The organism is Stenotrophomonas sp. YJH_SMC_65, assembly GCF_059369475.1.
Genome location: NZ_JCAFSR010000002.1, coordinates 110,788 through 223,882, shown reverse-complemented (window position 1 = coordinate 223,882; position 113,095 = coordinate 110,788). Strand labels below are relative to the sequence as shown.

Genomic DNA, 113,095 nt, shown 5'->3' with positions numbered 1-113,095 from the left:
GGTGCCGGTGGACGCGAACGCGGCATCGCCCGCTCCGGCGGCGGTTCCGGCGCCGGCCAAGGAAAAGCGCAACGCCAACGAGGAACTGCAGGCGCTGTAAGCCCGCAGGTTCCCTTCGATGCAGACGGACGGCCACCTTCGGGTGGCCGTTTGCGTTTGTGCAGGCTACCGCCTGTAGAGCCGAGCCCATGCTCGGCTCCGGCAAAAAGCAGCCGAGCATGGCTCGGCTCTACAGAAAGCGATGCCCCGTGCCGGGAACCCTGCGCACAATGACGCGAATTGTAATGTTGTTAAGAATTATTTACATTTGCGTCCTGCGCAGTGACCGCGCCTCGCCCCAGACGGACCTGACCGTGCCCGAAGCCGCCGCCCCGGGTGCTGGACGACTGTTGCCGCCCCTCCCCGCCTCCACGCTTCGAGCCCACCATGTGCCTGACCTTCGATAACCGCCTGCCCCGCCGCGCGCTGCTGCCGGCTGCCCTGCTTTCGTCTTTGACCCTGCTGGCCGCGCCCAGCGCGTTCGCCGCCACTGATGGCGCTGCCGACGCCAAGACCCTGGACCGGGTGAGCGTGCGTGCCGAACAGTCGGCGCCGCCGGCCAGTACCACGCGCCTGCCGATCACCCTGCAGGAAACCCCGCAGTCGGCCACCGCGATCAGCCTGCAGCGCCTGCAGGACGAATCGCTGTTCAGCATCAACGATGTGATGCGCAACGTGACCGGCGTCAGCGTGTCCTTCTATGACACGCAACGCCCGCTGTACTACGCGCGCGGCTTCGCCATCACCGACTTCCAGGTCGACGGCATTCCCACCTACAGCGGCTCGACCAACCAGGAGTACGACACCGCTTTCTACGACCGCATCGAAGTGATCCGCGGTGCCAACGGCCTGCTCAGCGGCGCCGGCGTGCCGTCGGCCACGGTCAACCTGCTGCGCAAGCGCCCCGGCAAGGAATTCGACGCGTCGTTCGCGGTCAGCGCCGGTAGCTGGGACTACCGCCGCATGGAAGCCGACGTAACCGCGCCGCTGACCGCCGACGGCCGCTTCCGCAGCCGCGTGGTCGCCGCCTACACCGATCGTGGCCTGTATTACGACCGCTACAAGGAAAACAAGATGGCCGGCATGGCGGTGCTGGAAGGCGATGTCACCGACAGCACCACGGTTACCGTCGGCTACCAGACCCAGGACAACAACCCGACCGGTTCGACCTGGGGCACCGTGGCGTTCTTCGACAACCAGGGCAACTTCGCCCATCTGGCGCGCTCGACCAACCTGTCGCCGAAGTGGAGCTACTGGAAGCGCGAAAGCAATACCGCCTTCGCCAACCTGGAACAGCGTTTCGGCGACCACTGGCTGCTGAAGATCAACACCGCCTACACCCGCGGCAACGTGCAGAACGTGCGCCTGTACGGCACCGGCAACCCGGACCCGGTGACCGGCGCGGGCATCTACCTGCGCGCGGCCGCCGGTGATTCGAAGGACACCCGCCGCAATGTCGATGCCTACCTGACCGGCAGCTTCCCGCTGTTCGGCCGCGACCACGACCTCACCGTCGGCGCGCAGTGGTCGGACCTGGAAGGCACCACCAATACCGTGGCGCTGAACTTCCCGGGCGACTGGGCGACCTGCGGGCGTGAGCGCTGCTACTACATCCCCAACGTGTTCAACTGGAACGGCGACATCTCCGAAGTGACCTACACCCGCACCGGCGCACGCCGCGTGGCCAAGACCACGCAGAGCGGCGTCTACCTGGCCACCCGCCTGCGCCTGGCCGAGCCGCTGTCGCTGATTGCCGGTGCGCGCCTGAGCCGCTGGGAAACGCTCAGCCGCTCGTACAACGCTGCCGGCGCCTATACCGGCACCAGCGGTGCATACAAGGTGAGCGATGAGGTCACTCCGTACGTGGGCCTGGTCTACGAGATCACCCCGAACGTGTCGGCCTATGCCAGCTACACCGAGATCTTCAATCCGCAAAACTACAAGGACCGCAACGAGAACCTGCTGGCACCGGTGCAGGGCTCGAACCTGGAAGCGGGCATCAAGACGCAGTGGTTCGATGGCCGCCTGACCGCCAATGCGGCGGTGTTCGAGGCCAAGCAGGACAACTACGCGGTGCGTGACATGAGCGTGCCGGAAGGTACGCTGAGCGACGGCAGCTCGGCCTATATCGGCATCAACGGCACCAAGGCGCGCGGTTGGGAGATGGACGTCAACGGCGAGATCCTGCCGGGCTGGACGGTCAATGCCGGCTACACCCGCGTCAAGGTGACCCGCGCCGCCACCGACCTGCTGTACGCCAATCCGCCCAAGGACCTGCTGCAGCTCAACACCCAGCTGCAGCTGCGTGGCGCACTGGAGCGACTGAGCATCGGCGGTGGCCTGCAGTGGCAGAGCCGGGTGCAGGGCTACAACATCGCCTACCCGCTCGGCGGCACGGTGACGGTGAACCAGCCGGCGTATTCGCTGGTGCAGTTCAACGCCAACTACCGCATCAGCGACAACTGGACCGCGACGCTGAGCGTGCGCAACGCGCTGGACAAGACCTACTGGGCCAACCTGGACTACAACAACTTCGGCGAGCCGCGCTTCGTGTCGGCCAGCCTGCGCTGGAAGTTCTGAGCAAACGACGGGTGCAAGGTGGGTGCCGACCGTTGGTCGGCACGCCCTCCGCCACGACCACGGTCGTGGGCTACCTGAATGGGCCCGTCTCCGTGCGGGCCTTTCCTTTTGCTGCACTGCAGGTTGCACCCTACGCCGTAATTATGCCGTAATTATTCCAACACCCGTCGGAAGCCGGTCAATGAACCCGAGCTGGGATACGTTGGAACGCAGTCGCCAGGCCCGCCTGGAACGTGCCGCGCCGTGGGCCCGGGGACGCGAGGTCGCCGCCGGCGACGTAGGCGAGCTGCTGCATGCACTGCTGGAGCCCGGCGACAAGGTCTGCCTGGAGGGCAACAACCAGAAGCAGGCCGATTTCCTCGCCCAGGCCCTGGCCGATCTTGATCCGGCCCGCGTGCACGACCTGCACATGGTGCAGTCGGTGCTGTCGCTGCCCTCGCATCTGGATGTATTCGAGCGTGGTATCGCTTCGAAACTGGACTTCTCGTTCTCCGGCCCGCAGTCGGTGCGCCTGGCCAACCTGGTGGCTGAAGGGCGCATCCAGATCGGTGCCATCCACACCTACCTGGAACTGTTCGGCCGCTACTTCATCGACCTGACCCCGCGCGTGGCCCTGGTCGCCGCGCAGGCCGCAGACCGGCACGGCAACCTGTACACCGGCCCGAACACCGAAGACACGCCGGTGATCGTCGAAGCCACTGCCTTCGGTGGCGGCATCGTCATCGCCCAGGTCAACGAGATCGTCGACACCCTCCCCCGCGTCGACATTCCCGCTGACTGGGTCAACTTCGTGGTGCAGGCGCCGAAGCCGAACCACATCGAGCCGCTGTTCACCCGCGACCCGGCGCAGATCTCCGAGATCCAGGTGTTGATGGCGATGATGGCGATCAAGGGCATCTACGCCGAGTACGGCGTGAACCGCCTCAACCATGGCATCGGCTTCGATACGGCGGCCATCGAACTGCTGCTCCCCACCTACGCCGAATCGCTCGGGCTGAAGGGAAAGATCTGCCAGCACTGGGCGTTGAACCCCCACCCGGCACTGATTCCGGCGATCGAATCGGGCTTCGTCAGATCGGTGCATTCGTTCGGTTCGGAACTGGGCATGGAGAAATACATCGCCGCGCGAGGTGATGTGTTCTTCACCGGCGCCGATGGCTCGATGCGTTCCAACCGCGCGTTCTCGCAGACCGCCGGCCTGTATGCCTGTGACATGTTCATCGGCTCCACCCTGCAGATCGACCTACAGGGCAACAGTTCCACTGCCACCCGTGACCGCATCGCCGGCTTCGGCGGTGCACCGAACATGGGCTCGGACGCACGCGGCCGCCGCCATGCCAGCGAGGCCTGGATCAAGGCCGGGCAACAGGCTGCGCGCCCGGGCGAAATGCCACGCGGGCGCAAGCTGGTGGTGCAGGTGGTGGAAACCTTCCGCGAGCACATGGCACCGGCCTTCGTCGAAAGGCTCGATGCCTGGGAACTGGCCGAGCGCGCGCAGATGCCGCTGCCGCCGGTGATGATCTATGGCGACGACGTCAGCCATGTGCTGACCGAAGAAGGCATCGCCAACCTGCTTTTGTGCCGCACCCCTGAGGAACGCGAACAGGCGATCCGCGGCGTGGCCGGCTATACCGCCGTGGGCATGGGGCGCGACCGCGCGATGGTGGAGAACCTGCGCGACCGCGGCGTGATCCGCCGTCCCGATGACCTTGGCATCTCCGTGCGCGATGCCAGCCGTGACCTGCTGGCGGCGCGTTCGGTGAAGGACCTGGTGCGCTGGTCCGGCGGTCTGTACGACCCGCCCAAGCGCTTCCGCAACTGGTAAGGGGCTGAGCATGGAAACCCTCGACTATCGATTCGAAGGACACACTGCGGTGCAGTTCCCGCGCGAAGCGGTGCTGGTCGGCGTGCTGGCCTCGGGCAACCTGGAAATCCTGCTGGAACCCGCTGCGCTGGAAGGCGCGATGACGGTGCGCATCATCACCGCCGCGAAGGGCTTCGGCAGCGTGTGGCAAGCGGTGATCAGCGACTTCGCACAGCGTCATCCGCTGCGCGATGTACGCATCTCGATCAACGATGCCGGTGCGACCCCGGCGGTGGTCAGCCTGCGCCTGGACCAGGCCGTGGAAACCCTGCGTGCTGGAGATCCACGATGAACCGGGCGCAGCGCTACAGCTACTACGAAGCCGATGCGCGCGAGCGTATCGCCAGCCTGGTCGATGCCGGTTCCTTCAGAGAATTCCTCGGCCCGGCGCGGCGGATGATGAGCCCGCACCTGGCACAGCTCGACCAGCCCGCGGCGTTCGACGACGGCATCGTTGTCGGCGAAGCCACGCTGCGTGGCCGACGCGTGCTGCTGGCCGCGCAGCAGGGTGAATTCATGGGCGGCGGCGTGGGCGAAGTGCACGGTGCCAAACTGACCGGGCTGCTGCGTCGCGCAGCCGAAACACATCCCGAAGGCGTGCTTCTGCTGCTGGACACCGGTGGTGTGCGCCTGCACGAAGCCAATGCAGGGCTCATCGCCATTTCCGAGATCATGCGCGCCACCCTGGACGCGCGTGCAGCGGGTGTGCCGGTGATCGCGCTGATCGGCAGCGGCAACGGCGCCTTCGGCGGCATGGGCATCGTCGCCCGCTGCTGCAGCACGGTCATCATGTCCGAAGAGGGGCGCCTGTCGCTGTCCGGCCCGGAAGTGATCGAAACCGTGCGCGGCGTGGAAGAGTTCGATTCCCGCGATCGCGCGCTGGTCTGGCGCGTAACGGGAGGCAAGCACCGCTACCTGATCGACCAGGCACAGGTGCTGGTGCCGGATGCCATCGAGGCCTTCGCGCAGGCGGCCAGCAACGCGCTGCAGCCTGATACCAGTAGCACCGATCCGGATACTGCACTGGCTGCGCTGCAGGAACGCCATGCGGCATTGAAGGCGCGCGTGCAGGCCTGGGGCGATTGCCGCGATGGCCTGGAGATCTGGGCCCGCCAAGGCATCGCAGCCCCCGAGCGACTACCGCTGCTCGACACCGATGAGTTCCTCATCGCCACCGCCGACCGGAGCCTGCCATGAGCCTACCGTTGCAGAACCTGCTCGATGCCCTGTTCCCGCATGGGCATGCCATTGCGGTGAACGATTCGGTGCTGACCGGCAGCGCCACCACCGAGGATGGCGAGGTGACCGTGATCGGTACCGCCGACAAACTTGAAGTCGGCGTGGACCACGCACTGGCACTGGCCGAAACCGTGCTTGCCAGCACCGGCGCACATCCACAGCGACCGATCGTGATGCTGGTGGATACCGCCGGACAGCGCCTGGCGCGGCGCGACGAACTGTTGGGCATCAATGGTTACTTTGCGCATCTCGCGCAGACGCTCGATCTGGCACGCCGCCGTGGTGCGCGCCTGATCACCCTGGTCTACGGCGAATCGGTCAGTGGTGGCTTCCTGTCATTCGGCCTGATGGCCGACCACATCCACGCCCTGCCCGACGCACAGGTGCGGGTGATGGACCTGCGCGCGATGGCACGGGTGACCAAGCAACCGCTGGAGAAGCTGCAGGCGCTCAGCCAGAGCTCGCCGGTATTCGCGCCGGGCGTGGCCAACTACGTGGCGATGGGTGCGGTGGAATCACTATGGGAAGGCGACCTTGCCCAGCACCTGCTGCAGGCCCTGCGCACACCCACCGAAGGCGACCGACGTGCCGCACGCGGCGCACAGCGCGGCGGTCGCGCCCTGGCGGCAGCGGTTTCGACTGCGGTGGCCCACGGCGATGCCTGAGCGGCCCGCCCGCCACACGCTGGCCTGGCTGTCGGCCGAAGCCGACTGGCGGGCTGACGTGACTGGACACGAACCGCGCCTGGCAGCATGGTTCGCACAGGGCCTGCCAGCCATGGTGGCACGCAGTGCGGCGGATGATCCCGACCCGCGGCTTCGCCTGGGGGTGCCGCTGCCGCCAGGCGAAGGCAAGCAACGGCTGGCGCTGCGCGTGGCCCTGCAGGACATCCAGCACCTGCAGCCTCCCCCTGCCCTGGATCAGATTCTCGCCGGCGGCGTTCCGGCTGATTGGCAGGCGGCACTGCAGGCAATGCTGCGGCTTGCACCGGCCCGCGTGTTCGGCGCCTTCGCCTGGCAGCACCTCAGCGGTCTGCCCTATGTGCACGCACGCTCGGACATCGACCTGCTGTGGCAGGTGGGCGACGCGCGCCAGGCCGACCTGCTGGTCGAGCGCCTGCAGCACTGGGAAAGCACCTTCGGGCATCGGGTCGATGGCGAACTGTGCCTGGTGGATGGTGGCGCGGTGAACTGGCGCGAGTACGCCGGGCGCAGCCGCGAGGTACTGGTCAAGCGCCTCGATGGTGCCGCACTGGAACTACGTGATGCGTTGTTCGCCTCCACCGGGGTGAGCGCGTGAACGCCCTCGTGCAACCGGCGGTCAGGCCAGCTGCCGTGGACAGCGCGCGTCTGGGGCGCCTCGCCATCGCCAGCCTGCACGCCGAACTGGCCCTTGCACCCAAGCCAGGGTTGGTCACCCCCTTCGACAGCGGCAGCCACCACGACATGGACGCCGGCACGTTCCTGCGCAGCCTGTTCACGCTGCGCCACTACTTCATCGCCGTGGCCTGCCTCGGTGCAGCCGAGGCGGACTTCAATGCCTTGCGCCGGTGTGGCATCTCCGCCGAAATCGCGATGCTGCGCGCGACCGCCGGCATCAACACTCATCGCGGCGCGGTCTTCAGCCTTGGCCTGCTGGTCGCGGCTTCCGCTGCCTGTCGGGGCCGCGCGGGCGGTGCCATCGCAGCCGAGCAGGTCTGCCAGGAAGTGCGCCGCTGGGCTGCCGAGCTCGCCGGCGCACCACTTGATGCGAACAGCCCTGGCCAGCGCGCGCGCGCACGGCACGGCGTGCAGGGTGTGCGCGAACAAGCGGCCGCCGGCTACCCGCTGCTGCGCGAGGTGGCACTGCCTACACTGCGCCACGCGCTGGCCAGCGACCTGCCACGCGAGGCCGCGATGTGCCAGACCCTGGTGCAGCTGATCGCGTGCGTGGATGACCTCAACCTGCTGCACCGTGGCGGCGCCAACGGCCTGCGCTGGGCCCAGCAACAGGCGCGAGGCTTCCTCGATGCCGGTGGCGCCTTCGTACCCGGCTGGCAGGCACGCCTGCACAGCATCGGTGATGGATTCGTCGCACGCCGGCTGAGCCCCGGCGGCAGTGCCGACCTGCTGGCCTGTGCCTGGTTCCTGCTGCAGCAGGAGGTCGCATGAGCCTTGCCCTGCTCTGCCCCGGCCAAGGCGTCCAGCACGCGGAGATGTTCGAACGCGTGCGCGATCTTCCGGCCGCACGCCACATCCTTGATCTGGCCAGCACGGTGCTCGGACGCGATGTATTTTCCGCCGCTGGGGCCGAAGACCGCTTCGACAATGCGCAGGCGCAACCGCTGCTGTGCGCGGCCAGCCTGGCGCAGTGGCAAGGACTGCGCGACTGCGTGCCAGCGCCGACGCTGATCGCTGGCTACAGCATCGGCGAGCTCGCCGCGCACGCCATTGCCGGCAGCTTCGATGCGGCCACCTGCCTTGCCCTTGCGGCGCAGCGCGCGCGATTGATGGACAGCGCCAGCCCCGCCGATGCAGGCCTGCAGGCGGTGCTTGGCCTGGAACGCCATGTACTGCAGCCGCTGTGCGATCTGCACGGTGCGCACGTGGCCATCGCCAACGGGCAGGACCATTTCATCGTGGGCGGCACGCACGCCTCGTTGCAGCGGCTGGCCGATGCAGCGCGGGCGCAGGGCGCGGACATCCGTCTGCTGCCGGTGCGCGTGCCCGCACACACACCATTGCTGGCGGCGGCGGTCGCACCGTTCGCTGCCGCACTCGATGCATCGCCACTGCAGGCCCCACGCCTGCCGCTGCTGGCCGGCATCGATGCGCGACCGGTGCGGGACCGCGCAACGGCAGTCAACACGCTTTCGTTGCAACTGGCGCAGACCATCGAATGGGCGCAGGTGATGCGCCAGGCCTTCGAGCGCGGCGCGCGGGTATTCCTGCAGTTGGGCCCGGGCAACGCGCTGGCGCGCATGGTCGCGCCGGCCTATCCGTGCTGCGAGGTGCGCGCGGTGGAAGAGTTCCAGAGCCTTGAAGGCGCGGCGGCATGGGTCCGCAGCGCGCTGGAACGGCTGCGGTAACGGGTTCGAGCAGTACGTATCACGCAACACGCCGTACGTCGCCTTACCCCGGGATGGCGGGTCTCCATCCGCGCTGTACGTGAGTCACGTGTCTGGGAGGGCGCATGAGTCCACAAATCGCAACGATCATCGGTCTGGTGATCATGTTCATCGTCGCCACCGCGATGCCAATCAACATGGGTGCCGTCGCTTTCGCGCTGGCCTTCATCATCGGCGGGCTGTGGGTCGACATGGGCGGCAAGGAGGTCCTGGCCGGCTTTCCCGGCGATCTGTTCCTGACCCTGGTCGGCATCACCTACCTGTTCGCCATCGCGCAGAAGAACGGCACCATCGACCTGCTGGTGCACTGGGCAGTGAAAGCGGTGCGCGGCCATATCGTGGCCATTCCGTGGGTGATGTTCGTGATCACCGCGGTCCTCACCGCGTTCGGCGCTCTGGGCCCGGCCGCGGTCGCGATCATCGGCCCGGTCGCCCTGCGCTTTGCCAAGCAGTACAACATCAATCCACTGATGATGGGCCTGCTGGTCATCCATGGTGCGCAGGCCGGCGGCTTCTCGCCCATCAGCGTGTACGGCAGCATCACCAATGGCGTGGTGCAGAAAGCCGGGCTGGAAGTGACCGAGATGGCGGTGTTCCTGACCAGCCTGGGCTTCAACTTCATGATGGCGACGATCTGCTTCTTCGCCTTCGGTGGCATCGCCCTGCTGCGTCGCGGTTCGATCACGGCAGCGGGAACGATCGGCAATGCCGAGCTGGCGATGGCCGGTGGGCCGCAGGCATCCTCGCGCCAGTTCGCGATCGAAGGCCATGGCGCGCTGGTCGCGGCGGGCGGCGGCACCCTGTCCAACGATCCGGCGGCACTGGATGAGGTCAGCCTGACCCGCGAGCGGTTGTTCACCCTGATCGGCCTGCTCGGCCTGGGCGTGGCCGCGCTGATCTACAACCTCAACGTCGGCCTGGTCTCGATCACCGTGGCGGTGGCGCTGGCGCTGCTGTCGCCGCAGAGCCAGAAGGGCGCGGTTGACGGCATCAGCTGGTCCACCGTGCTGCTGATCTGCGGCGTGGTGACCTACATCGGCGTGCTGGAACATGCCGGCGCGGTGGACTTCATCGGCAACAGCGTCTCCGACATCGGCATCCCGCTGCTCGGCGCGCTTTTGGTCTGCTACGTCGGCGGCATCGTCTCCGCATTCGCCTCGTCGGCCGCGGTGCTCGGCGCAACGATTCCATTGGCCGTGCCGTTCCTGATGCAGGGTCACCTCAGCGCCGCTGGCGTGATCTGCGCGCTGGCGGTGTCGTCCACCATCGTCGATGTCAGCCCGTTCTCCACCAATGGCGCACTGGTGGTGGCTTCGGCAGCCAAGGAAGAGCGCGAGAGCCTGTTCCGTCGCTTCCTGGTGTACAGCGGTCTGGTGGTGGCGCTGGGGCCGTTGCTGGCCTGGCTGGTGTTCGTGGTGCCGGGCTGGATGTAGCCGCCATCGGGTCGTGCCGGCCGCTGGCCGGCGCGACCTGGCGTTACACTCTGCGCATGGCCATTGCCCCTGCCCCGCGGTCACCGAAGAAGCGCGCGCCTCTGTACGAAGAGGTGGCCGAACACGTGCGCGAGCGCATCTATGACTACCGGTTGCCGCCGGGCGAGTGGATCGACGAGCCCGCGCTGTGCGAGGAACTGGGTATCAGCCGTACGCCCCTGCGCGAGGCGTTGAAGCTGCTGGCAGCCGAAGGCCTGGTGCAGATCGATGCCGGTCGTGGCAGCCGGGTCACCCGGCTGACGCTGGAAGACCTCAACCAGCTGTTCCCGGTGATGGCCATGCTGGAAGGCCGTTGCGCACACGAGGCGGTGAGGCACATCGACGATGCCGGCGTGCAACAGCTGGAGGCCCTGCATGCGGCGATGGAAGCGGCGGCGGCCGAGGGCAACATCGCCGAGTACTACCGCAACAACTACCTGATCCACGAAACCGTGCAGCATTACGCCGGCAACCCGTGGCTGATCCGCATCACCCACGACCTGCACCGCATCCTGAAGATGCATCGCGGCCGCCAGCTGCTGACCCCAGGGCGCACCGCGCAATCGCTGGCCGAGCACCGCGAGCTGATGGAGTGCTTCCGCCGCCGCGACGCGCAGGCCGCCGAACGCACCATGGAACGCCATCTGCTCAGCCAGGGCCAGGCCCTGGCCGCCTATGTGGCGGCAGGCGGGCTGTTGAACGTGCCGGCGCCCTTGCCGACCGAAGGCGGCGGCTGAGCGGATGTGGTTGCCGGCCAGCGGCCGGCACTACCGGGACGTGCCCTGGGTTGGACTGTTGAACGTGCCGTGGGCGCTTGCCCGCCGAAGGCGGCGGCTGAGCGGATTTGGTTGCCGGCCAGCGGCCGGCACTACCGGGACGTGACCTTGGTTGGGCTGCTGAACGTGCCGTGGCCGCTTGCCCGCCGAAGGCGGCGGCTGAGGGGAAGAGGTTGCCGGCCAGTGGCCGGCACTACCGGGACGTGACCTCGGCGGGTTAGTGCCGGCCGCTGGCCGGCATCCCGAAACGTCTGATCAATCGCCACCGCAGCTGCCGCCGTCCCCCCCACCACCATCACTGCTGCAGTCGGAGCTGCTGTAGCTGTGATGGCTGTGGCTGTCACCGGAATAGCCAACGGAGGTGTCATGGCTTGCACCGCCATCCCCCCGGCTGCCTGAGCCATCGGCCGTGGCCACTGCCAGGCACAGGATGGCGCCGACCAGCGGCAGCAGCCAGACCAGCAGCAGCTGCACCGCGCGGCCACCCGCCGACAGGCCATCACGCCTGACGATCACCACGGTAGCCGCCACGTTCAGGCCCAGCACCAGCAGGACCAGCAGAAGGGCAACGATCAACATTCGGCGGCTCCATGCCTGGACTGGAGGGCATTATGGGCCTGCCAGCCCGGCAATGGCCCTGCCCGTCATGAAGATGGGACAATGCAGGGCGCGCCTGCCTGCTTCCAGGCCGCCGGCGCCCCCCGCACCACACGGAAGAAGAAGAACAACAACATGCTGAAAGTCATTTTCGATACCGACCCGGGCGTCGACGACGCCCTGGCCCTGCTGTACCTGCACAAGCACGCCCAGATTGACCTGATCGGCGTCACCACCACCTTCGGCAATGCCTCGGTGGAGTCGACCACGCACAACGCGCTGTACCTGAAGCAGGCCTGGGGCTTCGCCGCCCCGGTCGCGCGCGGTGCCGGTGGCCCGCTGCAGCCGGAAGCCACCCCGGAAGCCTGGCCGGTGCACATCCACGGCCACAACGGCCTGGGCAACCACCCGGTGCCGGCCGAACTGGACGTGGCCGCCGACGCGCGCCCCGCTCACCAGCTGATCATCGACCTGGTCCGCGCCCATCCGGGCGAAGTGACCCTGGTCGCGGTCGGCCGCATGACCAACCTCGCGCTGGCCCTGCAGCAGGCCCCGGACATCGCCGGCCTGGTGCGCGGCGTGGTGATCATGGGCGGCGCGTTCCACGTCAACGGCAACATCACCCCGGCCGCCGAGGCCAACATCTGGGGCGATGCCGAAGCGGCCGACGTGGTGTTCACTGCCAGCTGGCCGGTCACCGCCATCGGCCTGGACGTGACCACCCGCGTGGAAATGGACCGTGACGGTCTGGACAAGCTGGCCGCCATCGGCGGTGCCGATGCCGAACTGGTGCGTGCGCTGTCGCAGGATTACGTGGACTTCTACCTGCAGGCCGGCCACAAGGGCATGGTCGTGCACGACTGCTGCGCCTGCATCGCGCTGACCCGTCCGGAGCTGTTCCAGTTCGAGCGCGCCAGCGTGCGCGTGGCCACCGACGGCGTTGCCCGCGGCATGACCATTCCCAAGCCGGAAGGCATGGCATTCGGTCCCAGCGTGTGGGACGGCCACGTGGTGCAGTCGATCGCCATCGGCGTGGATGCGGCCGCGGTACTGGCCGACATCGAGCAGACCCTCAAGGTCTGACCCGCTAGCGCTTGGCCCTGCCCGGGACCGTCTCGGGCAGGGTCCACAGCACCGGCAGCACCAGCACCGCCACCAGCGCGATCATCGCGCCTGGCGCTGCTGCCCAGCCGCTGCGCTCCACCCACCATTGCGCCAGCCATGGCGTTGCCCCGCCGAAGAAGGCCGTGGCCATGGTCACCCCCAGTGCCAGCCCACTCACCCGCCCTTCGCCGGGGAACTGCTCGGCCGTGGCCGGGGCCGCGACCGCGCTCACGCCGCCGGCCACGCAGGCCAGCAGCACCGCCGCCAGCGCAATGCCCAACGGCGGCGCCTGTGCCATCCAGGCGAACAGGGACAGCGGCAACAACGCTGCCAGCAGGGTCAGGCCCAGCAGCATCGGCCGCCGCCCGACGCGGTCGGACAATGCGCCACACAGCGGCGTGATCGCAATCACTGCGACCGCCGCAATTGTCGAAAGCCACAGTGCATCGCCCTCATCGTGGCCCTGCGCGTGCAGGAACGCAGGCACATAGGTGATGCCCACGTAGTAGGTGATCGATCCCAAGGCCGAGATCGCGAAGGTGCGCGCCACCGCCAGCGGGTGGTGCTGCAGCACATGCCGCAGCGGCGTGGCAGGAATGCTGCCTTCGCGGCGCTGGCGTTCGAACTCAGGCGATTCGTGCATGCCCGAGCGCGCGACCAGGATCACCAGTGCCAGCGCAGCGCCGACGAAGAACGGAATACGCCAGCCCCAGCTGTCCAGCTGCGCGGGCGCGAGCAGCGCCACGGTGACCGCCGAGATCGCTACCGCCAGCAGTGCGCCTACTTCACTGGCGGCCGAGGCCAGCGAGGTCACCAGGCCACGCCGCCGCGCCGGTGCGCTTTCCAGCAGGTACGCCACCACGCCGGTGTACTCACCGCCCACCGAAAACGCCATCACGCAGCGCAATACCAGCAGTAGCACGCCCGCCGTGGTACCTGCGGTGGCCGCGGTCGGCAGCAACGCAGTGGCCAGCATCGCCGCCGCCATCAACGCCATCGAAGCCAGCAGCATCCAGCGCCGGCCCAGGCGGTCGCCCAGGTGGCCGAAGCACAGCGCGCCCAGCGGGCGCATCAGGTAGGACACCGCGAAGCCTGCCAGCGTGACCAGCAGCGCCTGTTCGCCGCCGCCGAAAAACACCCGCGACAGCACCGTGGCGAAATACAGGTACAGGGTGAAGTCGTACCACTCCACTACCGTGGACAGGCCCGCCACCCACATCGAGCGCTGCCGCGCCGCGGTCATTGCGTGTTCGCCTTCAACAGCCTCGGTCCCGGTTGCGCAGGTTCGGGGCAGGATGTCATGGCCCGGGTGAAATACCGGTCATCGGCCATCCGCTGCCTGCATGTACTGGGTTTCATGGCCGGTGAAGCGCTCACCGTCAAAACCGAAGCAGAAGCGCCCTTCCTCGAACACGCGGTAGACCAGCAACGCGCCATCGAGGCAGAACTGCTGCCGGTCCACGCCCGTCTCCAGTGTCCCGTAGCCGGTAGCATCACCGCCCTTTCCCGCCGGCCCGGTGAAGGCATCGAACGGCAGTGGCGTCGCCCTGCCCGTGCGGGTATCGACCAGCACCAGCGTGCGCTGGAAATACTCCGGACGATCATCGACCTGTACCAGCAGGTAGTGCCGGTTGAAATTGGGTTTCTGATGCTGGAGGGCATCTTCGATGGCTGCGCGGTGCCGCGCATCGCAGAAGTCGACCGGGCTGTAGCGGTAACTGCAACCGTCGTGGTCGTAGGGCAGGTTCATGCCGGAATAGCTGATGCTTCCCTCGCTGTCCACGTCGTGGCCCAGTTCCGGGGTGCTGCACAGCAGCCACGAACGCTGCGCATCTTCGGGATCGGCCATCAGCTTCGGCTCGCGGCCCTCCTCGTAAGCCGCACCACCCGGGAAGTCCTGGCCGAAACGCTGGCGGACGATGGGACGTGCCTTCTCCAGCGGCAGGCCGATCCTGACCCCACGGAACGAAACGAATGTCATCGTCGGCAGGATCACCTCTTCCACCGGCAGCCCCTTCCACTGCCCCTGCACGCAGAACGTGGCGATCTCGTTCTCCACGTCTTCCTTGCAGGGCTTCGGCGCGTTCGCCGCCAACCAGGGATGGGCCGGGCGCCCGGTCTGCTGATCGATGTACCAGCCGTCCAGCGCGCAGGTCGGCAAGGCGTCGAGCAGCGGAGAGAGATCTGTTGCGGTGGCCGGGGCGGCAGGCGGTGTGCCCGCTGCGGGTGCGTCGGTCGGTGCGTCCGATGTGCGCTGGCAGGCCGCCAGCGCGAGCAGACCGACCAGCAGCGCGACGTGGCGCGGGCGCTGGATTGAATGCTGCGTTCCCTGCATTGCGTGCTTCCTGGTTTCGACACTCCCTGCAGATGATCGCCGATCCCAAGGCCGTGCAGGAACGTCACAGATCCCACATCGGGGTCAGAGCCCTTCGCTCCCGCAAGGGGATCCGACCCCGCCCGTTACCCCGGCAGCCGCAGCTCAGCCCTCAGCCCGCCACCCTCGCGGTTGCGCAACCGCAGCGAGCCGCCCAGCGACTGCGCCAGTTGCACCGCGATGGCCAGTCCCAGGCCAGTGCCACCGGTATCGCGATTGCGCGAGCTTTCCAGCCGATGGAACGGCGCCAGCACTGCCTGCAGCTGGTCCTCGGGGATGCCCGGGCCACGGTCGGAAATTCCGATCCATACCCTTCCGGCCTCGTCACGGCCGGCCTCGATCTCGGCAGCGCCGGCGTAGCGGAGTGCATTGTCGACCAGATTGCCGACCACCCGTCGCAGCAGCTGCGGCCAGGTCTGCACGACCAGTCCAGCGGGCGCACCGCCACTGACCGGCTTGCCCATGTCCTCGTAATCGCCGACCACACTGGCCAGGAACGCGCCCAGGTCCATCGACACCGGCGCGCCACTGGCGACGTGGCTGCTGCGCGCATAGGCCACACCCTCGCGCACCAGTTGCCCAAGGTGATCGAGGTCGGCCAGCAGCCGCTGCTGGGTGCTGTCTTCAGGCAGGGTCTCCACCCGGAGCTTCATGCGCGTGATGGGGGTCTGCAGGTCATGCGAGATCGCGGCCAGGATCTGCAGGCGTTCACTGACATGGCCACGAATGCGTGCCTGCAGTGCGTTGAGTGCGGCTGCTGCGCCGCCTACTTCCGCCGGGCCATCTTCAGGCAGTGCAGGCCCGTCCTTGCCCGGCTGCAGATGCTCCACCGCATGCGACAACTGCTGCAGCGGGCGCATGGCCAGGCGCACCGCCAGCCACGCGCACACCAGCAGCAGCGCCAGCTGCACCAGCAGCACGGCGGGCAGCCAGCGCGCCAGCGGCAGGCCCGACGGGGTGACTTCAATGGTCAAGGGAGTGCCGTCGTGCAGGCGCAGTTCCACCTCGAACCGCTCCGGCAGGCGAGCCACCTGGCGCGCCTGCAACGGATAGCGGTGCTGCAGGCTGTCATCGATGATCGCCGTGACCTGGCGTGCACGATCGGTCTGCAGCCCCGGTCCGGCCGCGGCCGGGCGCAGCAGGTAACGGTAGGTGCGCCGCTCCAGCCGCGGCACCCAGGCATCGCGCTGGTCCGCGGGCAGGTGCTCCAGCAGCGCGACACTCACGGCCACGTCTTCGTCCAGGTTGCGCAGCATCATGCTGCGGGTGGACTGGTAGCGTTCGAAGAACAGCAGGCCGAAGGACAGTGCGTGGGCCAGCGCCAGTCCGCCCAGCAGCACCAGCAGCAGCCGCGCCGACAGCGTGCGCGGCCAGCGTGGGCGGCGTGCGGTGGCGTTCATTCGTCCGGCCCCAGCAACTGCACCGGCACGCTGAACACATAGCCTTCGCTGCGCACGGTCTTGATGTAGGTCGGCTCGCGTGCGTCGTCACCCAGGCGCTGCCGCACGCGGCTGACCAGCAGGTCGATCGAGCGGTCAAACAGTTCGGCATCGCGGCCCTGCGTGAGGCTGAGCAGCTGGTCGCGGCTGAGCACCCGATTGGCGTGATCGAGGAATACGCGCAACAGGCGGAATTCGGCGCCACTGAGTGGATACGCGGTGTCCTGTGCATCCAGCAGATGGCGTGCGGTGGTGTCCAGGCGCCACTCGCCGAAGGCCAGCTGGCGACCGGCTTCGCTCACCTGCAGGTTCGGCGGCAACATCCGGGTGCGGCGGATCACCGCATTGATGCGTGCCAGCAGTTCGCGCGAAGAGAAGGGCTTGGTCACGTAGTCATCAGCGCCCATTTCCAGGCCGATGATGCGGTCGGTTTCGTCGTCGCGGGCGGTCAGCAGCACCACCGGCACCGCACGATGCTTGCCGGCGCGCAGGTTGCGGCACAGGCTCAGTCCGTCCTCGCCCGGCATCATCACGTCCAGCACGACCAGATCCACGGCATGGGTATCCATCAGCGCGCGCATGGCCCGGCCACCGTCGGCCTGGCTCACGCGCAGGCCGTTGCGTTGCAGGTAATCGGCCAGCATCTGGCGGATCTCGCTGTCATCGTCGACGACCAGGATGTGCGGTACGTGGTTCATTGCGTTCTCGATGAGGACGAAGGTCAAGGCCGCGCGGTGCGGCCATGGTAGCGCGGCTCAGGGGTTGGCCAGCAGGCGCTGGATCTCGCTTTCGGTACGTGCGTAGTCGCCCTCGCCGTAATGGCGGTAGACCACCCGCCCCTGCCGGTCGAGCAGGTACAGTGCGGGCCAGAAGCGGTTGCCCCAGGCGTTCCAGATCCGGTACTGGTTGTCCTGCACCACCGGCCAGGCGATGTCCAACCGTGCGATGGCCTTGCGCACGTTGCCAGGCAGCCCTTCATAGGCGAACTCCGGCGTATCCACGCCGATCACCCTCAGGCCCTGCGACGCGTAGCGCGCATGCCACTGGTGGACATACGGCGCCACGTTGAGGCAGTTGCTGCAGGTGTAGGTCCAGAACTCGACCAGCACCACCTTCCCCCGCAACTGCTCCAGTGTGAGCGGCGGGCTGTTGTGCCAGGGCCCGCCACCGTCGAACCCGGCGGCGGGAACGGCCTGTGCCGGCTGCGCATCGGCCTCCGGGCTGGGCCAGGCCATCAACAGCGCAGCCCCACCCGGCACGCCCATCAGCAACGGCAGCACGTACGCACGCAGGCCGGCCATCGCTCAGCCCCCCTGCTCGGCCAGTGGCAGTTCCGCCGGCTTCACCCCCGCCGCTTCCAGGATACTGTCGGCCACCTGCGCCGGATGCGAAAGCAGCGACACATGGCTGCTGCCGATCGATTGCAGCTGCGCGCCAATGCGCTTTGCGGTGGCGGCCTGCAGCTGCGGCGACAGCATGCGATCGTCACGGCTGAGCACGTACCAGCTCGGCTTGCTGCGCCACGCCGCAACGTTCACTACTTCGCCCAGCGCGCTGGCCTTCAACGGGACCTGCGTGCTGTACAGCAGTGCGGCCGACTTCTTCATCACGTCCGGCGCGAAGTCCTGGGCGACAGCGTCAGCCGGCAACGTCAGGTAGCCGTCCCTTTCCTGCAGGCGGGTCAGGCCCGGACCGACCGGGAAGCCTTCGCCCTGTTGCGCCGATGATTGCCCTGCATCCGGTGCGAACGCCGCCACCTACACCAGCGCCTGCACCTTCGGGTCATTGCCCGCTTCGGTGATGACCGTGCCACCCCAGCTGTGGCCGACCAGCACCACCTTGCCAGGCGCAGCGGCAATCGCACGACGGGTGGCGGCGACGTCGTCGGCCAACGAGGTGAGCGGATTCTGGACGGCCACCGCCGGCAGCTTCCAGTCATGCAGGGTGCTGATGACCTTGCTCCAGCTGGAGCCATCAGCGAACGCGCCGTGCACCAGGATGACGGTGGGCGGTGCAGCGGTATCGGCCCGGGCAGCGAAGGCAGGGGCGGCGGCGGCAAGGGCGAGAGCGGCGGCCAGCAAGCAGGTACGGATCATGGGGGCACTCCGGAGTTGGGAGTGGCCATTTCCGCCTGCCGGTGTATCGGCGCTGTTTCTCCGCAGCGCGGAGTTGTACCGGACTGTAGGGCGCAGGCGGGTTTCTACAGTGGGATACATTCGCGCGCCGGTCCTGGCCGGGCGCTTTCGGGTGGATATCGCTGCCCGCACGCGGGCGCGCAACGCCCCGATGCGCATCCGCGCATCGTCTTTGTATCTGACTGTACGAAACCCCGGCCGCGGCCACAGTCGCTGACAAAACCCCGGGCAACGGCACACGTTGCCGATACCTGCGCCGCCTGGAATGGCTTCCATCGACCACTGGCCCGCAGGACACCACCATGATCAGCACCGCTTCTTCCGTGTATACGCCCCGCCTGGACGCCGTCGGCCGCTGGCTCTCGCCGTTGGCGCTGCGCACCCTGCTGGCCTGGGAGTTCTTTGAATCCGGCCGCGAGAAGCTGGGCGGCCAGAACTGGTTCGCCGACCTGGAAGGCCGCTTCCCGTTCCCGTTCTCCACACTGCCCGCGTCGCTGAACTGGCAGCTGGCCACGTGGCTGGAACTGGTGGGTGCGGTGATGCTGCTGCTCGGCCTGGCCACGCGCTCGGTGGCCTACGTCTTCTGGGTACTCACCATCGTTGCCATCGCCGCCGTGCACTGGCCCGACCAATGGAACGGCCTGGGTGAACTCTGGCAGGGCTATGCGATCACCGACCAGGGCTACGGCAACTTCAAGCTGCCGTTGCTGTTCCTGGCCATGCTGCTGCCACTGATCCTCAACGGCGGTGGCGCACTCAGCGTGGACCGGCTGCTGGCCGGGTCCGGCCGTGCCACGGCACGCAATGACGGCCTGGGTTGGGGCGTCAGCCTGATCGCCCTGCTGCTGCCGGTTGCCGCGCTGTTGCCCGGCATCGGCTTCGGCGGTGCCCTGCTCGGCGGTGTGCTGGTGCTGGGCCATCTGCTGCGCCGTCGCCGCGCCGCCTGAGCCGACTCCCCTGTTCCCGCGCGTTTCGCTTTCCGTCGCCTCTTCGGCGGCGTCCATCCCGCACGCCCCGCGTGCTTTCCCAAGGAGTCACCACCATGTCCATCTCGACCAAGAACACCTCTTCCTCCCGCCTGCCGCGCATCGGTGCCATCGGCATCGCCCTGGCCGGTGGCCTGCTGCTGGCCGGCCAGGCCGCGGCGATCCAGCCGCTGGCGATCAGCGCGGTGGCCATGAGCGCCGCCGCCGAAGGCAAGTGCGGTGAAGGCAAGTGCGGGGCCAACAAGGCCACCACCGGCAAGCCCGCCGGCAAGGCCAAGGTGGCCGAGGGCCAGTGTGGCGAAGGCAAGTGCGGCGACGCCTCGTTTGCCCGCACTGATCGCGACCACGACGGCAAGGTCTCGCGTGCCGAATTCAACGCTGTGGCCGCCAAGCGTGCCGCCGAGTTCGACCGCATCGACACCGACCACGACGGTTACATCAGCGAGCAGGAAGCGCACGACTACCTGCGCAGCGTCTACACCGCCAACGGCAAGCCGATGCCGAAGGGCCTGTTCTCCCGCGTTGCCGATTGATCGACGTTCACCCGGCGCCGCCTTCAAGGCGGCGCTCTCTGTGGAGCATCCGCCATGTCCCTGCCCCTGCCCACCCATGCCGCCGGTCTTGGCCTGCGCCGTGGCCTGATCGACGAACTGCTGGCCATGCCGGCCGGTGCCATCGACTTCCTCGAAGTCTCCCCCGACAACTGGATCGGCGTCGGCGGTGCACACGGCAACGCGCTGCGCCAACTCAGCGAGCGCCACCCCTTGACCTGCCACGGCCTGTCGCTGTCGCTTGGCGGTCCTGATCCGCTGGACCGCACCCTGCTGGCACAGACCCGTGCCTTCCTCGACCTGCACCAGGTGCAGCTGTACAGCGAACACCTGAGCTACTGCGCCGCCGGTGGCCATGTCTACGACCTGCTGCCACTGCCGTTCACCGCCGAGGCCGTTCACCATGTCGCCGGCCGTATCGCCCAGGTGCAGGACATGCTGGGCCGGCGCATCGCCGTGGAGAACATTTCCTACTACGCCGTTGCCGGCGCGGACATGAGCGAGATCGACTTCATCAACGCCGTGCTCGCCGAAGCCGACTGCGACCTGCTGCTGGACGTCAACAACGTCTTCGTCAATGCCTGCAACAACGGTTACGACGCCTTCGAATTCCTGGCCCACGTGCCGTCCCACCGTGTCGCCTCGCTGCACGTAGCGGGCCACTTCGATGAAGACGACGGCTTCAAGATCGATACCCATGGTGCGCCGGTGAAAGGCGTGGTCTGGGCGCTGTTGCGCGAGGCCTACATGCGGGTGGGCGTGCGTCCCACGCTGCTCGAGCGCGACTTCAACTTCCCGCCGCTGGCCGGGTTGCTGGCCGAGGTCGCGCAGATCCGCCAGGCACAGGCTGAGGCACGTTGGCCGGAGGTGGCCCATGGCTGAGCCGCTGGCTACCCTGCAACGGCGCTGGGCCGATCATGTGCGGGACCCTGCAAAGACCGCACCCGATGGCGTGGAGGCGCGCAGGCTGGCGGTATACCGCCGCCTGTGCATCGACAGCCTGGACACCCTGCTGGCCGGCAGCCTGCCGCGACTGCAACAGCAGTTGGGCACGTCGCGCTGGCGCGACACCGTGGCGCACTACTACGCCCACCACGCCTGCCAGACCCCGTTGTTCCCGCGGATCGCCGGCGAGTTCGCGGCCTGGCTGGCAGTACAGGACACGCTGGCACTGCCGGGCTGGGCGGCGGAACTGGCGCACTACGAGAGCACGCAGCAGTCGCTGCACATTGAAGCGCGTGGCGCTGGGTGTCTGCTGCAGCGCGTACCCGAGGACAGTGATGTGCTGGCGGTTTCGCCGCTGGTGCGGGTGCTTGGGTACCGGTGGCCGGTGCATGAAGACGAGGGGCTGGAACCGGTGCTGGGCGCAGCTCCCACGCTGCTGGTGATCCAGCGCCGCGCCGATTTCAGCCTGAAGGTCGAGCAACCGTCACCGCTGGCCTACGCGCTGCTTTCGGTCTTCGGTGACGACGGCGCGCGTGTGGATGAGGCACTGCAGGCGCTGTCCGAAACACATGACGTGGCAACGGACGCATTGCGTGCTGCCTGCGTGCCCGTTCTTGGCGAGCTGTGCACGGCGGGGGTGCTGGTTGCATTGCCTGCTTTCTGAGGTTGCCGGCCAGCGGCCGGCACTACCCGTTCATTGACCGGCAAGCGGCCGGCACTACCCGCCCCCTACTTCGAGGTCTCATCATGGCTGCTTCCAACATTTCCTTCCTGCACGGCTGGCGCCTGTTCGTAGCCATCGCCGTGGTCCTGATCGCGTTCGCACTGACCGCCTTCGCCCTGTATCCCGATGCAGCCGAAGGGAGCCGCGCGGCGATCCGGCTCACCGCCCGCACATCGTTCCTGCTGTTCCTGGCGGCATTCACGGCATCCTCCTTCGCCACCCTGCTGCCCGGCCCGTTCACCCGGTTCCTGCTGCGTGAACGGCGCATCATCGGTCTGTCCTTCGCGTTCTCGCACCTGCTGCACGCAGTCGCCATCACCAGTTTCGGCATCCTCAACCCGGCGTTCTGGCCAGCACGCTCCGCGCTGGCCAACCTCCCGGGCACGGTGGGCTACATCGCCATCCTGGCGCTGGCCATCACCTCGCACCGGGGGCTCGCCCGGCGCATGGGACCCACCGCCTGGCGTCGCCTGCACGTCACCGGCATGTGGATCATCGCGGCGGTGTTCACCTACTCGTACTTCAAGCGCGTGCCCGGCAACTTCTGGTATGCGGTGCCGTCGGCGCTGCTGTTCACCGCCTTCGTGGTGCGCTGGATCGCCAAGCGGGCGCAGGCCCTGCGTCGAAGTGCGCATGCGCGGCCGCCGCTGCGGGCGGCCTGACGGGCCGGGGTCAGATCCCTTTGCCAAAGGCAAAGGGATCTGACCCCACATCAGGTCAAGGCGCGCGGCGCAGCGTGATCAGGGTGATCTCCGAAGGCACGCCGATGCGCGCCGGGAAACCGGCCCAGAGGCCCGCGCCGTTGCCCACGTACAGCGTCATCCCCTCCACGTCGTAGCGGCCGGAGACAAAGCCACCATTGGCCCGCTTCACCAGCTGGTCCATGCCGATGATCTGCCCGCCGTGGGTATGCCCGGACAATTGCAGCTTTACCCCGCGCGCCGCCGCCTCGCGCGCATTGCGCGGGCGGTGGTCAAGCAGGATCACCGGTGCAGAGGGATCGGCACCGGCCAGTGCAGCGTCCAGATCCGGCAGCGGCAGGCCGTAGCGTGCGGCCACCGGATCGGTGACACCGGCGATGGTCAGCGCCGCGTCGCCGCGCCGCACCTGCAGGTGGCTGTTCTCAAGCACCTGCATGCGCAGCGCGCGGAACGCCTGCATCCATTGCTGATACTGCGCGTAGTACTCATGGTTGCCGGTGATGGCAATGACGCCGTCCGGCGCCTGCAGATCGGCCAACGGGCGCGCGTCGTCACGGCGGGCCTCGACGCTGCCGTCGATCAGGTCGCCAGTGATCACGATCAGGTCCGGCTTCAGCGCGTTGCTCTCGTCCACCACCCTGCGCACCCAGTCGCCGGTCAGCAGGCGGCTGGCGTGGATGTCGGTCAGCTGCAGCACGCGATAGCCGTCGAACGCAGCAGGCAGATCCTTGATCGCCACGTCGATCTGCCTGGGCTGGGGCACGGCCATGCCCTGGCTGACGCCATAGCCACTCACAAGCAGCGCCAGCAGGCCAGCCAACGGCCGCAGCTTCGAGGCGCGCAGGGCCGATACGATGCACGGCCAACGCAGCAGGCGCGAAAGCAGCAGGCCCACATCCAGCACCAGCATCAGCAACGCCAGCAGCAGCACCGCCGTGGAGCCGGTGGCCAGGACGGCGATGGCCATCCTCGGGATTTCCGGTGATGCCATCGTGCCCCAGAAGGTGGCCACGATGCGCAGCTGCACGGCCATGGCCACCACCAGCAGCGAGAGCACGACCTTCAACCCGATGGGCATGCGCAGCGGCCAGAACAGGCGCCAGGCCACATACAGGCCCATCAACAAACCGATCGTACTCAGCACTGCAACCATCCATGACAGAAAGCGGGCCCGCCATGGTGACGGCTGCGGGTCGTGTTGTGTAGAGCCGCGCCCATGCTCGGCTTCTCGACACGCAGCCGGGCATGGGCCCGGCTCTACAACAACAGGCGGTCAGGCCATTCCGTCGAGGCGCTCCACCCGCAGGCGGGCGATACGGCGCTTCTCCATTGCCAGCACGGTGATGCGCACGCCGGCCACCTCCACCGCGTCGCCGACGTCCGGCAGGCGGCCCAGCTGCTCCAGCACCAGACCCGAGATGGTCATGTAGTCGGCACTGCGGGGCAGCGACACGCCCGCCAAACGCTGCAGGTCGTCCAGGGTCAGCGCACCATCGGCCTCCCATTGATCCTCGCCCTGCGCCACCACGCCATAGCGCTCGTCCTGGGTATCGACCAGGTCACCGGCAATCGCCGCCAGCAGGTCGTTGGCGGTCACCAGGCCCTCCACGCTGCCGTACTCGTCCACCGCCACCGCCAGCGGCACCGGATGCTGGCGGATCAGTTCCAGCGCCTGCAGCGCACTGGCAGTGGACAGAACGTACTGCGGTTCGCGCAGGTTGCCCTCCAGCTGCAGTGGCTTGCCCTGCAGCAGGTCGGCCAGCACGTCCCGGCTCTGCACCACGCCACGCAGGCTGTCCAGGTCACCGTCGCCGACCAGCAGGCGCGTATGCGGCGAGGCCACCAGGCGCGCCACCACATCCTCCTGACCACGCGCCAGGTCGATCCATTGCACGTCGGCACGCACAGTCATCACGCTCGACACCGGACGATCGGCCAGGCCCAGCACGCTGCGGATCATTTCGTGCTCCGCCGGCTGCAGGCGCTCGTCGGCGTCCACCTGCTCGTCCACGCCTTCGTCGTCGTTGCCGTTCGCTGGACGCGCGCCCAGCATCCTCAGCACGGCATCGGCGGTGCGCTGGCGGAACGGCTGGCGGCGCTCGTTGCGCTCACGGTTGAAACGCACCCACTGGTTGAACGCCTCGACCAGGATCGAGAAAGCGATCGCTGCGTACAGGTAGCCCTTCGGGATCTTGTAGCCCAGGCCTTCAGCCACCAGGCTGAAGCCGATCATCAGCAGGAAGCCCAGGCACAGCACCACCACGGTGGGATGCTTGTTGACGAAGCGGGTCAGCGGCTTGCTGGCCAGCAGCATCAGCGCCATGGCGATGGTCACGGCCGCATACATCACGCCCAGGTTGTCGACCATGCCGACGGCGGTGATCACCGAGTCCAGCGAGAACACCGCGTCGAGCACCACGATCTGTGCCACCACCATCGCGAAGCTGGCATAGACCTTCTTGCCATCCTCGTGATGCGCGCGGCCTTCCAGCCGTTCGTGCAGTTCCATGGTGCCCTTGAACAGCAGGAACAGGCCACCGCCCAGCAGGATCAGGTCGCGCCCGGAGAAGCTGCGGTCGAACAAGGTCACCAGCGGCTCGGTCAACTTCATGATCCAGGCCAGCGCCGCCAGCAGCACCAGCCGCATCAGCAGTGCCAGCGCCAGGCCGATCACCCGCGCGCGGTCGCGCTGGTGCGGCGGCAGCTTGTCGGCAAGGATCGCAATGAACACCAGGTTGTCGATGCCGAGAACGATCTCCAGCACGACCAGGGTTGCAAGGCCCATCCATATCGAGGGGTCAGCCAACCATTCCATTTCAGGTCCGTTTCGTCAGTGGGTAAGGGAAAAGGGCGTCCACTCAGTCGGCATCCTGCGCCTGCGCCGGGTCATGCCCAAGCAGGTCGCCGGGCGTGCACTGCAGCTCGCGGCAGATCGCATCCAGCGTGGAAAAGCGGATGGCTCGCGCCTTGCCGGTCTTCAGGATCGACAGGTTCGCCAGGGTGATGTCGATGCGCCCGGCCAGCTCGGACAGGGTCATGCCCCGTGCCTGCAGCATGCGGTCCAGGGTGATGACGATCGCCATCAGATGACACCATCGAGGTCATCGCGCATCGCCGCGCCCACGGCGAACACGCGTGCGAGCACGAACAGCATCAGCACCGCCACCAGCCCAGTGATCGACATGCCGCCGCCCACCTCCATCCAGGTGAAATCCGGGCCCATCCAGGCCGCGTAGGCACCGATCAGGATCGACAGCAGTTCCATTGCCAGCATCAGCCAGGCCATGCGCTGCAGGCGCTGTGCATTGGCATGGGTGAACGGCCGCTCGCGCGCCGCCGACTTCAGCAGCCTCAGCAGATGGCGCAGGAACAGCAGGCACAGCACCAGCAGCGCGACGATCGCGCCCAGGCCCAGGCAGAAGTGCAGGAACAGGTCGTTGCCATGCGCGGCGGCGGCCTCGGCGTCATGCACGCTGTCGAGCAGCCAGCGGCGGTCATGGGCGACCAGGGGCACCGCCAGCAGTGCGGCCAGGATGCCCAGCCAGCACATCGCCCGGACGGCCTGTACGGCGGCCTGGGCCAGGGTGAACAAGCCTCGCGCGGGTCTGGCGCGGGCGGGACGAGCGGTCAAGCGGCCTCCGGCATTGGGGTGGCCTCGCCGCCCCAGGGTGGATTTATCGATAAACGATATAACACATCCTGCGTGAAAGGCTGAATCGCGGGCATGGTCCACCGGCTGGGCGCGGGCCCCGGCAGGCGTTACGGGGTGGGAGCCGCGGGTTCGAGCATCGCGTCCCCCGGCGTCACCGAGGCCATCGCCTGTACGCCGGCCTCGGCCGCCTGCCGCGTCACCAGCCGGAAGCGCACCTGCAGCTTGGCCTGCCCCGGCGTGGCCCAGCCGTATTGGATCGCCACCTGGTCGGCCGACAGCGGACCACGGCCCGGCAGCGAGCGCGCCTGCAATGGCTTCGGTGCCGCCTGCACCAGCCGTGCGAAGCCCTTCTGCACCACCGCCGCATCGGCCTTTTCCGCATACACCGAGCAGGTGCCGTCGTCGGCCCAGCTGACCGCATAACGGCCGCTGGCCAGCGGCACCATCCAGGCCACGCCCGACTGCCCCTGCAGCAACGTTGCCGCTTCGGCAGGCTGCAGCGGTGACAGCCCGTTGGATTCCATCAGCGACTGCAACCGCGCCGGCGCGCCGATGTGCTGCATGCAGGCGGTATCGAACAACTCGCTGAAGGGATCCTGCGCCGGGGCCTTGGCCTTGGGAGTACGCGCGGGTTGCGCCACCGCCAGGGTGGGCAGCAGGGCCAAAGCCAGCCAGAACGCAGGACGCATCGGGATTCCACGCTACGGAAAACAGCAGGGAGGATGGCAAAGCCCGGGCGCGCCGCGCAATGGGTCATGGCTTGACAGTCCTAAGCTGCGGGAGCAACATGAATTAACGAATTAGTTAACTAGCTCTCCATGGACCGCATCTTCGAAGCCCTTGCCTCCACCGCCCGCCGGCAGATCCTGGCCTATCTCAGCGCCGGCGAGCTCAGCGCGGGCGAGCTGGCCGAGCGCTTCGACTTCAGCAAGCCGGCGTTGTCCAGCCACCTGCGCATCCTCGAGGAAGCCGGACTGATCGAACGCGAGAAACGCGGCCAGTTCGTGTACTTCAGGCAGGTACCCGACCGTTTGGCCAACACGTTGTTCTCGTGGGCGGCCGAAGTCTGCCCGGTCGGCGGCCCGCTCAAGCGTGAAGCCCGCGCCCGCCGCAAGTCCCCCGCCCGCTGATCCGCCCCGCCAAGGAGCATGACGATGCCTGGTTCGACCCGCGATCGCCGTTCGTTTCCAGCAGTGCAGCTTCCGGCACAGGACGGCGGCAGTCCGACCGAAGTCACCCTGATCGCGCAGCTCGGCATCGGTGCCGGCGACGCGCTGGTGAGTGACGCCGGCCAGCGTCAGCGCCACCACCCGGCCTTCATCGATGCGTTGGATGAACCTTCGGCGCGACTGGGTGGCATGCACCTGCAGCACGGGGATGCCTCCTCGCTGTACAGCTTCACCGTCGGTGCCGGTGGCCACCCGTTTCATCGCCATGCAGGCCCGCGCATGTTCACCGCCATCGCCGGCAGCGCGGGAGCCGAGCTGCGTTTCGCTACCGCCTCCGACGCGCAGCTGGCAGCAGGTCCTGGTGCCTTCGCGCGCACGCTCCGGCGCGTCCGCATCCCACCGGACTGCCTGTTTACCGTGCGCTTCGGCGGCGGCACCTGGCACCAGTTCGCGTCGAACCATCCTGCACATCCGGCGCTGTTTGCGCTGTCCTGCCACAGCGATGAACTGGCAGGCCGAATGAGCGAGCAGACCCGTGCGCAGGTGGAGCGCAATGCCGCCGATATCCCCAGCCTGACCGAGGTGCTTCCGGAATCGTACTGGCCTTCGTGCACCTCGCTTGCGGCGGCACCGCTGTTGCAGCTGTCGCTGCAGGCGGCACCTCCCAGCGTGTGCGCGCACCTGTGCGCGCGTACCCGTGCCCTGCTCGGCCCGCTGCGCCGCATCCCCATGCGGCCGCTGCGCGGGTTCGTCGAACGTGCCACACCGGCCTATCCCATCCATTCGCGGCCCGCGCCCACCGATGGCCTGCTGACCACAGCGCTGCCGCACAGCCACTACCAGGACCTGACCACCCTGTGCCTGGAACCCTCGCAGGTGGTCCACCGTTCCGCGTCGGCGCTGCTGGCCGACGTACTGGAGGGCTTCCTGCGCAATCCACCCAGCGGCGTAGGCCAGCTGATGGCGCTGCGAAACCGACTGGTGGCACCGTTGCGGTTGCGCACGTCGCCGCTGGGATGCCCGGTGTCGTCATTGCTGTCGACCGATCGCAGCCGGTTGTTCGCTGGTCGATTCCCGGTGCTGGATTCGCACATCGATACGCAGGACAACGACGCCGAAGTCCTGCTCGGCGCCGACGATCGGCACCTGCGTTTCCGCAGCAGCGTGCGCGTGCAGCGGCATCGCGATGGACATGTCGAGATCAGCCTGGGCTCACGCGTGCAGACCCTCAATGCGTTCGGCGGCCTGTACATGGCCCTGATCGACGCCGGGCACCGGCACTATGTCGCACCGGCACTGCTGCGGCGTGCGGTGGAGCACGCCTTGGCACCGGAACTGGCCAACCTTGAGGATCCGGCAGCACACCCTGCGCGCTGCTGACCCTGGAACGCGATGCGCCGGGCGCTGCGCGGTTCCGGTCAGATCACGATTTCGCCCTCGTCCTCGCCATCCCAGTAGTGGATGCGGCTGGCGCGCACGTGAATCAGCACCAGTCCCGGTGTATCCACGCCCTGTTCGAACCAGCGCTCCAGGTCCTTCACCCAGTGCTGGCTCATCGTGGCCCGGTCGCGCACCAGCACAGCCCTGCCCTGCACGTGCACGAACAGCGGCGGCTTGCCCAGCAGCGACTTGCTGCCGGAAAAACCCAGCGCAACGGCGGGGTCAGCTTCAATCTCGCGCACCATGTCGGTGTCTTCGGTGGTGAAGAACCAGCTGTCACCGTCATAGTCCACGTCGCCATTGTTGCTCATCGGACGGCCGGCAATCTCTCCACCGGCGTGGGTCTGCAGCAGGCTGAAATCAATGCCGGCCATTTTCCTGGCCAGTTCGGGCAGGGTGAGCTGGGTCATGGCGTCGTCCTTCATGGAATGGAATCCCAGCGTCTGCGCAGCGCGGTGACCTGGGCGTGGAGGGGTAGTTGCGGCCTCTTCACAGGAAACGAGATAGAGCGCATGGCGCGTACGTGACGCATTCCTCACCACCACACTGGCGTTAACGGCAGATGGAGGAACGGCCCTGCAAGCCGCGACACGCCCCTAACGGCGTGCTGCCCCAGAATCGCGCAACCCCGTGGCGCGACCGGCATGGCTGCCGGTACAAACGCGGCCTTTCCTCCGCAACCGCATGGCCTCCACATGGACCTGTCCGCCTGGCTCGCGTTCGGCTGCTACCTGTTGGCGTTCTTCATTGTCTGCCTGTTTGCTGCGGCCTATCTGAAACGCTCCGACTTCATGCCCTACCACGGCCAGGCCGTGGACAGGCCGTGGGCACAGATCGACCCCCGCATGCAGGTGCTGCTGATGGCACTCATCCGCGTGGTCGGCGCTGCCTGGATCGCACTGGCCGGTGCCGGCGTGATGCTGGCCTGGTTGATCTTCTTCGGAGGTCACTTCGCACTGCCGCAGCTGCTGGCGTTCCAGCTGTTCTGCCTGGTCGCCACCCTGCCGCCGGTCCTGGTCGCTTCCGGCGTGCGGCGACGCACCGGTGCGCGTACACCGGTGCCCGCCGGCGCCGCGGTGGTGCTGCTGTCGGTCATCGGATTCGTGCTGGCCCTGTTGTCGCTACCGCAGTGAGTTCTTTTTCTCCCCTCTCCCCCGCGAGGCTCCACGATGAATCCCGAATCGATCTTCTACAGCGTGGTCAACGGTGATCTTCCACGCTCCCAGGCCGGCACCCTGCTCGGCTGGCGCTTCGTCGGTTACGACGATGCACTGCGCCGCATCCAGGTCGAGTTCGAGGCCGGGCCGGTGCTCACCAACCCGATGGGCAACGTGCAGGGCGGTTTCCTGTCAGCGATGCTGGACGCCTGCATGGGGCCAGCGATCTACGCCACCCTGCCTGCCAACCGCATCGCGGTCACGGTCGAATCCAAGACCAGTTTCGTCAGCCCCGCACGGCCCGGGCGGATCATCGGCTGGGGCGAAGTCGAGCACAGCAAGGGCAGCATCGCCTTCACCCGCGGCTGGCTGACCGACCCGGCCGGCAAGGTGCTGGCCACTGCCAGCGCCACCTTCCGCGTGGGTGCGCTGCGCTGGCGTGGACTCTCGGTGCCGCGTCCCATCGCGCGCCGGATGATTGCGCGCACGCTGCGGCGCGTGCATGCGCAGATCGGCTGATGGGTGCCGTCAACGTGCGTTGCGGCCGCCGCCGGCCACGCGCACGCGGTCGCGGCCCTGCGCCTTGGCCTGGTACATGGCCGCGTCGGCGGCACGCAGCAGGGTGCGCCAGCCCAGCGCGTCGGTGCCGCCCTCGGCCACACCGAAGCTGGCGGTGACGCGCAGCACCTTGCCACCGACCAGGGCGATGTCCAGCCGCTGCAGCGCCACCCGCAGCGACTCGGCCAGCTGGCGGCCACCGGCCAGATCACCGTCGGCCAGCAACACGAGAAACTCCTCGCCACCATAGCGGGCAATGCTGTCGCTGCGGCGCAGGTGGCGCTGCAGCAGCTGCGCCACCTGCACCAGCACTTCGTCACCGGCATCATGCCCGTGGCCATCGTTGATCGCCTTGAAGCGGTCCACGTCCAGCAGGATCACCACCGCGCTGTTGCCACCGTCGGCATGACGCTGCTGCACCAACTCGTCCAGCGCGCGCCGGTTCAACAGCCCGGTCAGCTCATCGGTGCCGGCCAGCTGGCGCAGCTCGCTGGTCAATGCCGAGCGCTCGCGCGACTTCTCGCGCAGCACTTCGATGGCATCGAACAGGCGCTGCATCTCGGCCAGCGGGTGGGTCACATGCTGCTCCGGGCCGGGCGCTTCCGAGGCGATCTGGATGACCTGCTTCTGCGCCTGCAGCAGCGGCCGCAGGATCTGAAGATGCGCGATGCGCAGCGCCACGCCCAGCACCACCAGCGTGCCCAGCACCGTCGCCACCAGCACCACCAGGCGCGTCGCTTCGCGATTGCGGGTGCGTTCGAAACGGGCGATGGACACGCTCAGGTAGCCGTCCCGCAGCGCTTCCAGCGACCGCAGGGTCGGCACGTAGCGGGTGGTGAATTCGGCGGTGGTCCACGGCGGCGGCACGCCGCGCCGGCCATCCTCGATCAACTGTTCGATCATCGGCAGCGATTCGCCGAAGAACTGCCGGCGCGCCATGTCCCAATGCCAGGACAGCGCCGGATCACTGCGGAACACCGCTTCATGGCTGCCTGCCAGCCGCCACAGCTCCAGCAGGCGGCCTTCGGTCTGCAATGCCGCCCGCACCTGTTCGTCACGCCAGGCCCCCGGTACCGCCACCGGCGCCATCACGTTCGAGGCCAGGCGGCCGCCATGCTCGCGCAGGTCGATCAGCACCTGGCCCTGCATCGCCGGAATCGCCGCTTCGCGGTCGGCGCTGACCAGCACGTTGATCTGCGCCGAGGTCAGCACGTGCAGGCGATCAACCACGGCGAACATGCTGCTGATCGCGCGCTCCACGTCCTCCACCTGGCGCGCGCCATGCGGCTGTGCCGCCACCCGGTCCACCGCGGCCCGCGCCGATTGCAGGCGACGTTGCGCATCGGCCAGCAGCCCGTGTTCGTCGACCACGCCCGGGTCAGCGTTGAACACGGTGTCCAGGCGTTGCAGGGCGGTATCGACCCGCTTGCGCGCGACTGCCAGCTCCGCCGCCAGCCGGGCCTGTTCGCCCGCATCGGCCGTGTTGGCCCCGAGCAGGCTGTTGGCGGGGCCGCGCTCGGCCGACACCAGGTTGGCCAGGTCGAAGGTCTGCCGCAGCTGGCGCAGGCTGACCAGGTTGTCCTCGGCGGCAGTGAAGCGCAGCGTGCCCTGCACCAGCGCGATGGCCATCAATGGCAGCGTACAGACTACGAACAGCCCGGCCAGGATCCAGACCCAGGTCCGCAATCCGATGGGCGACGCCTTGCGGGCCATGCACATTTCCCCTGTAGTGCACAACACTGTAGCGGCCGCCTGCACAGGCGCCAAGCCGCTACCGGATCAATCGTTGCCATGGGTATACCGCGCCCGCCGCGAACACACCGACAAAGGCCGCACGGGTTGTCGAATCGGGGCAAATTACGTCATGCCCCGCCGCGTCAGATCCAGCGCTGGTCGACCAGTTCGCGCTTCACGTAGGCATAGAACACCGGTGCGGCGACCAGGCCCGGCAGGCCGAAGGCCGCCTCCATCACCAGCATGGCCAGCAGCAGCTCCCAGGCACGCGCCTGGATCTCGCCACCGACAATGCGCGCGTTGAGGAAGTACTCCAGCTTGTGGATCACGATCAGGTACAGCAGCGCCGCCACCGCCACATAGAACGAGACCGACAGCGCGACGATGGCGATGATCGTGTTGGAAATGATGTTGCCCACCACCGGCAGCAGGCCGGCCAGGAAGGTGATCAGCACCAGGGTCTTGGACAGCGGCAGGTGCACGCCGAACAACGGCAGCACGCCCAGCAGGAAGATGGCGGTGAACACGGTGTTGAGCAGCGAGATCTTCACCTGCGCGAACACCACCTGGCGGAACGCGGTGGCCAGGCGGCTGGTGCGCCCGACCAGCTCCTGCGCCAGCGGGCCCATCTTCGGCAGCGGCAGTTCGTCATACAGCGCGATCATCGCGCCCAGCACCATACCGATCAGTACGCGCACACCGACCTGTACCACCGAGGTACCGGCCACGCCCAGCTGCCGCTGGTGCTCGGCGGCCCAGTCGTTCAGCGCCGCGCGCAACGCCGGCATGTCTTCGGGAATGTAGGGTTGCAGCAGCGCCGGCACCTGGTGCCGCGAAGTGTTGAGGATCTCCATCAGGCGCGCCAGCAATGCGTCCGGGCCGCCGGTCTCGTTGCGGAAGAACGAGGCCACGCCGATGCCGGCCAGTACCAGCCCGCTGATGATGATCGCCGACAGCACGATCACTGCGATCGCCCGTGCCCGCCCCGGCGGCAGCTTGCCCTCCACGGTGGAGGCCAGCACGTGCGTCAGCTGGAACACCAGCAGGCCGGACAGCAGGGTCACCACCAGGCCCAGCTTCAGCGCCAGCCACATGCCCAGCAGCATCATCAGCCACGCCGCGATCCTTGGAATGGGGGGCTTGGGCTGGGCAACGAGAGCGTCTTGCATGGGAGCGCGTCCGGGCGGGGTGGCCCATGGTAGAGGATTGGCGTGCCGATTCCGCGTGCAGGATGAACCGGCATTTCACCCTCGTTCGGCGGCGGCCGTGCCGCACTCACTCGCCGTAGCTGGCCGTGTTCTTGCCCTGCCGCTTGGCGTGGTACAGCGCGCGGTCGGCCAGTGCCAACCAGTCCTCGACACTGCCGCCACGCGGTGTGGCGGCAATGCCGATACTGACGCTGAACTCCACGCCCGGCGTGGCCTGCTGCGCGGCCTCCAGCAGGTGCAGGCGCACCCGCTCGGCCACGTGCATCGCATCGACGGGTGCGCAGTCGCGCAGCAGCACCACGAACTCATCGCCCCCCAGCCGCGCGGGCGTATCACCGGGCCGGGCAAAGGTGCGCAATGTCGCCGCGATATGCCGCAGTACCTCGTCGCCGGCGCGGTGGCCATGCGAGTCATTGATGCGCTTGAAATCATCCACATCGAGCATCAGCAGGCAGGCAGAACCGCCCTGGCCCTGTGCCCGGTCCAGCGCCTGCTGCGCACGCAGGATCAGGAAGCCACGGTTGGCCAGCTCGACCAGCGGGTCCATCCGGCTGAGCCGCTGCAGCTGACGGTTCTGCGATTTGACCCGGCGCGCCAGCTGCCAGCTGAGAATGCTGAGGCCGATGCCATACACGAACAGGAACGGGACACTCAGCACGATCGTGCGCTGCGAGGTGACCGGCTGGTAAGGGAAGCCGAGCAAGCACCAGGTGAGTGCGAAGCCCAGCAGCAGGGCCAGCGTGGCGCGCATCGCCAGGCGCACGCCACCGGCGGCGATCTTGTCGGCCACCAGCAGCGCGGCGAACAGTGCGCTGGGCACCGCGCTCAACGCCATGAAGGCGATCCAGCCACCGCCGAAGAAGGAGTCGGCCACCATGCAACGGAACTGGACGATCGCCGGCTGGCGGGAGCGCTGGGTCAGCCGCAGTGCCAGTGCCGGCCACGCCAGCGCGTTGAGCAGCAGCAGGATCCAGGCCAGCCCGCCGTCCTGGCGTTCAAGCATGATCGAAGCGATGGGGATCGCCCCCAGCCCATTGCCGACGAAACGCATCCAGCCGATGCGACGTGCCGCGCCAATGCCTTCGACCGCGCCTTCCGCCGAATCGGTGAAGAATGGCATTGCCGACCCCCTTGCGCGATCGCACCTGGTGCTACGGCCCTTGCCGGGCTGCCTGCGATGAGTCTGACAGCTTTGCGTCAATTCGGGATCAAGGTTGCGCGATATCGCGCGGGCCGCTGCCGCTGCCCCTCCCGCTCCCCGTGGTTACCCGGGGCGGGGCGCAGCCGTCGAGCCACGCAGCTTGAAGCTGAACTCCAGCGTCTGCTGAAGCGGCACATCGACGTGCTCGATGATGGCGAGCAGCAGGTTGACCGCACGCTCGCCAATCTCCCGCATCGGCTGCCGGATGGTCGTCAGCGGGGGCGTGAGGTAGCGGGAGGACGCCAGATCATCGAAGCCGACCACGGACAGCTCGTCCGGCACGCGGATGCCCAGGTCCCGGCAAGCGGCCAGGGTACCCAGTGCCATCTGGTCACTGAAGCAGAACACCGCGGTCGGCGCGGCCGTGCCATCCAGCAGCGCCATCGCCGCTGCATGGCCGGATTCCACGGAAAAGTCACCCGGCACGATGCTCAGCTGGCGCAGGCGGCCACGCGCCTTGCCGGCCGCGCGGACCCCTTCCAGCCGTTGCTGGTGCAGGGGGTTGTCAGGCGGCCCGCCGACCACCGCAATCCGTTCGTGTCCCAGCCCGTACAGATGCTCCATCACCGCGCGTGCGGCGGCGGCGTTGTCGATGTGGACGCTGGGGATGCCCAGCGCGGGGTCGAACTCGCAGCCGTTGACCACCGGTGCGGCGGCGCCGCGCTGCTCGACGATCTCGCGCGCGGTCGGTGGCAGGCGATGGCCCAGCACGATCATGCCGTCGGCCTCGTTGCGCCGGAGCATCTGCGCGTAGCGCTCCTCGCGGTCGGGTTGATGCTGGGTATCGCCCAGCAGGACCGCATAGCCCACCGCCTGCGCGGCCTCCTCCGCCCCCTGCAGGATCTGCGCGAAGAACGGATTGGCGATGTCCGGGACGGTGACGAGGATCTTGCCGCTGCGCTGGGTCTTGAGCGTGCGCGCCACCGTGTTGGGCACATAGCCCAGTGCGGCGGCGGCCTGCTCGATGCGCGCGCGGGTGGCCGGCAGCACTTTGTCCGGCCGGGAAAGCGCGCGCGACACCGTACCGGCGGACACGCCGACGTGTTTTGCGATGTCGTAGATGGTGGCCATGGCGTTAGTCCTCCTGCCCGCTGTGCACTGCACAACAGGTCCTGCGTAAGCCCCTGCTAGGATAATGCAATCGATTGCATCGAGGGCGAATCACGTTGAAGACGCTCAAGGGTCCAGCGCTGTTCCTGGCGCAGTTCATCGGCGACACAGCTCCTTTTGATCGGCTGGACACGCTGGCCGGATGGGCCGCGGGTCTGGGCTATTCTGGCGTACAAGTCCCCACCTCCGCGCCCCACCTGTTCGACCTGGCGGAGGCGGCGCGCAGCCAGGCGTACTGCGACGACATTGCCGGCATGCTGGCCGGGCACGGCCTGCAGATCACCGAACTGTCGACCCACCTGCAGGGGCAGTTGGTTGCCGTCCATCCTGCCTACGACAGCCTGTTCGACGGATTCGCGCCACCGGACAAGCGCGGCAACCCGGCCGCCCGCCAGGCCTGGGCGGTGGAGCAGCTGCGGCTGGCGGCGCAGGCCAGCCAGCGCCTGGGGCTGACCGCGCATGCCACGTTCTCCGGTGCATTGGCCTGGCCCTACTTCTACCCCTGGCCGCAGCGCCCGCCGGGACTGGTGGAAGAAGCCTTCGCCGAACTCGGCCGTCGCTGGCGCCCGATCCTGGATGCGTTCGATGCCTGCGGCGTTGACCTGTGCTTCGAGATCCACCCGGGCGAGGACCTGCACGATGGTGCAACCTTCGAGCGCTTCCTCGATGAGGTCGACCACCATCCCCGCGCGAAGATCCTGTACGACCCCAGCCACCTGCTGCTGCAGCAGATGGATTACCTCGGTTTCATCGACCGCTACCACGCGCGCATCGGCATCTTCCACGTCAAGGACGCGGAACATCGCCCCAGCGCAAGCAGCGGCGTGTACGGCGGCTACCAGGACTGGATCGACCGTCCGGGCCGGTTCCGTTCACCCGGTGACGGCCAGATCGACTTCAAGGCGATCTTCTCGAAGTTCGCGCAGTACGACTTCCCCGGCTGGGCGGTACTGGAATGGGAGTGCTGCCTGAAGCACCCGGAAGACGGCGCGCGCGAGGGTGCCGCCTTCATCCGCGACCACCTCATCCGCGTGACCGAACGCGCCTTCGATGACTTCGCCGACAGTGGCACCGACGCCGCATCACTGCACCGCATGCTGGGAATCTGAGCCAAGACCGCCCCGGGAGGGCAAGCCATGACGCACGCCATGTCGCGCCTGGGCGCGATGATGTTTCTGCAGTTCTTCATCTGGGGGGCGTGGTTCGTCACCCTGGGCACCTACCTGGTGCAGGGCCCGCTGCAGGCCAGCGCGAGCCAGGTGGCGACCGCGTTCCTCAGCCAGTCGATCGGTGCCATCGTGGCGCCGTTCCTGGTCGGGCTGATCGCGGATCGCTACTTCGCGGCGCAGCGCATTCTTGCGGTACTGCATCTGGCCGGTGCCGCGCTGATGTGGCTGGCGTCCACGGCAACCAGCTTCAGCATGTTCTCTGCGTGCGTCATGGGCTACATGTTGCTGTTCATGCCGACCCTGGCACTGGCCAACAGCGTGGCCATGCGGCACATGCAATCACCCGAGAAGCAGTTCCCGCTGGTCCGCGTGGCCGGCAGCATCGGCTGGATCGTGGCGGGCGTGCTGATCGGCTGGCTGGGCTGGGAACAGGCGCATCGGCTTGAGCTGACGTTCCGGATGGCGGCGGCGGCGTCGCTGGTGCTCGGGCTGTATGCGTTCACCCTGCCGCACACACCGCCACTGGCGCAGCAGCGCGATGCCGGGCTGGGGCAGATCCTGGGGCTGGATTCGCTGCGGCTGCTGAAGTCACGCGCCTACCTGGTGTTCTTCCTGGCCTCCATCGCCATCTGCATCCCGCTGTCGTTCTACTACAACTTCACCAATCCCTATCTCAACGACCTCGGCGTGCGCGGCGCGGCGGGCCTGCAGTCGCTGGGCCAGGTTTCCGAAGTGCTGCTGATGCTGGCCATGCCGTTCCTGTTCGTTCGGCTGGGGGTGAAAACCATGCTGGCGGTCGGCATGGCCGCCTGGGTGGTGCGCTACGCGCTGTTCGCCTTCGGCGATGCAGGTGGCGGTTTCCCGCTGCTGGTGATCGGCATCGTGCTGCACGGCATCTGCTACGACTTCTTCTTCGTCACCGGCCAGATCTACACCGATGCACATGCCGGCCCTGCCGCGCGCAGCAGCGCACAGGGGTTCATCACCCTGGCCACCTATGGCGTGGGCATGTTGATCGGCACCTTCCTGTCCGGCGCGGTGGTGGAGCACTTCACCACCGAGGCCGGTCCCGACTGGCAGCAGATCTGGCTGTTCCCGGCCGCTGTTGCGCTGGTGGTGCTGGTCGCCTTCCTGCTGCTGTTCCGCGACCGGCCGGCGGCTGCGGCCGCGCCCTCCACACCCTGAGGATCCCCGTCGATGCCCAAGCTTGGAATCGCCATCGTCGGCACCGGCATGATCGGCGCCGTGCACCGCCGCGCGGCCTTGCTCGCCGGCGCCGAGGTACGCGGCGTGGCCGCCTCGTCACCGCAGCGCGCGCATGAGGCAGCGCACTCCTGGAATGTCCCGCGCGCCTACCGGGATATCGAGGAGGTGATCGCCGATCCGCAGGTACAGGTGGTGCACGTGTGCACGCCCAACCATCTGCACCGCGCCATGGCACAGGCTGCGCTGGAAGCCGGCAAGCACGTGATCTGCGAGAAGCCGCTGGCGACGACGCTGGACGATGCGCAGGCGCTGGCGGTACTGGCCGCCTCGACCGGATTGGTTGCCACCGTCCCCTTCGTCTACCGCTACCACCCGGTGGTGCGCGAGGCCCGTGCACGCATCGCCCAGGGTGACCTGGGGCCGCTGCACCTGATCCATGGCAGTTACCTGCAGGATTGGCTGCTGGACCCGGCCAGCAACAACTGGCGCGTGGACCCGGCGCTGGGCGGCACCTCGCGCGTGTTCGCCGACATTGGTTCGCACTGGTGCGACCTGGTCGAATGGGTCAGTGGCGAGCGCTTCACCGAAGTGAACGCGGCGTTTGCCACGGTGATCGCCGAACGCAGCGCCGTCACCGGCCAGAGCTTCAGCACACCGGCAGCGAACGGCGCGACGCAGGCGGTCGCGAGCGAGGACGTGGCAACGGCGATGTTCAGGACCGGCGCCGGTACGCTGGCGTCGTTGACGGTGAGCCAGGTTTCGGCCGGACGCCGCAACCGCCTCTGGTTCGAGATCGACGGCGCCAACGCCAGCATCGCCTTCGACCAGGAGGACGCCGAGCGGCTGTGGATCGGCCTGCCCGACCAGCGCGAGGAAATCTTCGTGCGCGGGCCCGGCGCGGGCACTGCCGAACAGCGCCGGCTGTCGGTGCTGCCGGCCGGGCACGCGCAGGGCTACGCCCAGTGCTTCGAGGCGTTTGTCGCCGACACCTATCGCGCTATCGACGGCGAGCAACCGGACGGCCTGCCCACCTTCGAGGACGGCATGCGTTCGGCGCGGATCGTTGATCGTGTCATTGCATCGGCCAGGTCACGCGCCTGGACCACCATCGTTTGAATCCCGGGAGGATCTGTTGATGAAAGCCCTTGTCCGTCGAAGTGCAAGCCTCGTCCTGCTGCTCGCGGCGCTGCCCGCCTTCGCAGTCGAAGCCGCCAGCGCGCAGAAGCCGATAGCGGTGCAGATGTACACCCTGCGCGATGCCGGCTCGCTCGAGCAACAGTTGAAGATCGTCCACGATGCCGGTGTGCACGCGGTGGAAACCGTCGGCACGCAGAACGTCAGTGCCGCGGAACTGAAGCAGCTGCTGGACCGGTATTCGATCAAGGCCATTTCATCGCATGTGCCGCTGGCCGAGCTGCGCAGCAACCTGGATGGGGTGGTGACCTTCAACCGGTCGATCGGCAACACCACGCTGGTGGTGCCGTACCTGGACAGGAAGGAACGCCCGAGCGATGCCGCCGGCTGGACCGCCCTGGGACAGGAACTGGGCCGGATCGCGAAACAGGTGCGCGGCAAGGGCATGCGCCTGGCCTATCACAACCACGACTTCGAGCTGGTCGACTTCGATGGCAGGACCGGGCTGGAACTGCTGTTTGCCGCCGCCGGCCCCGACCTGCAGACCGAGCTGGACCTGGCCTGGGTCGCGCGTGCGGGCCTGGACCCGGCGGTGATGCTGGGAAAGTTCCGCGGCCACGTATTCGCGGTACACGCCAAGGACAATGCGCTCAAGGGCCAGGCCGAAGACGAAGGCGGATTCGCTGCGGTCGGCCAGGGCGTACTGGACTGGAACACGATCCTGCCTGCTGCGAGGGGCGCCGGCGTGCATTGGTACATCATCGAGCACGACCAGCCACGCGAGCCGGCCAAGGTCGTCCAGGCCGGCGCCGACTATCTGCGTGAACACCTGACCACCAATACGCCTGCCCGTGCGCGGCGCTGACGCATCAAGGAGCCCCACATGAAAATGATCCTGGCAATGGCGGTGGCCCTGGGCGGCATGAGTGTTGCGACAGCCGCCTGGTGCAAGGGCGACCCGGCTGCGGGAGCAAAGCTCTACACCGCGAACTGCGTGGCCTGCCACGGCGCCGATCGCGCGGGCATGCCGGGCGCGTTCCCGGCACTCACCGACATCGGCAAGCGCATGGCACCTGCACAGATCAAGGAAAAGATCAGCAAGGGCGGCGGCCTGATGCCGCCCTTCTCCCAGCTGTCACAGCAGGAGATCGACGATATCGCCAGCTACCTGGCGAAGTAAGCGGCCGGCGGCCACGCCAGCCGCATGCCACTACAGCTCGCGCACCCAGATGTTGCGGTAACTGACCCTGGAGTCATGCTCCTGCAGATAGAGCGGCGCACACGCATGGGGCGAATACGAGGGCGCCCCGATGTACTCGGTCTTGCCTGCCAGCACGGTGTCATCCTGCACCAGCACGCCGTTGTGCAGCACCGTGATGCGCGCGGGCGACACAAGCCCACCGCCCACCGAGAAGCGCGGTGCCTTCCAGATGATGTCGTAGGCCTGCCACTGGCCCGGCGCGCGCGAGGCATTCACCCGCGGCATGGCCTGCTTGTAGATGGAGCCCGCCTGGCCATTGGCATAGGTCGGGTTGTTGTAGCTGTCGAGCACCTGCAGTTCATACAGTTCCTGCAGGAAGATCCCGCTGTTGCCCCGGTTCTGGCCGTCGAAGCCCTTCGTGTCAGTGGGCGTGCGCCACTCCACATGCAGCTGGACATCGCAGAAGCGTTGCCGGGTGCGGATGCCCTTGCTGCCCGGAACGACGGTCATGGCGCCCCCGGCAACCTTCCAGGGCACGCGTCCGCCCTGCTCCGATTCCCACGCCGAGACATCCTTGCCATCGAACAGCACGATCGCGTCGGAGGGGGCCTTGCCTGGCGGCGTGGCCACGACAGCGGGCACGGGGGTCCACACTTCGGTCTTCTTCGGGTCGCGCGCAGCGTCGGCACTGTCCTGCGCGAATGCAGATGCAGCGGCCAGCAGGCCAACAGTGATCAACGCAGGGCGGATCATCAGGGTGGTGTCCATCAGCTGGTCCCCCACGCGGGCGTACCGGGGACATAGGCGAGGTCGCCGTCGTAGCGGCCGGGCACCGCGACGTACTGCAGCACGCCGGTCGCCCCGACCTTGGAGGTGAAGAAGCCGAAGATGGCCAGCTGCTTGATCATCGTGAAGTAATGCGGCATCGCCTCGCCCTCTTCAGGCGTACCGGTCTCGGTCACGTCGGCAGAGCGCGCCTTGGCTTCGGCGTCCAGCGTTCGCAGCAACTGGGTGCGGGCTTCCGGCGCAAGCGCCACAAACCGGCCGCCGGCGCGCTTGTCGATATCGACCAGGCCTGCCCGGAACGTTGCCTGCTGCCGGGCGGTGTAGCAATCGCTGACGAAGGTCGCCATGAACAGGCCAGCGCCGGCATCCTTCGCCCCTGGCGTCCGGGTCCGCGGCAGGATGGTCTCGGCGATCTCGTCCAGCGTGCCGATGTCGGCATCGGAGAACAGGGTCTTCACCGGTGCCGCAGCGGCGTTTCCCTGCGCGAGCGCAGGCAGGCCGACCATGGCCGCGCCGGTGGCGGCAACGATCATCTTCAACAGTTCGCGGCGATCCATCAGAGGTTCCCCGCTTTCAGTTCGCGTACCGCGTGGTCGGCCGCGCGCGCGGTCAGCGCCATATAGGTCAGCGAAGGATTCACGCAGGCGCTGGAGGTCATGCAGGCACCGTCGGTCACATAGACGTTGGGCGCATCCCAGACCTGGTTGTGCGCGTTCAATACCGAGCTCTTCCGGTCACGTCCCATGCGTGCGGTCCCCATCTCGTGGATGCCCTTGCCCGGGGCATAGTCGTGGTCGTGCATCTTCACGTCCTTGACGCCAGCCGCCTCCAGCATCTCGGCAGCATCGGCGGCCATGTCCTTGCGCATCGCCAGTTCGTTGGCGCGCATGGACACGTCCATCGCCAGCACCGGCAGCCCCCACTTGTCCTTGCGGTCGTGGTCCAGGCGGATCGTATTGTCGTGGTGCGGCAGCATTTCACCGAACCCGGTCATGCCGATGCGCCAGTCGCCCGGTACGGTCAGCGCCTCCTTCAGGTCGGCACCGATGTTGAGCTCGGCGATCTCGCGCGACCAGCCGGTGCGGCTGGCACCGCCCTGGTAACCGAACCCGCGCAGGTAGCCGCGCTTGTCGGCCGCGACGTTGCGGAAGCGCGGAATGTAGAAACCGCACGGACGGCGGCCGAAGTAGTACTTGTCTTCGTAGCCCTCGACCCGGCCCGAGGCGCCCGCACCGAAATGATGGTCCATCACGTTGTGCCCCAGCTCGCCCGACGAAGAACCCAGTCCCCCCTCCCACACATCGGTCGCCGAGTTCATCAGCAGCCAGGTCGAATTGAACGACGATGCATTGAGGAAGATGACCTTGGCGGTGTACTGGTAGGTCTGCCCGGTCTCGGCATCGATCACCTCCACGCCGCGCGCACGCTTGCGATCCTTGTCGTAGAGCACTTCCTTGACGATCGAGAACGGCCGCAAGGTCAGGTTGCCGGTCTTCATCGCCGCTGGCAGCGTCGCCGCCTGGGTCGAGAAATAGGCACCGAAGGGACAGCCCAGGATGCACTTGTTGCGGTACTGGCAGTTCACGCGCCCCTGCTCGGGCATCGGCTGGGTGATGTTGGCGGTGCGCGAGTGGATCATGTGCCGCGTTCCGCCGAAGGCCTTCTTGATCCGCGCGGCCACGTCCTTCTCGACGATGTTCAACGGGATCGGCGGCAGGAACTCGCCGTCCGGCAGCACGTCCAGTCCTTCGCGCGTGCCGGCGATGCCGGCGAACCTCTCTACATGGTCGTACCACGGCGCGATGTCGGCATAGCGGATCGGCCAGTCGGTGGCGATGCCATCCTTGAGGTTCGCTTCGAAGTCCAGGTCGGAAAACCGATAGCTCTGCCGGCCCCACATCAGCGAGCGCCCGCCTACGTGGTAGCCACGGAACCAGTCGAAGCGCTTGGTTTCGATGTAGGGTGAGTCCTGCTCGTTGGCCCACATTCCTTCCAGGTTCTCGGCCAGGCCGTAGTCGCGCATCAGCACCGGGAAGGCGGCCTTCATCGCCTGCGTCGGCCGGTTGCGATGCGGGAAGTCCCACGCTTCCTTCATCGCATTGACGTAGTCCTTGACGTGCTCGATGTTGCGCCCGCGTTCCAGCATCAGGACCTTCAGGCCCTTCTCGGTCAGCTCCTTCGCTGCCCAACCGCCACTGATTCCCGAGCCAACAACAATGGCGTCGTAGTGATTATCTGCCATGGTCTCTCACCTGGGTGGATATCGTTTCAGACGTCGCAGAGGCGGATCGCCTCGCGCAATGAGGCAACGGGATCGGGCGCTGCAGGCGTGAATTCCTGCGCCAGATACCCCTTGAAACCGGTGTCGCGGATCGCGCGACAGATGGCCGGATAGTGGAGCTCCTGCTGGTCTCCAATCTCGTTCCGGCCCGGCACGCCTGCAGTGTGGTAATGCTTGAAGCAGGCGTGATGCTTGCCGATGGTGGCGATGATGTCGCCCTCCATGATCTGCATGTGGTAGATGTCGTAGAGCAGGCCGAAGTTGTCCGAGCCGAGCCGCTGGCACAGCTCCACGCCCCAGGCCGAGTGATCGCACAGGTAGTCGTGGTGATCGACCCTGGAGTTCAGCAGCTCCATCACCAGCACCACGCCGCGCTTCTCGGCATGCCCGAGGATGCGCTTGAGGCCCGCCTCGGCATTGGCCATGCCGTCCTGCGGGTCCATGCCGTTGCGATTGCCGGAGAAGCAGATGAGGTTGCGGTAACCGGCATCGGCGACCAGGTCGATGTGCCGCGTGTAGCGCTCCACCAGCGGGTCGTGGAATTCGCGGCCGGCAAAGCCCTTGGTCAGGCCCAGCTCCGCGCCATTGCACATCGAGCTGTAGACGCCGTTCGCCTTCAGCGTGGGCCAGTCTTCCGGGCCGACCAGGTCGATGGCGGCGAAGCCGATGTTCTTCACCGTCGTGCAGAGCTGGGCGACCGACAGCTGCGGGAAGGTCCAACGCGCCACGGAGTGCTTCAGGTTGCCCTTGAGCGCTGCGGTGGCGGCGAATGCAGGCAACGCTCCCGCAGTACCCAGCGCTACGCCTCCAGCAACCGCCATGCGCAACGCATCGCGCCGCGTGAGGCCCGTCGCCGGAGCCGGTCTGATCGAATGGATGGACATCCACCTGCCGGCCTCCCAACCGACATCAAACACTGAGGATTCACTGCAATGCAATCGATTGCACCATAGGGGAGGAATTTGTGTGTTTGCAAGTCGCAGTGCACGAAAATCAATGCTGCGAGGCACAACTCCGCAACCGACCTGGAAAACAAAAGCCCCGCGTGAGCGGGGCTTTCCTTCTGGCGGTGGGAGCAGGACGACGCCTGTTGGCTACAGGGTCGAAACCGTGCCGCCGTCGATCCGATACTCCGTTCCGGCAATCGACGCCGACCGGGGAGACGCCAGGAACACAATCAGATCGGCCACCTCCTGCGGTGCCGCGGGCCGTCCCACCGGGATCCCGCCGAGCCAGTCCATGACCACCTTCTTGCCTCCTTCATAGTCGGTTCCCGCTTCCGCAGCGATCCGTTCTGCAAATTCGCTGGATGCTTCTGTCTCGATCCAGCCCGGCGCTACGCTCAGCACCCGCACGCCCTTGGGGGTGACCTCTCGTGAAAGCGACTTGCTGTAGGTCGTGAGTGCCGCTTTGGCGGCGGCGTAGGCGGTGGTGGACTCCGGCAGAGGCAGCATGCGCTGGATCGAACTGACGTGGATGATCACGCCAGCGCTCTGCGCGAGCATGGATGGCAGCAAGGCACGATCCAGGCGGACCGCCGGCATCAGATTCAGGTTCAGCTCGGCAAGCCAGTGCGCATCACTGATCGCTGCGAAGCCACCGGCAGGTGTCTTTGATCCCCCCAGCACATTGACCAGGATGTCTGCGCCGCCCCATGCCTGCAGCACGGCGTGGGCGAAAATGCCGGTGCCCTCGGCCGTCGACAGATCGGCGGCTACGTAGGCGACTCCTTCCACCGGGCGTGCCGGCAGGCTGCGCGCCGACGTCATTACCCTGGCCCCGGCCTCGGCGAGGGTCCTGACCACGGCCGCCCCCACACCGGCCGTGCCGCCGGTCACCACGGCCCGCAGGCCACCGAGTTGAAGATCGAAGCTCATGCCGTGATCTCCAGCGATGCGATCAGGCCCCGTTCCAGTTCGAAACGGTAGCTCAGCAGAATCGGACTGCCGGGGAAGTTACCGCTCACGATGGCACGGACAACGTGGTGTTTCTCCTGCCGTTCGATGGCGCTCGGCACGCTGGTGGCGCTGTATTTGGCCGATGCCTCGGCCAGGAAGGCTTTGATGGTGTCGACGCCGACGAGGGTGTGCCCGTCGTCCTTCAGCACAGCCTGGGCGGCAAAACAACGCGCCAGCAGTTCAGGGTCATGTTCGGCCGCGAAGTACGCGGCAATGGGTTCTGGGAGGGTCAACGCATTCATTCCTGGCTCCTGCAGTGGTCAGGCGCTCAGGATGTGCACGCAGGTCGGTTAAGTGAATGCCCTATAATCCGAATGGGTTATGTCAAGAATCTCACATAATGCGCGGATCCGAGTTCGCTGAACTGAAGGCCTTCGTGGCGGTAGTGGAACGTCAGAGCTTCGCGCGGGCGGCGGAACATCTGGGGGTATCGCCCTCGGCCCTGAGCCAGACCATCCGCCAACTGGAAGGCCGTCTCGGCACCCGCCTTCTCAATCGCACGACACGAAGCGTGGCGCCCTCGGCAAGCGGCGGGCGACTGTACGCGCGCATCGCGCCGCTGTTCCAGGAGTTGGCCGTCGCGGTCGCTGAAACCAGCGAAGCCAGCGGACGGATCAACGGGACCCTGCGAATCAATACGCTGGGCATCGCCGCGAGAACACTGATTGCCCCGCGGCTTGCCCGCTTCCACCAGGCCTACCCTGATGTCGTTGTCGACATCGTGGTCGACGACGCGCTCAGCGACATCGTCAGTGGCCGGTTTGATGCGGGCATCCGCGTGGGTGGTCAGCTCGAGAAGGACATGGTGGCCATCCGCCTCACCCCGGACCTGAACATGGTGGCCGTGGCGTCACCGGATTACCTGGCACGCCGCGGAACACCGCGAACTCCCGCGGAACTGCAGGATCACGCCTGCATCAACTGGCGGCTGCAGAGCGATGGCAGGCAGTACCGATGGGAGTTCAAGAAGCGAGGTCGCCACCTCGAGGTCGCCGTGGACGGTCCTGTCGTCACCAATCACGCTGACATCGGGATTGCGTCGGCCCTGGCCGGCCTTGGAATCGCCTATCACTTCGAACAGGATGGTGTGGGCGAACTGTTGACACAGGGACTGCTGGTGCGGGTACTGGCGGATTGGTCGGTCTCGCGGCCCGGGCTTTTTCTCTACTACCCGAACAGGCGGCATCGCCCCGCCCTGCTGGGCGCGTTCATTGACTGCCTGCTGGACCAGGGAATGTTCGGCAATCGGTGACGAGGTCGACGAACGTCCGCATCCTGCCGCCGGGCAATGGGATCCTGCCACGTCGCCTGTAACGAGAAGGGCCCCGGGCACGCGTGCCAGGAGCCCTTGTCGGGATAAACGGAAGATACGCTTAGAACGGAATATCGTCGTCAGCGAAGTCGTCCATCGGCGGCGCCTGCTGCGGCTGCGGGCGCTGGTTGCCGCCCTGGTTGCCGTAACCCCCGCCCTGGTTGCCGCCCTGGTTGCCATAGCCACCGCCCTGGCCGCCACGCTGGCCACCGCCGCCACCGCCATACTCCTGGCGCGGCGCCTGCTGGCGCTGCGGACGATCGCCGCCGTAGTTGCCACCACCACCGCCACCGCCTTCACCGCGGCCGCCCAGCATCTGCATTTCATCGGCGATGATGTCGGTGGAGTACTTCTCCACGCCGTCCTGGCCGGTGTACTTGTCGTAGCGCAGGCTGCCTTCGACGTAGACCGAGCTGCCCTTGCGCAGGTACTCGCCGGCGATCTCGCCGAGCTTGCCGAAGAACACCACGCGGTGCCATTCGGTGCGCTCCTGCTGGTTGCCATCCTTGTCCTTGCGGACGCTGGTGGTGGCCAGGCTGATGCGGGTGATCGCCATGCCGCCCTGGGTGTACTTCACGTCCGGGTCGTTGCCGAGATTGCCGACCAGGATGACTTTGTTGATGCCGCGCGCCATAGGTACCTTCGTCCGTTGTCCAGGGGCAGACCGCCAGTGATAGCACAGCCCCGGCCGGGGGTGCAGTACGCTGGGCCGCCCCTGTTGAAATTTGGGGGAATGCGAGAACGACGCATCTTACCATTGCCGCCGCCATCCGCCCGGTCAGGAGACCCCGACCGCACCGAAGGATCACGCTGATTTCCTTGTCCGGCAATGACTTACCTGTGCCCAGGCCGACGTTAAGAGGGGCATTCGCGTCTGCGCATGGCATCATGCCCGGGCACCTCCCACCTGCCCGCTCCGCCCACACATGACGATCAAAGGCAAAGCCACCTCCCTGGACATCGCCCACCTGGCCGGGGTCTCCCAGCCGACCGTGTCGCGGGCCCTGCGTGGCAGCCCGATGGTCAACGCCGAGACCCGTGAGCGCATCCTGCGCATTGCCCGCGAGCTGAACTACAAGGTCGACAAGAATGCCTCCAGCCTGCGCCTGCGCAATGCCGGCACGCTGGCCCTGCTGTTCTTCGAGGACCCGACCAACGACGACTCGCTGATCAACCCGTTCTTCCATTCGATGCTGGGCTCGATCACCCGCGCCTGCGCCCTGCACGGGCAGGACCTGCTGGTCTCGTTCCAGCAGCTGTCCACCGACTGGCAGGCCGATTACGAGGACAGCAACAAGGCCGACGGCATCATCCTGCTCGGCTACGGCGACTATCACGAATCGCGCGACCGCCTGCAGCGGCTGGTCGAACAGGGCACGCACTTCGTGCGCTGGGGCGCCGCCCTGCCCGGCCAGCCCGGTGTCTCGATCGGCAGCGACAACTTCCAGGGCGGGCATGACATCACCACCCACCTGCTGCAGCAGGGCTGCCGCCGCATCGCCTTCCTCGGCCATGCCTCCAGCCACTACCCCGAATTCCAGGAGCGCTACCGCGGCCATGTCGCGGCCCTGCAGGACCACGGCCTGGCCGCCGAACCGGCGCTGCAGCACGATGCGATCACCACTGAAGCCTCCGGCCAGGAAGCCTGCCAGGCCCTGTTGGCGCGCGGCGAGCCGATCGATGCGATCTGCGCGGCCAGCGACCTGATCGCCATCGGTGCGATGCGCGCCCTGCGCGAGGCCGGGCTGCGGGTGCCGCAGGACGTGGCGGTGACCGGCTTCGACGACATCCCGCTGGCCGCTTCGGTATCCCCCGCGCTGACCACGGTGCAGCAGGACACCAAGCAGGCCGGCCAGCTGCTGGTGGAACGCCTGCTGGCGCTGATCGGCCGGCAGCCGGTGGACAGCCAGAGCATCCCGGTGAAGCTGGTGGTGCGCGAATCATCCCTGCGCGGGTAAGGCGCCGCTGGGCCGGCGCGCTGGCCAACGCACGACGGCGGGATTCTCCCCCCATGACCAACGGCGGATGCGCACGGAGGCGGTTGCGCGGATAACGCGCAGACATTGCCCAGGGAAAGGTGTACGTCGCATGCTGAAGATCGATTCGCTGTCCAAGACGTACGCCAACGGCGTGCATGCCCTCAACAACGTCACCCTGGACATCCCGCGGGGCATGTTCGGCCTGCTCGGCCCGAACGGCGCCGGCAAGTCCTCGCTGATGCGCACGCTGTCCACCCTGCAGGAGGCCGACAGCGGCACGGTGACGCTCAGCGTTCCGGGCGAGGCGCCGATCGACGTGCTGCGCGACAAGGACGCCGTGCGCCGTCGGCTGGGCTACCTGCCGCAGGATTTCGGCGTGTACCCGAAAGTCAGCGCGCTGGACCTGCTGGAGCATTTCGCAGTGCTCAAGGGCCTGACCCAACGCGCGCAGCGCCGCGAGGTGGTCGATGGGCTGCTGCAGCAGGTGAACCTGTGGGATGCCCGCAAGCGCAAGCTGGGCACCTACTCCGGCGGCATGCGCCAGCGCTTCGGCATTGCCCAGGCGCTGCTGGGCGACCCACGGCTGGTGATCGTCGACGAACCCACCGCCGGCCTCGACCCGGAGGAACGCAACCGCTTCCTCAACCTGCTGGCGGCGATCGGCGAGAACGTAGCGGTGATCCTGTCCACCCACATCGTCGAGGACGTGACCGACCTGTGCCCGACGATGGCGATCATGAACAAGGGCCAGGTGCTGCTGACCGGCCGCCCCAGCGAAGCGATCAACGCCCTGCAGCACCAGGTCTGGCGCAAGCAGGTCGATCCTTCGGAGCTGGCCGACCATGAAGCGCGCTACGTGGTGCTGTCGACCCGTCTGGTCGGTGGCCGCCCGGTGATCCATGTGCACAGCGCCAACGACCCCGGCGACGGCTTTGCGGCCGTGGCTCCCGACCTCGAAGACGTGTACTTCCAGCGCCTGCGCCTGCAGGCCCGTGCTCGCGCAGCAGCCTGAGCGGAGCACGCCATGATCCTCGATTTCTTCCGTTTCGAGCTGCGCGAGCAGCTGCGTTCCCCGCTGCTGTGGCTGCTGGCCGGGCTGTTCGCCCTGCTCGCCTTCGCCGCTGCGTCCAGCGACGCCGTACAGATCGGTGGTGGCAGCGGCAACGTGCACAGCAACGCTCCCACCGTGATCGCGCAGATGCTGGGCATCTTCACCCTGCTCGGCATGCTGGTCACCGCCCTGTTCGTCAGCAATGCGCTGCTGCGTGACTTCGAACTGGGCACCGCCGAGCTGATCTTCGCCAGCCCGGTGCAACGCCGCGATTACCTGGCCGGCCGCATCGCCGCCGCCCTGGCTACCGGCCTGCTGTTCTACCTGCTGGTCGCTTTCGGGCTCTGGCTGGCACCGTTCATGCCCTGGGTGGACGCCGAGCGCATGGGGCCGATCAGCTGGCAGGGCTATGCCTGGAGTTTTGCGGTCATCGTCATTCCCAACCTGTTGTTCACCACCGCGCTGCTGTCACTGCTGGCAGCGGTCACGCGTTCGATCCTGTGGGTCTACATCGGGCTGGTGGCCTACCTGGTCCTGTTCGGCGCCAGCGCGGCGGTGCTGCGCGACATCGACAACACCTGGCTGGCGGTGCTCAGCGAGCCTTTGGGCATGCGCGCCCTGTCACGCACCATCCGCTACTGGTCCACCGCCGAGCACAACAGCGGCGTTCCCGGCCTGGCGGGCTACCTGCTGGCCAACCGTGCCCTGTGGCTGGGTGTGACGGCGCTGCTGTTCGCCGCCACGTTCGCCCTGTTCCGCACCGAGCGCAGCGGCAGCGGCCGTCGTCGCTGGGGCCGCCGGCAGGCGCAGCCGGTTGCCGACGCCGCCGCCCTCCGGCCCAACCGCAACCCGTTGCCGCGCGTGGTACCGGCATTCAGCGCGACCACCGCGTGGCAACAGTTCCTGCGCCAGGTGCGCTTCGACACGCGCGGCGTCCTGCGCAGCGTGCCGTTCATCGTGCTGCTGGTGCTGGGCCTGGCCAATTTCCTGCCCAACGCGCTGTTCCGGCAGACCCTGTACGGCACCTCGATCTGGCCGGTCACCTCGCAGATGATCATGGGCCTGCAGGGGGCCTTCAGCTGGCTGCTGGTGATCATCGTGCTGTTCTTCGCCGGTGAGCTGGTGTGGAAGGAACGCAGCGCGCGCATCAACGAAGTGACCGATGCCATGCCGGTGCCGAACTGGGTACCGCTGCTGGCCAAGTTCACCGCACTGCTGGCAGTGATCATCTGCTTCCAGGCCGCCGGTGCACTGGCGGCGATGGGCGTGCAGCTGGTCAAGGGCTACACCCACCTGGAGCCGCTGCTGTACCTGCGCAGCCTGGCGCTGGATTCGGTGATCTACATCCTGATGGGGGGCCTGGCACTGGTGCTGCAGGTGCTCACCAACAACAAGTTCGTCGGTTACGCGCTGCTGATCGTGGTGATGATCGGCCAGGGCGTGCTCGGCATGCTGGACTACACGCAGAACCTGTACACCTTCGGTGGCTGGCCCAACGCTCCCTATTCGGACATGAACGGCTACGGCCACTTCCTGCCGGGGCAGCTGGCGTTCCAGGGCTACTGGGCGCTGTTCCTGCTGACCCTGATGTGCCTGGCATCGGCGCTCTGGGTGCGCGGTGTCAGCCAGGGCCTGCGCCAGCGCCTGGCCCTGGCCGGCCGCCGCCTGCGCGGCCCGACCGGCGTCTTCGCCGGACTTGCGGCATTGGCCTTCGCCGGCGTGGGCAGCTGGCTGTACTGGAGCACCAATATCCGCAACGAGTTCATCTCGCCCGACCAGCAGCTGGACCTGCAGGCCCGCTACGAGCGCGAGCTGTCGAAGTACCGCACCCTGCCGCAGCCGCGCATCGTGGCGGTGGACAACCGCGTGGACCTGTTCCCGGAATCGCAGTCGATGGTGATCGATGCGAACTGGACGGTGCGCAATACCCATGCCACGCCGATCCAGGACGTGCATGTCTCGATGGGCGATGACAAGCAGCTGGTCGACGTCGACCTGGGTGGGCAGACGCTGTCGTTGCACGATGCCGATCTCGGCTACCGCATCTACCGCCTGCAGAAGCCGCTGCAGCCGGGCGAAACCCGCAGCGTGCATTTCCGGGTGGTGCAGAAACCCAACGGCATCACCGCCGGGCTGGCGCCGAGCAACATCGTGGACAACGGCACCTTCTTCAACAGCCGCGTGCTGCCCTCGTTCGGCTACAACGAGGGCGCAGAGATCAGCGACCGCAACGAGCGGCGCAAGCGCGGCCTGGGTGAGCCGCGGCGCATGCCCAGGCTGGAGGACGACGCCGCGCGTGCCAACACGTACATTGCCAATGATGCCGACTGGCTCGACTTCCGCACCACGGTCTGCACCGCACCGGACCAGGTAGCGCTGGCCCCGGGCTACCTGCAGCGCGAGACCACGGTCAACGGCCGGCGCTGCTTCAGCTACGCCATGGACCGGCCGATGCTGAACTTCTATGCCTATCTATCGGCACGCTGGGAGGTGCGCAAGGCGAAGTACAAGGACATCCCGATCGAGGTCTACTTCGATCCGGCGCACGGCTACAACGTGGACCGGATGATCGAGGCGGTGCAGAAGTCGCTGGCCTATTACGAGGCGAACTTCACCCCGTACCAGCACCGCCAGGTACGCATCATCGAATTCCCGGGCTATGCCCGCTTCGCGCAGTCGTTCGCCAACACCATCCCCTATTCCGAGGCCATCGGTTTCATCGCCGACCTGCGCGACCCGGACAAGGTGGACTACGTGTTCTACGTGACCGCGCACGAGATCGCGCACCAGTGGTGGGCGCACCAGGTGATCGGCGCCAACGTGCAGGGTGCGACCGTGCTGTCCGAATCGCTGTCGCAGTACTCGGCCTTGATGGTGATGGAGCAGGAATACGGCCGCCAGCACATGCGCCAGTTCCTCAAGCGCGAACTGGACGGCTACCTGTCCGGCCGCGGTGGCGAAGCCATCGAGGAACAGCCGCTGGAACGCGTGGAAAACCAGCAGTACATCCACTACCAGAAGGGTTCGCTGGTGTTCTACCGCCTGCGCGAGGAAATCGGCGAGCAGGCGCTGAACCGTGCGTTGAAGCGCTTCCTGCAGGACAAGGGCTACCAGCAGCCGCCGTACACCACCTCACGCGAGCTGCTGGGCTACATCCGCGCCGAGACCCCGGCCGACCGCCAGCAGCTGGTCACCGACCTGTTCGAGAAAATCAGCTTCTACGACAACCGGGTGATGGCCGCCAGCGCCCGCAAACGTGCTGACGGCCGCTACGACGTGACCCTGGACCTGCATGCCGCCAAGCAGTACGCCGATGGCAAGGGCAGGGAGAGCGACGCGAAGATGGATGACTGGGTCGAGATCGGCGTGTTCGCCACCGGGCCGTCGGGCAAGGAACGCGACCAGAAGGTGCTGTACCTGCAGCGCCACCACATCACCAGCGCCGCGCCGAAGATCACGGTGACGGTGGATGAAAAGCCGGACGAAGCAGGCTTCGATCCCTACAACAAGCTGATCGACCGGGTGAGCGATGACAACCGGCGCAAAGTGACGATGTGAAGCAACGGGGCGCCGGCCGATGTGCCGGTGCTCCGCGCGACGCGTGCGGGCTTGGCTTGGCCTTGCTGTAGTGCCGAGCCATGCCCCGCACACCGTCCACGACAACCGCGAAGGTTCAGCGCACCGGGGCCTTCGGCCCCAGCAACGCCAGCAGCACGAAGACCACGATCGAGGCGACGGTGCCAAGCACCGCCGGCAACCCGAATGCCCACGCCGGACGGCCCTGCTGGCGCGCCCACTGGCCCAGATGCCAGGCCGCCCCCAGGTTGATCAGCCAGGCAATGGCGAACACCGGCCACAGCACCATGCCCACCGCACGCAGAACAGGCATGAACACCAGTGCGGCGACGATGGCCGCGAACAGGAAGACCAGTGCGGAGCGGGAATGGCGTGATCGTGCCGGTGCGTCGGCGGGTGATTCGCTGAATTCCATGGAGAGTGCCTCGATCCCGATGTAGTCCAAAGGGGATCACGTACGGTGCCCGAAGGGAAGCTCTCTGTAGTATCGAGCCGTGCTCGACTGATCCGGCATTGCGCGAACGGCAGCCGAGCATGGGCTTGGCTCTACATGACAATCAACCCTGGGCGAAGTCCTTCAGGATCTCGCCGACGCCGCTGGGCGAGATCTCGAAGCCCAGCGAAGTGCCCGGGTTGATCACCACGCCGTAGCCACCCGGCACGCGGCGCAGCACGTCCAGCATCCGCCAGCGGATCTGGTGTTCGGCCTGCTGGCTGTAGATGCCCACCCGCGACGGATCGGTGAACACGGCCACGTGCAGGGTGCCCTGCTTGTCGAACAGCAGCGGGTCGAAGCCGCTGCCATCGGGGGTCACCAGGCTGCCGGTCAGCAGTACCACCTCGGAGGCGACGAAGGCCTCCATGAAGGCGCGGATCGGCACCGACCCGTCCATCGCCGCCTTCAGCAGGGTTTCGATCGGGGTCTGCGGGGCGAGGTCGGTCATGGCGATACGGCGGGGCATGAGGGGGGCCTATTGTGCCGGATATGGTCACCCGGTAGTGCCGGCCGCTGGCCGGCACCTGAAGGTGCCATGGATTCATGGGTTGCCGGCCAGCGGCCGGCACTACCGCCCCAGCCGCACGTCCCGCGCCCGCTGGTCGGCCATCGCCTTGTCCAGCTCGGCCTGCAGCGCCGGGTGCTGCACGGTGGCATCGAGCACGTACACCTTCACCCCGTGCGCCGGCACTTCGGCCTTCAGGGAAGCATCCACCTGCAACGAACCGCCGTCCAGCGCATCACGCCAGCGGCCCGCCTGGACGTACCGCGCCACGGTGAAGGTCTTCGCACTGTCGCCCTTGTTCAGCAGCACCAGCGCGGTCTGCGCCACCTCGCCATGCTGCAGCACGCGGAAGAACACCGCCTCATCACCCTGCAGGCGCTCATTCACCTGCAGGCCGCGCTGCAGCGCCGGAGTGGCTGCGCGCAGCCGGGCGATACGCTGCAGCGGCGCGAAGATCGGACTCTTCGGCGCAGCATCCACACGCGGCTGGCCGAAGTAAGCGCGATTACCGGCATGCTCGGCACGGCCACGCATGAAGCCCGTCTCCGAGCCGTAATAGACCACCGGAATGCCGCGCGCGGTGAACAGCCAGTTGTGCGCATCGATGAAGCCGTTGTCACTGGCCTGCAGGCGCGGCATGTCGTGGTTGTCGTAGAAGCTCATCAGCTCGTACGGGTTGGCATACGGCCCCCCCCTCAGGTGCAGCGACTCGGCCAGGGTTTCAAAGCCCTTGCCGGCGGTGCCGAAGGTCTGCTCCAGTGCACCGCGCAACGGGAAGTCGAGCACGCTGACGTTGGCGTTGGCCGGCCAGGTGTGCTCTGCAATGCGCGCGGCATCGTAATCGAACGCTTCGCCGAACATGAACATGCCCGGGTGCTCGGCGCGGATACGCTTGACGAAGGCATGCCACCACGGGTGCGGCAACCAGCCGATGGTGTCGATGCGCAGCGCATCCACGCCCTGAGCGGCCCATTGCAGGTAAGCACCGACCAGGTAGTCCATCACCGCCGGATTGTCCTGGTTGAAGTCGGACAGCTCGGCAAGGTTGCCATCGAAGATCGAGCCGTCCTTGCTGTCGACCGGTCCAATGCTGTTGTAGAACGCGTGCAGCGGGTTGTGCTTCGGATCCAGTTCCTGCGGCGGCAGGTTCTGGTGGTCGGCGATCAGTTTTCCGTCCTTGTCGAAGATCTGCCCGAACTGCGGCTGCCGTGTCGGCATGGTCCAGGCCGGCGAACCGTGGTTGCCCACGATGTCCAGCACCACCTTCAAGCCGGCACCGTGCAGGCCCTTGGTCAACCCGGCGAAATCCAGGTCCTTGCTGGGCAGGTGCTCATCGAGCTTGTAGAAGTTGATGCCCCAGTACCCGTGGTAGCCGGTCTTGCCGCGGTCGGTCAGCGTGCTGGTGCAGCTGATCGGCTTGCTGCCGGTAAAGGCCTCGTCCGGGTTGTCGACGATGGGCGTGATCCACACCGCGCCGAAGCCGAGGTTGCGGATGTACTGCGCATTGTCGAGCACGCCGCGGAAGTCGCCGCCGAGATAGCCGATGTTGCCGTCCACCTTGTCCGGGCATGGCACCGGAATATCGAAGGTGCGGTGCACGCCGCCCTGGTCACGGTGATCGTTGGACGGATCACCGTTGACGAAGCGGTCGGTGACCACGAAGTACACCGCATCGCTGGCGAACGGTTCGGTGGTGCCCACATAGTCCGGGCGCGGCGCGGCCGCCGCATGGCCGGCCAGCAGCATCAAGGAAACAGCAACAGACAACGCAGCACGCATCACACCACCTCCGGACGGGACGGAACCCACAACACGCACAGGCCGGCAATGAACAGGCTGCAGCCGCCCAGCACCAGCACATGCATCGGCTGGCCGCCCAGCAACGTGCGCAGGGCGAAGCCGAGTGCACTGGCCGCCACCAGCTGCGGGATCACGATGAAGAAATTGAAGATGCCCATGTACACGCCCATCTTCGACGCCGGCACGCTGTCGGACAGCAGTGCATACGGCAGCGAGAGGATGGACGCCCAGGCGAAGCCGACGCCGACCATCGACAGCAGCAGCCAGTGCGGGTCGCGGATGAACATCAGCGAGACCAGGCCGGCACCGCCCAGCCACAGGTTGACCAGGTGGCTCCAGCGCAGGCCGATCGCACGCACCATGAGTGGAATCAGCACCGCCGCCAACGCGGCGAACCCGTTGTAGGCGCCAAACAGCACGCCCACCCAGTTGGCGCCCTCGTTGTAGGCCGCCGACTCTGGTTCAGTCGAACCGAAATGGGCGCCAGCCACCGCGGCGGTGGTGTAGATCCACATCGCAAACAGCGCGAACCACGAGAAGAACTGTACCCACGCCAGGCGACGCATGGTGACCGGCATCGCGCGCAGGTCGCCGACGATGGCGGCCAGCATGTGCGTGGCCGGCAGCGTACGCGCGAGCGCCAGCAGCAGGCCATAGCCGGCACACAGGCCGGCCAGCACGTACAGCATCCGGTCGCCCTGCCGCCAGGTGATCAGCAGCGCCAGCAGTACGCCCAGCCCCAGCCATGCAGCCACCTGCACCCAGGGCGCCGGGCCGCTGATCGGCGCCGCTGCGTGATGTGCCGGAGGTTCCGCGTCGTCGAAACCGGCCAGCTCCGCCGGTGAGTATTCGCGGGTGCTGACCACCGTCCAGGTGATTGCCGCCAACAGCACCACCGCGCCGAAGTAGAACGCATAGCGCACGGTATCAGGCACCTCACCTGCGGCGGCCGTATTGGCGACCCCGAAGTGGGCCAGGATGAACGGCAGGAAGCTGGCGACGATGGCGCCCACGCCGATGAAGAAGCTCTGCATGGCATAACCGGCCGGACGCTGGCGCGGCGCCAGCTGGTCGCCGACGAAGGCGCGGAACGGCTCCATCGACACGTTGATCGAGGCATCGAGTACCCACAGCGTGCCGGCGGCGATCCACAACGTCGGCGAGTTCGGCATCACCAGCAGCGCCAGCGTGGTCAGCACCGCTCCGATCATGAAATAAGGACGGCGGCGCCCCCAGCGCGTCCAGGTGCGGTCGGACAGGTAACCGATCACCGGCTGCACCAGCAGGCCGGTCAGCGGCGCGGCGATCCACAGCCCGGGCACCGCGTCGATGTCCGCGCCCAGCGTCTCGAAGATGCGGCTGGCATTGGCGTTCTGCAGGGCGAAGCCGAACTGGATGCCCAGGAAGCCGAAACACATGTTCCAGATCTGCCAGAACGACAGCTGCGGCTTGGCGGTACGATTCATCGTGCGCCCTCTGCCGCGGCCACCGGCGCCACCATCAGCGCCTGCACCTGGGCCTGGTTGAGCACGCCATCGCGCCCACCCTTGCCCCCGGTGTAGTGCGCGAAGTGCTGCAGCGCGCTCATGTTGAAGCCCTCTTCAAGCGTGACCGTGCATCGGCCCTTGGGCACCGTGAATGTCGCCGAGGTCGAGTCCTGCACGGCCACGCTGTGCGGCAGGGTGACGGTGTGCCGCTGCAACGGCTGGCCCGGGCACTGCAGCACCAGCTGCTTCACCGCAGCGGTGACGCCGGTGTTGATCGGCCCGTTCGGATTGCGGTACTGCAGGCGCAGGCGCACCTGCCCGGCCCTGGCGGAGGTGAACTGCCAGCGCTGCGTACCCTTCAGTCGCTGCTGCGGACCGACGCAGACCATCGGGCTGTGCAGCGATTCAATTGCACCGTCGCGCCGGGTCAGGCTGAGGCAATGCTGCAGGCCATCGTCACCGATGCGTGCCAGGCCATTGCTGGCGGCGAGCGCCCGGCCGTCCTGCCACAGCACCTGGCCGGCAGCGACCACGACATTCCAGCCCCTGCCCTTGCGTTGCACCTGCGGTGCGGCCGGCGTGGCCGGTGCGCGCGCATCTGCGTCGGCCGTCGTCGCCGCGCTGCGTGGCGCCGCTGCGGCGGGCACCAGCTGCACGGTGGTGGTGGCGCCACGGGTCTTCACCTTGCCCGCCACCAGCAGGCCATCACCCACCTGTTTCGGTCGCTCCAGCACATAACGCCTGCCATTGGCCTCCAGGGAGATGCGGCGCTGATTGCCGAACAGTTCGGGCACCAGCACGGCCGGCAGCTTGGGCTGCACGCGGCCATCGTCCTGCACGCCGAATACGCCCTCGACCACCATCGACAGATAGCCGGCCACCGACCACAGCTGGCGTTCGGAGTTGACCACCGGGCCGCTCAGCACGCCCTCGTCAACATGCACCGCCTGGCTGACCAGCTCGTAGTTCTCCATGTTGGAACCGGCCAGCGCGGCGCCCTGCATCAGCGAGCGGATCTCGGCGGCGATGCGCGGTGCATCGTCCAGCTGGCGCGCCGCGCGCAGCGAATAGGCACTGACGAACGGCCAGATCGCGCGGTTGTGGTAGATCGGCTGCTGCGCCTCCTGCGGCCACACCACCGGGCTGCCGGCCGGGCCCATCGGATACGCCGCCAGCGCACGCCGCGCGCGCTCGGGCGGCAGCACCTCGGCCAGGATGCCCAGCGACAGGCCGAGCAGATCGACCTTGGCGTACGGCACCGGGTGCGCGGCCTCGCCGATGTAGCTCATGTACTGGCCGATATCCTCGCGCCAGAAGCGCGCATTGATCTGCTGCGCCAACGCATCGGCCCACGCCCTGTAGTCGGTCGCGCGGGCATCGCCGTGCTGCCCGGCCAGGCGTTCGGCCAGGCGCAGTGCCTGGTAGTGCAGCACGTTGGTGGACAGTGCGTAGGAATCACCGATGAAACGCACGTCCTCGCGGGTCCAGTCTGGATAGGTCTGCTCGCGCCAGTCCAGGAAGGAGGTCTCGCCGCGGTACAGACCCATCTGCGCGTCGAACACCATCGCGCGGTCCTGCGCCAGCGTGCCCTGCAGCGCCTGCCAGACCTGATCGGCAAACGCTCGGTCCTCCAGCAGGTGGCGTGCCGCCAGGAACCACACCACGCGATCACTGCTGATCGGCCAGCTGCCGCCGGAACCGGTGTCCTGCGCCACGAACAGGCCGGGCGTACGCCCGTCACGGGCTGCCGACAGCTTGAACTGCAGCGACTGCCGGGTGCGCTGCGGGTCCAGCCGCGCCAGCGCCAGGTCGGCGGCGAAGCTGACATCACGGGTCCACACATAGGGCCAGCGTGCACCGGTCTGGAAGCACTCGCACGGGACCGGCCGGCCCTCGTCGAACGCCGGATCACGGATCGCGTCCACGCGGTCCTGGGACATCTCCTGCTGGGCGAGCGCGAACAGGGCATCGAACATCACGCTGCCGGTCTGGCTGCGCATCGGTGCGGCTGCGATCTGCACTGCGCCCTTCGGCGCATGCAGCACGAAGCTGCCCTTGGCAGCGGCTTCGGCGCGCGCATGGCGACCGTCGAATTGCAGGTCGGCCGCCTGCGCGGTCGATCCCAGCGCTGCCCCCAGGGCAGCGGTCAGGCAAATGATCTTCAGCATCGAAGCGGCGGACCGGCTTGCGCCCGTCGGCCTCCCTCCCTCTCTGCACGCGTTGTAGGTCCGCACCGTCGTTGCCGGCGGGCGGGCGCGGCCCCTCCCTCAAGGTGCCTGGGCCCCATGGTAGACGCGGGGCTGTCGGCTGCGTCCAGTTGCATACGTATTCATGGCATCGCGCGGTGGCGCGCCCGCCGCGCTGGCTTATGGTCCGGGTCTGCCAACGGCGCCTTGGGAGGGGAATTGCCGATGTCATCCACTGCTGTACGCGCGGTGTTCGCGCACATGCTCGGCCTGGCCCTGATCGGGTGGGCCACGCTGGTACAGGCCGCGCCACAGGTGGCCAGCGTCGAATCGCCGGGCAAGGTATTGAAGGTCAGTCTGCTGCTGGACGGCGGCACCGCCCGCTACCGTGTCGAGCGCCTGGGCGACACCGTGGTGGAGGATTCGAAGCTTGGCTTTGCCCTGCGCGACGGTCGCCTGGACGGCGATTTCGCCCTGCTTGGCCAGCAGCGGCGCAGCGTCGATGACACCTGGGAGCAGCCGTGGGGCGAGCGCCGGCTCACCCGCGACCACTTCAACGAGCTGACCGTGCAGTTGGCTGAAACCACCGGCAGCAAGCGGCGGCTGGATGTGGTGTTCCGCGTCTACGATGATGGCCTTGGCTTCCGCTATGTGTTCCCTGAACAACCGAACCTGCGCGAAGCCATCATCGATGACGAACTGACCGAGTTCGCCATCGCGCCCGAATCAACCGCCTGGTGGATTCCCGCCGGCGAACCGATCCACTACGAATACCTGTATCAGCGCACGCCGCTGCGCGAAGTGCCGCTGGTGCATACGCCGATGACCCTGCGCAGCCGCGATGGCCTGCATCTGGCGATCCACGAGGCAGCGCTGGTGGACTATGCCGGCATGTGGCTGCGGCGCACCGAGGGGCAGCGCCTGCGCGCGCAGCTGTCGCCCTCGGCCGAAGGCTGGAAGGTACGCCGCACCCTGCCCTTCGCCACGCCGTGGCGCACGCTGCAGATCGCCGATCGTGCCGGTGGCCTGGTCGAATCGGACCTGATCCTCAACCTCAATGAACCCAACGCGCTGGGCGATGTGAGCTGGGTGAAGCCGGCCAAGTACCTGGGCGTGTGGTGGTCGATGCACCTGGACAACGAGAGCTGGGCAACCGGACCGAAGCACGCGGCCACCACCGCCAAGACCAGGAAGGTGATCGACTTCGCGGCCGCGCACGGCTTCCGCGGCGTGCTGGTGGAAGGCTGGAACCCGGGTTGGGATGGCATGTGGGTGGGCAATGGCTACGACTTCGATTTCACCCGCGCCACGCCTGATTTCGACATTGAAGCGCTGACGGCGTATGGCCTGAAGAAGGGCGTGCACCTGATCGGCCATCATGAAACCGGCTGCGCCATCGAGCACTACGAGGACCAGCTGGGTGCCGCGCTGGACCTGTATGCACGGCTGGGCGTGGACCAGTTCAAGACCGGCTACGTCTGCGACGACGGCCAGGTCGACCGCCGCAATCCGGCCGGGGGCCCACTGTGGCGCGAGTGGCACGACGGGCAGTTCATGGCCCGCCACCACCTGAAGGTGGTGCAGGAAGCCGCGCGCCGGCACCTGTCGGTCAACCCGCATGAGCCGATAAAGGATACCGGCCTGCGCCGCACCTATCCCAACTGGATCTCACGCGAAGGCGCGCGCGGCATGGAATACAACGCCTGGGGCCAGCCGCCGAACCCGCCGGAGCATGAGGTCAACCTGGTGTTCACCCGCATGCTGGCCGGGCCGATGGATTACACCCCCGGCATCCTCAGCCTGAAGGGCCGCCACGGCCAGGCCATTCCCAGCACGCTGGCCCGCCAGCTTGCCCTGTACGTGGTGCTGTACAGCCCGATCCAGATGGCCGCGGACCTGCCCGAACACTACCTGCAGCATCGCGAGGCGTTCCGTTTCATCGAGGAGGTGGCGGTGGACTGGGAGCAGAGCCGCGTGCTCGATGGCGAAGTGGGTGACTACGTGACGATCGTGCGCCGCGACCGCAACAGCCGCGACTGGTTCCTCGGCAGCATCACCGACGAACACGGCCGCGTGCTGCCGGTACCGCTGGGCTTCCTGGAGCCAGGCGTGCGCTATCGCGCCGAGATCTACCGCGATGGTGAAGGCGCTGATTTCCGCAGCAACCCGTTCGCGTTCGCACGCGAAACCCGCGAGGTGACCAGTGCCGATGCACTGACGCTGGTGCTGGCACCGGGCGGTGGGCAGGCCATTCGCTTCACGCCCATCCACTGAACGTTTTCCTACCTGCGCTCCCGTAGCGCCCGAGCCCATGCTCGGGCGGCGGTGCGTAGCACCGAAACGCAGCCGAGCATGGGCTCGGCTCTACCGAACAAGGCACCTGAAAGCGATTACAACCCTGCAGACGCCATTGAATACGTATGCAGGGTGATTCCCGCGAAGAACGCGCTGCCTACCATAGCGGCGACGACAGCGGCCACCGCGTCGCACGTTCACGGCCCCGCCGGAACGCTCACAAATCGATCTGCAACATTGCCTGGGAGGGGAAAATGTTGAACCACAAGCGCAGCGCGCTGAGCATCGCGCTGGCCGTTGTCCTGGCGCCGACGCTGGCGTCGGCACAGTCCACGCAGAACACCACCACGCCGGCCGGCACCGCCGCCACCAACCTGGATACGGTGCAGGTCACCGGCATCCGCCGCGGCATCGAGAGCGCGATCGCGGTCAAGCAGGACGCCACCTCGGTGGTCGAGGCAATCTCCGCTGAAGACATCGGCAAGCTGCCCGACGTCAGCATCGCCGAATCCATCTCGCGCCTGCCCGGCCTGGCCGCCCAGCGCGTGGCCGGCCGTGCGCAGGTGATCAGCGTGCGCGGCCTGTCGCCGGACTTCGCCACCACCCTGCTCAATGGCCGCGAAGTGGTCAGCACCGGCGACAACCGCGGCGTCGAGTTCGACCAGTACCCGTCCGAGCTGGTCAACGGCGTGACGGTGTACAAGACCCCGGACGCGGCGCTGGTCGGCCAAGGCCTGTCAGGCACCATCGACATGCAGACCGCGCGCCCGCTCAGCTTCGGCGAGCGCGTGATCGCGGTCAGTGGCCGCTACCAGAAGAGCTCGCTGGGCCGCGCCGCCAACACCGATCCGTACGGCAACCGCTTCAGCGCCAGCTACATCGACCAGTTCCTGGACAAGACCCTGGGCATCGCCATCGGCTATGCGCACAGCGACATGCCGATCCAGGAGAACCAGGTCGGCCTGTACGAGCCGTGGACCACCGAGCACACCGACAAGGGCGACCGCCCGGGCGTGGGTGCCGGCACCTACTTCTCCGATGGCATCAAGGCGCTGCGCCGCACCGGCAACAACAAGCGCGACGGCGTGATGGCCACGATCCAGTTCCGCCCGAACAACAGCTGGACCAGCACCTTCGATGCCTTCCACACCGAAGCCGAGCAGATCGACACCGCCAACCAGTTCGAGCTGAACCTCAGCAACTACAACGGCAACTACACCCCGGGCCTGCTGGTCAGCAACCCGCAGGTCAACGCCAACGGCTCGTTCACCGGCGGCACCGCCAGCGGCGTGTATCCGCTGGTGCGCGGCATGTACAACAAGCGCAAGGACAAGATCGATGCGTTCGGCTGGAACAACGAGTTCAACTTCGGCGGCGTCAAGCTGGTCGCCGACCTGAACTACTCCAAGGCCACGCGCGACGAGCTGAACCTGGAAAACAACCTGCAGCTGACCCCGATGCCGCAACTGGATACGGTCGGCGTGTCGATCCGCCAGGACGGCTTCTCGCAGATCACCCCGGGCCTGAACTACTCCAACCCCGATGCGCTGTTCCTGACCAACACGATCTACGGCTCCGGCTACGGCAAGGTGCCGCAGGTGGAAGACCGCCTGAAGGGCGGCAAGCTGGCTGCCACCATCGCCCTTCCTGATGCCATCGCCTCGTGGGCACCGGACATCGACATCGGCGTGAACTATGCCGACCGCCGCAAGGTGAAGACCCAGTCCGAAGGCAACATCCTGCTCGGCGCACAGGGCGATGCCAACATCGCCTCGGACCTGCAGTACCGTCCGGTGGACCTGGGCTTCGCCGGCCTCGGCACCATCCCGGCCTGGAACGTACCGGCCGCTGTGGGTCGTTACATGACCTTCAACCCGGTCGACAACCTGGACTACCTGATCCCCAAGTCGTGGACGGTCGAAGAGAAGATCACCACCGCCTGGGCGCGCCTGAACATCAACACCGACATCGGTGAAGTGGGCGTGCGCGGCAACATCGGCGTGCAGATGCAGCACACCGACCAGAGCTCGGATTCGCGCTACTGGGACAGCTCGCAGTCAGCCGGCAACAACGTGCAGCCGTATTCGAACGGCCGCACTTACAACGACTGGCTGCCGAGCTTGAACCTGGCCTTCATGTTCCCCCACCAGCAGACGCTGCGCTTCGCCGCCGCCAAGCAGGTCGCGCGCCCGCGCGTGGACCAGATGCGCGCCGGCCTGGAGTTCGGCGTGGATACCGGCACCGGCCGGCCGGGCGGCAGTGGTGGCAATCCGCTGCTGGATCCGTGGCGCGCCACCGCGCTGGACCTGTCCTATGAGAAGTACTTCGGCGAGAAGGCCTACGTGGCTGCCGCGATCTTCTACAAGGACCTGAAGAGCTACGTCTATACCCAATCGGTGGACAACTACGACTTCACCGCGCTGCTGGGCAGCTACGTGCCGCCGCCGGGCATGACCGCGCCGGTGCTGACCACCGGCACCTTCTCCGCGCCGCAGAACGGCAAGGGCGGCACGTTGAAGGGCCTGGAACTGACCGCATCGTTCCCGCTGGACATGCTGACCGACAGCCTGCGTGGCTTCGGCCTGCAGGCCAGCGCGACCTTCAACAAGAGCGACATCACCATCCTGGATCCGGAGAGCGCCTCCAGCGTCGGCAGTGACCCGATCAGCCTGCCGGGCCTGTCCAAGCGCGTGTACAACTTCACTGCCTATTACGAGCGCAGCGGTTTTGAAGCACGCGTCAGCCAGCGCCGGCGGTCGGACTTCATCGGTGAGATCGGCAACTTCAACGGCAACCGCAGCCTGCGCTACGTGGTCGGCGAAAACGTGACCGATGCGCAGGTCAGCTACACCTTCAGCGACAGCAGCGCCCTGCGTGGCCTGACCCTGCTGCTGCAGGGCAGCAACCTGACCAACGAGCCGTACCGCACCTACGCCGGCAGCAAGGACCGCCCGCTGGAGTACATCGAATGGGGCCGCACCTACATGCTGGGCGTGAACTACAAGTTCTGAGGCAGCGCCGGGCCCTGCCCGGCAGCCCGGACCCGGTAGTGCCGGCCGCTGGCCGGCAACAGGAAACAGGGAGCAGGACCGGAAACCCGCTGCGCAGGCAGCGGGTTTTCCTTTGCGCGGATGCCGGCCGCTGGTCGGCAAGGCCCAGCCACAAAAAAGGGACGGGGCGCTTCGGCCCCGTCCCCGCAAGTACCGCCACCGGAGAAAACGGTCAGCTGCGTCGGGCGCAATACACCGCGCGTGGCGGCAGCTGGAGTTCATTGCCCTGCACCGTGCCCGCATCCGGGCCCGGTACCACCACCTGCTGCCAGTTGCCCGGCGGCAGCGGATGGCTCACCGCTTCGGCCGACAGGTTGAAGGCCAGCAGGAGGGTTTCATCTGCAAGCATACGCTCGAACAGCAGCACGGGCTCGGCGCTTTCAAGAAATCTGATGCTGCCATGCAGGAGGGCCGGCTGGGTATGCCGCCAGGCCAGAAACGCGCGGAACGCCGCCAGCACCGAATGCGGGTCGCGCTCCTGCACGGCGACCGCCGCGGCCCGGTGTTCGGCCGGGATCGGCAGCCAGGGCTGGCCAGTGGTGAAGCCGGCCAGCGGTGCATCGGTCCACGGCAGCGGGGTACGGCAGCCGTCACGGCCCTTGAAATTCGGCCAGAAGGTGATGCCATAGGGGTCCTGCAGGGCCTCGAACGGCACCTCGGCCTCGGCCAGGCCCAGCTCCTCGCCCTGGTACAGGCAGACCGAACCGCGCAGCGAGCACAGCATCGCCACCAGCATCCGCGCCAGGCGCGGGTCGGCGGGGTGGCCGCCCCAGCGGCTGACCGCGCGCTCCACATCGTGGTTGGACACCGCCCAGCACGGCCAGCCTTCGGTCATCGCTGCTTCCAGGCGCGAGACCGTATCGCGGATGTAGGCCGCACTGTAGTCGTCCACCAGCAGCTCGAAGCTGTAGCCCATGTGCAGGCGGCCATCGCGGGTGTACTCCGCCGTGGTGGCCAGCGAGTCTTCCGAAGAGATCTCGCCCAGGCTGACCGCCCCCGGGTATTCGTCCAGCAGCGCGCGCAGGCGCTCCAGGAACGGCAGGTTCTCCGGCTGCGTGTTGTTGTAGTAGTGGTACTGGTAGGCGTACGGGTTGTCCGGGCTGAAGCCGCGCCCCACCCGCTTGTCGGCGGGCTTGGCCGGGTTGTCACGCAGCTGTGCGTCGTGGAAGCAGAAGTTGATCGCATCCAGGCGGAAGCCATCCACGCCGCGGTCGAGCCAGAAGCGCACGTTGTCCAGGGTCGCCTGCTGCACGTCCGGGTGATGGAAGTTCAGGTCCGGCTGGTCGACCAGGAAGTTGTGCAGGTAGTACTGCTCACGGCGCGGCTCCCACTGCCAGGCGCAGCCGCCGAACAGCGACAGCCAGTTGTTGGGCGGGGTGCCATCCTCGCGCGGGTCGGCCCAGACGTACCAGTCGGCCTTCGGATTGCTGCGGTCCTGGCGGCTCTCACGGAACCACGCATGCTCGATCGAAGTGTGGCTCAGCACCTGGTCGATCATCACCTTCAGGCCCAGGCCGTGGGCCTTGGCCAACAGGCGGTCAAAGTCGTCCAGGCTGCCGAACAGCGGGTCGACATCGCGGTAATCGGCGATGTCGTAGCCGAAGTCGGCCATCGGCGACCTGAAGAACGGCGAGATCCAGATCGCATCCACGCCCAGCGCGGCAATGTGGTCCAGGCGCTGGATGATGCCGGGCAGATCGCCCACGCCATCGCCGTTGGCATCAAGGTAACTGCGCGGGTAGATCTGGTAGATGACGGCTCCGCGCCACCATGGATAGTGCGACATCGACAGCCCCCCTCCGGGCATGCGGGACCCGCCGGCAGCGGGCCGAAATCCTGATCCGGCAAGCTTAGCGGCGGGCTCCCAGGCATGGCGCAACCTGCATACGTATTCACGCGGAGGGCCGCGCAGGCCGGGCTGGAATTGCCGCTCGGGCCGGTTTGCGCCCGAATTCACGGCCAGCGCCTATAATCGGTGGTGAGCCTGAAAGCCTGATCGCATGACCATCACCGAAGACACCCGTCCCGCCCTGGGCCTGCCCCAGATCCAGTCGCTTGCCGCGGCCGACATGGCCGCCGTCGACGCCCTGATCCGGCGCCGGCTGTCCTCGGACGTCGTGCTGATCAACCAGATCGCTGACCACATCATTTCCGCCGGCGGCAAACGCCTGCGCCCGATGCTGGTGATGCTGGCCGGCCATGCGGTCGGCCAGGCCGGCCCGGGGCACCACCAGCTGGCGGCGATCATCGAGTTCATCCACACCTCCACCCTGCTGCACGACGACGTGGTGGACGAATCCAGCCTGCGCCGTGGCCGCAGCACCGCCAACGCACTGTGGGGCAACGCGCCCAGCGTGCTGGTCGGCGACTTCCTGTACTCGCGCAGCTTCCAGCTGATGGTCGAGCTGGAGCGCATGCCGGTGATGCAGATCCTGGCCGACGCCACCAACCGCATCGCCGAGGGTGAAGTGCTGCAGCTGCTGCACGTGCACAACCCGGATACCGACGAAGCCGCCTACCTGCGCGTGATCGAGCGCAAGACCGCGGTGCTGTTCGCCGCCGGCACCCGCCTGGGCGCGCTGGCCAGCGGCGTGGATGACGCGACCCAGCAGGCCTTGTTCGACTACGGCATGCATCTGGGCTACGCGTTCCAGATCGCCGACGACGTGCTGGACTACTCGGCCAACGCCGAGGAGCTGGGCAAGAACCTGGGCGACGACCTCGCCGAGGGCAAGGCCACGCTGCCGCTGATCCACGCGATGGCCCACTCCGACGACGCCACCCGCGAGCGCCTGCGCACCATCGTGCAGGACGGTGACGCCTCGGCCATGCCGGAAGTGCTGGCCGCGATCCGTGCCACCGGCGGCCTGGAGTACAGCCGCGCGCGTGCCGAGGAATATGCCGCAGCCGCCGAACGCGCGCTCGACGGCCTGGGCGACAACGATGCCGTGGCCGCCCTGCGCGGCCTGGCCCGCTACGCGGTGCAGCGCTCGCATTGACCGGTTGAGGTGTGCCGACCAACGGTCGGCACCCACCAAACCGGCATTCCGGTGGGTGCCGAGCGTTGGTCGGCACTGAAGCATCGGTAGTGCCGGCCGCTGGCCGGCATTCCCGATGACATCCGCAGCATCATGAGGTTGCCGGCCAGCGGCCGGCACTACCACTGCACGAATCAACGTTTCTCGAAGCGTTCCTCGAAGAACTCATCCAGCGCCTTCCATGCGCGCTTCGCCGCCCGCTCGTTGTACTGGCACCCCGGCGGACTGTTGGCATCGCGCTCGGCGAAGCAGTGCACCGCACCGCTGTAGTTAGTGAACTCCCAATCGACCTTGGCCGCGTCCATTTCCTTCTGGAAGCCAGCGATGTCCTCGGCAGTCACGCTCCTGTCGTCTGCGCCGTTGAGCACCAGCACCGACGGATGGCTGCCACCGGCCTGCGCCGGCAGCGGTGAACCCAACCCACCGTGCAGGCTGACCACACCGGCCAGCGGCGCACCGGCACGGGCCAGTTCCAGCACCGTGGTGCCGCCGAAACAGAAGCCCACCGCGCCAATCCGGCCGGCATCGAGCGGCACCTTGCCCGCCTGCGCCCTGAGCACGTTCACCGCCTCCAGCGCACGTGCGCGCAGCAGCGGCCTGTCATTGCGCAGCTTGGTTGCCACCGGCCCGGCCTCGGCATCGGTCTTCGGCCGCACGCCCTTTCCGTAGACATCGGCCACCAGCACCACGTAGTCATCGCCGGCCAACTGCTTGGCCTTTTCGACCGCCGATTCGTTCACGCCCTTCCAGTTCGGCACCATCACCAGACCCGGGCGCTTGTCGTTGTCGCCGTCGTCATAGACCAGCACGCCACTGAAGGTCGTGCCCTGGTGTTTCCATTCCACCGGCTGGGTCTTCATCGCCGCCCACGCCGGCATCGCCGCCAGCCCCAGGATCACCGCCACACCGCATCGCCAACGATTCATGCGCCTGCTCCACCGAGAGGGAACCCGGAGTGTACGGGGCCGGCGTGAAGCCGAAGCACGCAATGCAGCCCCCACTTCAGATCCAGACGAACAGGCCGATAGCTAGTGTCCAGCTGTGTGCCCCCCCCCCTTCCCCAACAAGGATGTCCCGTTTCGTGAAAAACCTGGGTTCCACTTCGCTTGCCTCGCTTGCCCTTCTGCTGCCTGCTGCCCAGCTGAGCGCCAGTCCGCTGGACGAGACTTTCACCGCGTTCAGCCGCTGCGACGCCAGCTTCTTCTCCAGCCTGCACACGCACGCAGATGCATGGGCCGCGCACGCATCGTTGGGTGGGACAGGCACGATCAACTGGATCGAGACCAAGGATCGTTCCGAGACCACCAACGAGGTCCAGCTCCGTGGCGGACCTCGCATCGGCGGCCTGCCGGTCGCCACCTACTTCGACAACACGTCGGACCTGGGCGTCCTGGGTCGTTATATGAGCTGGGGGTTCACCTTCGATGCGCCACTGGACACGGTTGTCAAGCAGCTGTCGCCCTTGATCGAACATGCCGAGCGCCTGCAGGGCGATCGCGGAATGCATGCCCGTAGCGAGGTCCGCGCAGGCGATCAGTGGCTGCCCACTTCCAATCGTGGCGGCATTGCCTCCGGACGCATGCTTCTGGAACGGGTGCTGATGGTGGAATCCAGCGGCGGCAGGACCATGGTGGGATGTTCGCTGCAAGGGGCGGTAGATGCAGATGTCATGGCCCAGCTCCGCCCCGACGTACCCGCTGCCGATCGCCCGCAGCCGCAGGCGGCCGGCCGGCGACTGGAAGATGTGCCGGTTATCAAGGCTGTTGTTGATGGCGTGGACAACCCGTTGCTGGCCCCCCGGTTCACATCGCTGACCTACCGCTACCGGATCAAGGGAAGGGCCCCCTCCACTACTCCGACCACCATTACGATGGTGGCCGACAACGGCCTGTTGAAGATCACCGAGGACTACACCTCGTTCACCATGCATCGGCTGTCAAAGGCAAATCTCTTCCAGCTGGCATCCATGCGCGACGCTGCGATGACCCTGCAGACCCGGTCGCTGAAGCAGGATCTTCCCGCAGCGTGGACACCCGGCAGCCGGTTCCGCGCAGAGACGACGATGGTCTTCTATCCGGAACGCAGCACTTCCAAGCCACTCACCACCACGCTGTCCTGCGTGATCGGAGAACGCTTCCCGGCACGCGATGTATCAGCCTCGCTTTCTGGCGATGCGATCCGGCTGGAGTGCAAGGTCGACGGCGATCGCAGTGTTCGTGCCTTCATCGAGGACCTCGGCATCGCGATCTCCCTGGAATCGCATGGCAAGTACGGCTCATCGGTCTACGACATCATCGATTTCCAGGTGGTACGCTGACACGCCGCGCCGCACGGCCGGCCTCGATGCGCGAAGCCGGCTGTGCCTGCCCTGCTCTTGGCATCTTCCGATGACCCTTGTTGATCGCTTTCTGTCTGGCCTGATTCCGCGCTTGCCCGCCGAGGATGCTCCGCAATGGGCGCGGGTACAGGGTGCCATTGTCGAAGACCTACAGCGCCTGCGGGCGCAGTGGCCACAGGTCCCTGACAGCCTGATGGAACTGTTGTCGCGCGTGGATGGCACCCATTTCCGCGAGTATCCAGGCGGCGAGGTGTGCGTGCTGATGCTCGGCTCCGATGTCGGCGACTATCCGTACTACCTGCGCTCGGTCGCACAGATCTTCGAAGACCAGCAGCAGTGGGACGACAGCATCCGTTCGATCTACGAAGAGTGGCTGGATGACGAACCGGAGATCCTGGGTGAGGGCATCGACGCCGATCTGCCGATGAACCGCCGCCTGTGCTTCTCGCACTGCATGAACAACGGCGGCACGTCGATGCTGTACCTGGATTTCGACCCGGGGTCGGGCGGCACGGTCGGCCAGGTGGTGCGCTACCTGCACGATCCGGACAGCTACGCGGTGATCGCGCCCAGCTTCGACGCCTACCTGCAACAAATGATTGATCGCGATTACGCGTTCATCGACCAGGACGAGGATTGAAACCCAGCCGAGCATGGGCTCGACTCTACAGTAGATCCACGCCATGCGTGGATGGCGCTCTCACCCGCGTTCGATCCAGTGCAACGTGCCGGGCGCGAACGCCAACAGATCCGCCGCGGCGAGCTGATCCCGCGACCAATGATGTTCCGACGGCTTCGGCTGCCGGGCCCCCACAGAGCCGTCGTAAACACGCACCAGAAGTCCGATACGCGCCGCACCCACACCCAGCAGGGCATCAATGCGCTGCAGCCATTGGCCGGCGTCGGCAAGAGCTCTATCGCGGCACACCTGCTGATCCTGTTCATGCCGCGCCAACTGCTCGGACAGCGCGCGAGCGATCCCGGCCTCACTCCAGCCCTTCTTCCGCCAACGTTCGGCATCGCCCTTCCATTCCGGCTGCACACTCGTCGAGGCCAGCGCGGTGCCGCAATCGCAGTACGCGGCACTCAGCCACGGCTGCCAATCCGGGCCCACCGCCGCCTGCAGGCTCGGTGATGCCTGCGCGAACAGGCGCCGGCCGCTACGGGTGAAGACCGCGGCGGCCGCGTCGTGCGGCAATGACCTGGGCAGGAACACGGTGATGAAGGTGCACATGCGGGCATCCGGGTCCGTCCGGGGATGCCTGCATGATAAATGCACGATGGGGTCAGAGCCCTTTCCTGCGGAAAGGGATCCGACCCCTTACCCGATGCCCAACCCCGGAATCGCGCTGATGCTGTCCGGATCGAAGCCGGCCAGCTCGGCGAAATGACGGCCACGCGCCACGTAGTCGCGGTACGCACCAAAGCTCGGTGCACCCGGCGACAGCAGCACCACCCCGCCCTGTTCGCCCAGCGCGGCGCGCGCCAAGGCCATCGCCTCGGCGAGATCGCCCGCCGCATGCAGGCCGAAGCGACCGGCGTCGGCCAACGGCTGCAGCATCGCGTGGATGCGCGGGCCGTTGCTGCCCATGGTCACGATCTCCACCGGCGGCACATCGTGCGCCATGTGCTGCATGAAATCGGTCCAGTCCAGGCCACGGTCATGCCCCCCCACCAGCAGCGCGATGCGCTGGCCGGCGAAGCACTCCAGCGCGGCCAGGCTGGCATGCGGCGTGGTGCTGATCGAATCGTTGACGTAGGTCAGGCCATCGGCCATGCCGATGCGCTGCAGGCGGTTGGGCAGCGGACGGAAGTCCTGCACCGCCGGTGCCAGCGCTACGGCATCCAGCCCCAGCGCTTCCAGCGCGGCCAGCACCGCGCACAGGTTGCCGCGGTTGTGGCGGCCTGGCAGCGGCGTGTTGCAGGTATCAAACACGGCCTGCTCACCGCGATGCACGATGTCGCCGCGCATGTGCCAGCCCTGCGGCTGGTTGAACCAGACCACTTCGCTGTCGGGCAGCGACAGCGCGGCCAGGTGCGGATCGGCGGCGTTGAGCACAGCGATGCGCGGTGCAGCTTCAGTCACCAGCCGCAGCTTGTCTTCGATGTAACGCTGTTCGCTGCCGTGCCAGTCCAGGTGTTCCGGGAACAGGTTAAGCACCACCGCCACCTGCGGGCGGGCGCCACTGCGTGCCACCTCACCGGTCTGGTAGCTGGACAGTTCCACCGCCCAGTACTCGGGCGCGGGCTGGGGATCCAGCACTTCCAGCAGCGGCAGGCCGATGTTGCCGACCAGGCCGGTGCGATGGCCGGCGGCACGCAGCAGGTGCGCAACCAGCGCGGTGGTGGTGCTCTTGCCCTTGGTACCGGTCACGCACACGGTGTCGTGCACGATGCCATCGTCGGCCGCGTGTTCGGCGAACCAAAGCGCGGTGCCACCGATGAAGCTGGTGCCCTGCACTGCAGCCGCCAGCGCGATCGGCTGGTACGGGCTGATGCCGGGCGATTTGATCACCACGTCGAACGCGGCCAGCGCTTCAGCGGAAGGCTCGCCACGCACGTCCAGCGCGCCCTCCGTTTCCGCACGCGCCGCCTCGACCTCGGACACCGGGCAGAACAGGCTCAATGCCAGCGTGGGCAGGCGCGCGCGCAGCACCGCAAACGCGGCGCGGCCCTCACGGCCCCAGCCCCACAGCGCGACGCGCTTTCCTTCAAGCTTCGAAATCTTCACGCACCCGTTCCCACAGCGCAGCTGGAACACGGTGCTCGCCCTGCAGCTGCAGCAGCGGTGCCAGTTCCAATTCGGCGGCATCCAGCTGCGGCTGGATCTCGTTGCAGAAGCGCTTCACCAGCACGTCTTCCTTCCACTCCGGGCGCTGTGCCAGGGTCGCCATCGCCGCACGCGATTCGCGGCCTTCGCCCACGCACTCGAACGGCTTGTGGTCCTGGAATTCCAGCAGCGCATCGAAGCCACCGGCCTGCTCGGCATCGTCCAGCAGGTTGCGGCCGAAGATGCGCACCAGGCGCGTCTTGGGCATGAACGGGGCCAGCGCCAGGAACACGAAATGGCATTTCGGGCAGACGCCGCACCAGCGGTTCACCGGGCGCTCGCCGAGGATGTGGAAGTTGCGGTTGCAACTGGAGAAATGCGCGTCGTAGAAGTCACTCTTGGCGAACTGGCGGGCCACCGCCAGCTCGGACATCGGGCGCAGCAGCGAGTAGTACTGCAGGTCCGCCGCCACGTACTTCTGCACATGGCTACCGAAGGCCTGCTCGCAGGCCCACCCCTTGGACCACTGGTGGTTCACTTCGCCGGTGCCTGGAATCTGGCTGCCGTAGCTGGCCGAGCGCTCGTTGGAGAACACGACCTGGTCCACGCCGTGCAGCAACGCGGCCAGCACCATGATCGCCGAGTTCACCACCGTCACCGGGATATGGCCGTTCCAGGCGCCCTGGCGGTTCAACTCGAACAGTTCCGGTGCCAGCGTGCGGCCCAGGTTCAAGGTCGGCAGGCCAGTGCGCTCGGCGCACGCACGGATCAGCTGCGAGCCACCGATCCAGGTCACGGTCTCGTCCACGCCGGCACGGCGCAGCGCTTCGATGCTGACCAGCGAATCCTTGCCGCCGCCGATGGCCACCAGCGCATGCGGCTGCAGGCCCAGCGCCGGCGCCTGCACGGCCTCGCCCTGCACCGGCAACCGGAAGCGGCCGCGCAGGTTCAGGCCGTTGCGGTAGGCGAATTCGCCCAGGCCGTTGAGGTAAATGGTCTCCACCAGCGCGGCGGTATCGGCATCGATGCTGTAGCTGTCGATGCTGACCGTATCCGGTACGCCGGCCTTGTAGTAGCTGACACCGGCGATCAGGTGCAGCAGCTGCAGCGCGCGCTGCACGGCGGCGCTACGCGCTTCGTCCAGCACGAACGGGGCGCCGGGCACGGTGATGGTTTCCACCATCTCCGGGCCGTCATCGAAGGCGTAGACCAGCCTGGCCACGCCGGTATCCGCGGCGAATTCGCAGCGGACGAAGCGGAAGCGGGAAACCTGGTGTTTGTCGAAAGCAGTCATGGTGTATCCGGTCAGGCACGGGCCCGCGCGATGGCGCGGGGCGTGTCGGTGGGCGGGTGCAGGGCGCGCGCGGTGGTCATTCGATCACGTCTTCGCGCGGCAGCATCCGCTGGTTGTAGGTGTTGGCCATCACATAGCCGTACGCGCCGGCGTCGGCGATCAGCATCACGTCGTCCGGCGCAGTTGACACCGGCAGCTTGCGGCGCTTGCCGAACACATCGCTGGATTCGCAGATCGGGCCGACCACATCGAACGCCGCTTCGGCATAACCACCCTGGCGGCTGAGGTTCTCGATGTCGTGCCAGGCGTCGTACAGCGCCGGGCGCATCAGCGTGTTCATGCCGGCATCCAGGCCCACGCGGCGCACGCCGTCCTTTTCCACCACCTGGGTGGCATGGGTCAGCAGCACGCCCGATTCGGCCACCAGGTAGCGGCCCGGCTCGATCGCCAGGCGGAATGCCGGGTGCAGCGCCTTGACCTCGGCCAGGCCCTCGGCCCAGGCGTCCAGGTCGAACGGCTCGTCTTCGTCGCTGTACGGAATCGGCAGGCCGCCACCGATGTCGATGGTGTGCACGCTGCCGATGCGGCGGGCGAAGCCGGCCAGCTCATCGCACATCAGGCGCCAGTGCTGCGCGGTTTCCACGCCACTGCCCAGGTGCGCATGCAGGCCGACCACGCGGCTGCCCAGCTCGGTGGCCGCGCGCACGAACTCGTCCACGCGGGCGATCGGCAGGCCGAACTTGGACTCCTTGCCGCCGGTGCGGACCTTGGCATGGTGGCCTTCGCCACGCCCCAGGTCGACGCGCAGCCACAGCTCGCGGTTGCGGAACAGGTCCGGCCAGCGCTGCAGCGCTTCGACGTTGTCGACGGTGACGGTCACGCCAAGGGCGAACGCCGCCTCGTACTCGCTGCGCGGGCAGAAGCTGGGAGTGAACAGCACGCGCCGCGGCGACAGCTCCGGCAGGTGCTGGAACACATGCTTCAGCTCGCCGTACGAGACGCACTCCAGCCCGAAGCCCTCGGCTTCCAGCAGCTGCAGGATGGCCGGGTGGCTGTTGGCCTTGATCGCGTAGTAACGCTGGTCGATCGGCTTGATCGCGGCCAGCGCGCGGGCGCGGGCGCGCACCGTCGGCAGGTGGTAGACATAGCGCGGCGTACCGGCATCGGCCAGCTGCAGCAGGTGCGCACGCTGGCCGCGCCACCACGGCGTGCCGCGCGGGCGCACGGTGCCGGCAATCTCGCGCCAGCGTGGGCCGAACACTTCGGTTTCTTCCACCGGCATCGCACCGCTGTCGATCAGCTCGGCATGCAGGATCGGCAGCAGGCCATCGGCATCGGCCTCGTCGATGACGAAGGTCAGGTTCAGGTCGTTGGACGACTGCGAAATCATGTGCACGCGCTCGCGCCCGAAGGTGGCCCACACGTCCGACAGCTTGTGCAGCAGAGAACGCATGCCACGGCCGACCAGGGTGATCGCCGCGCACGGCACGATCACCTTCACCTTGCAGATCTGCGACAGGTCGGCCGACAGCGCGGCCAGCACATCGGTGTTGACCAGGTTCTCGGACGGGTCCAGCGACACGGTGACGTTGGTCTCGGCCGAACCGATCAGGTCCACCGACAGGCCATGCTTCTTGAACAGGTTGAACACATCGGCCAGGAAGCCGACCTGCTGCCACATGCCGATGCCTTCCATCGACACCAGCACGATGCCGTTGCGGCGGCTGATCGCCTTGACGCCTGGTACCGGTGCAGCACTGCCGTCAATGCTGGTGCCCGGCAGTTCCGGACGCTCGGTATCGAGGATGGCCATCGGCACGCCTGCATCGCGGCACGGCTTGATCGAGCGCGGATGCAGCACCTTGGCACCAGTGGTGGCAATTTCCTGCGCCTCGTAGTAGTCCAGGCGGGTCAGCAGGCGCGCGTCCGGCACATCCTTCGGGTTGGCACTGAACATGCCCGGCACATCGGTCCAGATTTCCACGCGGCTGGCGCCGAGCAGCGCGCCGAAGTACGCCGCCGAGGTATCCGAGCCACCACGGCCGAGGATGGCGGTACCGCCATCGGCATGCCGCGAGATGAAACCCTGGGTGATCAGCAGGCGGGTCGGCTGCGCGCGGAAGCGCTGCATCCACTCCGCGTCGGCACGCCACTGGCAGTTCACCGACAGGCGCTGTGACCAGTCGCTCTGGTTCGGCTGCGGCGGCATCGCGTCCAGCCACTGGCGGGCATCCATCCAGCCCATGTCCAGGCCCGAGGCGTGCAGGTAGGCCGCGCCCAGCGTGGACGACAACAGTTCGCCCTGGCCCAGCACTTCGGCCTGCCACTGCAGCGGACGGGTGGCCGCACGCGGGTCGTCGAGCAGGCCCTGCAGTGCCGCCAGGCGCTCGGCCAGTACTTCGCGGCCCAGGCCCAGTTCGGCCAGGAAGCCTTCATGGCGTTCGACCAGCGCGGCCACGCGATCACGGCTGTCCGGCGCGCCATCGGCGATCGCGGTCAGTTCGTTGGTGACCCCGGACAGCGCCGACACCACCACCAGCACGCGCGAGCCGGTCTCTTCCGCGCGTTTTTTCGCCAGCTTCCCGATCGTGTCCCAGCGGTGACGACGCGACACCGAGGTGCCGCCGAACTTCAGTACGATCCAACGATCGACAAGGGGGGAAGCTGACATGGATTGGCTATGTAGAATGTGGGGAAGCCGCCCTCGGGGGCGGAACCTTTGATTCTAAGCGCAATATCCCCGTAGATGGCCCTCCTCCGTTACCTGCAGCTCGATGTCTTCGCCTCCCGCCCCGGAACCGGGAATCCACTGGGTGCCCTGCTGGACGCCGATGCGCTCTCCGGCGAGCAGATGCAGGCCCTGGCTGCCTGGCTGAACCTGTCCGAGACGGTGTTCTTCCTGCGCCCCAGCGCGCCCGGCGCCGACTACCACATCCGCATCTTCACCCCGACCCGAGAGCTGGCGTTCGCCGGCCACCCGAGCGTCGGCGCGGCCTGGGCGGCGGTGAGCTGCGGCCTGGCCCAGCCTCGCGACGGCGCCCTGCTGCAGCAGTGCGCGGCGGGGGTGCTGCCCGTGCGGGTGAGCGGCCCGGCCGAGGCACTCCAGATCCAGCTGGCCAGCCCACCGGCGCGGCAACTGGCGACTGGCGCAGATGCGGCACCCGAAACACTGCTGGCCCTCGCCGCCAACGGGCACGTGCCCGAACTCTGGGACAACGGCGCGCGCTGGTGGCTGCTGCCGCTGCGCGATGCCGCCGCTGTGCGCGGCCTGGCGCCGGACATGGCCGCCCTGCGCGACTGGAGCCTTGCCACCGAGGCCACCGGCGTGGCCGTATTCGCCGACGAAGCCGGTACCGACCACACCCGTGTGGTGCGCGCATTCTGCCCCGCCGATGCGGCCAGCGTGCCGGAAGATCCGGTCACCGGCAGCGCCAATGCTCTGATCGCTGCCTGGCTGCGGCAGCGCAACGCCCTGCCCGGCCGCGAGGGCCACTACGTGGCCAGCCAGGGCCGCGAAGTCGGCCGCGATGGCCACGTGCAGGTGCAGGTCGACGCGCAGGGCACGGTCTGGATCGGCGGCCAGGTGCAGCCGGTCATCGACGGCCACCTTCGCTGGTAGCGCACAAAAAAGGGGACGGAGGGAATTAAGTCGCTTATGGCACTTGGGGCACAAGCGACTTAATTCCCTCCGTCCCCTTTTTTGTGCCCCGCGCTACGCTATGCCGCCTGTTTACTGGAGTCCTGCCCGATGTCCACCCGCCGTTTCCTGCAGCTGGATGTGTTCTCCCCGCGCGCCGGTGCCGGCAATCCGCTGGCCGTGGTGCTTGATGCCGAAGGCCTGGACGATGCCAGCATGCAGGCCATTGCGCGCTGGACGCGCCTGCCAGAGACCACCTTCGTGTTCCCGCCGCAGGTCGCAGGCGCCAGCTACCGGCTGCGCATGTTCAGCCCGCAGAAGGAGGTTCCGTTCGCCGGCCACCCCAGCGTCGGCACCGCGCATGCGGTGCTGCAGGCGGGCCTGGCCGCGCCAGTCGACGGCGTGCTCGTGCAGGACGGCATCGCCGGTGCGCTGCCGCTGCGCGTGAGCGGCGAGGGCGCGCAGCAGCGCATTGCCATCCGCACCCCGCGCGCGCAGCTGGCGGAGATCGCCGAGGCCACCGACCCGCGCCTGCAGGCGGCGCTGAAGGATTGGCCGCTGGGCTCGCTGCCGCCGGCGCGCATGCAGGGCGGGCGCAGCTGGTGGGTGGTGCAGGTGGCCGATGAAGCGGCACTGCGCGCACTGCGCCCGGACTGGGACGCGGTCGCGGCTCTGGCCGAATCCACCGACAGCATGGGCGTGTTTGCCTACGCCTTCAGCGATGGCGGCGAAGGCTTCGATCTGGCGGTGCGCGCCTTTGTCGGCAATGGCCGCCGCTTCGAGGACGCCGCCTCCGGTGCTGCCAATGCGGTGCTGGCCGCATGGCTGGACCTGCGCGATGCGCTGCCGCGGGGCCGTGAATCGTTCGAAGTCAGCCAGGGCCGCGAAGTCGGCCACGACGCGCGCCTGACCCTGCGCGTCGATGAAGACGGCGAGGTCTGGTCGGGCGGGCAGGTGCAGACGGTGATTACCGGCACCCTTGATTGGTGATCGCGCTGGCGGGTGGTAGAGCCGAAGGCAGCGGCAGGAGCCGCTGCCAACGTCGGACGCGACGGCCCGGAGGGTGGGGACCAGGAAGGCCGCCATAACGCTGGCCGGCTGCTACATGGACCCCGGCATCATGCGGTTGCCGGCCCGCGGCCGGCACTACCGTGGCTCAGCCCAGTTCGGCTTCCAGGCTGATCGGCACCGCGCTCAGCGCCTTGGACACCGGGCAGTTCTGCTTGGCGTCATCGGCAATGGCACGGAACTGTGCGGCGTCGATACCCGGCACCACGGCCTTCACCTTCAGCCGGATCTGCGACAGCTGCGGCCCGCCCTCCAGGGACAGATCGACCTTGGCCTCGGTGTCCAGCGAGGTCGGGGTGAAGCCGGCCTCACCAAGCTTGGCCGACAGCGCCATGGTGAAACAGCCGGCGTGCGCGGCGGCGATCAGCTCCTCCGGATTGGTGCCCTTCTCGTCGCCGAAGCGGCTGTTGAAACCGTAGCGGGTCTTGTCCAGCAGCCCGCTCTGCGGCGTGCTCAGCTGTCCCTTGCCCGACTTCAGATCGCCTTCCCAGTGCGCGGTGGCGTGTCGCGAGATTCCCATGTGCTGCTCCTGCGTGGCGGTGATGAACGGCCACTCTCGCACGGGACGCGTTAGCCCTGCGTCGCTCCGCCGCATGCCGCACGTCCGCCGGACATCGGACAGCTGGTCACTTCTTCGCCAGACCGACGTGGACTTTTCCCTTGTTTTCAGTGGTTTCGCACATTCCAGCAACGGGCAGGCAGCAGCCATCGCGCACGCTGCAGCGCCCCCGTCCCCCACCGCCGGCCATGTACTGAATCGGCCTGGATATGAAAAAACATGCACTTTCCGCGCTTCGGGCTATTGGCGGCGCCCGAGAGTTGCCCTACATTGCGCTTGCCGACGGGGTTCGGCGCCGACCACACAACCAACCGTTCACGGAACAGGAAACCATGGCAAAGACCGCTAAGAAGGCTGCCCCGAAGAAGGCAGTGAAGAAAGTCGCGACGAAGGCAGCCGCCAAGCCGGCCGCTCCGAAGCCGATCAAGGAAGTGCTGACCAAGTCCGGCCTGGTTGCACACATCGCTGAAGCCTCCGGCGTCATCGCCAAGGACGTCCGCGCTGTGCTGGCCTCGCTGGAAAGCGCCGTCGCCTCCTCGGTGCACAAGAAGGGCGCTGGCTCGTTCACCCTGCCGGGCCTGCTGAAGATCACCACCGTCAATGTGCCGGCCAAGCCGAAGCGCAAGGGCATCAACCCGTTCACCAAGGAAGAGCAGTGGTTCGCTGCCAAGCCGGCCACCACCAAGCTGAAGGTGCGTCCGCTGAAGAAGCTGAAGGACGCCGCGCTGTAAGCGCGCGCCCCAACGCGGATTCCGACGGGACGGCTCTGGCCGTCCCGTTTTTTTTGTCCGCACCACACCCCGCAACACAGCGTTGCCGCGGCCCCGGCAATCCCCGTACAGGCCCGCCAGCATTGGCTGCCGGTGCTCCGCAAAGGGCGCGGAACGTACCGGGTGGAACACTGCGTGCAGCGCCGGCCGTCGCCGCCAGCCGTGGCCTTGCCTATGGTGGGCACATCCTCCACAGCTACGGCGAGCACACCCTCATGGCCAGCCCCTCCACCCGCTACCGGATCTCGGTAACCCCGATCGAAAAGGACGGGCTGCAGTGCACCGGGCGCTGCACCATCGAACTGGAACACCGCGCCGGACGCGACCTGATGCGCCTGCTGGAAGCGGCCCCGCGTACCGCCGGCATCAGTGGCGACGAGCGCGCGACCCTGGTGATCGCCACCCAGCTGCTGCGCGACATCGTACAGCGCCACGCCGAGACCGACGGCCACGCACTGGCCGCCATCGCCGGCCAGGTCCTGCCGGCGCTGGACGCGCTGGAGCAGCTGCCCTCCTCCCGCTGATAGCGGCGCAACCGATACACTGCCGCCCTCCAGGTTGCCTCGGGGAGGAGGCGGGCATGCGCAGGATCCTGTTCCTGATCGCACCACTGGTGCTGCTGGGTTGTTCACGCCCGGCGGCACAGACGAATGATCACATCACGGCAGCGTCCGCTCCCGTCGCCGCAGCAGCGGACACCGGTACCGGCCCCGGTCCCGGTCCCGGTCCCGGTCCCGGTCCCGCAGCATTGCAGGCGAGCGATATGACGCTGCTGTCCGCCGTCGACGACGGCGCAGAGCCGCCGTCGACGATGCTCAACCGCTACGTCGCCGCACTGCTCAACCGCGACCGCGACGCCAGCGATGCTGCCTGGACGATCCCACCCGGCGACCCGCGGCATGCAGACGACGCCGCGCTGCGGCAGCTGCAGGACCTGCGCGCGCTGCGCCTGCACAGCGATACCCCGATCGCCCGAGATGACCGGCAGCCACCGCGGCTGCTTGAAGTCCCTGTGCAGATCCGTGCGGTCACCGCCAATGGCACGTTCCGCTTCGGCGGCTGGTACCGCGTGCAGCCCAGCAGCGACGGCAGCGCCTGGCAGATCCAGTCGGCACAGCTGCGTCCAACGCTGGACTGAACCGTTGCAGCGGCATGCACGCGCGATTCAGCCTGCGCGGCTACTCTTTGATCCATCCATCTGCTTCCCACCGGTCACCGACATGCGCCTGCGTTCCCTGATGACCCGCCTCGCGGCCTCCACCGTGCTGATCGCCGCTGCGATCGGTGCACAGGCGGCTCCCTCCATTTCCGGCCGCGAACTGTCGGTGGGCGCCAGCGACGTGCAGCAGTACCTCGATGGCAGCTTCCCGCGCACCCAGGACGCCCTCGGCGGCCTGATCGCCCTGACCATGAGCCACCCGCAGCTGAGCCTTCCGGCCGGCGAACGGTTGAACCTGGGCATGGACGTCGCGCTGGCCACCGCCGGCGGCAACCCGGCCCGACTGGGCACGGTGAAGCTCAGCAGCGGCCTGCGCTACGACGCGCAGACCCAGGGCTTTCACCTGCAGCAGCCGAGCGTGGATGACTTCACCCCGGCCAACCAGGGCGGCCGCCTCGACTCGCGCACCCGTGGCCTGCTCAATGCGTGGCTGAGCGACTACGCCCAGCGCGAACCGATCTACAAGCTGGACCCGGCCGTGGCCGGGGTGCTCGGCGCCCTGCAGGTGCAGTCGGCACAGGTGAAGAACGGCAAGCTGGTGGTCACTTTCAACCAGAACCTGGGCAACCTGGTACCGGCAGGCCTGCTGGGCAAATGAGGTGGTGCCGGGCGCTGGCCGGCAGCACGTCACTGCATCTGCCGGCCAGCGGCCGGCACTACCGGTAGCGCATCAGGCGGCAAGCGCTTTTACCACCGCCTCGCTGAAAGCCGGAATGTCATCCGGCTTGCGGCTGGTGATGACGTTGCCGTCGACCACCACCTCGGCATCGCGCCATGTCGCACCCGCGTTCGCCAGATCCTGCTGCAGGGAAGGCCAGGAGGTCAGCTCGCGGCCATCGGCCAGGCCGCTGTTGATCAGCAGCCACGGGCCATGGCAGATCGCCGCCACGGGCTTGCCGGCTTCATCCACTGAACGGATGAAGGCCAGTACGGCATCATCGGTGCGCAGTGTGTCCGGATTGATGACCCCGCCGGGCAGAACCACCGCATCGAAGCGTGCAGGATCGGCCTCATCCAACGGGATATCCACCGCGACGGCGTCGCCCCAGTTCTTCTCCTTCCAGCCCTTGATCGTCGCTTCCTTTGCGGGCGAGACCACGCTGACGCGCGCCCCTTCCGCTTCCAGCAAACGCTTGGGTTCGATCAGTTCAGACTGTTCGAAGCCGTGGGTGGCAAGGATGGCAATCTGCTTGCCCTTCAATCGCTCTGCCATGGAGGCACTCCGGTTGGGGGAGCCCACAGAATGGAAGAACGGCCCTTGCGCGGCGGTGACCCTGTCGTGCACGGCAGGTGGAGAGCCGCCGGGTGGTGCCGGCCGCTGGCCGGCACCTGGATTGCGCCTTGCCGGCCAGCGGCCGGTACTACCCGGTACCGATCAGCGCTTGGGCTGCAGCATCGTGCCGGTGCACTTGGGCGAGCCGCAACGGCACTCCCAGATCTTCTTCAGCTTGGCGGTGTGGCGCTCGGCCAGGGTGATGCCGTAGTTGTAGGTCAGCTCCTCGCCGGCCTTGATATCACGCAGTGCCTCGATGAACACCTTGTCGCCCCGGCTGTCGCCGTCCTCGTCCTCCTCGATCACCGCCTCGCAGTTCGGGTCGCAGCTGTGGTTTATCCACCGCGCGTCGTTGCCCTTGTAGTTGGCGTCGATCACCCAGTCATCGTTGAGGGTGAACAGGAAGGTATGGCCACTTTCGACGTCGCCGCTGTCATCGGCATCAACGTCGCCGTGGCTGCGCAGCAGGCCCTTGTACTGGATCACGCGCTCGCCCTGCTTGATCGGGGCCACGGCGAACACGCCGTTGCCATGGATGGCGGACTTGCGGGCTTGGATCTTCTTCGGCATCGGCGAGGGCTGTTTGCAGCGAATGGAATGGGGATTCTCGCCCATTCCGGGTGATTGCGAAAATCACCCCGTTGGCGCAGCATTGCGCCCCGGCAACGGCCGCGGTGTGTCCTCCCGGCCTGGCCCAAGCGCCGGCTGAATGCCCGGGTTGGATGGTGGCGAATAAAAGCGTACAATTTCAGTCCGCTTTAAGAACCACTCGCATCCCCATGTTGCGCGTCACCAAACTCACCGATTACGCCACCGTCGTGCTGACCGTGCTCGCCGCCCGTCCGGGCGAAGTGCTCAGTGCCACCGAGCTGGCCGAATTCACCGGTCTGGAGCCGCCCACCGTCAGCAAGGTGCTCAAGCCACTGGCCCAGGCCGGCCTGGTCGAAGGCCTGCGTGGCGTCCGTGGCGGCTACCGCCTGACCCGCCCGGCCATCGAGATCTCGCTGTTCGAAGTGGTCGAAGCGATGGAAGGGCCACTGGCCCTGACCGAATGCAGCCACGACCACCACCAGTGCGGCATGGCGCCCAAGTGCGGCGCGCGCAGCAGCTGGCGGCTGATCAACGACGTGGTCTCCGAGGCCCTGCGCGATGTCACCCTCGCGCAGATCCTGCCCCCTCTCCCCCTTGCCGATGACGAACAGCGCCGCACCATCGCTGTCGACGTCGTCTCCTGATCCGTAGGCAGCCCCCATGGCCACCGAAACCATCGAAAACGTCGCCCACGACGACACCCCCAACCGCGAGATCCACGAGCAGCTCGGCCGCAAGTATTCGGCCGGCTTCATCACCGAGATCGAGTCGGACTCCCTGCCGCCGGGCCTGGACGAGGACACCATCCGTGCCCTGTCGGCCAAGAAGGACGAGCCGGAGTGGATGACGCAGTGGCGCCTGGATGCCTACCGCCACTTCCTGACCCTGCCGATGCCGGACTGGGCCAAGCTGGAGATCGCGCCGATCGACCTGCAGGCGCTCAGCTACTACTCCGCGCCGAAGGGCCCGAAGTACGCCTCGCTGGATGATGTGCCGAAGGAACTGCTCGACACCTACGACAAGCTGGGCGTGCCGCTGCACGAGCGCGCCAAGCTGGCCGGCGTGGCGGTGGATGCGGTGTTCGACTCGGTATCCGTGGGCACCACCTTCCGCAAGGAACTGGCCGAGAAGGGCGTGATCTTCTGCTCGATGTCCGAGGCCATCAAGGAACACCCGGCGCTGGTGCGCCAGTACCTGGGCACCGTGGTGCCGGTCGGTGACAACTACTTCGCCGCGCTCAACTCGGCGGTGTTCTCCGACGGCAGCTTCGTGTTCATTCCCAAGGGCGTGCGCTGCCCGATGGAACTGAGCACCTATTTCCGCATCAACGCCGGCCACACCGGCCAGTTCGAGCGCACCCTGATCGTGTGCGAGGACAAGGCCTACGTCTCCTACCTGGAAGGCTGCACCGCGCCGATGCGCGATGAGAACCAGCTGCACGCCGCGGTGGTCGAGCTGGTCGCGCTGGAAGATGCGGAGATCAAGTACTCCACGGTGCAGAACTGGTACCCGGGCGACGAGAACGGCGTCGGTGGCATCTACAACTTCGTGACCAAGCGTGCCGAATGCCGTGGCGCGCGCAGCAAGGTCACCTGGACCCAGGTCGAGACCGGCTCGGCGATCACCTGGAAGTACCCGTCCTGCGTGCTGCTGGGCGACGATTCGGTCGGTGAGTTCCACTCGGTCGCGCTGACCCATCACCGCCAGCAGGCCGACACCGGCACCAAGATGATCCATGTCGGCAAGCGCACCAAGAGCAAGATCGTCAGCAAGGGCATCAGCGCCGGCCGCGGTCAGAACACCTACCGCGGCCTGGTGCGGGTGGACCGCAATGCTGATGGCGCGCGCAACTACACCCAGTGCGATTCGCTGCTGATCGGCAAGCAGTGCGGCGCCCACACCTTCCCCTACATCGAGGTGAAGAACCCGGGCGCCACCGTCGAGCACGAGGCCACCACCTCCAAGATCTCCGATGACCAGCTGTTCTACTGCCGCGCCCGTGGCATCAGCCAGGAAGACGCGGTGTCGATGATCGTCGACGGCTTCTGCAAGCAGGTGTTCCGCGAACTGCCGATGGAGTTCGCGGTGGAAGCCAAGAAGCTGCTGGAAGTCTCGCTGGAAGGTTCGGTGGGCTGACCGCCCGCCCCTGCCCCTCGCAAACGCATTCTCTTTACCGGCGGGCCCTGGCCCGCCCCACGGAAACCCCCCACCATGCTGAAGATCGAAAACCTCCACGCCCGCATCGGCGACAAGGAAATCCTCAAGGGCCTGTCGCTGGATGTGAAGCCCGGCCAGGTGCACGCCATCATGGGCCCGAACGGCGCCGGCAAGTCCACCCTGGGTAACGTCCTGGCCGGCCGCGACGGCTACGAAGTGACCGAAGGCAGCGTGCAGTTCGACGGCGTCGACCTGCTGGAGCAGGAGCCGGAAGCACGTGCCGCCGCGGGCCTGTTCCTGGCGTTCCAGTACCCGGTGGAAATCCCGGGCGTGAACAACACCTACTTCCTGCGCGCGGCACTGAACGCCCAGCGCAAGGCGCGCGGCGAAGAAGAACTCGATTCCATGCAGTTCCTCAAGCTGGTGCGGCAGAAGCTGGCCGTGCTGCACCTGAAGGACGAACTGCTGCACCGTGGCGTCAACGAAGGCTTCTCCGGCGGCGAGAAGAAGCGCAACGAGATCTTCCAGCTGGCCGTGCTGGAACCGAAGCTGGCGATCCTGGACGAGACCGACTCGGGCCTGGACATCGACGCGCTGAAGAGCGTGGCCGACGGCGTCAACGCACTGCGCGGCGCCGACCGTTCGTTCCTGGTCATCACCCACTACCAGCGCCTGCTGGACTACATCAAGCCGGACGTCGTGCACGTGCTGGCCGATGGTCGCATCGTCAAGAGCGGCGGCCCCGAGCTGGCGCTGGAGCTGGAAGCGCACGGCTATGATTTCCTGAAGGACCGGGTCGTGCCCGAGGCGGCGGTCTGATGAGCGCCCTGCTTGACTCCATGGCCCAGGCCTTCTGTGGCAGCGATGCGCGCCGCGAAGTGCTGGATGCGGCCCTGCGCGACGGCCTGCCCGCCGCCCGCAGTGAAGCCTGGAAGTACACCTCGCTGCGCCAGCTGGAACGCCGTGCGTTCGCTGCAGCGCCGCTGCAGGGCCCGGCGCTGGACGCCGCGCTGCTGGACGACATCCCGGCGCCGCGCCTGGTGTTCGTCAACGGCCGCCTGGATGCCACGCTGAGCGATGTGCAGGCCCTGCCGTCCGGCGTGCAGCTGCAGCCGCTGTCGGCCGCGCTGGCCGCTGGCGAAGACGCCGTGCGTTTCCTTGGCCGTCGCTACGAGCGCAGCGAAGAGATCTTCGCCCGGCTCAACGCCGCACTGGCCGATGAAGGCGTCGTGCTGCGCGTGGATGAAGGCGTGCAGGTCGAAACGCCGCTGCAGCTGGTATTCGCCAGCGTCGCCGGCGAAGCCGACCTGGCCTGGCACCATCGCCACCTGATCGAACTGCGCGCCGGCGCCAGCCTGGGCGTGGTCGAGCACCGCTTCAGCGTGGGTGACTCCGCCCACCTGGACAACACCGTGCTGCATGCCCACGTCGCCCGCGATGGCGTACTCAAGCACGCCCGCGTGCAGGCCGGCAGCGCCCGCCAGACCAGCTTCCTGCGTACCGACGCGGTGCTGGCCCGCGACGCGCAGTACCACCGCGTGGACCTGGAACTGGGCGCCGCGCTCAGCCGCCACGAACTGAACGTGCGCCTGGAAGGCGACAACGCCCGGCTGACCGCCAACGGCGTGCTGCTCGGCAATGGCCGCCGCCACGTCGAGACCCGCCTGGGCATCGACCACATCGCGCGCGATACCGCCTGCGAGCTGCTGTGGCGCGGCGTTGCCGCCAACCGCAGCCGCGTGGTGTTCCATGGCGGCATCCAGATCCGCGAAGGCGCCGACGGCACCGACGCGAACCTGTCCAACAAGAACCTGCTGCTGTCGGCCGATGCCGAGATCGACACCCAGCCGACGCTGGTGATCGACGCCGATGAAGTGAAGGCCGCGCACGGCGCGACCGTCGGCCAGCTCGATGCCAATGCGCTGTTCTACCTGCGCTCGCGTGGCCTGCCCCAGGTCCAGGCGCAGGCACTGCTGAGCGCTGCGTTCTGCCATGAACCGCTGAAGATCCTGCCGGACGCGTTGCGCGAGCAGCTGGCACGCCGCCTGGACAAGGCCCTGGCCGAGGCGGGTGTGGCATGAACCTGTCCACGCCACGCCCGATCGAAGAACGCACCGGCGCCCCGGACTGGGATCGCGTCCGCCTCGACTTCCCGCTGCTGATGCGTGAAGTGCACGGCAAGCCGCTGGTCTATTTCGACAACGCCAACACCGGCCAGAAGCCGGTACAGGTGATCGGCGCGGTGGATGAGTTCTACCGCCGCTACAACGCCAACGTCAGCCGCGCGGTGCATGCACTGGGCAGCGAAGCGACCGACGCCTACGAAGGCGCACGCAACAAGCTGGCACGCTTCCTCAACGTGCGCGCCAGCGACCTGGTGCTGTGCAGCGGCACCACCTTCGCCATCAACCTGGTGGCCTACTCGTGGGCGCTGCCGCGATTGAAGGCCGGCGACGTGATCCTGATCACGCGCATGGAACACCATGCCAACATCGTGCCGTGGCAGCTGGTCGCGCAACGTACCGGCGCCACCATCCGCGTGGCCGAGATCACGCCCGATGGCGCGCTGGACCTGGATGCGCTGCGCGCGGCGATGACCCCGGAGGTCAGGCTGCTGGCGGTCACCCATGTCTCCAACGTGCTGGGCACGGTCAATCCGGTGCGCGAGATCTGCCGTGAAGCGCGCAAGCGCGGCATCATCACCGTGGTCGATGGCTCGCAGGCGGTGCCGCACCGCAAGGTCGACGTCGCCGCGATCGGCTGCGACTTCTACGCCATCACCGGCCACAAGATGTACGGTCCGACCGGCACTGGTGCGCTGTGGGCGCGCCGCGAGCACCTGGACGCGATGCCGCCGTTCCTCGGCGGCGGCGAGATGATCAAGGAAGTCAGCTTCGACGGCACCGTGTTCAACGATGCCCCGCACAAGTTCGAAGCCGGCACCCCGAACATCGCCGGTTTCATCGGCCTGGGCGTGGCCGCCGACTACCTGCAGCAGCTCGGCCAGGAGAACGTGGAAGCCCGCGAAGCCGAACTGCTGGCGCACTTCACCGAGGAGCTGCGCCGCGTCGACGGCCTGCGCATCATCGGCGAAGCGCCGGAGAAGGCCGCCGTGGTCTCGTTCCTGATCGATGGCGCGCATGCGCACGATCTGGCCACCCTGCTCGACCTGGAAGGGGTGGCCGTGCGCTCGGGGCAGCACTGCGCACACCCGCTGCTGCAGTACTTCGGCGTCGCCGCCACCTGCCGTGCCTCGCTGGCGTTCTACAACACGCACGCCGAGATCGAGCGCTTCATGACCGCGCTGACCAAGGTACGCAAGCTTCTGGGCTGAGCCGGCACACCGGGGTCAGATCCCTTTCGCGACGCGAAAGGGATCTGACCCCACCAGTATTCCCGACAGCCGCCGCTGCGACCGCAATGCCCGCCGGATCGCGACCAGATGAACGCGGCATACCGCCCGCAGCACACCGGGGTCAGATTCCTTTCGCCACGCGAAAGGGCTCTGACCCCACCAGCATTCCCAACAGCCGCCGTTGCAACTGCAATGTCCGCCGGATCGCGACCAGATGAACGCGGCATACTGCCCGTAGCACACCGGGGTCAGATCCCTTTCGCCACGCGAAAGGGATCTGACCCCACCAGCATTCCCGACAACCGCCGTTGCGACCGCAATGCCCGCCGGATCGCGACCAGATGAACGTGGCATACCGCCCGCAGCACACCGGGGTCAGATCCCTTTCGCCACGCGAAAGGGATCTGACCCCACCAGCATTCCCGACAGCCGCCGTTGCGACTGCAATGCCCGCCGGATCGCCAGCAGATCCCCCGCCGGAATACCCGCCTCGATGAACTCCACATAGCGCCTGCACCGTTCATCCGCATCAGAACCCATCAGCTCAAATGCCGAATGCGGCTCGAGCAGCGCATTGGGCCTGCCACGCGCATTGGCACGATAGCTCGACCAGCGATAGTCACCGGGATGCGCCACCTTCCCCGCCCGAACCGGGTTGAGCTCGATGTAGCGCTGGCAGGCCAGCAGATAGCGATCCGTATCCACCACCGTGGAGTGGAAGCGCCCTTCCCATAACGTGCCGGTGCGGCCCTGCCGATCATTCACCCGACGTACGTAGGTCCGGTTCACGGCCTGCATCATCCGCGACAGCCCGCCGCAGAGATAAGGCGTTGCCAGAAGATGGACGTGATTGTCCATCAGCACATAGGCGTGGACCCGGCACTGCTGCTGACCTGCGTCATGACACAGCAGGCGCAGGTAGGCGACGCGGTCGCCATCCGCAAAGAACACGCGCTGACGATTGTTGCCGCGCTGGACGACATGTTGCGGATATCCGGGCGCATCGATGCGCCGTGGCCTTGGCATGGGCTGCTCCTGGTAGCAGGGGGTCAGGGCCCTTCGCTGCGCAAAGGGATCTGACCCCGAGCATCTGCCGATTCCGGGCCCGTGCCAGTCGGTCCATGGCCTGCCGTTGAGTCAGTAGATGCCGGGGTCAGATCCCTTTCGCGTTGCGAAAGGGATCTGACCCCACTCCCCCATTTGCGCCCGCCCACGCCCCACCTAGAATGGGGCCATGAGCACCCTGACCTTCCGCGCCGCCACGCCGGCCGACATCCCCGCCCTGATCGCCCTCGTCACCTCGGCCTACCGTGGCGACGCCAGCCGCGTTGGCTGGACCACCGAAGCCGACCTGCTGGATGGCGCCCGCATCGACGCCGAAGGCATCCAGGCCGACCTCGACCGCCCGCGCTCGACCATCCTGCTGGCCGAGCGCGAAGGCGCTCTTGTGGCCTGCGCCCACGTTGCCGACGTCGACGGCAACGGCTACTTCGGCATGTTCTCGGTCGATCCGGCCCAGCAGGGCGGCGGGGTCGGCAAGCAGCTGATGGACGCCGCCGAAGCGCACGCCGCACGCGAATGGAAGGTGCCGGTGATGCAGATGACGGTGATCGACGTACGCGACGAACTGATCGCCTTCTACGAGCGCCGCGGCTACCAGCGTACCGGCATCAAGAAGCCGTTCCCGTATGGCGACGAACGCTTCGGAATCCCCAAGCGCGACGACCTGCGCTTCGAGGTCCTGGAAAAGCCACTGGCCGGAGCCGCCGCGTGAGCGATACCTGGACCTTCGTGTGTGCCGGCAACGAGCTGCTGCCCGGTGAAATGAAGAGCGTGTTCGACGAAGTGACCGGCACGCCGATCGTGGTGTTCAACCTCGACGGCGAGCTGTACGCGCTGGAAGACCAGTGCACGCATGAGGAGTTCGAGCTGTCCTCGGGCGAGTTCAACACCGACGAAGGCAGCGTGGAATGCGTGCTGCACGGCGCGCGCTTCGACGTGCGCGATGGCCGCGCCCTGTGCGCCCCGGCCTATACGCCGGTACCCAAGTTCCCGGTGAAGCGCGAACACGACGCCGTCTGGACCCGCGACGACCGCGATTGAAGCGTCCCTGGCCGCCGGCGACTCCGCCCAGGGGTGGAAGCCAGCGGAGCGCGCTGAGAGGCGTTCAGGGGCCTCCCCGGGCCTCCAGACTGCTCGTTCGCCCGCGCATATGCGAATCATTATCGTTGATGTTATCCTACGTAACATCTTCGTAACGACTCCGTCCCCTGCGCCATGGCTTTGCCCGCGCCCGCCGCCACGCTGTGCCAGCTTGCCCGCCATGGGTGGCCGTTGGCTGTGGCCCTGCTGCTGACGCTGCTGCTGGGCTGGTCGGCCCTGCACGAAGGGCGCGATGGACCCGCCACCTACGGCTGGCAGGCACACGCTGAAGATCTTCAGCAGGCTATGCCGATGCCGGCCCCGCCGGCGGACGAGTGCCCGCGCCATGCGGTGCCAGCACCGGAGCCGCCGCTGGATGGCGAGGGCACAACGCCCTGTACCGGACTGGCTCCCCCGCGCGCCGCCCTGGTCGCGCATGTTCCGCTGTGGCGCTCCGATGCCCTGCACTGGCAGCTGCACGATCCCGCACTGCGGTTGAACCCCGGCCACGCACCGCCCGCACCGCACGCCAGCTGAGGCGCCCTGCGGCCATTGCCGTGCGCCTGGAGTCGTCCGCCGCCCAGCCGAGCATCGGCTCGGCTCTACAGAAGACGCCCTCTACATGCCGTCGCGCTGTCTGCGCTTCGGCCCTCGCCCCTTTCCGATCCCAGCCACTACCACCCAAGCCATGACCCACATCACGTCCCGCAAGCGCGCCCCGCGCGTTTCCCTGCTCGCCACCGCCACCCTGGCCGCCGGCTTCGCGCCGTTGGCCGCACAGGCGGCCGACAGCGCTGACGCAGCCTCCTCCCGCAAGGCCACCGACCTGGACAAGGTGCAGGTGCGCGGCAGCTGGTTCAATCCGTCCTCGCCGAAGTTCACCGCTGAACTGCTGGACACCCCGAAGTCGGTGTCGATCGTCTCGGAGAAGCTGATCGCCGAAACCGGTGCGACCAACCTGCAGGATGCGCTGCGCATGGTGCCGGGCATCACCTTCGGTGCCGGCGAAGGCGGCAACCCCACCGGTGATCGCCCCTTCATCCGTGGCTTCGATTCGCAGAGCAACGTCTTCGTCGATGGGCTGCGCGACGTCGGCTCGCAGACCCGCGAGATCTTCGACCTGGAGCAGGTGGAAGTAGTCAAGGGCCCGAGCTCGGCCTACGGCGGCCGTGATTCCGGCGGTGGCAGCCTGAACCTGGTCAGCAAGACGCCGAAGCTGAAGAACGAGACCAGCGCCAGCATGGGCATCGGCACCGACAGCTACGCGCGCGGCACCGTGGACGCCAACTACGTGCTGGGCGATGGCATCGCCGCGCGCCTGAACCTGATGAAGCACGAATCGGACATCGCTGGCCGTGACGCCGCCAATGTCAGCCGCTGGGGTATCGCGCCGTCGATCGCGTTCGGCCTGAACGGCCCGGCGCAGCTGATCGCCAGCCACTACCACATGCAGAGCGATGATCTGCCCGATGCGGGTGGCTTCCCGTATGGCAACCCGAACGGTGCGCCGGCCTCGAAGTGGGTCGACGGCCGCCCGATGGTGCCGGACCGCAACAACTACTACGGCCTGGTCGACCGTGACTTCCAGCGTACCCGCGCCGACATCAGCACCCTGGATGCCAGCTACGACTTCGGCGGCCACAAGCTGCGCAACATCGCGCGCCTGGGCAACACCAGCAACGACTACCTGTGGACCCAGCCGGACGACAGCCAGGGCAACCCGAACAACTACGGCACCCTGTGGCGCCGGACCAACAGCCGTGCCGTCGACGTCAAGAGCTTCGCCGACCAGCTGGGCCTGACCGGTGCCTTCCAGACCGGTGCGCTCAAGCACAGCTACAGCGCGGGCGTGGAATACAGCGACGAGAAGATGACCCGCGGCAGCTATCTGATGACCCCGGGCACCAGCAACCCGCTCACCGGCAACAGCAAGTGCCCGACCACCGGCGCGGCCACCGGCTACAACTGCACCGATTTCGCCAATCCGAACCCGCGCGATCCGTGGGCGGCCACCCATTCGGTGTACCGCAGCGACAAGGCACTGGACGTAGAGCAGCGCACCAGGACCACCTCGGCCTACGTGTTCGACACCATCGAGCTCAATGAGCAGTGGATGATCAACCTCGGCCTGCGCTACGACGACTTCCGCACCACCCTGACCACCCCGGTGGCCGGCAAGGCACCGACCCGCGTGCGCAACAGCAACGACTTCCTGAACTACCAGGCCGGCGTGGTGTTCAAGCCGGCCGCCAACGGCAGCATCTACCTGTCGTGGGGCACCTCCTCGACTCCGCCGGGCATGGACGGTGGTGATGGTTCGGACGGCCTGAGCGCCGCCGTGGCCGACCTCAAGCCGCAGGATACGAAGAACCTCGAGCTGGGCACCAAGTGGGACCTGTTCGACCAGCGCCTGAACCTCACCGCGGCGATCTTCCACACGGTGATGAACAACGCGCGCGTGACGGTCGACAACGGCACCAGCCAGAATGCCGGCAAGAAGGAAATCAACGGCTTCGAGCTGGGCTTCACCGGCCAGCTGACCGACGCCTGGAGCCTGTACGGCGGCTACACCTACCTGGACTCGGAACTGAAGGACAACGGCTTCGTCTGTGGTGCACCGGTCGGCCGCACCTGCCCGTCCAACGTCTACGTGCCCTCGCCGTACAACGGCAACGTATTCCCGAACACCGCCAAGCACAGCGCCAACCTGTGGACCACCTACCGCTTCCCCATCGGCCTGACCGTCGGTGCCGGTGCGTTCTACTCGGACAAGCAGTACGGTGACGTCGCCAACACCAAGTGGATCGCCAGCTACACCCGCTTCGACGCGATGGCCAGCTACGCGATCCAGGACAACATCAGCCTGCAGCTCAACGTGCAGAACCTGACCGACAAGACCTACTTCACCAAGGCCTATGCCTCGCACTACGCGAGCATCGCCCCGGGTCGCTCGACCACCCTGGCACTGAACGTGAAGTTCTGATGTAGCTTCGCTCCACCACGGCGGCAGGCTCTCCTGCCGCCGTTTTTGTTTCCGGCGATACTCACCCCATGGCAACCCGTACCCCCATCGACAGCGACGCCCTGGCCGAACTGCTGCAGCACGATCCGCAGGCCGCGTTCGCACGCGTGCGCGACGCTGCGCAGGCTGGGCAGGTCGATGCACAACTGCTGCTCGCGCAGATGCACATGGAAGGCAAAGGCACCGCGCAGGACGCCTCGGCGGCGCTGCTCTGGTACGAAACCGCCGCCAACAACGGCGCGCCGATGGCGATGAACATGCTCGGCCGCTGCCATGAGCTGGGCCACGGCACGGCGGTCAACCTGGCGCTGGCGGCGGTGTGGTACCGGCGCGCGGCCGACACCGGCCTGGACTGGGGCCTGTACAACCTGGCCAACCTGCTGGCCACCGGCCGCGGCATTGCGCAGGACCGCGCGCAGGCACTGGCCCTGTACACCCGTGCCGCGCACCTGGGCCACGCCAAATCGATGAACCTGCTGGCCCGCCACCTCGAAGACGGGCTGGATACCGCACCCGATCCGCAGGCGGCGCTGGCCTGGTACCAGCGCGCGGCCGAGGCCGGTGATTTCCGCGGCCAGGCCAACTACGCCTCGATCCTGCTGCAGGCCGGCCAGGTCGAGCAGGCCGTGCACTGGCTGCGGCTCGCACTGGCGCACGGCAGCCCGGCATTCATGGCGCACATCGTGCCGGAGCTGGCCGCGTCACCGCATCCACAGGTGCGCGCCCTGGTCGCACCGCCGTCCCTTTGAGGAGTCCCGCATGCTGCTGCACATCCCCGACATTCTCAGCGCCGACCAGGTCGCCGACTTCCGCCGCCGCCTCGACGCCGCCGACTGGACCGATGGCCGCGAAACCGTGGGGCATCTGGGCGCACAGGCCAAGCACAACCAGCAGCTGCCCGAGGCTTCGCCGCTGCGCCGCGAACTGGGCGAGATCATCCTCGTCGCGCTGGCCCGGCACCCGCCGTTCTTCAGTGCCGCGCTGCCGCTGAAGTACCTGCCACCACGCTTCAACCGCTACAGCGGTGGCGGCACCTATGGCTACCACGTCGATGGCGCGGTGATGAACCTGGCCAATGGCGAACAGCTGCGTTCGGACATCTCCTGCACCCTGTTCCTGTCGGCGCCGGACGAATACGAAGGCGGCGAGCTGATCATCAGCGATACCTACGGCGAGCACGAAGTGAAGCTGCCGGCCGGCGACCTGGTCGTGTATCCGTCCAGCAGCCTGCACCAGGTGCGGCCGGTCACCCGCGGCGCGCGCGTGGCCTCGTTCTTCTGGGTGCAGAGCATGATCCGCGACGATGTGCAGCGCCGCCTGCTGTGGGAAATGGATGGCGCGATCGAGCGCCTGCGGCAGACCGGCGGCGACGCCGAGGCGGTCCTGCAGCTGACCGGCGTGTACCACAACCTGCTGCGGCGCTGGAGCGAAGTCTGAGCCTTGCCGGGCCGGCCTGCGACATTTTGGCAATCATTCTCATTTGCAACAGCTAACAGCTCTCATTACAATCACGCCCCGTTGATGCCGGCCGCTGCCGGCAGCCCCAGGGAACCCCCGCTTGCTGCGCCCGCTTCGCCCTCGCCCACTCATCCATCGCAAGATGGGCACCGCCATGCGCGGCCAGCGTCCTGCGCTGGCCAGCCTGCTGGCGTGGGTGGCAATGCTGGCGTTGCTGCTGGGCACCCTGCCGCTGCTGCCACAGGCCCAGGCCGGAATGGCCGTGCAGATGCCACTGGAAGAACGTGGCGGCGAAACACCCCTGCAGGAAGAGGCGCCGGCCAAGCTGCGCCGCTGCGCCTCCGCTCCGGTGAAGGCGGCCGAGAAGGCACGCCCGCCGTTGCTGCTGGCCAGCCACTGGCTGCGCACTGAGCTCGACCTCGTACCCGCCATGCCGGCCATGCCCGGCGTGCGCCCGGACTGGCCGCTGGCCGCTCCGGACACGCCCTGGGCCGATGCGCCCGGGCGCCGTCAGCAACGCGGCCAGGCGCCGCCGCTCGCCTGATCCACGGCCCGACGTGACCGCCTGCGCGGTCGCGCCTGCACGCCGCTGCCTGCTTCATCCCTGCCGCCCCTGACCGGCCCCCGTGCCTGCCGCGCCCTTCGCGCACGGCACCGCGCCACCCTGCATCCTTCGAGGTAACTGCCATGGCCCAGCGCCATCGTGTCCGTTCGTCCCTGTCCCGTACCCTGCTGACCAGCGCCGTGCTGGCGGCTTTCGCCAGCCCCGCCTTCGCCCACGGTGACGCCGCAGGCGCGCCGCAGACGCTGGACAAGGTGGTGGTCACCGCCGCCGGCTTCGAGCAGAAGGTGATCGATGCCCCGGCCAGCATCAGCGTGGTCAGCCGCGAGGAACTGAGCAAGCGCCCGTACACCAGCCTGGTCGATGCGCTGCGCGACGTCGAAGGCATCGACGTCGGCCTGGAAGCGACCGACAAGAACGGCCGCGCCACCGTGTCGCTGCGCGGCCTGCCGTCCGAGTACACCCTGGTGCTGATCGACGGCCGCCGCCAGAGCAATGTCGGCCAGATCTATCCGAACAACTTCGGTGGCGGCCAGTTCGCCTACCTGCCCCCGCTGGACGCGATCGAACGCATCGAAGTCGTGCGCGGGCCGATGTCCACGCTGTACGGTTCGGACGCGATGGGCGGTGTCATCAACATCATCACCCGCCGCAACCAGGACAGCTGGCACGGTTCGGTCAGCCAGGGCTTCACCGTGCAGCAGGACGACCAGTTCGGCGATGCACGCACCACCGACCTCTACCTCAGCGGCCCTTTGCTGAAGGAGCGCCTCAGCCTGGCAGTACGCGGCAGCTACTACGACGCGAAGGCTTCCAACCCGGAATGGGATGCGTTGTCCCTGCCCGACGGCACCCTGTGGGAGCGCAGCATCGGCTTCGGCGGTGGTGGCAAGTCGGTGGCCAACACCAACTGGAACAGCGGCGTGCGGTTGGACGTCCGCATCAACGACGATCACGAACTGTGGCTGGACTACGACGTGTCGCGGCAGAAGTTCGACAACAGCGAAGGCCAGACCGGCACCCTCGACAGCCTGGCCAGCCTGTGGCGCGTCGGCAATGCCGTCATTCCCAACCCGAACGGCAGCGGTACCGTCACCCGTCGCGTGGTGCAGCCGCGCGTGGGCTACACCGCCTACCAGCGCTACGAACGCGACCAGTTGTCGCTGACCCATCAGGGCCGCTACAGCTTCGGTACCTGGCAGACCTCGCTGACCCACAGCAAGAGCAGCAACCTGGGCCGTTCGCTGCCGCTGACCCTGGAAGAGCGCGCCAACCTGCAGACGCTTTGGAATGACGTCTGCCGCCGCACCGGTGCTGCCAACAACTGTGCGGCCGGCCGCGGCAACGCCCTGGCTGCCCTCAACCCGAGCGAGATGGCGCGCCTGCAGGCGTTCCTGCCGCGCCCGCTGCGCACCATGGAACTGGAAGGCTACGTGCTCGACACGATGCTCGACCTGGACTTCGGCGCGCACACGCTGACCGTGGGCGGCCAGTACAACGACACTGACATGGTCGACGGTGTGTTCGGCATGGATGGCGCCGGCTACCGCAGCAACGTCAAGCAGACGCACCGCATGTGGGCGCTGTTCGCCGAGGACAACTGGGCGCTGACCGACACCCTCACCGCCACCTTCGGCCTGCGCTACGACGACCACAACGTATTCGGCAGCCATGTCAGTCCGCGTGGCTACCTGGTGTGGAATGCCAGCGATGCGTGGACCTTCAAGGGCGGCGTCAGCACCGGCTACAAGACCCCGCGTCCGGACCAGCTGTTCCCGGGCATCACCGGCTTCGGTGGCCAGGGCGTGCTGCCACTGGTCGGTTCGCCGAACCTCAAGCCGGAAACCAGCACCAACTACGAGCTGGCCGCTTACTACGAAGGCCAGCGCTGGGGCTTCAACGTCACCGGCTTCTTCAACACGTTCGAAGACAAGATCGCCAGCGGCGGCACCTTTGCGAACTGCGAAGTGGCCCGCGCCGGCAGCGGCTACTGCGTGGACATCGGCCCGGGCTGGGCGGCACTGGGCTACAGCACGTTCACCCAGAGCGTGAACATCGACAAGGCCGAGACCCGCGGTGCCGAACTGGCCGCGCATGTCGACCTGCTCGACACCCTGCAGCTGCGCGGCAACTACACCTGGACCAGGAGCGAGCAGACCAGCGGCGCGCAGAAGGGCCTGCCGATCAGCGGCACGATGCCGGCCAGGCACATGGCCAATGCCAGCCTCAACTGGCAGGTCAACGAAGCGATCAGCCTGTCGCTGATCGGCGAAGGCCGCTACGACCGCTACCGCGACACGCTGCTGGACGCCAACGGCGCCAGCCACACCCGCTACTACGAGGACTACACCATCTTCCATCTCGGTGGCAGCTGGAAGGCCACGCCATGGCTGACGGTGAACGCGCGGGTCAACAACCTGTTCGACAAGGACTTCGTTTCGCAGTCGTGCCTGCTGATCAGCCAGAGCGAGTTCAACTGCGTGGACGACTACGCGACCAAGGACCAGCGCCGCAGCTACTGGATCTCGTTGAACGCGAAGTTCTGATCGCCGCGCCCGGCCCCGGTGGGTGCCGACCTTGGTCGGCACCGCTTCATCCACGCGTGGCGTGGATCTACCGATCGGTAGTGCCGGCCGCTGGCCGGCAATCGCCCTCCAGCGATACAGAACGACACGCAATTGCGAGCTATTCTCATCAATGATGTAATGGGCAGTCCCCGTCCGCCTCGAACCGTGCCGTGAGCCGTCCTGCCTCTTCCACCGTGGCGCAGCAACAGAACCGTGGCTTCTGGCTGCGGACGCTGCACCAGTGGCACTGGATCAGCTCGGCGGTGTGCCTGATCGGCATGCTGCTGTTCGCGGTGACCGGCCTGACCCTCAACCACGCCGCGAAGATCGAAGCCAAACCCCAGGTGCAGAACCAGCATCTGGAACTGCCGGACGATCTGCTCGGCCAGCTCGGCACGCGCGAAAACGGCAATGCACCGATTCCGCGCCCGGCCCGGCACTGGCTGGACACGCAGCTGGGCATCGCCATCGGCGGGCGCCCGGCAGAGTGGTCGGCCGAGGAGATCTACCTGTCGCTGCCGCGCCCCGGCGGCGACGCCTGGCTGAGCATCGATCGCGGGACCGGCGCGGTGGAGTACGAATCAACCTCGCGCGGCGCGGTGTCCTACCTCAACGACCTGCACAAGGGCCGCAACGCGGGCCCGGCGTGGGGCTGGTTCCTGGACCTGTTCGCCGTGGCCTGCCTGATGTTCTGCATCACCGGCCTGTTCCTGCTGCACCTGCATGCACGCCAGCGGCGCATGACCTGGCCGCTGGTCGGCCTCGGCCTGATGATTCCGCTGCTGATCGCCCTGCTGCTGATCCACTGACTTTCCTTCGTTTCCGGAGCCGCCCCATGCGCGTCACCCTGACCATCGCCCTCAGCGGTCTGCTGGCCACCTCACCGGCGTACGCCACCACCCTCGACATCAACGTCGAAGTGCCCAAGCTCAACGTGGCCGAGTACCACCGCCCGTACGTGGCGGTGTGGCTGGAAGGCGCCGACCAGAAGGTCGCGGCCAACCTGTCGGTCTGGTACCAGCAGACCAGCAACAGCGAAGGCCACGGCACCAAGTGGCTGCCCGACCTGCGCCAGTGGTGGCGCAAGAGCGGCCGCACCCTGCAGGTGCCGGTGGACGGCGTGACCGGCCCGACCCGCCCGGCCGGCAAGCACGCGCTGTCGTTCAACGACAGGCAGCCGGCACTGAAGCAACTGGCCCCGGGCAACTACACCCTGGTGGTGGAAGCGGTGCGCGAAGTCGGTGGCCGCGAACTGCTGAAGATCCCCTTCACCTGGCCGGCCACCGCCGCGCAGAACGGCAAGGCGCAAGGCGCCACCGAACTGGGCCAGGTCACCCTCGCCGTCAAACCATAACTGCCTGAGCCGGGGTCGGATCCCTTCCGCAGGAAGGGCTCTGACCCCATCGCCCTATCCCTCGGGGTCAGAGCCCTTTCCGCTGGAAAGGGATCCGACCCCTTCCAACTGGAGTCTTCCGCATGAAGCGCACGCTCGTCCTCGCCGCCGCCCTGGCCGCTGCCCTTCCCTTCTCCGCCCTGGCCCACAAGGCCTGGCTGCTGCCCTCGCAGACCGTGATCGCCGGCAACGCGCCGTGGATCACCGTCGACGGTGCGGTCTCCAACGATCTGTTCTACTTCAACCACGTGCCGCTGCGCCTGGAATCGCTGGTGATCACCGCGCCGGACGGCAGCACCGTGCAGCCGCAGAACGCGTCGACCGGCAAGTACCGCAGCGTGTTCGACATCGAACTGAAGCAGCCGGGCACTTACCGCATCGCGTCGGTCAATGACGGCCTGTTCGCCACGTACGAGCAGAACGGCGAGCGCAAGCGCTGGCGCGGCAGCGTGGCTACCTTCGGTGAACTGCCGAAGGACGCGAAGAAGCTGGAAGTGAGCCAGTCGATCGGCCGCGTGGAGACCTTTGTCACCAACGGTGCGCCGAACGACACCGCGCTGAAGCCGACCAACCGTGGCATCGAGCTGGTCGCCGTCGGCCACCCGAATGACCTGTTCGCCGGCGAGGAAGCCACCTTCCGCGTGCTGGTCGATGGCAAGCCGACCGCCGGCCTGCAGTTCGAGATCGTGCGTGGCGCCACCCGCTACCGCAACGCGCAGGACGAGCTGAAGCTGACCAGCGATGCCAAGGGCGAGATCAAGGTGACCTGGCCGGAAGCCGGCATGTACTGGCTGGAGACCGGCACCGAGGACAACAAGACGTCGGTGAAGCAGGCCGCCAAGCGCCGCCTGAGCTACGTCGCCACGCTGGAAGTGCTGCCGCAGTAATGTGGACCGCGATGCCGGGCATTCCCCGGCATCGCCACCGCAACGCATCACCATGACCGATTCCCATCTCGACATCGCCCGCCTCGGTGGCACCACCATGGGCACCACCTGGAGCGTGTCGCTGGTCGCGTCGCGCCAGCGCGACCTGCACCCGCTGCACGCCGGCATCCAGGCGCGGTTGGACGACGTGGTCGCGCAGATGAGCACCTGGGAGCCCGGCTCGGATCTGAGCCGCTACAACCGCGCCGACGCTGGCCAATGGTGCGTGCTGCCGGCGGAGACCCGCCACGTTGTGACCTGCGCACAGGCCATCGCTGCCGCCAGTGACGGCGCCTTCGATCCCACCATCGGTCCGCTGGTTGCACTGTGGGGCTTCGGTGCACATGCCGGTGAACGCCGCCAGCCCGACGCCGCTACCCTGCAGGCCACCCGTGAGCGTTGCGGTTGGCAGCGCCTGCAGTGGCAGGATGATGCGCTGCTGCAACCGGGCCGGCTGGAACTGGATCTCTCTGCGATCGCCAAGGGCTTCGGCGTCGATCACGTAGCCGCCTGGCTGCGTAGGCAAGGGATTGGGGCGGCGCTGATCGAAGTCGGCGGCGAACTGGCCGGCTACGGCCGCAAACCGGACGGCCAACCGTGGCGCGTGCTGGTGGAATCCGCACCGGAAGAGGATGTGCACACCGAAACCCCGCCACGGGTGCTGGCGCTGGACGGCAAGGCGGTGGCCACTTCGGGCGATCGCTGGCACCAGTACCAGGCCGATGGCGAGGCCTACAGCCACAGCCTCGACCCGCGTACGGGCAGGCCGGTGCAGCAGGTCGCCGCAGCGGTCACCGTCGTGGCCGACGACGCCATGCACGCCGATGCCTGGGCTACCGCACTGACCGTGCTGGGTCGCGAACAGGGCATGGCGCTGGCCGAGCGCGAAGGACTGGCCGCGCGCTACCTGCAACGCACCGCAGACGGCCCGCAGGAATTTCTCAGCAGCGCCTTCCAGCGCCTGCTCGACGGGCAGGACGCATGAGCACTCGGCCATCGCGTGCGTGGCTCGGCAACACACTTGTACTGATCGTACTGGCGCTGATCGCCTGGGCGCTGCTGCGCCTGCACCTCGGCGACGCCTGGTGGCAGGGCGCACCGCCGGCACGGCAATCGCAGATCGCCATCATCGCCACCGCGCTGTACGCGCTGGCCTGCGCAGCCCTGTGGTGGCGCACTCGTCCGCGCGATGATGCGGCGTCCGCCGATACCGCACCGCTCCTGCTGGTCTGGTCCAGCCAGACCGGCTTTGCCCGCGAACTGGCCGAACGCAGTGCCGAGGCCCTGCGTGGTGCCGGCGTGCCGGTGCGTGTGCGCGGGCTGCATGATGTCGACGCCGCATTGCTGGCCGACAGCCAGCGCGCGCTGTTCATTGCCAGCACCACCGGCGAAGGCGATCCGCCCGACCACGCCCTGCCGTTCCTGCGCGGGGTGATGGCCGCGCCGCCTCCGTTGCAGCATCTGCAGTACGGCGTGCTCGCGCTGGGCGACCGCAGCTATGGCCACTTCTGCGGATTCGGCCACCAGCTGGACCAGTGGCTGCGCCAGCACGGCGCGCACCCGCTGTTCGATGCGATCGAGGTCGACAATGCCGATCCGGCGGCGCTGCGACATTGGCAGCAGCTGCTGGGACAACTTGGCGGAGGCGCCACCGAACTGCCCGACTGGAGCCCGGCCGAGTATCAGCCGTGGACGTTGCTGCAACGCCAGCATCTGAATCCGGGCAGCCCCGGCGGCCCGGTGTACCGGGTGCGCCTGCAGCCACCGCCTGGCGTCGATGTGCAGTGGCAGGCCGGCGACATCGCCGAGATCGGCCCGCAGCACCCACGCCACAGCGCGCGCGCCTGGCTCGATGCACAGGGCTTCAATGCAGACACCATGCTGGATGACGGGCAGGCGTTGCTGGCCCGTATCGAGCGCTCACATCTGCCATCGCTGGTTCCCCCGGGTGATCTGCCCGCACTGCTGGCAACCCTGCAACCGCTGCCGCATCGCGAGTACTCGATCGCCTCGGTGATGGCCGACGGCGCGGTGGAGCTGCTGGTGCGCCGCCAACTGCGCGCCGACGGTACACCCGGCATCGGCAGCGGCTGGCTGTGCGACCACGCGCCCATCGGCGAACCGGTGCAACTGCGGCTGCGCCGCAACGACAATTTCCATGGCGTGCCCACCGATGTACCGCTGCTGCTGATCGGCAACGGCACCGGCATCGCCGGCCTGCGCGCGCACCTGCACGAACGTGCCCAGCGCGGCGCTCGCCGCACCTGGCTGCTGTTCGGCGAGCGCACCGCCGCGCACGACTTCCATTTCGGCGAAGAACTGCAGGCGATGCTGGCCAGCGGCACGCTGGCACGGCTGGATGCAGTGTTCAGCCGCGACGGCGGCGCGCATCGCTATGTGCAGGACCGGCTGCAGGCCGAAGCGGCGACGCTGCGGCAGTGGGTCGATGAAGGCGCGACGATCCTGGTCTGCGGCAGCCTGCAGGGCATGGCCCCGGGCGTGGATGCAGTGATCGAGCGGGTGCTGGGTACCGCAGGCAGGGAAGCGCTGCTGCTGGCCGGTCGTTACCGGCGCGATGTGTATTGAACGAACCATCGGGGTCGGTTCCCTTTCCGCAGGAAAGGGCTCTGACCCCAACCACAGCCGCACCATGACGGCGTGTCCAGGCATGGTGGCAACCGCACGGCAGTAGATCCACGCCATGCGTGGATGGCGCCCACCGGCGCCCAGAAATCATGCCCCCGCCGCGCTCACCCGTATCGCCAACAACTCGCCACCACCGCTGAGCGCATGCCGTTGCCTCTCGCCCCCCGCCAACCACGCGGTGTCTCCCGCCTGCAGCGCCGGCAGGCCACTATCGGCACCGAACTGCGCCTGTCCGGCCAGCAGATGCAGCGCCCACGCAACGCCCGGTTCGCAGAAGAAGAACATCGACCCCACCAGCGGCCGGTGCAGCAGTTCGGCCTGCAGCAGCTCGCGCTTCCACATCAGGTTGAAGTCGTGGGTGGTGCCATCGACCAGTTCACCGTGCAGCGTTTCCTCACCGGCAAAGCGCGCCCGCCCGTGTGGCGGCAGCACCTGGGCCACGCGGCCATCCTCGAAACGCAGGCGCACGCCATTGCCCTGCAGCAGCACCAGTTCGCGCTCCACGCCGGGGAAGGTGGAGAACGCAGCGTCCTGCTCGATCTCGGCCACCGACAGGCGCAGCGCCCAGTCATCACCCTGCGCGGGCAGGCGCAGGATCTCGCGGGTCCAGCCAAGTCCATTCCGCCAGCGTTCGCGACGATAGTCCAGGCTGGAAATGACCTGGCTCGGAGTGTGCAACAGGGAGTCGACGTTCATCGGCGCATTGCATCACGCCACGCGCCATCATGCATCACCGCGTAGCGAGCGTGCCCTGGCCACCGCATCCGCCGGCCAGCAGCTGCGAGTGCTTCAGCCAATCCTGGTCAGGGTAGTAAGCAAACACCATCGTGCCGCCACGCAACGCATCGATCAGCGGCTTGGCCACCGAAAGGCGCACCGCCGGGCAACCCAGGCTGCGACCCAAGCGCCCCTGCAGCTGCGCGGTGGCCGGGTTCACGTACGGCGCACCGTGGATGACGATCGCGCGTTCGCGCGCACGGTCGTTGAAGCCCGGCTCCAGCCCGGCCAGGCGCAGCGAATATCCATTACCGCCCATGTAGGTCTCCTGCGCGGTGAACGCGCCGAGGCTGGACATGAAACTCCCATCGCGGTTGGAGAAGTGCTGGGTGCGGTTCTCGCCGCTGTTGCGGCCATGCGCCACCCATTCCTCGAACAGCAGGCGCTGGTGGGCCAGGTCGAACACCCACAGGCGCGGCTCGGTGGACGGCCGCGAATAATCGATCACGCTGAGACGATCACCGTTGATGCCCAGCTCCGGCCGCTGCAACGCACAGCGCATGGCGTGCGCCGCCAGCTGCAACACGTGGCGGTCGGCCTTGGGCGCACTGCGCGACAGCAAGGCAGCCAGATCATCAGCGCTGGTGGCAAGGGCGGGCGTCTGTGCCAGCGCCGGGGCGCTGGCCGAGGTCGCCAGCAGGCCGAACGCGGCCAGCCGGCACAGGCGGGATGCAGTCATGGGCACAACGAGGGGACTCAGTTGCCCTTGAGGGTGGACCCTGGCGGCTCGGATTCCAAGACCGGCTGCATTCCGGATTCAGCCGGGCTTGGGCGGACCGCCGGCAACGAGGTCACCAGCAGGGTCGTGCCCGGCACCAGCACCTGGTACAGCTGGCGGGCAAAATCGGCCGGCAGCGCCATCGGCAACGAGGGCGTGGCCAGCAGGTCCGGGGTGGCCTGGGCACGATCCTGGCCCAGCAGCGGATAGGCCGTCCACTGGTGCAGGCGCTGGTTCACGTCCAGCGGGCTGGGCGTATCGCTGTAGCCCTGCCCCATCACGAACAGCGTGGTGCCCTGGAATGCGGGCAGGGCGTCGGCCTTCAGCGGCGACTCGCCGATCATCACGCCATCGCGCAGCACGTACAGGCGCTGGTCATGCAGGCTGACCAGGATGCCGACCTGCCCGGCCGGGGCTGCGCTGTCGTCCCACCAGGCCTGCGCCGGGGCCCCGCCCTCGGTTTCCGGCAAAGCCTGGCCGCGCGCGTTGACCGGTGCCAGCACCGAAGGATAGGCCAGGGTCATCGGCGAACTCTTGGCGTCGGCCACCACCACCGTATCGCCGCGCTGGGTTTCGCTGAACAGCTTCTGCGCGAACGCCTGCGGCAGGCGCACGCAGCCATGCGAGGCCGGATGCCCGGGCAGGCTGCCGCCATGCAGGGCGATGCCATCCCAGGTCAGCCGCTGCATGTAGGGCATCGGCGCGCTGTTGTAGAGGTTGGACCTGTGGTCCTTGTCCTTCTGCAGGATGGTGAACACGCCGGTCGGCGTCTCGTGCCCGGCCTTGCCCGAGCTGATCGTGGTCAGGCCGATGGCGATGCCGTTGCGGTAAACGTAGGCACGCTGCTCATCGAGGCTGACCACCAGCACGATCGGGCCGGTCGGCGAGATTTCCGGATGCCACAGGTACTCGCCCGGTTTCAGGTCGGTCGGCCCGCGCACGTCGGCGGTGCTGGCTTCGGCCGCAGGCTTGGCTGTCGGCGTCGGCGCAGCGGCATGGGCCAGCAGTGGCAGGGTCAGTGCCAGGGCGAGCATCAGGGTCGTGGGGCGGTGCACAAGCATCCAGCGGGGTCCTTTCCATGCGGAGCGGCCACCGTACACCATCGGCCCGTGGTGGCCACGGCAAAACCAGGCGCCGGAAATGAAATTGCCCGGCGACACAGCCATGTGTCGTACCGGGCAATCGTTACGTCCTTGTCGGCCTGCTGCCGCCCCCTCGCATCCTGCGCTGTGGGGGTAGCGTTGCATCCTGCACGCGGCCGCGTCTGTCCTGTTTGTATCTCAGCCCCTTCCACAGGTCTGTGATGCCACCATCCTGGTGATTGGTGCCGCGTCCTGCGGCGGTCGGTGGTCACGGCCTTCCTGTCCGTGACCGGTGAACCAGCCTCCTGCCGGTTCCGACGATTCCTGCTGTCAGCGCCTGGGTACGGTCCGCACCGGTACCGATCCGGGTACCGGATCCGCCGGCAACAACCTGTTGCCTACGGTGATCCGCTGTCGATTCCGTTCGACGATCGCTTTCCCTATTCCCTTCACCTGCGTCAGGTCCTCGACGCGATGAAACGGGCCGTGTCTGCGCCGGTGCTCGACGATCGCCTCGGCCTTGGCGGCTCCGACCATCGTCAATCCCTGCTGCAGCGCCTGGGCATCGGCGCGGTTGATGTCGATCGGTTCGGCGGCATGCGCCCCAGCGATCCCCACTACCAGCACCAGCGCCCTCAACACGACAAACCAAGGCACGACGTGTATCTCCCTGTGATTCTGGCCGCCCCGACCGGCAATCCCGTCGGCAGGAACAGTGTCCGTCACCACATGTGCACAGCCTATCGGTTTCCCGGATTTCCGTAAGCCAGCCAAATACCCGACGTGATGTAGGAAAAACCCTACCCGCGGCACAGGCGTAGAATGGCCGGATCAGCCCATGCAACCGGAGTTTCAGATGGACAGCGCCAAGCTCGGCCAATTCGTCAATGACAAGTGGGACAGCGAAATCGTCCCGCAGTTGGTCGACTACATCCGCATTCCCAACAAGTCGCCGATGTTCGACGCCAATTGGGTGCAGAACGGCTACATGGAACAGGCGGTCACCCTGATGGAGAACTGGGCCAAGGCCCAGCAGCTGCCCGGCCTGAAGGTTGAGGTGGTGCGCCTGGAAGGCCGTACCCCGCTGATCTTCCTGGAAATTCCGGCTACCGGCGCCGAAACCGGCGACGACACCATCCTGCTCTATGGCCACCTGGACAAGCAGCCGGAAATGACCGGCTGGGACGACGACCTCGGCCCGTGGACCCCGGTCCTGCGCGGCGACAAGCTGTATGGCCGCGGCGGTGCGGACGACGGCTACGCGATCTTCGGCTCGCTGGCTGCGGTACTGGCACTGCAGGCCCAGGGCCTGCCGCACGCCCGCTGCGTGGTGCTGATCGAAGCGTGTGAAGAGTCCGGCAGCTACGACCTGCCGGCCTACGTCGACCACCTGGCCGACCGCATCGGCAAGCCGTCGCTGGTGGTCTGCCTGGATTCGGGCTGCGCCAACTACGACCAGCTGTGGTGCACCACCTCGCTGCGCGGCCTGACCGGCGGCAATTTCACCGTGAAGGTGCTCAACGAAGGCGTGCATTCCGGCGATGCCTCCGGCGTGATCCCGTCCAGCTTCCGCCTGCTGCGCCAGATCCTTTCGCGCATCGAGGACCAGGATACCGGCCGCATCCTGATCGACGGCATGAACGTGGAGATCCCGGCCGAGCGCCTGGAACAGGCCAAGCGTGCCGCCGAAGTGGTGGATACCGAGATCTTCGAGAAGTTCCCGATGGTCGACGGCCTGCGCCCCATGAACGAGGACCTGACCGAGCTGGTGCTCAACCGCACCTGGCGCCCGGCGCTGTCGGTCACCGGCGTCGGTGGCATGCCGCCGCTGGAATCGGCCGGCAACGTGCTGCGTCCGCAGACCTCGGTGAAGCTGTCGCTGCGCCTGCCGCCGACCGCCGATGGCAAGACCTGCGGCGAGCTGCTGAAGGAAGCACTGCTGCGCGACCCGCCGAACGGCGCGCAGGTCACCCTGGACCTGGAAAAGGCCTCCACCGGCTGGAATGCCCCGGCGATGGCGCCGTGGCTGACCCAGGCCATCGACGACGCCAGCCAGGCCTTCTTCGGCAAGCCGGCGATGTACATGGGCGAAGGCGGCTCGATCCCGTTCATGGGCATGCTGGGCGAGAAGTTCCCGGGCGCGCAGTTCATGATCACCGGCGTGCTCGGCCCGCACTCCAATGCGCATGGCCCGAACGAGTTCCTGCACATCCCGATGGGCAAGAAGGTCACCGCCTGCGTGTCCAAGGTGATCAGCGAGCACTACGCCGCCAGCCTGCGCGGCGAGACCAGCGGCTCGCCGGTGGCTGCCGACAGCGGCACCCGCCACGGCGACCACGGCTGCTGCTGATCCGGCACTCGTGACGGACGCAGCCTGGCCTTGCTAGGCTGCGTCCACACTCAAGCGGAATCCGCGCGCATGAATGGTCTGTTCGGCAGCAGCAGCTGGCTGTACATCCTGCTGGTCGGCTTCTTCGTCGGCCTGCTCGGGCGTTTCTTCATGCCCGGCAACAACCGCATGGGCTGCCTGCTGACCATCGTGCTGGGCATCCTTGGTGCCCTGCTGGCCGGTTGGTTCGGCCAGTACATGGGCTGGTACGCCCCCGGCGAACCGGCCGGTTTCCTCGGCGCGGTGGTGGGCGCGGTGGCCGTGCTGGCCGTCCTGCGCCTGTTCAGCGGTCGCCGCTGACGCCGCTCCCCCTTCCCTTCCTGTTGCCGACGTTGGCGCGCCCGGCGCGCCCGGATATGCCCGCATGACCGAACCCGCCTCCGATCCCCAGCGCAGCGCGCAGCGCCTGCAGTGGGCCCGTACCCAGCTCGATGATGCCAACGCGGTGGTCGAACGCGCTTCGGTTGACGCCGGCATGCGCAGCTACTGGCGCACCACCAGCACGCGCGGCAGCCACATCGTGATGGACGCCCCGCCGGGGCTGGAAGATCCGCGGCCGTGGCTGCGCATGCGCGGCCTGCTGCACGACAACGGTCTGCGCGTGCCCATGCTGCTCGCGCAGGACCTGGATGCCGGCTTCCTGCTGCTGGAAGATCTCGGCGGCCCGACCCTGGCCAGGATCCTCGACGAGCGCAACGCTGACGAATGGTTCGGTCGTTCGATCGAGCAGCTGCTGCGCCTGCAGGCGATCCCGGTGCCGGCCGACTTCGGCCAGTTCGGCGAAGCACTGCTGCAGCGCGATGCCGGCCTGTTCGACGAATGGTTCCTGCAGCGCCACCTGAACCTTGAACTGGACTGCGGCGAGATCGAAGGCCTGCAGCTGGTGCATCGCCGCCTGATGGACAACGCGCTGGGCCAGGCCCAGCTGATGACCCATCGCGACTACATGCCGCGCAACCTGATGCCGGTCGACGATGGCCCCGCGGTCCTGGATTTCCAGGACCTGGTGCGCGGCCCGATCGCCTACGATGCGGTGAGCCTGTTCAAGGACGCCTTCCTGAGCTGGCCACTGCAACGCGTGGACGAATGGCTGGCGCAGTATCACGAGCGCGCCCGCGACACCGGCCTGCCGGTGCCCGACCGCGCCACCTTCCTGCGCGATGCCGACTGGATGGGCATCCAGCGCCACGTGAAGATCCTGGGCCTGTTCTGCCGGCTGCGTTACCGCGACAACAAGGGCCATTACCTCGACGACGCACCGCGCTTCGTCACCTATCTGGATGAAGTGCTGCCGCGCTACCGCGAGCTGGCACCGCTGCAGCAGCTGCTGGACGACCGCATCAAGCCGGCGCTGGCCGAGCTGGGCGCGCCGATGCGCGTGGCCCGATGAAGGCGCTGGTCTTTGCCGCCGGCCTCGGCGAGCGCATGCGCCCTTTGACCCTGCACACGCCCAAGCCGCTGCTGGAAGTGGCTGGCAAGCCGTTGATCGTCTGGCACCTGGAACGCCTGGCCGCACTCGGCGTGCGCGAGGTGGTGGTCAACACCGCATGGCTGGCCGAACAGTTCCCGGCGACGCTGGGCGATGGCAGCCGATGGGGCCTGCGCCTGCATTTCCTGTACGAAGGGCAGACCCCGCTGGAAACCGGCGGCGGCATCCTCAACGCCCTGCCGGTGCTGGGCGATGCCCCGTTCCTGGTAGTGAACGGCGACATCTGGACCGATTTCGATTTCGCCACGCTGCCGCGCGAGCCGCAGGGCCAGGCGCACCTGGTGCTGGTCGACAATCCGGTTCAGCACCCGAATGGTGACTACCGCCTGGATGCACAGGGGTTCCTGCACCACGATCGCGAAGGACCGTGCCTGACCTATGCCGGCATCGGCCTGTACCGTCCTTCGATCGTGGCCGACTGGCGCGCGGTGATCGGCGATGCGCCGGGCAGCGAGCGGCTGCCACCGAAGTTCTCGGTGGTGCCGCTGCAGAAGCACTTCATGGCGCAGGGGTTGATGACCGGGCAGCACCATCGCGGGCGCTGGACCGACGTCGGCACCGTGGATCGCCTGCGCGCGCTGGATGCGGAGTTGGCGGCGAACGGCTGAGCCCCTCGTGGCTGGACGTTTTGAGAGCAGTAGCCTTGCTTGGCCGGGCGGGGTGGATTCGCGGGGGACGCCGTGAACCCGTCCCTGGGGGCTTGGCCGCGGCATCCATGCCGCGGACACCCCCGCGAACCCACCCCGCCCGGCCTCAGACAGTTTCCGTGCGCGTCGAGCCACGGAAGAAAGAAAGAAGAGCAAAAGCGGGTTGCTTCGCTGCGCTTGCTCCGGTGACGACCAACGGTCGTCACCCACCACAAGCAAGACACGTGTCGACCAAGGTCGACATCCACCAACAGCAGTGCAGAACGCCGTCCAGACAGATCGCGGGAATCTGTCGAAGGCGGGGTGGCTCAGGTTGCGGGGGCGTGAGCGCCATGGATGGCGCGATCGAGGCTACAGGGACGTACTTGCGCCGTCCCCCGCAACCTGACCCACCCCGCCTCCCCTCAGGAAGCCAGCTTTTGACGTTGCTGTTGAAGTTGCCGGCCAGCGGCCGGCACTACCGCGGGTGCAGGGCGCAGCCCTGCCGAACAACATCCCTCAGTAACGAGGCCGGCCTTCTTCCAGCACCTGGCGCAGGAACGGCACGGTGATCCGCCGCTTCGCCGCCAGCGATTCGCGGTCCAGCCAGTCCAGCAGGGTGATCAATCCACCCAGCTCACGGCCGGTGTGCGACAGCAGCCACTCGATGGCCGCTTCGTCGATGGCCAGGCCGCGTCGCAGTGCACGCTCGCGCAGCACGGCCGCCCGCCCTTCCTCATCCAGCGGCTGCAGCAGCACGCGTACGCACTGGCCCAGCCGCGAGCGCAGGTCCGGCAGCACCAGGCCCAGTTCGCCCGGCGCCTTCTGTGCCGTGTACAGCACGGTCACGCCCGCAGCGCGCGCACGGTTGTGGAAATGGAACAGCGCGATCTCATCCTCGCGGTTGCCGGCAACCTCGTCCAGGCCGTCCAGCGCCACCAGTTCGCGCGCTTCCAGCCCATCAAGCGCCGCACGGACACGGCCGGCGGCGCTGGCCAGCGGCACGTACGTCGGCAACCGTCCGGCCTGCTCGGCGCTGGAGCACATCGCCAGCGCCTGGTGGGTCTTGCCGGTTCCCGCCGCACCTTCCAGGTAGACCCAGTCGTGGCTGGCGCCAACCGCGATCGCGCGCAGCTGCGCCAGCGCGCCATCCGGCGCGCCGATGAAGGTCTCCAGGCGCTGGTCCCGCGGGTAATGCAGGGCCAGCGGCAGTTGCGGCACACCCATCACTTCAGGTCGGGGCCCTTGTCGTCCGGAACGATGATATGGGGCGCGTCGACCACGCCATCAAGCACGATCGCCGGCTTCTCGCCCACGTACAGTTCGCTCTGCCGATAGCGCTGGTGGGCATAGCGCAGCAGCACGTTGGTCACCGCCGCTACCGGCAGCGCCAGCAGCATGCCGAGGAAGCCGAACAGCTGGCCGCCGGCCATCACCGCGAAGATCACCGCCACCGGGTGCAGGCCGATCTTGTCGCCGACGATGCGCGGGGTCAGCACGTAGCTTTCCAGCAGCTGGCCCACGGTGAACACCACGCCGACCAGGATCAGCAGCTTCAGGTCGAAGCCCTGCGCCTGCACCAGCGCGGCGATCACCGCCATCAGCACGCCGGTGGTCGCGCCCAGGTACGGGATGAAGCTGATCAGGCCGGCAATCAGGCCGATCAGCAGGCCCAGCTTGAGGCCGACCAGCGACAGGCCACCGGCGTAGATCACGCCCAGCGCCAGCATCACCAGGAACTGGCCACGGATGAACGCACCCAGCACCTCGTTGGATTCACGCGCCAGCGCGCTGATGGTGCCGATCTGGTTGCGCGGAATCACCGAGGCCACCCGCTCGACCAGCTTGTCCCAGTCGCGCAGGAAGTAGAACGCCAGGATCGGCAGCAGCAGGATG

107 protein-coding genes and 1 pseudogene (2 of these 108 running past the window's edge) are annotated in these 113,095 nt (G+C 67.4%); 63 read left to right on the top strand and 45 right to left on the bottom strand.

What is annotated here, in order from left to right; genetic code table 11:
• From mqo to AC5P7A_RS04020, 11 genes are all read left to right on the top strand, one after another.
• A protein-coding gene (mqo, locus tag AC5P7A_RS04070) for a malate dehydrogenase (quinone) (RefSeq protein ID WP_046429482.1) crosses the window boundary here: on the top strand, positions 1–100 show its final stretch. 1,589 nt of this gene lie to the left of the window's left edge; the window shows 100 of its 1,689 coding nt (coding positions 1,590–1,689); its start codon lies beyond the left edge, outside the window; its stop codon occupies positions 98–100.
• Between the two features lie 326 nt (positions 101–426).
• Positions 427–2,619, top strand: coding sequence for a TonB-dependent siderophore receptor (locus AC5P7A_RS04065; RefSeq protein ID WP_075076127.1), 2,193 nt, complete (start codon positions 427–429; stop codon positions 2,617–2,619).
• 181 nt (positions 2,620–2,800) lie between these two features.
• On the top strand, positions 2,801–4,444 hold the full coding sequence (gene mdcA / locus AC5P7A_RS04060; protein WP_049441177.1) for a malonate decarboxylase subunit alpha: 1,644 nt from the start codon (positions 2,801–2,803) through the stop codon (positions 4,442–4,444).
• A gap of 10 nt (positions 4,445–4,454) precedes the next feature.
• Positions 4,455–4,775, top strand: coding sequence for a malonate decarboxylase acyl carrier protein (gene mdcC, locus AC5P7A_RS04055; protein ID WP_049441175.1), 321 nt, complete (start codon positions 4,455–4,457; stop codon positions 4,773–4,775).
• On the top strand, positions 4,772–5,680 hold the full coding sequence (locus tag AC5P7A_RS04050; RefSeq protein WP_049441173.1) for a biotin-independent malonate decarboxylase subunit beta: 909 nt from the start codon (positions 4,772–4,774) through the stop codon (positions 5,678–5,680). Before mdcC ends, AC5P7A_RS04050 begins: the two co-directional genes overlap by 4 nt.
• On the top strand, positions 5,677–6,387 hold the full coding sequence (gene mdcE, locus AC5P7A_RS04045; RefSeq protein WP_495219909.1) for a biotin-independent malonate decarboxylase subunit gamma: 711 nt from the start codon (positions 5,677–5,679) through the stop codon (positions 6,385–6,387). The genes AC5P7A_RS04050 and mdcE overlap by 4 nt, the downstream gene beginning before the upstream one ends.
• On the top strand, positions 6,380–7,021 hold the full coding sequence (gene mdcG / locus AC5P7A_RS04040; RefSeq protein WP_111205850.1) for a malonate decarboxylase holo-[acyl-carrier-protein] synthase: 642 nt from the start codon (positions 6,380–6,382) through the stop codon (positions 7,019–7,021). Before mdcE ends, mdcG begins: the two co-directional genes overlap by 8 nt.
• 35 nt (positions 7,022–7,056) lie before the next feature.
• Positions 7,057–7,872, top strand: coding sequence for a triphosphoribosyl-dephospho-CoA synthase MdcB (gene mdcB, locus AC5P7A_RS04035; protein WP_080355777.1), 816 nt, complete (start codon positions 7,057–7,059; stop codon positions 7,870–7,872).
• The gene (gene mdcH, locus AC5P7A_RS04030) at positions 7,869–8,789 is read left to right on the top strand and encodes a malonate decarboxylase subunit epsilon (RefSeq protein WP_495219908.1); all 921 of its coding nucleotides are present in this window, start codon (positions 7,869–7,871) and stop codon (positions 8,787–8,789) included. The genes mdcB and mdcH overlap by 4 nt, the downstream gene beginning before the upstream one ends.
• Before the next feature lie 104 nt (positions 8,790–8,893).
• Positions 8,894–10,261: an SLC13 family permease gene (locus AC5P7A_RS04025; RefSeq protein ID WP_134808615.1), complete on the top strand. Its 1,368-nt coding sequence runs from the start codon at positions 8,894–8,896 to the stop codon at positions 10,259–10,261.
• A 56-nt stretch (positions 10,262–10,317) separates the two neighbouring features.
• On the top strand, positions 10,318–11,037 hold the full coding sequence (locus AC5P7A_RS04020) for a GntR family transcriptional regulator (protein WP_049441166.1): 720 nt from the start codon (positions 10,318–10,320) through the stop codon (positions 11,035–11,037).
• A 294-nt stretch (positions 11,038–11,331) separates the two neighbouring features.
• On the opposite strand, the gene AC5P7A_RS04015 is transcribed toward AC5P7A_RS04020, so the two are convergent.
• Complete coding sequence (locus tag AC5P7A_RS04015; protein WP_049441165.1) at positions 11,332–11,655, bottom strand: hypothetical protein; 324 nt, start codon at positions 11,653–11,655, stop codon at positions 11,332–11,334.
• Positions 11,656–11,808: 153 nt separating this feature from the next.
• On the opposite strand from AC5P7A_RS04015, the gene AC5P7A_RS04010 reads away from it, so the two are divergent.
• Positions 11,809–12,756, top strand: a complete 948-nt coding sequence (locus tag AC5P7A_RS04010) for a nucleoside hydrolase (RefSeq protein ID WP_111205861.1) — start codon at positions 11,809–11,811, stop codon at positions 12,754–12,756.
• A 4-nt stretch (positions 12,757–12,760) separates the two neighbouring features.
• Here AC5P7A_RS04010 and AC5P7A_RS04005 read toward each other — a convergent pair whose 3' ends face one another.
• From AC5P7A_RS04005 to AC5P7A_RS03980, 6 genes and pseudogenes are all read right to left on the bottom strand, one after another.
• Positions 12,761–14,020, bottom strand: a complete 1,260-nt coding sequence (locus AC5P7A_RS04005) for an MFS transporter (RefSeq protein WP_075076132.1) — start codon at positions 14,018–14,020, stop codon at positions 12,761–12,763.
• A 78-nt stretch (positions 14,021–14,098) separates the two neighbouring features.
• Positions 14,099–15,112, bottom strand: a complete 1,014-nt coding sequence (locus tag AC5P7A_RS04000) for a hypothetical protein (RefSeq protein ID WP_495219907.1) — start codon at positions 15,110–15,112, stop codon at positions 14,099–14,101.
• Positions 15,113–15,237: 125 nt separating this feature from the next.
• Positions 15,238–16,551 (bottom strand): sensor histidine kinase, encoded by a 1,314-nt coding sequence (locus tag AC5P7A_RS03995; RefSeq protein WP_197621325.1) that lies wholly within the window; start codon positions 16,549–16,551, stop codon positions 15,238–15,240.
• Entirely contained in the window at positions 16,548–17,288 is a 741-nt protein-coding gene (locus AC5P7A_RS03990) for a response regulator (protein ID WP_032960784.1), read from the bottom strand. The genes AC5P7A_RS03995 and AC5P7A_RS03990 overlap by 4 nt, the downstream gene beginning before the upstream one ends.
• A 57-nt stretch (positions 17,289–17,345) precedes the next feature.
• Positions 17,346–17,891, bottom strand: coding sequence for a redoxin family protein (locus AC5P7A_RS03985; protein ID WP_495219906.1), 546 nt, complete (start codon positions 17,889–17,891; stop codon positions 17,346–17,348).
• A gap of 3 nt (positions 17,892–17,894) precedes the next feature.
• Positions 17,895–18,686, bottom strand: a pseudogene (locus AC5P7A_RS03980) (alpha/beta fold hydrolase).
• 341 nt (positions 18,687–19,027) lie between these two features.
• Here AC5P7A_RS03980 and AC5P7A_RS03975 point away from each other — a divergent pair.
• The 5 genes from AC5P7A_RS03975 (at position 19,028) to AC5P7A_RS03955 (ending at position 22,593) form a co-directional block, all read left to right on the top strand.
• A complete protein-coding gene (locus tag AC5P7A_RS03975; protein ID WP_014646323.1) occupies positions 19,028–19,672 on the top strand; it encodes an HvfX family Cu-binding RiPP maturation protein in 645 nt (214 codons plus the stop codon).
• Between the two features lie 95 nt (positions 19,673–19,767).
• Entirely contained in the window at positions 19,768–20,244 is a 477-nt protein-coding gene (locus tag AC5P7A_RS03970) for an HvfA family oxazolone/thioamide-modified RiPP metallophore (RefSeq protein WP_014646322.1), read from the top strand.
• 54 nt (positions 20,245–20,298) lie between these two features.
• Positions 20,299–21,144 carry an HvfB family MNIO-type RiPP peptide maturase gene (locus AC5P7A_RS03965; RefSeq protein WP_046429440.1) on the top strand — a complete coding sequence of 282 codons (846 nt, stop codon included), beginning with the start codon at positions 20,299–20,301 and terminating at the stop codon, positions 21,142–21,144.
• Entirely contained in the window at positions 21,137–21,871 is a 735-nt protein-coding gene (locus AC5P7A_RS03960; RefSeq protein ID WP_111205843.1) for an HvfC family RiPP maturation protein, read from the top strand. Before AC5P7A_RS03965 ends, AC5P7A_RS03960 begins: the two co-directional genes overlap by 8 nt.
• Positions 21,872–21,954: 83 nt before the next feature.
• Complete coding sequence (locus AC5P7A_RS03955) at positions 21,955–22,593, top strand: ferric reductase-like transmembrane domain-containing protein (protein ID WP_014646319.1); 639 nt, start codon at positions 21,955–21,957, stop codon at positions 22,591–22,593.
• Positions 22,594–22,648: 55 nt separating this feature from the next.
• Here the strand turns inward: AC5P7A_RS03955 and AC5P7A_RS03950 are convergent, their stop codons facing one another.
• From AC5P7A_RS03950 to AC5P7A_RS03930, 5 genes are all read right to left on the bottom strand, one after another.
• Positions 22,649–23,785, bottom strand: coding sequence for a metallophosphoesterase (locus tag AC5P7A_RS03950; protein WP_495219905.1), 1,137 nt, complete (start codon positions 23,783–23,785; stop codon positions 22,649–22,651).
• Positions 23,786–23,905: 120 nt separating this feature from the next.
• Positions 23,906–25,447, bottom strand: a complete 1,542-nt coding sequence (locus AC5P7A_RS03945; protein ID WP_227863618.1) for a TerC family protein — start codon at positions 25,445–25,447, stop codon at positions 23,906–23,908.
• A gap of 43 nt (positions 25,448–25,490) precedes the next feature.
• Entirely contained in the window at positions 25,491–25,715 is a 225-nt protein-coding gene (locus tag AC5P7A_RS03940) for a helix-turn-helix domain-containing protein (protein WP_012479411.1), read from the bottom strand.
• Entirely contained in the window at positions 25,715–26,182 is a 468-nt protein-coding gene (locus tag AC5P7A_RS03935) for a DUF2975 domain-containing protein (RefSeq protein ID WP_041864087.1), read from the bottom strand. The genes AC5P7A_RS03940 and AC5P7A_RS03935 overlap by 1 nt, the downstream gene beginning before the upstream one ends.
• 209 nt (positions 26,183–26,391) lie before the next feature.
• On the bottom strand, positions 26,392–26,973 hold the full coding sequence (locus AC5P7A_RS03930) for an NMCC_0638 family (lipo)protein (protein WP_046429431.1): 582 nt from the start codon (positions 26,971–26,973) through the stop codon (positions 26,392–26,394).
• A gap of 129 nt (positions 26,974–27,102) precedes the next feature.
• Between AC5P7A_RS03930 and AC5P7A_RS03925 the strand changes: the two genes are divergently transcribed.
• Together AC5P7A_RS03925 and AC5P7A_RS03920 are read left to right on the top strand one after the other, a co-directional pair.
• Positions 27,103–27,414 carry a metalloregulator ArsR/SmtB family transcription factor gene (locus AC5P7A_RS03925; protein WP_004147836.1) on the top strand — a complete coding sequence of 104 codons (312 nt, stop codon included), beginning with the start codon at positions 27,103–27,105 and terminating at the stop codon, positions 27,412–27,414.
• Between the two features lie 24 nt (positions 27,415–27,438).
• Positions 27,439–28,833 (top strand): DUF2867 domain-containing protein, encoded by a 1,395-nt coding sequence (locus AC5P7A_RS03920; protein WP_495219904.1) that lies wholly within the window; start codon positions 27,439–27,441, stop codon positions 28,831–28,833.
• 38 nt (positions 28,834–28,871) lie between these two features.
• On the opposite strand, the gene AC5P7A_RS03915 is transcribed toward AC5P7A_RS03920, so the two are convergent.
• Positions 28,872–29,303, bottom strand: coding sequence for a pyridoxamine 5'-phosphate oxidase family protein (locus AC5P7A_RS03915; RefSeq protein WP_046429427.1), 432 nt, complete (start codon positions 29,301–29,303; stop codon positions 28,872–28,874).
• A gap of 285 nt (positions 29,304–29,588) precedes the next feature.
• Between AC5P7A_RS03915 and AC5P7A_RS03910 the strand changes: the two genes are divergently transcribed.
• On the top strand, positions 29,589–30,026 hold the full coding sequence (locus tag AC5P7A_RS03910; protein ID WP_046429425.1) for a hypothetical protein: 438 nt from the start codon (positions 29,589–29,591) through the stop codon (positions 30,024–30,026).
• 36 nt (positions 30,027–30,062) lie between these two features.
• Positions 30,063–30,569, top strand: a complete 507-nt coding sequence (locus AC5P7A_RS03905; RefSeq protein ID WP_495219903.1) for a PaaI family thioesterase — start codon at positions 30,063–30,065, stop codon at positions 30,567–30,569.
• Between the two features lie 9 nt (positions 30,570–30,578).
• Here the strand turns inward: AC5P7A_RS03905 and AC5P7A_RS03900 are convergent, their stop codons facing one another.
• The 4 genes from AC5P7A_RS03900 to AC5P7A_RS03885 all read right to left on the bottom strand — a co-directional run bounded on the left by AC5P7A_RS03900 (position 30,579) and on the right by AC5P7A_RS03885 (position 35,822).
• On the bottom strand, positions 30,579–32,321 hold the full coding sequence (locus AC5P7A_RS03900) for a GGDEF domain-containing protein (protein ID WP_164109901.1): 1,743 nt from the start codon (positions 32,319–32,321) through the stop codon (positions 30,579–30,581).
• Between the two features lie 164 nt (positions 32,322–32,485).
• Entirely contained in the window at positions 32,486–33,511 is a 1,026-nt protein-coding gene (locus AC5P7A_RS03895; protein ID WP_032961540.1) for an AI-2E family transporter, read from the bottom strand.
• A 106-nt stretch (positions 33,512–33,617) separates the two neighbouring features.
• Positions 33,618–34,670, bottom strand: a complete 1,053-nt coding sequence (locus tag AC5P7A_RS03890) for a sensor domain-containing diguanylate cyclase (RefSeq protein ID WP_329768370.1) — start codon at positions 34,668–34,670, stop codon at positions 33,618–33,620.
• A gap of 144 nt (positions 34,671–34,814) precedes the next feature.
• Positions 34,815–35,822 (bottom strand): LacI family DNA-binding transcriptional regulator, encoded by a 1,008-nt coding sequence (locus tag AC5P7A_RS03885; protein ID WP_046429416.1) that lies wholly within the window; start codon positions 35,820–35,822, stop codon positions 34,815–34,817.
• Positions 35,823–35,917: 95 nt separating this feature from the next.
• Between AC5P7A_RS03885 and AC5P7A_RS03880 the strand changes: the two genes are divergently transcribed.
• From AC5P7A_RS03880 to AC5P7A_RS03860, 5 genes are read left to right on the top strand one after another with little or no spacing between them, the layout of a single operon-like run.
• Entirely contained in the window at positions 35,918–36,970 is a 1,053-nt protein-coding gene (locus tag AC5P7A_RS03880) for a sugar phosphate isomerase/epimerase family protein (RefSeq protein ID WP_049441133.1), read from the top strand.
• Between the two features lie 27 nt (positions 36,971–36,997).
• Complete coding sequence (locus AC5P7A_RS03875; RefSeq protein ID WP_014646305.1) at positions 36,998–38,215, top strand: nucleoside permease; 1,218 nt, start codon at positions 36,998–37,000, stop codon at positions 38,213–38,215.
• A 12-nt stretch (positions 38,216–38,227) separates the two neighbouring features.
• Positions 38,228–39,352, top strand: a complete 1,125-nt coding sequence (locus AC5P7A_RS03870; protein WP_197574588.1) for a Gfo/Idh/MocA family protein — start codon at positions 38,228–38,230, stop codon at positions 39,350–39,352.
• Positions 39,353–39,371: 19 nt separating this feature from the next.
• Positions 39,372–40,235: a sugar phosphate isomerase/epimerase family protein gene (locus tag AC5P7A_RS03865; protein ID WP_049441124.1), complete on the top strand. Its 864-nt coding sequence runs from the start codon at positions 39,372–39,374 to the stop codon at positions 40,233–40,235.
• Positions 40,236–40,253: 18 nt separating this feature from the next.
• Complete coding sequence (locus tag AC5P7A_RS03860; RefSeq protein ID WP_032961525.1) at positions 40,254–40,550, top strand: c-type cytochrome; 297 nt, start codon at positions 40,254–40,256, stop codon at positions 40,548–40,550.
• A gap of 30 nt (positions 40,551–40,580) precedes the next feature.
• Here AC5P7A_RS03860 and AC5P7A_RS03855 read toward each other — a convergent pair whose 3' ends face one another.
• The 6 genes from AC5P7A_RS03855 to AC5P7A_RS03830 all read right to left on the bottom strand — a co-directional run bounded on the left by AC5P7A_RS03855 (position 40,581) and on the right by AC5P7A_RS03830 (position 45,838).
• Positions 40,581–41,339, bottom strand: a complete 759-nt coding sequence (locus AC5P7A_RS03855; protein ID WP_046429464.1) for a 3-keto-disaccharide hydrolase — start codon at positions 41,337–41,339, stop codon at positions 40,581–40,583.
• Positions 41,339–41,914 carry a gluconate 2-dehydrogenase subunit 3 family protein gene (locus tag AC5P7A_RS03850; RefSeq protein ID WP_014646300.1) on the bottom strand — a complete coding sequence of 192 codons (576 nt, stop codon included), beginning with the start codon at positions 41,912–41,914 and terminating at the stop codon, positions 41,339–41,341. Before AC5P7A_RS03850 ends, AC5P7A_RS03855 begins: the two co-directional genes overlap by 1 nt.
• Positions 41,914–43,599, bottom strand: coding sequence for a GMC oxidoreductase (locus AC5P7A_RS03845; protein ID WP_046429409.1), 1,686 nt, complete (start codon positions 43,597–43,599; stop codon positions 41,914–41,916). The genes AC5P7A_RS03850 and AC5P7A_RS03845 overlap by 1 nt, the downstream gene beginning before the upstream one ends.
• 26 nt (positions 43,600–43,625) lie before the next feature.
• On the bottom strand, positions 43,626–44,522 hold the full coding sequence (locus AC5P7A_RS03840) for a hydroxypyruvate isomerase family protein (protein ID WP_227863664.1): 897 nt from the start codon (positions 44,520–44,522) through the stop codon (positions 43,626–43,628).
• Between the two features lie 210 nt (positions 44,523–44,732).
• On the bottom strand, positions 44,733–45,515 hold the full coding sequence (locus tag AC5P7A_RS03835; protein WP_329768369.1) for an SDR family oxidoreductase: 783 nt from the start codon (positions 45,513–45,515) through the stop codon (positions 44,733–44,735).
• Positions 45,512–45,838: a nuclear transport factor 2 family protein gene (locus AC5P7A_RS03830; RefSeq protein WP_329768368.1), complete on the bottom strand. Its 327-nt coding sequence runs from the start codon at positions 45,836–45,838 to the stop codon at positions 45,512–45,514. Before AC5P7A_RS03830 ends, AC5P7A_RS03835 begins: the two co-directional genes overlap by 4 nt.
• A gap of 98 nt (positions 45,839–45,936) precedes the next feature.
• Between AC5P7A_RS03830 and AC5P7A_RS03825 the strand changes: the two genes are divergently transcribed.
• A complete protein-coding gene (locus tag AC5P7A_RS03825; RefSeq protein WP_111205838.1) occupies positions 45,937–46,848 on the top strand; it encodes a LysR family transcriptional regulator in 912 nt (303 codons plus the stop codon).
• A gap of 121 nt (positions 46,849–46,969) precedes the next feature.
• Here AC5P7A_RS03825 and AC5P7A_RS03820 read toward each other — a convergent pair whose 3' ends face one another.
• Positions 46,970–47,542, bottom strand: a complete 573-nt coding sequence (locus AC5P7A_RS03820; protein WP_043034165.1) for a single-stranded DNA-binding protein — start codon at positions 47,540–47,542, stop codon at positions 46,970–46,972.
• A 292-nt stretch (positions 47,543–47,834) separates the two neighbouring features.
• On the opposite strand from AC5P7A_RS03820, the gene AC5P7A_RS03815 reads away from it, so the two are divergent.
• From AC5P7A_RS03815 to AC5P7A_RS03805, 3 genes are all read left to right on the top strand, one after another.
• Positions 47,835–48,866: a LacI family DNA-binding transcriptional regulator gene (locus tag AC5P7A_RS03815; RefSeq protein WP_014646297.1), complete on the top strand. Its 1,032-nt coding sequence runs from the start codon at positions 47,835–47,837 to the stop codon at positions 48,864–48,866.
• A 130-nt stretch (positions 48,867–48,996) separates the two neighbouring features.
• Positions 48,997–49,899, top strand: a complete 903-nt coding sequence (locus AC5P7A_RS03810) for an ABC transporter ATP-binding protein (RefSeq protein ID WP_075076563.1) — start codon at positions 48,997–48,999, stop codon at positions 49,897–49,899.
• A gap of 12 nt (positions 49,900–49,911) precedes the next feature.
• A complete protein-coding gene (locus AC5P7A_RS03805; protein WP_329768365.1) occupies positions 49,912–53,496 on the top strand; it encodes a M1 family aminopeptidase in 3,585 nt (1,194 codons plus the stop codon).
• 115 nt (positions 53,497–53,611) lie between these two features.
• Here the strand turns inward: AC5P7A_RS03805 and AC5P7A_RS03800 are convergent, their stop codons facing one another.
• From AC5P7A_RS03800 to AC5P7A_RS03780, 5 genes are all read right to left on the bottom strand, one after another.
• A complete protein-coding gene (locus tag AC5P7A_RS03800; RefSeq protein ID WP_111205859.1) occupies positions 53,612–53,929 on the bottom strand; it encodes a hypothetical protein in 318 nt (105 codons plus the stop codon).
• Positions 53,930–54,071: 142 nt separating this feature from the next.
• Positions 54,072–54,458: an SseB family protein gene (locus AC5P7A_RS03795; RefSeq protein WP_032960680.1), complete on the bottom strand. Its 387-nt coding sequence runs from the start codon at positions 54,456–54,458 to the stop codon at positions 54,072–54,074.
• Positions 54,459–54,578: 120 nt separating this feature from the next.
• On the bottom strand, positions 54,579–56,294 hold the full coding sequence (locus tag AC5P7A_RS03790) for an alpha-amylase family glycosyl hydrolase (RefSeq protein WP_495219902.1): 1,716 nt from the start codon (positions 56,292–56,294) through the stop codon (positions 54,579–54,581).
• The gene (locus AC5P7A_RS03785; protein WP_049404963.1) at positions 56,294–57,781 is read right to left on the bottom strand and encodes an MFS transporter; all 1,488 of its coding nucleotides are present in this window, start codon (positions 57,779–57,781) and stop codon (positions 56,294–56,296) included. Before AC5P7A_RS03785 ends, AC5P7A_RS03790 begins: the two co-directional genes overlap by 1 nt.
• A complete protein-coding gene (locus tag AC5P7A_RS03780; protein ID WP_495219901.1) occupies positions 57,778–59,970 on the bottom strand; it encodes a glucosidase family protein in 2,193 nt (730 codons plus the stop codon). Before AC5P7A_RS03780 ends, AC5P7A_RS03785 begins: the two co-directional genes overlap by 4 nt.
• Positions 59,971–60,207: 237 nt before the next feature.
• On the opposite strand from AC5P7A_RS03780, the gene AC5P7A_RS03775 reads away from it, so the two are divergent.
• The gene (locus AC5P7A_RS03775; protein WP_495219900.1) at positions 60,208–62,262 is read left to right on the top strand and encodes a glycoside hydrolase family 97 protein; all 2,055 of its coding nucleotides are present in this window, start codon (positions 60,208–60,210) and stop codon (positions 62,260–62,262) included.
• Between the two features lie 275 nt (positions 62,263–62,537).
• Positions 62,538–65,294: a TonB-dependent receptor gene (locus tag AC5P7A_RS03770; protein WP_053494617.1), complete on the top strand. Its 2,757-nt coding sequence runs from the start codon at positions 62,538–62,540 to the stop codon at positions 65,292–65,294.
• Positions 65,295–65,505: 211 nt separating this feature from the next.
• Here the strand turns inward: AC5P7A_RS03770 and AC5P7A_RS03765 are convergent, their stop codons facing one another.
• Positions 65,506–67,119 carry an alpha-glucosidase family protein gene (locus AC5P7A_RS03765; protein ID WP_032957799.1) on the bottom strand — a complete coding sequence of 538 codons (1,614 nt, stop codon included), beginning with the start codon at positions 67,117–67,119 and terminating at the stop codon, positions 65,506–65,508.
• Between the two features lie 214 nt (positions 67,120–67,333).
• On the opposite strand from AC5P7A_RS03765, the gene AC5P7A_RS03760 reads away from it, so the two are divergent.
• Complete coding sequence (locus tag AC5P7A_RS03760) at positions 67,334–68,332, top strand: polyprenyl synthetase family protein (RefSeq protein WP_495219899.1); 999 nt, start codon at positions 67,334–67,336, stop codon at positions 68,330–68,332.
• Positions 68,333–68,505: 173 nt separating this feature from the next.
• Here AC5P7A_RS03760 and AC5P7A_RS03755 read toward each other — a convergent pair whose 3' ends face one another.
• Complete coding sequence (locus tag AC5P7A_RS03755; RefSeq protein ID WP_100449586.1) at positions 68,506–69,297, bottom strand: dienelactone hydrolase family protein; 792 nt, start codon at positions 69,295–69,297, stop codon at positions 68,506–68,508.
• A gap of 155 nt (positions 69,298–69,452) precedes the next feature.
• On the opposite strand from AC5P7A_RS03755, the gene AC5P7A_RS03750 reads away from it, so the two are divergent.
• Complete coding sequence (locus tag AC5P7A_RS03750) at positions 69,453–70,688, top strand: hypothetical protein (RefSeq protein ID WP_014646284.1); 1,236 nt, start codon at positions 69,453–69,455, stop codon at positions 70,686–70,688.
• Positions 70,689–70,758: 70 nt separating this feature from the next.
• Positions 70,759–71,349, top strand: a complete 591-nt coding sequence (locus AC5P7A_RS03745; protein ID WP_495219898.1) for an SMI1/KNR4 family protein — start codon at positions 70,759–70,761, stop codon at positions 71,347–71,349.
• Positions 71,350–71,409: 60 nt separating this feature from the next.
• Here AC5P7A_RS03745 and AC5P7A_RS03740 read toward each other — a convergent pair whose 3' ends face one another.
• From AC5P7A_RS03740 to AC5P7A_RS03725, 4 genes are all read right to left on the bottom strand, one after another.
• Positions 71,410–71,943, bottom strand: a complete 534-nt coding sequence (locus AC5P7A_RS03740; RefSeq protein ID WP_495219897.1) for a hypothetical protein — start codon at positions 71,941–71,943, stop codon at positions 71,410–71,412.
• Positions 71,944–72,030: 87 nt separating this feature from the next.
• Positions 72,031–73,440 carry a UDP-N-acetylmuramoyl-L-alanine--D-glutamate ligase gene (gene murD / locus AC5P7A_RS03735; protein WP_049441096.1) on the bottom strand — a complete coding sequence of 470 codons (1,410 nt, stop codon included), beginning with the start codon at positions 73,438–73,440 and terminating at the stop codon, positions 72,031–72,033.
• Positions 73,421–74,773, bottom strand: coding sequence for a UDP-N-acetyl-alpha-D-muramoyl-L-alanyl-L-glutamate epimerase (murL, locus tag AC5P7A_RS03730; RefSeq protein WP_049441093.1), 1,353 nt, complete (start codon positions 74,771–74,773; stop codon positions 73,421–73,423). Before murL ends, murD begins: the two co-directional genes overlap by 20 nt.
• Positions 74,774–74,849: 76 nt before the next feature.
• Positions 74,850–77,444, bottom strand: a complete 2,595-nt coding sequence (locus tag AC5P7A_RS03725; protein ID WP_046429381.1) for a bifunctional aspartate kinase/diaminopimelate decarboxylase — start codon at positions 77,442–77,444, stop codon at positions 74,850–74,852.
• 75 nt (positions 77,445–77,519) lie between these two features.
• Between AC5P7A_RS03725 and AC5P7A_RS03720 the strand changes: the two genes are divergently transcribed.
• Both AC5P7A_RS03720 and AC5P7A_RS03715 read left to right on the top strand, forming a co-directional pair.
• A complete protein-coding gene (locus AC5P7A_RS03720; RefSeq protein ID WP_014646278.1) occupies positions 77,520–78,392 on the top strand; it encodes a PhzF family phenazine biosynthesis protein in 873 nt (290 codons plus the stop codon).
• Positions 78,393–78,521: 129 nt separating this feature from the next.
• Positions 78,522–79,400, top strand: a complete 879-nt coding sequence (locus AC5P7A_RS03715) for a PhzF family phenazine biosynthesis protein (protein ID WP_032957811.1) — start codon at positions 78,522–78,524, stop codon at positions 79,398–79,400.
• 166 nt (positions 79,401–79,566) lie between these two features.
• Here the strand turns inward: AC5P7A_RS03715 and AC5P7A_RS03710 are convergent, their stop codons facing one another.
• Entirely contained in the window at positions 79,567–79,998 is a 432-nt protein-coding gene (locus tag AC5P7A_RS03710) for an OsmC family protein (RefSeq protein ID WP_014646276.1), read from the bottom strand.
• 371 nt (positions 79,999–80,369) lie between these two features.
• Here AC5P7A_RS03710 and AC5P7A_RS03705 point away from each other — a divergent pair, with 371 nt between their 5' ends.
• The 4 genes from AC5P7A_RS03705 (at position 80,370) to AC5P7A_RS03690 (ending at position 82,624) form a co-directional block, all read left to right on the top strand.
• On the top strand, positions 80,370–80,768 hold the full coding sequence (locus AC5P7A_RS03705) for an HU family DNA-binding protein (RefSeq protein ID WP_010483539.1): 399 nt from the start codon (positions 80,370–80,372) through the stop codon (positions 80,766–80,768).
• A gap of 254 nt (positions 80,769–81,022) precedes the next feature.
• Positions 81,023–81,331 (top strand): DUF3861 family protein, encoded by a 309-nt coding sequence (locus AC5P7A_RS03700; protein WP_014646275.1) that lies wholly within the window; start codon positions 81,023–81,025, stop codon positions 81,329–81,331.
• A 56-nt stretch (positions 81,332–81,387) separates the two neighbouring features.
• The gene (locus AC5P7A_RS03695) at positions 81,388–81,945 is read left to right on the top strand and encodes a hypothetical protein (RefSeq protein ID WP_495219896.1); all 558 of its coding nucleotides are present in this window, start codon (positions 81,388–81,390) and stop codon (positions 81,943–81,945) included.
• A gap of 82 nt (positions 81,946–82,027) precedes the next feature.
• On the top strand, positions 82,028–82,624 hold the full coding sequence (locus tag AC5P7A_RS03690; RefSeq protein ID WP_014646273.1) for a YceB family lipoprotein: 597 nt from the start codon (positions 82,028–82,030) through the stop codon (positions 82,622–82,624).
• 72 nt (positions 82,625–82,696) lie between these two features.
• Here AC5P7A_RS03690 and AC5P7A_RS03685 read toward each other — a convergent pair whose 3' ends face one another.
• Together AC5P7A_RS03685 and AC5P7A_RS03680 are read right to left on the bottom strand one after the other, a co-directional pair.
• Positions 82,697–83,239 (bottom strand): type 1 glutamine amidotransferase domain-containing protein, encoded by a 543-nt coding sequence (locus AC5P7A_RS03685; RefSeq protein ID WP_032957815.1) that lies wholly within the window; start codon positions 83,237–83,239, stop codon positions 82,697–82,699.
• A 162-nt stretch (positions 83,240–83,401) separates the two neighbouring features.
• The gene (locus AC5P7A_RS03680; protein ID WP_012479369.1) at positions 83,402–83,869 is read right to left on the bottom strand and encodes an SET domain-containing protein; all 468 of its coding nucleotides are present in this window, start codon (positions 83,867–83,869) and stop codon (positions 83,402–83,404) included.
• A gap of 209 nt (positions 83,870–84,078) precedes the next feature.
• On the opposite strand from AC5P7A_RS03680, the gene AC5P7A_RS03675 reads away from it, so the two are divergent.
• From AC5P7A_RS03675 to AC5P7A_RS03655, 5 genes are all read left to right on the top strand, one after another.
• Entirely contained in the window at positions 84,079–84,534 is a 456-nt protein-coding gene (locus tag AC5P7A_RS03675; protein ID WP_005408436.1) for an SUF system Fe-S cluster assembly regulator, read from the top strand.
• 16 nt (positions 84,535–84,550) lie between these two features.
• Complete coding sequence (gene sufB / locus AC5P7A_RS03670; RefSeq protein ID WP_126411805.1) at positions 84,551–86,026, top strand: Fe-S cluster assembly protein SufB; 1,476 nt, start codon at positions 84,551–84,553, stop codon at positions 86,024–86,026.
• A gap of 75 nt (positions 86,027–86,101) precedes the next feature.
• Positions 86,102–86,866 (top strand): Fe-S cluster assembly ATPase SufC, encoded by a 765-nt coding sequence (sufC, locus tag AC5P7A_RS03665; RefSeq protein ID WP_014036279.1) that lies wholly within the window; start codon positions 86,102–86,104, stop codon positions 86,864–86,866.
• Positions 86,866–88,128 (top strand): Fe-S cluster assembly protein SufD, encoded by a 1,263-nt coding sequence (sufD, locus tag AC5P7A_RS03660; RefSeq protein ID WP_440976302.1) that lies wholly within the window; start codon positions 86,866–86,868, stop codon positions 88,126–88,128. The genes sufC and sufD overlap by 1 nt, the downstream gene beginning before the upstream one ends.
• Positions 88,125–89,381 (top strand): cysteine desulfurase, encoded by a 1,257-nt coding sequence (locus AC5P7A_RS03655; RefSeq protein ID WP_495219895.1) that lies wholly within the window; start codon positions 88,125–88,127, stop codon positions 89,379–89,381. The genes sufD and AC5P7A_RS03655 overlap by 4 nt, the downstream gene beginning before the upstream one ends.
• 396 nt (positions 89,382–89,777) lie before the next feature.
• On the opposite strand, the gene AC5P7A_RS03650 is transcribed toward AC5P7A_RS03655, so the two are convergent.
• Positions 89,778–90,428, bottom strand: a complete 651-nt coding sequence (locus AC5P7A_RS03650) for a transposase (protein WP_495219894.1) — start codon at positions 90,426–90,428, stop codon at positions 89,778–89,780.
• Positions 90,429–90,636: 208 nt separating this feature from the next.
• Here AC5P7A_RS03650 and AC5P7A_RS03645 point away from each other — a divergent pair, with 208 nt between their 5' ends.
• The 13 genes from AC5P7A_RS03645 (at position 90,637) to AC5P7A_RS03585 (ending at position 104,058) form a co-directional block, all read left to right on the top strand.
• Positions 90,637–91,176: a GNAT family N-acetyltransferase gene (locus AC5P7A_RS03645; protein WP_495219893.1), complete on the top strand. Its 540-nt coding sequence runs from the start codon at positions 90,637–90,639 to the stop codon at positions 91,174–91,176.
• Positions 91,173–91,505 carry a non-heme iron oxygenase ferredoxin subunit gene (locus AC5P7A_RS03640; RefSeq protein ID WP_014646265.1) on the top strand — a complete coding sequence of 111 codons (333 nt, stop codon included), beginning with the start codon at positions 91,173–91,175 and terminating at the stop codon, positions 91,503–91,505. Before AC5P7A_RS03645 ends, AC5P7A_RS03640 begins: the two co-directional genes overlap by 4 nt.
• Before the next feature lie 174 nt (positions 91,506–91,679).
• Positions 91,680–92,081, top strand: coding sequence for a hypothetical protein (locus AC5P7A_RS03635; RefSeq protein WP_041863144.1), 402 nt, complete (start codon positions 91,680–91,682; stop codon positions 92,079–92,081).
• Positions 92,082–92,232: 151 nt separating this feature from the next.
• Positions 92,233–94,527 carry a TonB-dependent receptor gene (locus AC5P7A_RS03630; RefSeq protein ID WP_046429352.1) on the top strand — a complete coding sequence of 765 codons (2,295 nt, stop codon included), beginning with the start codon at positions 92,233–92,235 and terminating at the stop codon, positions 94,525–94,527.
• Positions 94,528–94,595: 68 nt separating this feature from the next.
• Positions 94,596–95,315, top strand: coding sequence for a tetratricopeptide repeat protein (locus tag AC5P7A_RS03625; protein WP_014646262.1), 720 nt, complete (start codon positions 94,596–94,598; stop codon positions 95,313–95,315).
• A gap of 10 nt (positions 95,316–95,325) precedes the next feature.
• Positions 95,326–96,003: a Fe2+-dependent dioxygenase gene (locus AC5P7A_RS03620; protein WP_495219892.1), complete on the top strand. Its 678-nt coding sequence runs from the start codon at positions 95,326–95,328 to the stop codon at positions 96,001–96,003.
• Positions 96,004–96,166: 163 nt separating this feature from the next.
• Positions 96,167–96,568, top strand: coding sequence for a hypothetical protein (locus AC5P7A_RS03615; protein WP_075077025.1), 402 nt, complete (start codon positions 96,167–96,169; stop codon positions 96,566–96,568).
• 143 nt (positions 96,569–96,711) lie between these two features.
• Positions 96,712–99,132 carry a TonB-dependent receptor domain-containing protein gene (locus AC5P7A_RS03610; protein ID WP_197575216.1) on the top strand — a complete coding sequence of 807 codons (2,421 nt, stop codon included), beginning with the start codon at positions 96,712–96,714 and terminating at the stop codon, positions 99,130–99,132.
• Between the two features lie 191 nt (positions 99,133–99,323).
• Positions 99,324–99,962, top strand: a complete 639-nt coding sequence (locus AC5P7A_RS03605; RefSeq protein ID WP_495219891.1) for a PepSY-associated TM helix domain-containing protein — start codon at positions 99,324–99,326, stop codon at positions 99,960–99,962.
• Positions 99,963–99,988: 26 nt separating this feature from the next.
• A complete protein-coding gene (locus AC5P7A_RS03600) occupies positions 99,989–100,507 on the top strand; it encodes a DUF2271 domain-containing protein (protein WP_005408420.1) in 519 nt (172 codons plus the stop codon).
• 122 nt (positions 100,508–100,629) lie between these two features.
• Positions 100,630–101,433, top strand: coding sequence for a DUF4198 domain-containing protein (locus AC5P7A_RS03595; RefSeq protein ID WP_134808582.1), 804 nt, complete (start codon positions 100,630–100,632; stop codon positions 101,431–101,433).
• A gap of 52 nt (positions 101,434–101,485) precedes the next feature.
• Positions 101,486–102,457 carry an FAD:protein FMN transferase gene (locus tag AC5P7A_RS03590; protein WP_197575430.1) on the top strand — a complete coding sequence of 324 codons (972 nt, stop codon included), beginning with the start codon at positions 101,486–101,488 and terminating at the stop codon, positions 102,455–102,457.
• Positions 102,454–104,058, top strand: coding sequence for a sulfite reductase subunit alpha (locus AC5P7A_RS03585; protein ID WP_478409467.1), 1,605 nt, complete (start codon positions 102,454–102,456; stop codon positions 104,056–104,058). The genes AC5P7A_RS03590 and AC5P7A_RS03585 overlap by 4 nt, the downstream gene beginning before the upstream one ends.
• Before the next feature lie 147 nt (positions 104,059–104,205).
• On the opposite strand, the gene AC5P7A_RS03580 is transcribed toward AC5P7A_RS03585, so the two are convergent.
• The 4 genes from AC5P7A_RS03580 to AC5P7A_RS03565 form a co-directional block, all read right to left on the bottom strand.
• Positions 104,206–104,814, bottom strand: coding sequence for a HutD/Ves family protein (locus tag AC5P7A_RS03580; protein ID WP_046429337.1), 609 nt, complete (start codon positions 104,812–104,814; stop codon positions 104,206–104,208).
• A 34-nt stretch (positions 104,815–104,848) separates the two neighbouring features.
• The gene (locus tag AC5P7A_RS03575; RefSeq protein WP_032957373.1) at positions 104,849–105,574 is read right to left on the bottom strand and encodes a murein L,D-transpeptidase catalytic domain family protein; all 726 of its coding nucleotides are present in this window, start codon (positions 105,572–105,574) and stop codon (positions 104,849–104,851) included.
• A gap of 17 nt (positions 105,575–105,591) precedes the next feature.
• On the bottom strand, positions 105,592–106,674 hold the full coding sequence (locus tag AC5P7A_RS03570; protein ID WP_041863141.1) for a L,D-transpeptidase: 1,083 nt from the start codon (positions 106,672–106,674) through the stop codon (positions 105,592–105,594).
• 351 nt (positions 106,675–107,025) lie between these two features.
• A complete protein-coding gene (locus AC5P7A_RS03565; protein WP_014036262.1) occupies positions 107,026–107,352 on the bottom strand; it encodes a ComEA family DNA-binding protein in 327 nt (108 codons plus the stop codon).
• A 199-nt stretch (positions 107,353–107,551) separates the two neighbouring features.
• Here AC5P7A_RS03565 and AC5P7A_RS03560 point away from each other — a divergent pair, with 199 nt between their 5' ends.
• The 4 genes from AC5P7A_RS03560 (at position 107,552) to murU (ending at position 111,181) form a co-directional block, all read left to right on the top strand.
• Entirely contained in the window at positions 107,552–109,045 is a 1,494-nt protein-coding gene (locus AC5P7A_RS03560; RefSeq protein WP_032957377.1) for a M20 family metallopeptidase, read from the top strand.
• 69 nt (positions 109,046–109,114) lie between these two features.
• Positions 109,115–109,384: a GlsB/YeaQ/YmgE family stress response membrane protein gene (locus AC5P7A_RS03555; RefSeq protein ID WP_005415577.1), complete on the top strand. Its 270-nt coding sequence runs from the start codon at positions 109,115–109,117 to the stop codon at positions 109,382–109,384.
• A gap of 64 nt (positions 109,385–109,448) precedes the next feature.
• Positions 109,449–110,474 carry an aminoglycoside phosphotransferase family protein gene (locus tag AC5P7A_RS03550; protein ID WP_046429330.1) on the top strand — a complete coding sequence of 342 codons (1,026 nt, stop codon included), beginning with the start codon at positions 109,449–109,451 and terminating at the stop codon, positions 110,472–110,474.
• The gene (gene murU / locus AC5P7A_RS03545) at positions 110,471–111,181 is read left to right on the top strand and encodes an N-acetylmuramate alpha-1-phosphate uridylyltransferase MurU (RefSeq protein ID WP_197606410.1); all 711 of its coding nucleotides are present in this window, start codon (positions 110,471–110,473) and stop codon (positions 111,179–111,181) included. The genes AC5P7A_RS03550 and murU overlap by 4 nt, the downstream gene beginning before the upstream one ends.
• 537 nt (positions 111,182–111,718) lie before the next feature.
• On the opposite strand, the gene hda is transcribed toward murU, so the two are convergent.
• Both hda and AC5P7A_RS03535 read right to left on the bottom strand, forming a co-directional pair.
• Complete coding sequence (gene hda, locus AC5P7A_RS03540) at positions 111,719–112,426, bottom strand: DnaA regulatory inactivator Hda (protein ID WP_495219890.1); 708 nt, start codon at positions 112,424–112,426, stop codon at positions 111,719–111,721.
• Positions 112,426–113,095, bottom strand: partial view of an AI-2E family transporter gene (locus AC5P7A_RS03535; RefSeq protein WP_014646246.1) — the 3' portion only. It continues 500 nt past the right edge of the window; 670 of the gene's 1,170 nt are visible here — the last part of the coding sequence; the start codon falls outside the window, past its right edge; it ends in the stop codon at positions 112,426–112,428. The genes hda and AC5P7A_RS03535 overlap by 1 nt, the downstream gene beginning before the upstream one ends.

Coding starts and splice junctions, on each gene's coding strand:
- AC5P7A_RS04065 (WP_075076127.1), top strand. CDS start 427: ATGTGCCTGACCTTCGATAACCGCCTGCCCCGCCGCGCGCTGCTGCCG.
- mdcA (WP_049441177.1), top strand. CDS start 2,801: ATGAACCCGAGCTGGGATACGTTGGAACGCAGTCGCCAGGCCCGCCTG.
- mdcC (WP_049441175.1), top strand. CDS start 4,455: ATGGAAACCCTCGACTATCGATTCGAAGGACACACTGCGGTGCAGTTC.
- AC5P7A_RS04050 (WP_049441173.1), top strand. CDS start 4,772: ATGAACCGGGCGCAGCGCTACAGCTACTACGAAGCCGATGCGCGCGAG.
- mdcE (WP_495219909.1), top strand. CDS start 5,677: ATGAGCCTACCGTTGCAGAACCTGCTCGATGCCCTGTTCCCGCATGGG.
- mdcG (WP_111205850.1), top strand. CDS start 6,380: ATGCCTGAGCGGCCCGCCCGCCACACGCTGGCCTGGCTGTCGGCCGAA.
- mdcH (WP_495219908.1), top strand. CDS start 7,869: ATGAGCCTTGCCCTGCTCTGCCCCGGCCAAGGCGTCCAGCACGCGGAG.
- AC5P7A_RS04025 (WP_134808615.1), top strand. CDS start 8,894: ATGAGTCCACAAATCGCAACGATCATCGGTCTGGTGATCATGTTCATC.
- AC5P7A_RS04020 (WP_049441166.1), top strand. CDS start 10,318: ATGGCCATTGCCCCTGCCCCGCGGTCACCGAAGAAGCGCGCGCCTCTG.
- AC5P7A_RS04015 (WP_049441165.1), bottom strand. CDS start 11,655: ATGTTGATCGTTGCCCTTCTGCTGGTCCTGCTGGTGCTGGGCCTGAAC.
- AC5P7A_RS04010 (WP_111205861.1), top strand. CDS start 11,809: ATGCTGAAAGTCATTTTCGATACCGACCCGGGCGTCGACGACGCCCTG.
- AC5P7A_RS04005 (WP_075076132.1), bottom strand. CDS start 14,020: ATGACCGCGGCGCGGCAGCGCTCGATGTGGGTGGCGGGCCTGTCCACG.
- AC5P7A_RS04000 (WP_495219907.1), bottom strand. CDS start 15,112: ATGCAGGGAACGCAGCATTCAATCCAGCGCCCGCGCCACGTCGCGCTG.
- AC5P7A_RS03995 (WP_197621325.1), bottom strand. CDS start 16,551: ATGAACGCCACCGCACGCCGCCCACGCTGGCCGCGCACGCTGTCGGCG.
- AC5P7A_RS03990 (WP_032960784.1), bottom strand. CDS start 17,288: ATGAACCACGTACCGCACATCCTGGTCGTCGACGATGACAGCGAGATC.
- AC5P7A_RS03985 (WP_495219906.1), bottom strand. CDS start 17,891: ATGGCCGGCCTGCGTGCGTACGTGCTGCCGTTGCTGATGGGCGTGCCG.
- AC5P7A_RS03975 (WP_014646323.1), top strand. CDS start 19,028: ATGATCAGCACCGCTTCTTCCGTGTATACGCCCCGCCTGGACGCCGTC.
- AC5P7A_RS03970 (WP_014646322.1), top strand. CDS start 19,768: ATGTCCATCTCGACCAAGAACACCTCTTCCTCCCGCCTGCCGCGCATC.
- AC5P7A_RS03965 (WP_046429440.1), top strand. CDS start 20,299: ATGTCCCTGCCCCTGCCCACCCATGCCGCCGGTCTTGGCCTGCGCCGT.
- AC5P7A_RS03960 (WP_111205843.1), top strand. CDS start 21,137: ATGGCTGAGCCGCTGGCTACCCTGCAACGGCGCTGGGCCGATCATGTG.
- AC5P7A_RS03955 (WP_014646319.1), top strand. CDS start 21,955: ATGGCTGCTTCCAACATTTCCTTCCTGCACGGCTGGCGCCTGTTCGTA.
- AC5P7A_RS03950 (WP_495219905.1), bottom strand. CDS start 23,785: ATGGTTGCAGTGCTGAGTACGATCGGTTTGTTGATGGGCCTGTATGTG.
- AC5P7A_RS03945 (WP_227863618.1), bottom strand. CDS start 25,447: ATGGAATGGTTGGCTGACCCCTCGATATGGATGGGCCTTGCAACCCTG.
- AC5P7A_RS03940 (WP_012479411.1), bottom strand. CDS start 25,715: ATGGCGATCGTCATCACCCTGGACCGCATGCTGCAGGCACGGGGCATG.
- AC5P7A_RS03935 (WP_041864087.1), bottom strand. CDS start 26,182: ATGTGCTGGCTGGGCATCCTGGCCGCACTGCTGGCGGTGCCCCTGGTC.
- AC5P7A_RS03930 (WP_046429431.1), bottom strand. CDS start 26,973: ATGCGTCCTGCGTTCTGGCTGGCTTTGGCCCTGCTGCCCACCCTGGCG.
- AC5P7A_RS03925 (WP_004147836.1), top strand. CDS start 27,103: ATGGACCGCATCTTCGAAGCCCTTGCCTCCACCGCCCGCCGGCAGATC.
- AC5P7A_RS03920 (WP_495219904.1), top strand. CDS start 27,439: ATGCCTGGTTCGACCCGCGATCGCCGTTCGTTTCCAGCAGTGCAGCTT.
- AC5P7A_RS03915 (WP_046429427.1), bottom strand. CDS start 29,303: ATGACCCAGCTCACCCTGCCCGAACTGGCCAGGAAAATGGCCGGCATT.
- AC5P7A_RS03910 (WP_046429425.1), top strand. CDS start 29,589: ATGGACCTGTCCGCCTGGCTCGCGTTCGGCTGCTACCTGTTGGCGTTC.
- AC5P7A_RS03905 (WP_495219903.1), top strand. CDS start 30,063: ATGAATCCCGAATCGATCTTCTACAGCGTGGTCAACGGTGATCTTCCA.
- AC5P7A_RS03900 (WP_164109901.1), bottom strand. CDS start 32,321: ATGGCCCGCAAGGCGTCGCCCATCGGATTGCGGACCTGGGTCTGGATC.
- AC5P7A_RS03895 (WP_032961540.1), bottom strand. CDS start 33,511: ATGCAAGACGCTCTCGTTGCCCAGCCCAAGCCCCCCATTCCAAGGATC.
- AC5P7A_RS03890 (WP_329768370.1), bottom strand. CDS start 34,670: ATGCCATTCTTCACCGATTCGGCGGAAGGCGCGGTCGAAGGCATTGGC.
- AC5P7A_RS03885 (WP_046429416.1), bottom strand. CDS start 35,822: ATGGCCACCATCTACGACATCGCAAAACACGTCGGCGTGTCCGCCGGT.
- AC5P7A_RS03875 (WP_014646305.1), top strand. CDS start 36,998: ATGACGCACGCCATGTCGCGCCTGGGCGCGATGATGTTTCTGCAGTTC.
- AC5P7A_RS03870 (WP_197574588.1), top strand. CDS start 38,228: ATGCCCAAGCTTGGAATCGCCATCGTCGGCACCGGCATGATCGGCGCC.
- AC5P7A_RS03865 (WP_049441124.1), top strand. CDS start 39,372: ATGAAAGCCCTTGTCCGTCGAAGTGCAAGCCTCGTCCTGCTGCTCGCG.
- AC5P7A_RS03860 (WP_032961525.1), top strand. CDS start 40,254: ATGAAAATGATCCTGGCAATGGCGGTGGCCCTGGGCGGCATGAGTGTT.
- AC5P7A_RS03855 (WP_046429464.1), bottom strand. CDS start 41,339: ATGGACACCACCCTGATGATCCGCCCTGCGTTGATCACTGTTGGCCTG.
- AC5P7A_RS03850 (WP_014646300.1), bottom strand. CDS start 41,914: ATGGATCGCCGCGAACTGTTGAAGATGATCGTTGCCGCCACCGGCGCG.
- AC5P7A_RS03845 (WP_046429409.1), bottom strand. CDS start 43,599: ATGGCAGATAATCACTACGACGCCATTGTTGTTGGCTCGGGAATCAGT.
- AC5P7A_RS03840 (WP_227863664.1), bottom strand. CDS start 44,522: ATGTCCATCCATTCGATCAGACCGGCTCCGGCGACGGGCCTCACGCGG.
- AC5P7A_RS03835 (WP_329768369.1), bottom strand. CDS start 45,515: ATGAGCTTCGATCTTCAACTCGGTGGCCTGCGGGCCGTGGTGACCGGC.
- AC5P7A_RS03830 (WP_329768368.1), bottom strand. CDS start 45,838: ATGAATGCGTTGACCCTCCCAGAACCCATTGCCGCGTACTTCGCGGCC.
- AC5P7A_RS03825 (WP_111205838.1), top strand. CDS start 45,937: ATGCGCGGATCCGAGTTCGCTGAACTGAAGGCCTTCGTGGCGGTAGTG.
- AC5P7A_RS03820 (WP_043034165.1), bottom strand. CDS start 47,542: ATGGCGCGCGGCATCAACAAAGTCATCCTGGTCGGCAATCTCGGCAAC.
- AC5P7A_RS03815 (WP_014646297.1), top strand. CDS start 47,835: ATGACGATCAAAGGCAAAGCCACCTCCCTGGACATCGCCCACCTGGCC.
- AC5P7A_RS03810 (WP_075076563.1), top strand. CDS start 48,997: ATGCTGAAGATCGATTCGCTGTCCAAGACGTACGCCAACGGCGTGCAT.
- AC5P7A_RS03805 (WP_329768365.1), top strand. CDS start 49,912: ATGATCCTCGATTTCTTCCGTTTCGAGCTGCGCGAGCAGCTGCGTTCC.
- AC5P7A_RS03800 (WP_111205859.1), bottom strand. CDS start 53,929: ATGGAATTCAGCGAATCACCCGCCGACGCACCGGCACGATCACGCCAT.
- AC5P7A_RS03795 (WP_032960680.1), bottom strand. CDS start 54,458: ATGACCGACCTCGCCCCGCAGACCCCGATCGAAACCCTGCTGAAGGCG.
- AC5P7A_RS03790 (WP_495219902.1), bottom strand. CDS start 56,294: ATGCGTGCTGCGTTGTCTGTTGCTGTTTCCTTGATGCTGCTGGCCGGC.
- AC5P7A_RS03785 (WP_049404963.1), bottom strand. CDS start 57,781: ATGAATCGTACCGCCAAGCCGCAGCTGTCGTTCTGGCAGATCTGGAAC.
- AC5P7A_RS03780 (WP_495219901.1), bottom strand. CDS start 59,970: ATGCTGAAGATCATTTGCCTGACCGCTGCCCTGGGGGCAGCGCTGGGA.
- AC5P7A_RS03770 (WP_053494617.1), top strand. CDS start 62,538: ATGTTGAACCACAAGCGCAGCGCGCTGAGCATCGCGCTGGCCGTTGTC.
- AC5P7A_RS03765 (WP_032957799.1), bottom strand. CDS start 67,119: ATGTCGCACTATCCATGGTGGCGCGGAGCCGTCATCTACCAGATCTAC.
- AC5P7A_RS03760 (WP_495219899.1), top strand. CDS start 67,334: ATGACCATCACCGAAGACACCCGTCCCGCCCTGGGCCTGCCCCAGATC.
- AC5P7A_RS03755 (WP_100449586.1), bottom strand. CDS start 69,297: ATGAATCGTTGGCGATGCGGTGTGGCGGTGATCCTGGGGCTGGCGGCG.
- AC5P7A_RS03745 (WP_495219898.1), top strand. CDS start 70,759: ATGACCCTTGTTGATCGCTTTCTGTCTGGCCTGATTCCGCGCTTGCCC.
- AC5P7A_RS03740 (WP_495219897.1), bottom strand. CDS start 71,943: ATGTGCACCTTCATCACCGTGTTCCTGCCCAGGTCATTGCCGCACGAC.
- murL (WP_049441093.1), bottom strand. CDS start 74,773: ATGACTGCTTTCGACAAACACCAGGTTTCCCGCTTCCGCTTCGTCCGC.
- AC5P7A_RS03725 (WP_046429381.1), bottom strand. CDS start 77,444: ATGTCAGCTTCCCCCCTTGTCGATCGTTGGATCGTACTGAAGTTCGGC.
- AC5P7A_RS03720 (WP_014646278.1), top strand. CDS start 77,520: ATGGCCCTCCTCCGTTACCTGCAGCTCGATGTCTTCGCCTCCCGCCCC.
- AC5P7A_RS03715 (WP_032957811.1), top strand. CDS start 78,522: ATGTCCACCCGCCGTTTCCTGCAGCTGGATGTGTTCTCCCCGCGCGCC.
- AC5P7A_RS03710 (WP_014646276.1), bottom strand. CDS start 79,998: ATGGGAATCTCGCGACACGCCACCGCGCACTGGGAAGGCGATCTGAAG.
- AC5P7A_RS03705 (WP_010483539.1), top strand. CDS start 80,370: ATGGCAAAGACCGCTAAGAAGGCTGCCCCGAAGAAGGCAGTGAAGAAA.
- AC5P7A_RS03700 (WP_014646275.1), top strand. CDS start 81,023: ATGGCCAGCCCCTCCACCCGCTACCGGATCTCGGTAACCCCGATCGAA.
- AC5P7A_RS03695 (WP_495219896.1), top strand. CDS start 81,388: ATGCGCAGGATCCTGTTCCTGATCGCACCACTGGTGCTGCTGGGTTGT.
- AC5P7A_RS03690 (WP_014646273.1), top strand. CDS start 82,028: ATGCGCCTGCGTTCCCTGATGACCCGCCTCGCGGCCTCCACCGTGCTG.
- AC5P7A_RS03685 (WP_032957815.1), bottom strand. CDS start 83,239: ATGGCAGAGCGATTGAAGGGCAAGCAGATTGCCATCCTTGCCACCCAC.
- AC5P7A_RS03680 (WP_012479369.1), bottom strand. CDS start 83,869: ATGCCGAAGAAGATCCAAGCCCGCAAGTCCGCCATCCATGGCAACGGC.
- AC5P7A_RS03675 (WP_005408436.1), top strand. CDS start 84,079: ATGTTGCGCGTCACCAAACTCACCGATTACGCCACCGTCGTGCTGACC.
- sufB (WP_126411805.1), top strand. CDS start 84,551: ATGGCCACCGAAACCATCGAAAACGTCGCCCACGACGACACCCCCAAC.
- sufC (WP_014036279.1), top strand. CDS start 86,102: ATGCTGAAGATCGAAAACCTCCACGCCCGCATCGGCGACAAGGAAATC.
- sufD (WP_440976302.1), top strand. CDS start 86,866: ATGAGCGCCCTGCTTGACTCCATGGCCCAGGCCTTCTGTGGCAGCGAT.
- AC5P7A_RS03655 (WP_495219895.1), top strand. CDS start 88,125: ATGAACCTGTCCACGCCACGCCCGATCGAAGAACGCACCGGCGCCCCG.
- AC5P7A_RS03650 (WP_495219894.1), bottom strand. CDS start 90,428: ATGCCAAGGCCACGGCGCATCGATGCGCCCGGATATCCGCAACATGTC.
- AC5P7A_RS03645 (WP_495219893.1), top strand. CDS start 90,637: ATGAGCACCCTGACCTTCCGCGCCGCCACGCCGGCCGACATCCCCGCC.
- AC5P7A_RS03635 (WP_041863144.1), top strand. CDS start 91,680: ATGGCTTTGCCCGCGCCCGCCGCCACGCTGTGCCAGCTTGCCCGCCAT.
- AC5P7A_RS03630 (WP_046429352.1), top strand. CDS start 92,233: ATGACCCACATCACGTCCCGCAAGCGCGCCCCGCGCGTTTCCCTGCTC.
- AC5P7A_RS03625 (WP_014646262.1), top strand. CDS start 94,596: ATGGCAACCCGTACCCCCATCGACAGCGACGCCCTGGCCGAACTGCTG.
- AC5P7A_RS03620 (WP_495219892.1), top strand. CDS start 95,326: ATGCTGCTGCACATCCCCGACATTCTCAGCGCCGACCAGGTCGCCGAC.
- AC5P7A_RS03615 (WP_075077025.1), top strand. CDS start 96,167: ATGGGCACCGCCATGCGCGGCCAGCGTCCTGCGCTGGCCAGCCTGCTG.
- AC5P7A_RS03610 (WP_197575216.1), top strand. CDS start 96,712: ATGGCCCAGCGCCATCGTGTCCGTTCGTCCCTGTCCCGTACCCTGCTG.
- AC5P7A_RS03600 (WP_005408420.1), top strand. CDS start 99,989: ATGCGCGTCACCCTGACCATCGCCCTCAGCGGTCTGCTGGCCACCTCA.
- AC5P7A_RS03595 (WP_134808582.1), top strand. CDS start 100,630: ATGAAGCGCACGCTCGTCCTCGCCGCCGCCCTGGCCGCTGCCCTTCCC.
- AC5P7A_RS03590 (WP_197575430.1), top strand. CDS start 101,486: ATGACCGATTCCCATCTCGACATCGCCCGCCTCGGTGGCACCACCATG.
- AC5P7A_RS03585 (WP_478409467.1), top strand. CDS start 102,454: ATGAGCACTCGGCCATCGCGTGCGTGGCTCGGCAACACACTTGTACTG.
- AC5P7A_RS03580 (WP_046429337.1), bottom strand. CDS start 104,814: ATGAACGTCGACTCCCTGTTGCACACTCCGAGCCAGGTCATTTCCAGC.
- AC5P7A_RS03575 (WP_032957373.1), bottom strand. CDS start 105,574: ATGACTGCATCCCGCCTGTGCCGGCTGGCCGCGTTCGGCCTGCTGGCG.
- AC5P7A_RS03570 (WP_041863141.1), bottom strand. CDS start 106,674: ATGCTTGTGCACCGCCCCACGACCCTGATGCTCGCCCTGGCACTGACC.
- AC5P7A_RS03560 (WP_032957377.1), top strand. CDS start 107,552: ATGGACAGCGCCAAGCTCGGCCAATTCGTCAATGACAAGTGGGACAGC.
- AC5P7A_RS03555 (WP_005415577.1), top strand. CDS start 109,115: ATGAATGGTCTGTTCGGCAGCAGCAGCTGGCTGTACATCCTGCTGGTC.
- AC5P7A_RS03550 (WP_046429330.1), top strand. CDS start 109,449: ATGACCGAACCCGCCTCCGATCCCCAGCGCAGCGCGCAGCGCCTGCAG.
- murU (WP_197606410.1), top strand. CDS start 110,471: ATGAAGGCGCTGGTCTTTGCCGCCGGCCTCGGCGAGCGCATGCGCCCT.
- hda (WP_495219890.1), bottom strand. CDS start 112,426: ATGGGTGTGCCGCAACTGCCGCTGGCCCTGCATTACCCGCGGGACCAG.